Source organism: Salmonella sp. 741265073_HBA (assembly GCF_046569105.1).
Taxonomy (GTDB): domain Bacteria; phylum Pseudomonadota; class Gammaproteobacteria; order Enterobacterales; family Enterobacteriaceae; genus Salmonella; species Salmonella enterica.
In genome coordinates this window covers 170,163-264,705 of sequence record NZ_JBKFRY010000006.1, presented here as the reverse complement: position 1 = coordinate 264,705, position 94,543 = coordinate 170,163, and the positions used below count along the sequence as shown (strand labels likewise).

Below are 94,543 nucleotides of genomic sequence, written 5' to 3'. Positions count from 1 at the left end.
AGTCATCATCACGTTCTCCGGATTTAAGTCTGGAACGTGTCAACGCTATTCAGGACGGGTCAAAGATAATAAAAAAGCCGATATTCACATCGGCTTTTTTTATAAGATAATTCCGCTTGTCCGTCTTTATCCCCACAATTTTATATTGAGCTTAATCCTAAAATAAGCAATAACCAGAAAATCACTCTGTGTTACTTTCAGATTATACGGATGCCGATGTCTTTTATTTTAATTTTAACTTATTGATTTTATTTGTTTGTTAATTAAACAATGTAGGCGTTACTTCTTTAAAGTTTAATTATCCTAAAACCTCGCTGTTATTTCTCCCGGACATAATCCGCCTGCTTTGGTTGTGTATACTCGGTAGCGCCCGAAATTCTTTTGGGTAAATCTCCATTCATTCAATGAAGGGAAATTATGATGAAAAAAGTACTGTATGGCATTTTTGCCATAACCGCGCTTGCGGCGACATCTGTCTCGGCAGCCCCCGTTCAGGTGGGTGAAGCGGCAGGGTCGGCAGCGACGTCGGTATCGGCGGGAAGTTCCTCCGCCACCAGCGTTAGCACCGTAAGTTCGGCGGTGGGCGTCGCGTTAGCGGCAACCGGCGGCGGCGATGGTTCCAATACCGGAACCACGACCACCACGACCACCAGTACCCAGTAGTATCGGTACGTTTAACCATAACCACACTCCGGTGTGGTTATTTTGCCCCTCTGGAGAAGCGTCGTGAAGCGACTCGCACTTATCCTGATTTGCCTGCTATTACAGGCGTGTTCGGCCACCACTAAAGGCCTGGGCGATTCACTGTGGGACAGTTTGTTCGGTACGCCAGGCGTACAGCTAACGGATGACGATATTCAAAACATGCCTTATGCCAGCCAGTACATGCAGCTTAACGGCGGTCCTCAACTGTTTGTGGTGCTCGCTTTCTCGGAAAACGGGCAGCAGAAATGGGTGACGCAGGATGGCGCGACGATCGTGACGCAGCATGGCCGTCTGGTCAAAACGCTGCTCAGCGGCGACAACCTGATCGATGTGAATAATCTGGCGGCCGACCCGCTGGCGAAACCAGGACAGATTATCGATGGCGCGACCTGGACTCGCACCCTGGGCTGGACCGAACATCGCCAGGTGCGTTACGCCACCGCCCGTTCCGTTTTTACATGGCGAGGGACCGATAGCGTTAGCGTCGGCAGTGAAGAGACCGCCGTGCGGGTGCTGGATGAAGAAGTGACGACCGATCAAACGCGTTGGCGTAATCGCTACTGGGTTGATAGCGAAGGCCAAATTCGCCAGACGGAACAGTATTTGGGCGCGAATTACTTTCCGGTGAAAACCACGCTGATTAAGGCGGCAAAATCATGATGAAAAGGACGATAAGCGCGCTGGCGCTGGCCTTTGTCGCGTCATCCGCCTTTGCCAGCGGCACTGTTACCGTTTTTACCCAGGGTAATAGCGAGCCTAAAACGCTGACAGACGCTGAGCGTCTGCTCGATTTAGTCGGACAGCCGCGCCTGGCAACGAGCTGGTGGCCTGCGGCGGTGATAGGCGAAGAACAGGCGACCGTGACGGCGCGTCAGCAGCAACAGGAACTTCTCGGGCGACTGGCGGCGCTCAGCGCTGAGGAAGACGGCGATGCGGCGGTGGCGATAAACACACTGCGCCGACAGATTCAGGCGGTGAAGGTGACGGGTAGACAATTCGTGAATCTTGATCCTGACGTGGTGCGGGTGAGCGAACGAGGTAACCCGCCGCTGCAAGGTCACTACACGCTCTGGGTCGGGCCGCAGCCCACGCAGGTGACGCTCTTTGGCTTGATTAGCCAGCCGGGCAGCCAGCCGTTCGTCCCTGGGCGGGACGTCGCCAGTTATCTCGAGGGTCAGCGCTTACTCAGCGGCGCGGATCGTAGCTATGCCTGGGTGGTTTACCCTGATGGACGCAGCCAAAAAGCGCCGGTGGCTTACTGGAATAAACGTCATATCGAGCCAATGCCCGGCAGCATTATTTTTGTCGGTTTTGCCGATTCCCTTTGGCGCGGCACGCCGGAGGCGATAAATGTCGGCATTCTTCATACCCTGACGCAGCGGATACCGGAATAATGAAAAAAACACATCTGCTCAGCGTGCTGGCGCTGGGTATTAGCGCGGCCTGCCATGCCGAAACATATCCAGCCCCCGTTGGGCCTTCACAATCAGACTTTGGCGGCGTGGGCCTGCTGCAAACGCCGACAGCGCGTATGGCGCGTGAAGGGGAGATGAGCCTGAACTATCGTGATAACGATCAGTACCGCTACTACTCGGCTTCGGTTCAGCTTTTCCCGTGGCTGGAAACCACGTTGCGCTATACCGATGTCCGTACGAAAAAGTACAGCAGCGTGGAATCATTCTCCGGCGACCAGACTTACAAAGATAAAGCGTTTGATGTGAAACTGCGGTTGTGGGAAGAGAGTTACTGGATGCCGCAGGTGGCGGTTGGCGCGCGCGATATCGGCGGGACGGGGCTGTTTGATGCGGAATATATTGTAGCGAGTAAGGCCTGGGGGCCGTTTGATTTTTCATTAGGTCTCGGCTGGGGCTATCTTGGCACCAGCGGCAATGTGTCTAATCCTTTCTGTTCGTATAGTGATAAATTCTGTTCGCGTGATAACAGCTATAAAGAGGCAGGTTCCGTTGACGGTAGCGATATGTTTCACGGCCCGGCCTCGCTGTTTGGCGGCGTGGAATACCAGACCCCGTGGCAACCGCTACGCCTGAAGCTGGAGTATGAAGGCAATAACTATCAGCAGGATTTTGCGGGTAAACTGGAGCAGAAGAGCAAGTTTAACGTCGGCGCCATTTACCGCGTCACCGATTGGGCCGACGTTAACCTCAGCTACGAGCGCGGCAACACCTTTATGTTTGGCGTTACGCTGCGCACCAATTTCAACGATTTACGTCCCGCGTATCATGACAATTCACGCCCGCAATACCGACCACAGCCGCAGGATGCCATCCTGCAACATTCGGTAGTGGCTAATCAATTAACGTTATTGAAATATAATGCCGGTCTGGCGGACCCGAGAATCCAGGTCAAAGGCGATACGCTGTACGTTACTGGCGAACAGGTGAAGTACCGCGACTCCCGTGAAGGGATCGTGCGCGCTAACCGGATCGTCATGAACGATCTGCCGGAGGGGATCCGCACGATCCGCGTGACGGAAAACCGCCTTAATCTGCCGCAGGTCACCACTGAAACCGATGTCGCCAGCCTGAAACGCCATCTGGAAGGCGAACCGCTGGGACATGAAACCTCGCTGGTGCAAAAACGCGTGGAGCCGATCGTGCCAGAGAGTACTGAACAGGGTTGGTATATCGACAAGTCGCGCGTTGATTTTCATCTTGATCCCGTGTTGAATCAGTCGGTAGGCGGCCCGGAAAACTTCTATATGTATCAGTTTGGCGTAATGGGAACTGTGGATCTGTGGGTCACGGATCATCTGCTCACCACGGGCAGCGTGTTTGCCAATATCGCCAACAACTACGACAAATTTAACTACACCAATCCGCCGAAGGATTCACATCTGCCGCGGGTGCGTACGCATGTCCGTGAGTATGTGCAGAATGATGTTTATGTGAATAACCTACAGGCCAACTACTTCCAGTATTTTGGCAATGGTTTCTATGGGCAGGTCTACGGTGGTTATCTGGAGACCATGTTTGGCGGTGCCGGGGCGGAAGTCCTGTATCGCCCGGTAGACAGCAATTGGGCGTTTGGTCTGGATGCCAACTACGTGAAACAGCGTGACTGGCGTAGCGCGCAGGATATGATGAAGTTTACCGATTACAGCGTGAAGACCGGACATTTGACCGCATACTGGACGCCGTCGTTCGCCCAGGATGTGCTGGTGAAAGCCAGCGTTGGTCAGTATCTGGCGGGCGATAAAGGCGGTACGCTGGAGATCGCCAAACGCTTCGATAGCGGCGTCGTTGTCGGCGGTTACGCGACGATTACCGATGCGTCGCCGGATGAATATGGGGAAGGGGATTTTACCAAAGGCGTATATGTTTCCGTGCCGCTGGATCTCTTCTCGTCCGGCCCAACCCGAAGTCGTGCGGCAATTGGCTGGACGCCGCTGACGCGTGACGGTGGTCAACAGCTTGGCCGTAAGTTTGGCCTGTATGATATGACCAGTGACAGGAGCGTAAATTTCCGTTAATACTCAGGCCGGATAAGGCGTTCAAAGCGCTATCCGGCAAATTATCTTATTGAACAAAATATAAACATAAATAAAAAATATAGATGCTCGTCACATTTGTGCGTTATACAGAAACCTCGCCGCAGAGAAAGAGGGGGCTGTTATGATGCCATTATCGCGCTCACGTCTTGAGTTTATCGCCACGATTTTACAAAACGTACTAAATTTGGGGCTGCTTACCCTCGGTCTGATCCTGGTCGTTTTTCTCGGTAAAGAGACGGTGCATCTGGCGGATGCATTATTCGTGCCTGAGCAAGCCAGCAAATATGAACTGGTGGAAGGGCTGGTGATCTACTTTCTTTATTTCGAATTTATTGCGCTGATTGTGAAGTACTTTAAGTCTGGCCTTCACTTTCCGCTGCGCTATTTCGTGTACATTGGGATCACGGCGATTGTGCGCCTGATCATTGTCGATCATAAAACGCCAATGGATGTATTACTCTATTCGGCGGCGATCCTCCTGTTGGTTATCACGTTGTGGTTATGTAATTCGAACCGACTACGGCGAGAATAGGCGTCGCCACACCGTAACGGACGTACGGCGTGGCGATAAATCAGCTTATTGTATGGCGGCTTTCGGCGTTTTCTCTTCTGCTGGCGTCCATAACTTCTCAAGTTCTTCCAGCGTTTTGCCTTTGGTTTCCGGCACGAACTTCCACATAAACAGCGCCGCCAGAATACCCATACAACCGTAAATCCAGTAGGAGAAACCGTTGTGGAAATGGGAAACCAGCCACGAATTTTTGTCCATCATCGGGAAGGTCCAGGAGACGAAGTAGTTCGCCAGCCACTGCGCGGCGACGGCAATGGCGAGCGCTTTGCCACGAATCGCGTTCGGGAAGATTTCTGCCAGCAGCACCCAACAAACCGGTCCCCAGGACATGGCAAATGCGGCGACGTAAAACAGCATCGACAGCAGCGCTATCAGCCCGGAAGCCTGGGTGTAAAACGCGGTGCCAAGGCTGAACATCCCAAGAGCCATACCCAATGCGCCAATAATTTGCAGCGGTTTGCGACCAAATTTATCTACCGTCATGATGGCCAGCACGGTGAAGCTCAGGTTGATTACGCCGACAATAATGGTCTGCAAGAGCGCCACGTCGGTGCTGGCCCCTAACGTTTTAAACACTTCCGGCGCGTAGTAGAGCACGACGTTAATGCCGACAAACTGCTGGAAGACGGACAGCATCACGCCAATGACTATCACGCCCACGCCAAACATCAACAGGCGTCCGCCGGTTTTACGGCCATGCTCCAGAGACTGGTTGATCTCCTGCATGGCCTGGGTAGTGAGGCTGCTACCCATAATTTTGCGCAGAATGCCCTCCGCCTGTTCGTGTTTGCCACGTGCCATCAGCCAGCGCGGGCTTTCCGGTACGGTATACAGCAGCAGTAAAAACAGCAGGGCGGGAATACTTTCTGAAGCAAACATATATCGCCAGCCATCGGTATTCAGCCAGTTAGCGTCACCAGAGCGGGCAATGAAATAGTTAACGCAATACACCAACAGTTGACCAAAAATAATGGCGAACTGGTTAAAGGAAACCAGTTTCCCACGAATATGCGCTGGAGCCAGTTCAGCAATATACATCGGTGAGAGCATTGAGGCTAAACCAACGCCAATACCACCAATGATGCGATAAATAACAAATTCGGGGACATATCCGGCCAAATAAACAGGTACGGCATTATCTGGGTTAATCGTGGTAAATCCTAATTCTGGCCATGCGGAGCCAATACCGGAAATAAAGAACAGCAGAGCGGCGATTTTCAGCGAATCCCGACGACCAAAGCGGTTACTGCAATAACCGCCCAGCGCACCGCCGATGATGCAGCCAATCAACGCACTGGCGACGCAGAAGCCCAATAGCGAGTTGGCGGCGGATTCACTTAAATGTTGCGGAGCGACAAACACGGTATTTAAGGATTCTACCGTTCCGGATATGACGGCAGTGTCATAGCCGAATAATAACCCTCCTAATGTTGCGACTAAGGTAATGGAAAAAATATAGCGGGAATTATAGTGGGTGTTCATTCAGACCTGCCTTAGAGGATACAGCTCTTTTGATCAGTGTCGTGATGGTGAATTTAACAGGCAGGGAAGACAATTATCATTTTTTACATTGCAATTATGTTTTGTCTTTTCTGTGATCTTAATTCTGTTTAATTTGTCTGTTTTCAGGCGGTAAATATAATTGCAGTGATGGGGGCCACGAAAGGAAATAATCGTAACAGCAATGCAAAATAACATAAAAAAAGCGCTCCGAAGAGCGCCAAAATACGACCATAAGTGGGGATAACATAAGTTGAGGGCAGTGGCATTGCCCGTTGCCGGGCAGGTACTTCGATAAAACTTAACCTTTCACCCCCCCAGCCGTCAGGCCGTTGACCAGCCAACGTTGCGCCAACAGGAACACCAGAGTGATAGGAATAGCGGAAAGGACGGCGGCGGCGGCAAAGTCGCCCCACAGGTAGTTTTGCGGGTTGAGATATTGCTGCATACCCACGGCCAGCGTATAGCTGTCCACATCGCGCAGTAACAGCGAGGCGACCGGAACTTCGGTAATCGCCGCGATGAACGACAGAATAAACACCACCGCCAGAATCGGTACGGAAAGCGGCAGCAGCACCAGGCGAAATGCCTGCCACGGGGTTGCGCCATCCAGCGCGGCGGCCTCTTCCAGCGAGCTGTCGATAGTTTCGAAGTAGCCTTTAATCGTCCAGACATGCAGCGCAATGCCGCCAAGATAGGCGAAGATCACGCCGCCATGCGTATTCAGACCGATAAATGGAATGTATTGTCCCAGGCGGTCAAATAACGCATACAGCGCCACCAGAGACAAAACCGCCGGAAACATCTGGAAAATCAGCATCCCCTTGAGCAGTGTTGCTTTACCTGGAAAACGCATTCGTGCGAAAGCGTAGGCGCAGGTGGTGGAGAGCGCCACGATGCCGATGGCGGTAATACCGGCGATTTTCACCGAGTTCCACAGCCACAGCAGGACCGGGAAGGGAGGCGGCGTTACCCGACCATCCGCATGTTCCACGCTGAAACCCAGCGCCAGCCGCCAGTGTTCCCAGGAGATTTTATCCGGGATCAGGCTTCCGGTGGCGAAGTTCCCCTCACGTAGCGAGATAGCGATGACCATCAGCAGCGGGAACATGATCGCCGCGATGAAAATCAGCAGCCCCAGGTGCGTGATGAAGAGACGTAATTTTTGAGATTTGGGTTGGACCATAGCCATTGTTATTATCTCCCTTAATCAAACTTCATACGCGTGGCTTTCAGGTTCACGATGGCCAGCGCGCCTACCAGCAGGAAGATCAGCGTGGCAATGGCCGCCGCCAGACCGAAGTCCTGACCGCCGCCGCCTTCAAAGGCGATACGGTAGGTGTAGCTGACGAGCAGATCGGTATAACCGGCAGGCGTGGTGGTGCCGAGACGGTCTGGCCCGCCGTTGGTCAATAACTGAATCAGGACAAAGTTATTAAAGTTAAAAGCGAAGCTGGCGATCATCAGCGGCGTTAGCGGCTTAATCAGCAGCGGTAAGGTGATCTTAAAGAAATTCTGAAATGGACCGGCGCCGTCCATTGCGGAGGCTTCGTACAGGTCATCCGGAATCGCTTTCAGCAGTCCCATGCACAGGATCATCATGTAGGGATAGCCCAGCCAGGTATTCACGATAATCACCATTGCCCGCGCGGTGTTGGGGTCGCTGAACCAGGCAGGTTTAATGCCAAACAGCGCGCTCAGCATCATATTGATTTCGCCAAAGCTTTGGTTGAATAACCCTTTGAAAATCAAAATTGAAATAAACGACGGTACGGCGTAGGGCAGAATCAGCAGGACGCGGTAGATAGCTTTACCTTTCAGCGCTTCCCACTGTACGAGGCAGGCCAATACCATCCCAACCGCCACGGTTAACACCACAGTGAGAACCGAAAAGACCACGGTCCAGACGAAGATAGCGAAAAAAGGCTTCTGGATCCCTTCGTCGGTAAAGACGCGCGTAAAGTTTTTCGCGCCGATAGTAACGGTATAACCAGGACTGAGTTTTTCATCACCCCAGCTTCCGTCGGCGTTGATCGACTGATAATAACCGCTATCGTTGTTTGGCCGGTATTTTACGCCGCTCTGGTTATTGGTCAGCAGGCCGTCATCAGCCAGTGTGTACAGCGGACGGGTACCGGAAAACTGACGCAGCGAGCTCATAATCACTTTACTTTCATCCGGCAGGACGGCGGTTATCTGGTTCAACGCCAGACGGTTCTGGGTGATTATTCGCAGATTGGCGCGTTCGCCGCCCGGCAGGGCATCAGTCTCTTTCAGCTGTAATTTTTGTTCGCCGCCGAAGGAAAATGCGTCAGACAGGTAATGTTTGCCCGTTTCTCCGTCGGTGAGGGCCAGTTGCCACTCGTCGCCGGTCGGGTAAAGACCGAAGTTATAGGTTTTTCCTGCCTGATAAGAACGGTCCATCAGCACTTGCTGGGCGCGTTCAAAGGTGAGCTGGTTGGTGCTGCTGTAGTTAGTAAAGGCGATGGCGATGGTGCACACCAGCGGGAATAGCACAAACAGCCCCATGCCGGCGAGGCCAGGGTAAACGTAGCGCCAGGCGTAGGTTTTACGATTTGCGAAAATATACAGGCCAGCAGAGCTTAAAATCAGCGTCATGATGGCGAACAGATACTCCCCTTGTACGTACATTAAAACTACAAGGTAACCCACCAGCAGGCCCAGCAGACCAATTACTGACCATTTAAGCTGGTCGCTTTGCCACCAGTGTTTCTTTTTAATGACATCCATGGGGGTTTTCCTCTACAGCGTTGAAACTTCCTGGCCGGAGATGTGCCTGATGGCGCTGCGCTTATCAGGCCTACGGTGTGTTGTAGGCCGGATAAGGCATTTATGCCGCCATCCGGCACAGGCTCGCGGCATTACTTAGTGATACGGCTTTGTGCATCTTTCAGCGCGGCATCCACGGTTTGACGGCCGCTGGCGGCGTTGATCACAGCCGTACGTACCGCATACCAGAAGGCGGACATCTGCGGAATATTCGGCATGATCTCGCCTTTCTGGGCGTTATCCATGGTGGCGGCGATACGGGGGTCTTTCGCTAACTGCTCCTGGAAAGATTTCAGCGCCACAGCGCCCAGCGGTTTATCTTTGTTCACCGCTTCCAGACCCTGATCGGTCAGCAGGTAGTTTTCGAGGAACTCTTTCGCCAGCTCTTTATTCGGGCTGGCAGCGTTAATCCCCGCGCTCAGCACGCCGACGAACGGTTTCGAGGGTTTGCCTTTGAAGGTCGGCAGCAGGGTGACACCGTAGTTGACTTTGCTCTTGTCGATGTTCGACCATGCCCACGGACCGTTGATGGTCATTGCCGTTTCGCCTTTATTGAAGGCCGCTTCGGCGATGGAGTAATCGGTATCGGCGCTCATATTTTTGTTTTTGATCATATCGATCAGGAAAGTCAGGCCCGCTTTCGCGCCGGCGTTATCGACGCCAACGTCTTTCACGTCATACTTGCCGTTTTCAAATTTGAACGCGTAACCGCCGTCAGCGGCGATCAAAGGCCAGGTGAAATACGGCTCTTGCAGGTTGAACATTATCGCCGACTTCCCTTTCGCTTTTAGCTCTTTATCCAGCGCCGGGATCTCTTCCCAGGTTTTCGGCGGGTTCGGGACGAGGTCTTTGTTATAAATCAGGGAGAGGGCTTCAACGGCGATGGGGTAGGCGATCAGCTTGCCGTTATAACGTACCGCATCCCAGGTGAACGGATAGAGTTTGTCCTGAAACGCTTTATCCGGAGTGACCTCCGCCAGCAGACCAGACTGCGCGTAGCCGCCAAAACGGTCGTGCGCCCAGAAGATAATGTCAGGACCGTCGCCGGTGGCTGCCACCTGCGGGAATTTCTCTTCCAGCTTATCCGGGTGCTCAACGGTCACTTTAATGCCGGTGTCTTGCTCAAATTTTTTACCGACCTCGGCCAGACCGTTATAGCCCTTGTCGCCGTTGATCCAGATAACCAGTTTACCTTCTTCAATTTTGGCGAGAGCCGGGGCGGAAATCATCATCGTCGTAAGTGCGGATAATGCGAGGATGCCTACGCCAGTTTTAATCTTCATATCTCCCATCCTTTTTGGTGATGTACACAGAGGTGGTTTAACGGTCTCTAGTTTCTTTATACGACAACCTCTTTCCATCCTCCCCGCCCCTACGCCCCACCCCGGCTTTATGTGATCTGTGTTACATAAATGTGAGTAATGCGTGCTGGCGCACATAAAAACACGCCGATTTTTGCGGGCGGCATCACGAAATTCCTTTTCTGTCCGCGCCCGTGGTCTCAGGCGCTGTGTCCTCATCCTCCCGCCTCCTCCCCCATAAAAAAGCCGGGGGGTGGAGGATTTACCCCAGTCAGGGATCGCGCATAGTCAGGCCATCATGAATGTTGCTGTCAATGACAGGTTGTAACGAAGGGAGAAGGGCATGGCGAGCGTACAGCTACGAAATGTAACGAAAGCCTGGGGTGACGTGGTGGTATCGAAAGATATTAACCTCGATATCCATGACGGGGAGTTCGTGGTGTTTGTCGGACCGTCAGGCTGTGGTAAATCGACCTTGCTGCGTATGATCGCCGGGCTTGAAACCATTACCAGTGGCGACCTGTTTATCGGGGAAACCCGTATGAATGATATTCCGCCTGCCGAGCGCGGCGTGGGCATGGTATTCCAGTCTTATGCGCTCTATCCCCATCTCTCCGTTGCAGAAAACATGTCTTTCGGCCTCAAGCTGGCGGGCGCCAAAAAAGAGGTTATGAATCAACGCGTCAACCAGGTGGCGGAAGTGCTGCAACTGGCGCATCTGCTGGAACGTAAGCCAAAAGCGCTTTCCGGCGGTCAGCGTCAGCGCGTAGCGATTGGCCGCACGCTGGTAGCGGAGCCGCGTGTGTTTTTGCTGGATGAACCGCTCTCTAACCTGGATGCCGCACTACGCGTGCAGATGCGCATTGAAATTTCTCGCCTGCATAAACGTCTGGGCCGCACGATGATTTACGTCACCCACGATCAGGTCGAGGCGATGACGCTGGCCGACAAAATCGTGGTGCTGGACGCCGGTCGCGTCGCGCAGGTCGGTAAGCCGCTGGAGCTGTACCACTATCCGGCGGACCGCTTTGTCGCGGGCTTCATCGGCTCGCCGAAGATGAACTTCCTGCCGGTGAAAGTGACCGCCACCGCAATTGAACAAGTCCAGGTCGAACTGCCGAATCGCCAGCAAATCTGGTTGCCGGTCGAAAGTCGCGGCGTGCAGGTCGGCGCCAATATGTCTTTAGGCATTCGGCCGGAACACCTGCTGCCGAGCGATATCGCCGATGTCACCCTGGAAGGTGAAGTCCAGGTTGTCGAGCAGTTAGGGCACGAAACACAAATTCATATCCAGATCCCCGCCATCCGTCAAAACCTGGTTTATCGCCAGAATGACGTGGTGTTGGTAGAAGAGGGCGCCACATTCGCTATCGGCCTGCCGCCAGAGCGCTGTCATCTGTTCCGCGAGGATGGCAGCGCATGTCGTCGTCTGCATCAAGAGCCGGGTGTTTAAGGCCTCCATAAAAAAACGAAACGCAAAACCATTCGCAGTTTTAGAAGGTGGCAGCGTTTAAAGAAAAGCAATGATCTCAGGAGATAGAATGATGATTACTCTGCGCAAACTCCCTCTGGCGGTTGCTGTCGCTGCGGGCGTCATGTCCGCTCAGGCAATGGCTGTCGATTTCCACGGTTACGCCCGTTCCGGTATTGGCTGGACGGGAAGCGGCGGCGAACAACAATGTTTCCAGGTGACCGGTGCACAAAGTAAATACCGTCTCGGTAACGAATGTGAAACCTATGCGGAACTGAAACTGGGCCAGGAAGTGTGGAAAGAGGGCGATAAGAGCTTCTATTTCGACACCAACGTCGCCTATTCGGTTAACCAGCAGAACGACTGGGAATCGACCGATCCCGCCTTCCGCGAAGCGAACGTGCAGGGTAAAAACCTGATTGAATGGCTGCCGGGCTCTACCATCTGGGCCGGTAAGCGCTTCTATCAGCGTCATGACGTACACATGATCGACTTCTACTACTGGGATATTTCAGGTCCTGGCGCGGGTATCGAAAATATCGATCTGGGCTTCGGTAAGCTTTCACTGGCGGCGACCCGCTCTACTGAAGCGGGCGGCTCTTACACCTTCAGCAGCCAGAATATTTATGATGAAGTGAAAGATACCGCTAACGACGTCTTTGACGTACGTCTGGCTGGGCTGCAAACGAACCCGGACGGCGTACTGGAGCTGGGCGTTGATTACGGCCGCGCCAATACGACCGATGGTTATAAGCTGGCTGATGGGGCATCGAAAGACGGCTGGATGTTCACCGCCGAACACACGCAAAGCATGTTGAAAGGCTATAACAAGTTTGTCGTGCAATATGCCACCGATGCCATGACCACGCAGGGTAAAGGCCAGGCGCGCGGTTCCGACGGTTCTTCATCTTTCACTGAAGAATTGCCTGATGGAACCAAAATTAATTATGCCAATAAGGTCATCAACAATAATGGCGATATGTGGCGTATTTTGGATCATGGCGCCATCTCGCTTGGTGATAAATGGGATTTGATGTACGTCGGTATGTACCAGAATATCGATTGGGATAATAACCTGGGTACTGAGTGGTGGACCGTGGGCGTACGTCCAATGTACAAGTGGACGCCAATCATGAGTACCCTGCTGGAAGTCGGCTACGACAACGTGAAATCTCAGCAGACCGGCGATCGTAACAATCAATATAAAATCACCCTGGCGCAACAGTGGCAGGCGGGCGACAGCATCTGGTCGCGTCCGGCTATCCGTATTTTCGCCACCTACGCGAAATGGGATGAGAAATGGGGCTATATCAAAGACGGCGATAACATTTCCCGTTATGCCGCAGCGACTAACTCCGGCATTTCCACCAATAGCCGTGGCGATAGCGATGAGTGGACCTTCGGCGCCCAGATGGAAATCTGGTGGTAATACGATGGTCATCTGACGTAACGAGGGGCGCAAGCCCCTCTGAAACATCAGGTCTGATGATGCTTGTAAGCCGAATAAGGCGCCAGCCGCCATTCGGCGATATGTTTGGGTTGGCGCGCTATTGCCTGGCTACCGCTGAACCCGCCTTATTGAGGTGAGAATAATGAAAATGAAGAAAAGTCTCGTTGCCCTCTGTTTAACCGCAGGGCTGTTCGCCAGCGTGCCGGGTATCAGCCTGGCGGAAGTGAACTATGTACCGCAAAATACCAGCGCCGCGCCTGCTATTCCTGCTGCTGCGCTACAGCAATTAACCTGGACGCCTGTAGATCAGTCAAAAACGCAGTCTACCCAACTGGCGACTGGCGGCCAGCGCCTTGACGTCGCCGGCATTACCGGCCCGGTCGCCGCTTATAGCGTTCCGGCGAATATCGGCGAGCTGACATTAACTCTGACCAGCGAGGTCAATAAGCAAGCCAGCGTTTTTGCGCCAAACGTGTTGATTCTTGACCAAAATATGACGCCTTCGGCATTCTTCCCCAGCAGTTACTTTACTTATCAGCAGCCGGGCGTCATGAGCGCAGACCGGCTGGAAGGCGTGATGCGCCTGACGCCTGCGTTGGGGCAGCAGAAACTCTATGTTCTGGTGTTTACGACCGAAAAAGATCTTCAGCAAACCACTACGCTGCTCGATCCGGCAAAAGCCTATGCCAAAGGCGTCGGTAACTCTATCCCGGATATTCCCGATCCAGTTGCTCGCCATACCACTGACGGCGTGGTGAAACTGAAGGTGAAAACCAACAGTAGCTCCAGCGTATTGGTCGGGCCGTTGTTTGGCTCGTCCGGTACCGGGCCGGTAACGGTAGGCAATACCGCCGCGCCGGTCGCTGCGCCAGCGCCAGTCGCGCCGAAGAAAAGCGAACCGATGTTGAACGATACGGAAAGCTACTTTAATAAAGCGATTAAGGATGCCGTAGCGAAAGGCGACGTCGATAAAGCGCTGAAACTGCTTGATGAGGCCGAACGTCTGGGATCGACATCTGCCCGTTCCACCTTTATCAGCAGTGTAAAAGGCAAGGGGTAATTGTTTCCCCACAGTGCTGATTTTGCAGCAACTGGTGCGTCTCCTGGCGCACCTTTTTTTGTCATTTCATGCGAATTGTTATTTTTTTGTTGCGCAACAGATCACTTAATTGTGATTGCGCCCCCCGTAATGTCTTTTCTGAGATACAATGACTTTAGGTTATGAATCGGAGAGTAAGGCATGTCACACCCTGCGTTAACGCAACTGCGTGCGCTGCGCTATTTTGATGCGATTCCTGCGCTTGAACCCCATTTGCTGGACTGGCTGTTGCTGGAAGATTCTATGACTAAACGTTTTGAGCAACTGGGAAAGCGGGTAAGCGTGACGCTGATTCGGGAAGCGTTTGTCGGCCAAAGTGAGGTCGAGGAAGCGTCAGGTTTACTGCCATCCGAATCCCGTTACTGGTTACGTGAGATACTGCTTTGCGCTGACGGCGAGCCCTGGCTTGCCGGACGTACCGTGGTACCGGAATCCACGCTATGCGGACCTGAACAGGTCTTACAACATCTGGGTAAAACCCCGCTTGGACGTTATCTATTTACATCATCGACACTGACCCGCGATTTTATTGAAATTGGACGCGATGCAACGCTATGGGGGCGCCGCTCTCGACTGCGGTTGAGCGGAAAGCCACTGTTGCTTACCGAGCTTTTTTTACCTGCATCGCCGCTGTACTGAGAGGAAGATAAAGATGGAGTGGAGTCTGACGCAGAGTAAGCTGCTGGCGTTTCACCGTTTGATGCGTACAGATAAGCCTATTGGCGCGTTGCTGCTGCTCTGGCCGACGCTTTGGGCGCTATGGGTGGCGACACCGGGTATGCCTCAGCTGTGGATTTTGGCGGTTTTTGTCGCTGGCGTGTGGTTAATGCGCGCGGCGGGCTGCGTGGTAAATGATTATGCTGATCGTAAATTTGACGGACATGTAAAACGTACGGTCAACCGGCCTTTACCCAGCGGCGCCGTGACAGAGAAAGAAGCGCGCAACCTGTTTGTGGTACTGGTGCTGCTGGCGTTTTTGTTGGTGCTGACGCTGAACGCCATGACGATTCTGCTTTCCGTGGCGGCGCTGGCGTTGGCCTGGGTTTATCCCTTTATGAAACGCTACACCCACCTGCCGCAGGTCGTGCTGGGGGCCGCTTTCGGCTGGTCAATCCCCATGGCGTTCGCCGCGGTGAGCGAATCCCTGCCGTTGAGCTGCTGGCTGATGTTCCTCGCCAATATTCTCTGGGCGGTGGCTTACGATACGCAATATGCGATGGTCGACAGAGATGATGATATCAAGATAGGCATTAAATCGACGGCGATCCTGTTTGGTCGTTATGACACATTGATTATCGGGATTCTGCAGCTTGGCGTCATGGCGTTAATGGCGCTGATCGGCTGGTTGAATGGTCTGGGATGGGGATATTACTGGGCTGTGCTGGTGGCGGGCGCGCTGTTTGTCTACCAGCAAAAACTGATTGCGAACCGTGAACGTGAAGCCTGCTTTAAAGCCTTTATGAACAATAACTACGTTGGCCTGGTGCTATTTTTAGGGCTGGCGATGAGTTACTGGCACTTCTGATGTCATGCCGGGCGGACCCGGCCTACAAAGCCAAAATTTTCAATACGTCATATCAGTCGCCCGATGAGCTTACGCCATCGGGCATTTCAGGCACTGGCTTACTCGCCCTGCGTCGCGCTTTCAATCGTCAGACGGACATCAGAGGTAATCAGATCGGCAAGCATCTGATATATCTTCATCGTTTCTGCCGGTTCGGCATCGCCCGTATCACTGATATAACCCTCATCCCGTAGCGTCAACACGAGTGAACTGAACACCGCTTTGTCGAAAAACTCCGGCGCGTTAATACCGTGCAGGACAGACAGACGTTGCGCCACGGTACGGCTTTCTTTCTCCAGCGTACTGCGGTTGATGGACGGATTGGCGCTCAACAGCCAGAACGTAATGGCATAACGCTGTAGCGTTTCGCGCGCGCCTGCCGCCAGCAGTTGCAGCGTACGGGAATGCGCCGGGTTGATATGGAGTTCATCATCCTGCAGGGTGATTAGCCCCTGACGCTGCATTTCACTGGCCAACGCGTCAATGACCGAGGCTAACTCCTCGCGCTCCCAGCGCAGGAACAGCTCCGCTTTTAACATCGGATAGAGCGCTTCAACATGCTGCTGCAACGCATCACGCGAAATGCGACGATGCTGGGTGATAATCGCCGCCATCAGCGAAGGCATAATCAACATATGCGCGATATTGTTACGATAATAGGTCATCAACACCGCCTGCTCGCGCGGCAGGATGATGATATCGCCAATGGTGTCTTTCTCGACCTCAAACTTATTCATCTGCAGCGCGTGAGCGATGAGCTCGCCAGCGCTGGCGGCAGGAACGGTTGAGTCTGTGGAATAAGGGACATTGCGCATCAGATCGAGATAGCAATCAAGCTGCTCGGTGAGCTGCTCGCGGGTGAGCGAGCGCTGACGCGACGCTAACAGTGCGGTACAACACAGGTTCATCGCGTTTGCCGCGCCAGCGTTGTTAATACGCACCATCAGATCGGCGGCGATACTATTTACCGTCGGCGTCAGCCAGGCTGGGCGTATGGCCTCTATAGGGTCGATAGATTCGCGCCACTCCGGCACATGCTGGTTCAGGTACGTCATGAGCGGCATCGGTTCGCCAAAGTTAACGTAGCCCTGACCCAGATTGCGCAGCTTGCTCAAGCCTTTCAGCATCTGCGGCAGGCTCTCTTTCTCTTTTGTCGCGCCGCGCAGTTCTTTCGCATAGGTGCCCACTTCCATGACGTGCTCATAGCCGATGTAAATAGGCACTAACGTAATTGGACGGGTACCGCCGCGCAGCATCGCCTGGATAGTCATCGACAGGGTGCCGGTTTTCGGGTCTAACAAACGTCCGGTACGCGAACGTCCTCCTTCGACAAAATACTCAACCGAGTAACCGCGGCTGAACAGCTCGCCCAGGTATTCGCGAAAGACGGTGGAATAGAGTTTATTCCCCTTAAAGGTGCGACGAATAAAGAACGCGCCCAGACGACGGAAAATCGGGCCAGCGGGCCAGAAATTAAGGTTAATACCGGCGGCAATGTGCGGCGGAACCAGTCCCTGATGGTACAGCACATAAGAAAGGAGCAAGTAGTCCATATGGCTGCGGTGACAGGGTACATAGACGATTTCATGCCCGTCGTGCGCCAGTTGGCGTACGCGCTCGGCGTTATGCACGTTAATCCCCTGGTACAGTCGGTTCCAGGTAAACCCCAAAATCCTGTCGGTCAAACGAATCATCTCGTAAGAGAAGTTCGCCGCGATCTCTTCCATCAGCGCAATGGCGTTTTGCTGCGCTTTTTCATGAGAGATTTTCTTACTGCGCGCTTCGTCTTCTACCGCGCGGGCGATTGCTTTCGAGGCCAGCAGTTTGTTAAACAGATCCTGACGGGCGGGCAGGCGTGGGCCAACCGCCGCCAGGCGCTGGCGAGCAAAGTGCATACGCGCCACGCGAGCCAGCTTCTGCGCGATGATTTTATCGGTGCCGTGTTCATCAGCCATGCGACGCAATGAGACGGACGGCGAGAATCGGACAAAGCTATCGCGACCCAGCCAGGAGATGGCAAAGAATTTCTGTACGCCGTTCAGCATACGTAAAGGCGGGTTATCTTCTCCCTTTTCACGACCCGGCGCGCGGCCAAACATCACGGAAACGGGCACCATCTGCACGTCCAAAGCCGGATTACTCCGATGCAGATCGAGATAATCGTGAAAAAGTTTCACCGACTCTTCTTTTGGCGTGTAATAGGTAAAGACACGCGGTCCGCCGTGAATAAATACATAGCGTGGCAACAGCGCGCCGTCGATCTCCAGCGGCTCCAGCGGATCCGGGAGATCGTGCGCCAGACATTGCGCCCGCAGCGTCAGTAAGTCCGCTTTTGAGTTGTATGGCAAGACATACATAATGGGGCGAGAAGTATCGAGCCCCAATTCCTGGGCGGGTTCCGCCGGAATAGACTTGCTTTTTACCAGTATGCTTAATGGTAAATTCAGTAATTTGTAGTAAATTCGTGGCCAGCCGGACATAAACGATGTAAAGCCTCTGGTTAATAATGCAAATGCGGTGCAAGGATATCAGAAAGTTTAGCGAATTTCTGTTGTATCCCGTCATACTTCGCGCTGCGTTACGGCAGTTCGAATCGTGCAGGGCAACCGTATAATGTCATTGACGTTAATAATGTAAAAAGGTTCTTTTGATGGCCAATAATACCACTGGATTCACCAGAATTATCAAAGCGGCAGGATATTCCTGGAAAGGATTTCGCGCCGCATGGACTCACGAAGCGGCGTTTCGCCAGGAAAGTATCGCGGTATTGCTGGGCGTCATCATCGCCTGCTGGCTGGATGTGGATGCGATTACCCGTGTGTTATTGATAGGTTCCGTTTTACTTATCATGATTGTTGAAATCCTCAACAGCGCTATTGAAGCGGTCGTTGACCGCATCGGTTCTGAATACCATGAGCTTTCCGGCCGTGCGAAAGATATGGGATCGGCTGCGGTGCTACTGTCTATTTTCGTTGCCCTGATGACCTGGGGCATCCTGTTATGGTCACATTTTCGATAAAGGTTCCAAATTTTATAAATCTCTTGTTTTTTGCGCCGTTTGTGGTTCCAAAATCACCTTTAACTGTATATACTCACAGCATGACTGTATATACACCCAGGGGGCGGAATGAAAGCGTTAACGGCCAGGCAACAAGAGGTGTTTGATCTCATCCGGGATCACATCAGCCAGACAGGTATGCCACCGACGCGTGCGGAAATCGCGCAGCGTTTGGGGTTCCGTTCCCCAAACGCTGCGGAAGAACACCTTAAAGCGCTGGCGCGCAAAGGGGTGCTTGAAATCGTTTCCGGCGCATCGCGAGGTATCCGTCTGTTACAGGAAGAAGAGGACGGATTACCGCTTGTCGGGCGTGTCGCGGCGGGTGAACCGCTTCTGGCGCAGCAGCATATTGAAGGCCATTACCAGGTCGATCCTTCACTGTTCAAACCCAGCGCCGATTTCCTGCTGCGAGTGAGCGGTATGTCGATGAAAGACATCGGTATTATGGATGGGGATTTGCTGGCGGTACATAAAACGCAGGACGTCCGTAATGGCCAGGTGGTTGTCGCTCGCATTGACGATGAAGTGACAGTAAAACGCCTGAAAAAGCAGGGCAATAAAGTGGAGCTGCTGCCGGAAAACAGCGAGTTTACACCGATAGTGGTGGATCTGCGCGAACAAAGCTTTACGATTGAAGGGCTGGCGGTAGGCGTCATTCGCAACGGGGAATGGTTGTAATCTCTTTTTAATCTCCTTGTAAGCCGTCATCCGGCAATCGTGCAGCCTGATGGCGCTGCGCTTATCAGGCCTACGGGAATGCAGTTCCTGAGATGATTAATTTGTAGGCCGGATAAGGCGTTACGTCGCCATCCGGCAATGCGCTCGTTTCGTTTAACTCCTTGTCAGGCTTTTCTCCATGCCGCTTTTTACCTCCTCTGATAAAGCTCTCTGGCGTCTCGCGCTGCCGATGATTTTTTCTAACATCACCGTCCCCTTACTGGGGCTGGTCGATACGGCGGTGATTGGTCATCTGGACAGCCCGGTTTTCCTGGGCGGCGTGGCGGTGGGCGCGACTGCCACCAGCTTTCTTTTCATGCTGCTGCTATTTCTACGTATGAGCACCACCGGCCTAACGGCGCAGGCATTTGGCGCCAAAAATCCGCAGGCGTTAGCCCGGGCGCTCATTCAACCGTTATTGCTGGCGCTGGGCGCAGGCGTGATGATTGTGCTATTTCGCACGCCGCTTATCGAGCTGGCTTTACATATTGTCGGCGGGAACGACGCTGTCCTGGTGCAGGCGAGACGCTTCCTTGAAATTCGTTGGCTAAGCGCTCCCGCGTCACTGGCGAATCTGGTGCTGCTCGGTTGGCTGTTAGGCGTTCAGTATGCGCGGGCGCCGGTTATCTTGTTGGTCGTGGGCAATATCCTCAACATCGCGCTCGACCTGTGGCTGGTGATGGGACTTCATATGAACGTGCAGGGCGCCGCCCTGGCGACGGTCATCGCAGAATATGCCACGTTACTGATCGGCCTCATGATGGTACGTAAAGTTCTCCATCTCCGCGGTGTGTCGCTGGATATGCTAAAACAGGCCTGGCGCGGCAACGTGCGCCGCCTTTTGGCGCTCAATCGCGATATTATGCTGCGCTCATTGCTCCTTCAGCTTTGTTTTGGCGCAATCACGGTGTCAGGCGCGCGGCTGGGCAGCGATATTATCGCGGTAAATGCAGTCCTGATGACCTTACTCACCTTTACGGCCTATGCGCTGGACGGTTTTGCTTATGCGGTGGAGGCGCACTCCGGTCAGGCTTACGGCGCGCGTGACGGTAGCAAGCTACTGGACGTCTGGCGAGCGGCGTGTCGTCAGTCAGGAATTGTGGCCTTGTTGTTTTCCACAGTCTATGCCCTGGCAGGCGAACATATTGTCGCGTTACTGACCTCATTGCCGCAAATACAGCTACTGGCGGATCGGTATCTTATCTGGCAGGTGGTATTACCGCTGGTGGGCGTATGGTGCTATCTGCTCGACGGTATGTTTATTGGCGCGACGCGCGCCGCCGAAATGCGCAATAGCATGGCAGTCGCCGCGGGAGGATTTGCGCTGACGCTCTTCGCCCTGCCGGTATTAGGAAATCATGGTTTATGGCTGGCATTAACCGTGTTCCTGGCGCTTCGCGGTCTGTCGTTGAGCCTTATCTGGCGTCGTCACTGGCGCGAGGGTACATGGTTTGCCAGATCGTGACGGTTAAAAATTCTGAATATAAAACCGAAGGCCGAATTCCTGCCTACAATTATTATCACGTCCAGCAGAAATTGCAGTGCATTTGGGCGAATAACACCTGCTATTCCTAACCGAATGATGAGGACAAGATGATGAATAAAGACGAAGCCGGCGGTAACTGGAAACAGTTTAAAGGTAAAATGAAAGAACAATGGGGCAAACTGACCGATGACGATATGACCGTTATCGAAGGTAAACGCGACCAACTGGTAGGTAAAATCCAGGAGCGTTACGGTTACCAGAAAGATCAGGCGGAAAAAGAGGTTGTTGACTGGGAAACCCGTAACAACTATCGCTGGTAATATGTTTTCTCCTACCAGGAGTACATGGATGTGCTTCCCACTGTTTGCTTATGAATGCGGGCGTGCCCCTCTCTACTGCCGCCCGTTTTTCCGTTCAGGCTAACGCGGTTTTTTCTTCACCAGCACCGAGTGATCGTGACCACAGTCGTCCGGATGGCGACACGCTTCTACTTCTACGCACGCAGGGCACAGACCGTGCGCCTCAATAACGTTATGTCGTAGCGCAAAGCCCATTTTAGCCGCCAGCGTATGCATGATGTCTTCCACGCCCTCGGCACACTCTTCCTTCACCACGCCGCAACGATCGCAGATAAACATGGCCGAGCTGTGCGTTGGCTGGTCGAACAGGTGGCAAACCACATAACTATTGGTGGATTCCACTTTATGGACAAAACCCTGTTCGAGCAAAAAATCCAGCGCGCGGTAAATGGTGGGCGGTTTGGCCTGTGGTTCCGTTTCGCGCAGCAAATCGAGCAAATCGTATGCGCTGATGGCACCCTGTTGCAGGCTCATCAGGCGCAGCACTTCGAGGCGCTGAGGCGTCAGGCGCACGTTGCGCTGCGCGCAGAGTTTTTCAGCTTGCGCCAGTAACTCTTGCGTTGTGGTCTTTTCCATGTAGCACCTCGAATGGCATGAAAGTCTAATCCACTACTTTACCACGAGCTGCTTAAAACTCTGAAATTACCCCGCGACAATATATCGCCTGCTAAGCTTTTCCGCGCCAGTATTCTCATCTATACATAATGAGGGTCGATATTATAACAACAGGATTTAACATCACTATTTCACAGCAATGGTTCGCCTCTGTCCGGTAAAGCGTGGCGGAGGGATTACTTCACCTGATAATAAGATGGGCTAACTGTGAACAAAAACGTCAAACTTTCACTGATTGCTATCGCGGTCTCGCTTTTTATGGCAAAGCAGGCGAGCGCCGCCAATACCTGGACGGAAGCGCGTAATGACGCAATGGGCGGGACGGGCGTCGCGTCCGCGAATTATGGCAGCGGAGTACTATTAAATCCGGCGTTACTGGCAAAAGCCAAACCGGAAGACAATATCACTGTTGTCCTTCCTGCGGTCGGCGTCCAGATTACGGATAAAGACAATCTCCAGGATGAAATTGACGATATCAGCGATAAAGTGGATTACTACGATGAGGTCGTCGATAACCTTACGCTGGGGCAAATTCTGCTCAATCCGCGAGGCGTGCTGAATCAATTTCAGGGCGCCGCGCGCGACCTGGCCGATGAGCTGGAATATCTCAACGGAAAAACCGCCCGCGCCAATGCCGGCGCCGGGTTGGCGGTAAGTATTCCATGGCAAACGCTTTCCGTGGCGTTTATCGCCAAAGGTTATGCGCATGGGCGCGTGAGTTCGTCCATTGATCAGAACGATATTCAGTATCTGCGCGATATCCAGCATGATGAACGTGTCGCGCTTCGTGAAGCAGGACGCGCTGCTTTGCTGGGGTCTGACGAAATTACAAAGCATTTAAACTCTACCGCGTCGGGGCGGGTAGCGATTGTGTCTGACTACGGTATTGCGCTGGCGAAGCAGTTTGTGGTGGGCGAGGTGCCTGTTTCCATTGGCGTTACACCAAAACTGCAAAAAACCTGGCTCTATAACTACACCACCTCAATTTATAACTACGACAGTAGCGACTGGAATAGCAGCCGTTATCGCAATGACAATACGGGTTTTAACATTGATGCGGGGCTTGCTGCCGATATCGGTGAAAACTGGACGCTGGGGCTGAGCGGGCAAAATCTGGTATCTCGCGATATCGATACGAAAGATATTTACATCACTAATGGTATGACGGGAGAAACCACCAACTACAAAGATACATACCAAATCCGCCCCCTGGTTACCGCGGGCATCGCATGGCATAACGATTTGCTGACCGTAAGTGCCGATGGCGATCTGACGGAAACGAAAGGCTTTAAGAGCGAAGACAATTCACAGTACGTGGGTGTCGGCGCTGAAGTTCGACCGTTGTCATGGCTGGCGGTGCGCGCAGGGTATCGTGCGGATGTGAAAAATAACGATAGCAATGTGGTTACCGGCGGTCTTGGCTTTGCGCCCTTTAACCGTGTGCATCTCGATTTAATGGGACTGTACGGCGAAGATGAAACCTGGGGGGCAGGCGCGCAGCTTACAATGACATTCTGAGGTGCTTTCACCGGAGGCGCTACGCCTCCGGTTTAGCGTTATGCTATAGTAACGCCCCTTTTTTAACCGGATGCTTATTTATTCGCCATGCAGCCTGAAACCCAGTCCTCCGCTTTACCTGCTTATCGCTTCTCCATCGCGCCTATGCTCGACTGGACGGACAGACATTGCCGCTATTTCCTGCGTTTGCTGTCTCGCCAGACGCTGCTCTACACCGAAATGGTGACCACGGGTGCGATTATTCACGGTAAGGGTGACTATCTGGCTTACAGCGAAGAAGAGCATCCGGTCGCTCTACAGCTTGGTGGAAGCGATCCGGCTCAGCTTGCGCATTGTGCAAAGCTGGCGGAAGCGCGTGGCTACGATGAAATTAACCTCAACGTAGGGTGCCCCTCCGATCGCGTGCAAAACGGTATGTTTGGCGCCTGTTTGATGGGCAATGCGCAACTGGTCGCCGATTGTGTTAAAGCCATGCGTGATGTCGTCTCGATTCCGGTGACGGTAAAAACCCGCATTGGTATTGACGATCAGGACAGTTATGCGTTTCTGTGTGATTTCATTAATACGGTTTCCGGTCAGGGCGAATGCGAGATGTTTATTATCCATGCGCGCAAAGCCTGGCTTTCTGGCTTAAGCCCGAAAGAAAATCGTGAGATCCCGCCGCTGGATTACCCGCGCGTCTATCAGCTAAAGCGGGATTTTCCGCACCTGACCATGTCCATTAACGGCGGCATCAAATCGCTGGAAGAGGCGAAGGAGCACCTGCGCCATATGGATGGCGTCATGGTTGGCCGCGAAGCTTATCAGAATCCGGGTATACTGGCCGCGGTGGATCGGGAGATCTTTGGCGCCGATACCATCGATGCCGACCCGGTTGCGGTGGTTCGCGCGATGTATCCCTATATTGAGCGTGAATTGAGCCAGGGAGCGTATCTGGGGCATATCACTCGCCATATGCTGGGGTTGTTCCAGGGCATCCCCGGCGCGCGGCAGTGGCGTCGCTATCTGAGCGAAAACGCCCATAAAGCTGGCGCGGATGTTGCTGTACTGGAGCAGGCGCTAAAACTGGTAGCAGACAAGCGTTAAAAGTTCGCCAAAAATTAGTCAATCTCACTACGCTCTGTGCGGTCTTGCAGGGCGTTTTCTTTATATATCAAAAACATAAATATTGGCATGATTTTTGTAATAGCTTACCTGACCAAACCCGGTAAGCGCCGTGCCGCCGGGCAATGCCATCTCTATGGGGAGCGACTATGCTGGAACTACTTTTTGTGCTTGGCTTTTTTCTGATGTTAATGGTGACGGGCGTCTCCTTGCTGGGCATTCTGACCGCGCTGGTTGTAGCGACTGCCGTCATGTTCCTGGGCGGAATGTTCGCCCTGATGATCAAGCTGTTACCGTGGCTACTGCTGGCGGTGGCTGTGGTGTGGGTGATCAAAGCAGTAAAAACGCCAAAAATCCCACAGTATCAGCGCAATAACCGTCGGTTTTACTAAGGTATTGAGCGGTTCGTCACAACCTGGAACTTTGCCCTCACAGGCAAATAGGAATCGATTATTAAATCTGTCATGATTGCGCAGGTAACGAATTCATCGCGCTGTACCCTACATACAGCCGAACAAAAAAAGAAAGGGCTTCCCGGGTGGAAGCCCAATTTCTTTGCAGAGCTATTACGGAATCAGCAGGCTTGAGCCCTGTGTGGCCCGGCTTTCCAGCACCTCATGCGCGCGACGGGCATCTTTTAACGCATAGCGTTGATTTTCAGCCACATCAACTTTAATCACGCCGCTGGCGATCAATGAGAACAATTCATTGCTGGCTTCGGTCAGTTCTTCACGCGTCGTAATATACCCCTGTAGTGAAGGTCGCGTGGCATACAGGGAGCCTTTCTGATTCAGAATACCTAAATTCACGCCAGTGACGGGGCCGGACGCATTGCCGAAACTGACCATCAGTCCCCGACGTTGCAGGCAGTCCAGTGAGGCTTCCCAGGTATCTTTCCCCACGGAGTCATAGACCACGCGGACTTTTTTGCCGCCGGTGATCTCTTTTACCCGTTCGACAATGCTCTCCTCACGGTAATTAATTACCTGCCAGGCGCCGGCGTCCAGCGCCCGCTGCGCTTTTTGCGCGCTACCGACGGTACCGATAAGCTTCGCGCCCAGCGCTTTCGCCCATTGGCAGGCGATCAGACCGACGCCGCCCGCAGCGGCATGAAACAGGAAGGGTTCGTCGGGTTTCACTTCATAGGTTTTGCGCAACAGGTAAAAAACGGTCAACCCCTTGAGAAAAGAGGCTGCCGCCTGTTCGAAGGAAATGGCGTCAGGTAAAATCGCGGCTTTATCTGCGGGGACGTTATGGACAGAACTGTAAGCGCCGAGCGTTGACTGCGCGTAGACGACGCGATCGCCCACGCGAATATGCTCCACGCCGTTGCCGACTTTACTGACCACACCCGCAGCTTCGGTTCCCAGGCCCGCAGGCAACGACGGGGGAGGATAGAGTCCGCTACGGATATAGGTGTCGATGAAGTTGATACCAATGGCTTTGTTCTCAACCTGGATTTCGTGTTCCGCCGGTTCCGTTGGCGTAAACTCCACGGTCTGAAGCACTTCCGGACCACCATGCTTGTGAAATTCAATACGCGTTGCCATGCTTCCTCCAAAAGAAATGTGGTAATCTTTCGACCCAATCACTATCTCGGTAACTCCATTCACTATGGCAGGAAATAAACCCTTCAACAAACCACAGACTGATGCCCGCGACCGCGATCCGCAGGTTGCCGGGATAAAAGTGCCGCCGCACTCGATTGAAGCGGAACAGTCGGTGTTGGGCGGTTTAATGCTGGATAACGAGCGCTGGGACGATGTGGCCGAGCGCGTGGTGGCGGAAGATTTCTATACCCGTCCGCATCGCCATATCTTTACGGAGATGGGGCGCTTGCAGGAAAGCGGCAGTCCTATCGACCTGATTACGCTCGCGGAATCGCTGGAGCGGCAGGGCCAACTGGACAGCGTCGGCGGCTTCGCCTATCTGGCGGAGTTGTCTAAAAATACGCCAAGCGCGGCGAACATCAGTGCTTATGCGGACATTGTGCGCGAACGCGCCGTGGTCCGCGATATGATCGCGGTGGCGCATGAAATTGCGGACGCTGGTTACGATCCACAGGGGCGTAATAGCGACGAACTGCTGGATCTGGCGGAGTCGCGCGTCTTCCAGATCGCGGAAAACCGGGCCAACAAAGACGAAGGTCCGAAAAGCATCGACCAGATTCTCGACGCTACCGTGGCGCGTATTGAGCAGTTGTTCCAGCAACCGCACGATGGCGTTACAGGCGTGGATACCGGCTATCAGGATCTCAATAAAAAGACGGCAGGGTTACAGCGTTCGGATTTGATTATCGTCGCGGCGCGTCCCTCCATGGGTAAAACCACTTTTGCGATGAACCTCTGCGAAAATGCGGCGATGTTGCAGGATAAACCGGTACTGATCTTCAGTCTGGAGATGCCCGGCGAACAGATCATGATGCGTATGCTGGCCTCGCTGTCCCGCGTCGATCAGACACGTATTCGTACCGGTCAACTCGATGATGAAGACTGGGCGCGAATCTCCGGCACGATGGGCATTCTGCTGGAGAAACGCAATATGTATATTGACGACTCCTCAGGTCTTACGCCGACAGAAGTCCGTTCGCGCGCGCGGCGTATTTTCCGCGAACATGGCGGGTTAAGTCTGATTATGATCGACTACCTGCAATTGATGCGCGTGCCGTCGCTTTCTGATAACCGTACTCTGGAAATCGCCGAAATTTCCCGCTCGTTGAAAGCGCTGGCGAAGGAACTCCAGGTGCCGGTCGTGGCGCTATCACAGCTTAACCGCTCTCTGGAACAACGCGCGGATAAACGTCCGGTGAACTCCGACCTGCGTGAATCCGGCTCTATTGAACAGGATGCCGACTTAATTATGTTTATCTACCGTGATGAGGTTTATCACGAGAACAGCGACTTAAAAGGCATTGCTGAAATTATTATTGGTAAGCAACGTAACGGTCCTATCGGTACGGTTCGTCTGACGTTCAATGGTCAGTGGTCGCGCTTCGATAACTATGCGGGACCGCAATACGATGATGAGTAACTCTCCGTCATTCTGTTAACAAGGAATTCAAATGCAAGCGGCAACAGTCGTCATTAACCGCCGCGCTCTGCGACACAACCTGCAACGTCTGCGTGAACTGGCGCCTGCCAGTAAGCTGGTTGCGGTGGTGAAAGCGAACGCTTATGGACACGGTCTTCTGGAGACCGCGCGAACGCTCCCTGATGCTGACGCTTTTGGCGTGGCGCGTCTTGAAGAGGCTCTACGTCTGCGAGCGGGCGGGATCACGCAGCCTATCCTGCTGCTGGAGGGTTTTTTCGACGCCGCCGATTTGCCGACCATTTCCGCGCAATGTCTGCATACCGCCGTACATAATCAGGAGCAGCTTGCCGCCCTGGAGGCGGTGGAGCTGGCGGAGCCGGTAACGGTCTGGATGAAACTGGATACCGGTATGCATCGTCTCGGCGTGCGTCCCGAAGAGGCGGAGGCGTTCTACCAGCGTCTGACGCACTGTAAAAATGTACGCCAGCCGGTGAATATCGTCAGCCATTTTGCCCGTGCAGATGAGCCGGAATGCGGCGCTACCGAACATCAGCTCGACATTTTTAATGCCTTCTGTCAGGGTAAACCCGGGCAGCGCTCTATTGCCGCGTCTGGCGGTATTCTGCTGTGGCCGCAGTCTCACTTTGACTGGGCGCGTCCGGGCATCATTTTGTATGGCGTATCGCCGCTGGAACACAAACCCTGGGGGCCGGATTTTGGTTTTCAGCCGGTGATGTCCTTAACCTCCAGTTTGATCGCGGTGCGTGACCACAAAGCGGGCGAACCGGTGGGTTACGGCGGGACATGGGTGAGTGAGCGCGACACGCGCCTGGGCGTAGTGGCGATGGGTTATGGCGATGGCTACCCACGAGCGGCGCCTTCCGGTACGCCAGTACTGGTCAATGGTCGTGAAGTCCCGATTGTCGGGCGGGTGGCGATGGATATGATTTGCGTGGATTTGGGGCCAAACGCGCAGGATAACGCGGGCGATCCGGTGGTCTTATGGGGTGAAGGTCTGCCGGTTGAACGTATCGCTGAAATGACAAAAGTAAGTGCTTACGAACTTATCACGCGCCTGACCTCAAGGGTGGCGATGAAGTATATTGATTAAATACGCGGCGGGCCGGGTGGCGCTTGCGCTTATCCGGCTTGTATCGCGCATTGGCTGTAGGCCGGATAAGACGTTCACGCCGCTATCCGGTAATATGCGCATCCACCACAACATCCTCTCGATCTTCTCGTCCTTCCGGTTTATTGTGTTATTTCCTGCCCTCTGTAAACCTGGAGAACCATCGCGTGTTTCAAAAAGTTGACGCCTATGCCGGCGATCCGATTCTTTCACTGATGGAGCGTTTTAAAGACGACTCCCGTCACGACAAAGTAAATCTGAGCATTGGCCTGTATTACAACGAAGACGGGATTATCCCACAGCTCAAAACGGTGGCCGAAGCCGAAGCCCGGCTTAACGCGCAGCCGCATGGCGCTTCGCTGTACCTGCCGATGGAAGGACTCAATACTTATCGCCATACTATCGCGCCTTTGCTCTTTGGCGCCGATCACCCGGTTCTTCAGCAACAGCGCGTGGCCACTATCCAGACATTAGGCGGTTCCGGCGCGCTGAAAGTGGGCGCGGATTTCCTGAAGCGTTATTTCCCCGACGCAGGCGTATGGGTGAGCGACCCCACCTGGGAAAACCATATTGCGATATTTGCCGGGGCAGGATTCGAAGTGAGTACTTACCCCTGGTATGACGACGCGACTAACGGCATCCGTTTTAACGATCTGCTGGCCACGCTGAATACGTTACCTGCGCGCAGTATCGTGCTGCTGCACCCCTGTTGTCACAACCCGACCGGGGCGGATTTAACGCCTTCGCAATGGGATGCGGTGATTGAAATAGTGAAAGCGCGCGATCTGATTCCGTTCCTTGATATTGCCTATCAGGGGTTTGGCGCAGGCATGGATGAGGATGCTTACGCTATTCGCGCCATTGCCAGCGCCGGGTTACCTGCGTTAGTCAGTAATTCTTTTTCGAAGATTTTCTCGCTGTACGGCGAGCGCGTCGGCGGCCTGTCCGTGGTGTGTGAAGATGCCGAAATCGCCGCGCGGGTTCTGGGACAGCTAAAAGCGACGGTGCGCCGAATTTACTCCAGTCCGCCGTGTTTCGGCGCTCAGGTGGTCGCTACGGTCCTGGGCGATGAGGCGTTAAAAGCGAGCTGGCTGGCGGAAGTCGACGCGATGCGTAACCGCATTATATCGATGCGCCAGACGCTGGTGAAGGAGCTGAAGGCGGAGATGCCTGACCGCAACTTTGATTACTTGTTAGAGCAGCGCGGTATGTTCAGCTATACCGGGTTAAGCGAGGAGCAGGTCGAGCGGTTGCGCGATGAGTTTGGCGTTTACCTGATTGCCAGTGGCCGCATGTGTGTCGCCGGGCTTAATGATTCAAATGTACACCGCGTGGCGAAGGCATTTGCCGCTGTCATGTAATATTCAGGCCGGACGGCGATAACAGTGCCCTCCGGCCTGACAATAGCTGTTGTGATCATCCTCTTTTTTCGTAACAAAACCGCAGATAATCCTTCCTTTTGACCGTTACTGGCGTTATGGTCAGATAGTTTTTTGAGCAAAGACTCATCTTAATAACTATAATATTCTGAATTTTAAGGGAAAAGCATGAAAAAAATAACCCTGGCGCTGAGTGCCGTCTGTTTGTTGTTTACGCTAAACCATTCCGCGAATGCGTTAGTATCTTCCCCTTCGACGCTCAATCCGGGCACTAACGTTGCAAAACTCGCGGAACAAGCGCCTGTCCATTGGGTCTCTGTCGCCCAGATTGAAAACAGCCTCACCGGACGCCCGCCGATGGCGGTCGGCTTTGATATTGACGACACCGTGTTATTTTCCAGCCCCGGATTCTGGCGCGGAAAGAAAACCTACTCCCCGGACAGCGACGATTATCTGAAAAATCCGGCCTTTTGGGAAAAAATGAACAACGGCTGGGATGAGTTCAGTATTCCAAAAGAAGTGGCCCGACAGCTCATTGATATGCATGTTCGCCGTGGCGACAGTATTTACTTTGTCACTGGTCGTAGTCAGACGAAAACGGAAACCGTGTCGAAAACGCTGGCGGATAACTTCCATATTCCGGCGGCGAATATGAATCCGGTGATTTTCGCCGGCGATAAACCGGAACAAAATACGAAAGTACAGTGGCTGCAGGAGAAGAACATGCGTATCTTCTACGGCGATTCGGATAACGATATTACCGCGGCTCGTGATTGTGGTATCCGCGGTATTCGCATCCTGCGCGCGGCTAACTCCACCTACAAACCGCTGCCGCAGGCAGGAGCGTTTGGCGAGGAAGTCATTGTCAACTCGGAGTACTAAAAATCAGGAGAGCGACAGGCTCTCCTTTTTTGCATGATTTTTGCACAAACTTGCCCCGCTGGCTTTTACCTTTTCCAGACTTGCTGCACACTATTCAGGAGACGTTTGTTTTTAGGAAGGAGCAGCCTATGTGGTATCAGCGCACCATTACACTGAGCGAGAAGCCGCGCGGGTTTCATCTGATAACAGATGAAATTATCGATAAATTGTCTGGCTTACCGCCTGTCGAAACGGGTTTGCTGCATCTGTTGTTGCTACACACCTCGGCCTCGCTGACGCTAAACGAAAACTGCGATCCCACCGTGCGCGCTGATATGGAGCGCCATTTCCTGAAAACCGTTCCCGATAATGCGGCGTATGAACATGATTACGAAGGCGCGGATGACATGCCTTCGCATATTAAGTCGTCAGTATTGGGCGTCTCGTTGCTGCTGCCTGTACGCCAGGGGCGTTTACAGTTAGGAACATGGCAAGGTATCTGGTTGGGAGAGCACCGTATTCACGGCGGTCCACGTAAAATCATCGCGACACTACAAGGGGAATGATAATGACCATTTCGGAATTACTGCAATACTGCATGGCAAAACCTGGCGCAGAGCAGAGCGTCCACAGCGACTGGAAAGCGACGCAAATTAAAGTGGAAGATGTACTTTTCGCGATGGTAAAAGAAGTTGAAGGACGCCCGGCAGCCTCTCTCAAAACCAGCCCGGAACTGGCAGAGTTGTTACGTCAGCAGCACAGCGATGTACGACCGAGTCGGCACCTTAATAAAGCGCACTGGAGCACGGTCTATCTGGACGGATCGCTGCCGGATTCACAACTCTATTATCTGGTCGATGCCTCTTATCAACAGGCGGTAAATGCGCTGCCGGAAGATAAACGCAAGCAGTTGCCGCAGTCCTGATTATAGCGCGCCGACCGACAACGCCAGGGCGATATCAATGAGGCGGATGACCGTAGACCGGATACGGCTGCCGAGGGCGATTTGTGCATTATTGGCGCGTAGCCTGGCGAGGTCCCGCTGTCCTTCCAGCAGAATAATCATATCGTCGTCGTCCAGCCAGCCGCGAGCATGTTCCTGAAGCGCGCGGGCGATAAACGCGGCGGACTCGCGGATAGCGTCGTCGCTGTCTTCTCTTGCCTGCTTATACGCCTGGATAAACTCGGCCATCGTCGAGGAGGCTACAGGGTGTTCGGCCCGGGCGGTGGTCATCAGGTTATGTATTTCGTTAATAGACGCCATTTTCTTCTCCCTGAGTACAGCGTGCGCCCCAATGCAGACACTCACCCTGTATGGCTAATTTCCAGACCTGATTATTTTGCTGTTGGTATCTCTCAGCCTGGATGTAAGTAAGTGGTTGCTTACGTTGTATAACCCGCGCATAAAGACGCAAATAGTGATTTTTCAGCAGCGCCAGATTTTCGAGTCGGTGTTTATCCCCACCTTGACAGGCGACCCGCTCAGCCTGAAAAAATGTCTGGCGGATATCGCGGTCATCCTTGAGCAGTGTCTCTTTTTGCCACGGTATTCGCGCCGCGTCCTGCAGGAAGCGGGTTGAGCGCGCTTGTAATAGCGTCAGTTGTTGAAAAGCCACGGCGCTAAAGCGGTCAGGCAGCGTACAGGCGGATAAAAACAGGCACAGCAGTAGTGTGATTGCGTAGGGCAACTTCATGGTGTTTTCCATAACAGACCGTTTGCGCTATCACATGTCAGAGCTAGGCGGCACGCAAATCACAAATGCTCAACACGGATACAATGAGGCGGGATGAGGAAAAATGATGCCGCTTCCCGGCGAATCGGAAAGCGGCGTGAAGGTTATTTGAGCATAGGTTTAAGGAAGCGGGCGGTATGCGACGCCTCGCACTCCGCCACGGTTTCCGGCGTACCGGAGACGAGAATTTCGCCGCCGCCGCTGCCGCCTTCCGGGCCGAGGTCGACAATCCAGTCCGCCGTTTTAATGACGTCCAGGTTGTGTTCGATCACCACGATGGTGTTGCCCTGATCGCGCAACTGATGCAGAACGTCAAGCAACTGCTGAATATCGGCAAAGTGCAGGCCGGTGGTCGGCTCGTCGAGAATATACAGCGTCTGCCCGGTGCCGCGCTTCGACAGTTCGCGCGCCAGCTTCACGCGCTGGGCCTCGCCGCCGGAAAGCGTCGTCGCCGACTGACCAAGACGGATATAGGTCAGTCCCACGTCCATCAGCGTCTGCAGCTTACGTGCCAGCGCCGGAACCGCATCAAAGAACTCACGCGCTTCTTCAATGGTCATATCCAGCACTTCGTGGATGGTCTTGCCTTTGTACTTAATCTCCAGCGTTTCCCGGTTATAGCGCTTGCCTTTGCACTGGTCGCACGGCACGTAAATATCCGGCAGAAAGTGCATTTCGACTTTAATGACGCCATCGCCCTGGCACGCTTCGCAGCGACCGCCGCGCACGTTGAAGCTGAATCGCCCTGGCGTATAGCCGCGCGCGCGAGACTCCGGCACGCCAGCAAAAAGCTCGCGAACCGGGGTAAAGACGCCCGTATAGGTCGCCGGGTTGGAACGCGGGGTGCGCCCGATCGGGCTCTGGTCGATATCGATCACTTTATCGAAATGTTCCAGCCCCTGAATATCCCGATACGGCGCCGGTTCGGCGATAGTCGCCCCGTTTAACTGACGCTGGGCGATGGGGAACAGCGTGTCGTTAATCAGCGTCGATTTACCGGAACCCGAGACGCCGGTGATACAGGTAAACAGCCCTACCGGTAGCGTAAGGGTCACATCTTTCAGATTGTTGCCGCGCGCGCCGGTGAGTTTGAGCACTTTTTCTGGATTTGCCGGCACGCGTTGTTTCGGCACTTCAATTTTGCGTTTACCGCTCATGTACTGGCCAGTCAGTGATTCCGGTACCGCCATAATGGCTTCCAGCGGGCCTTCCGCCACCACCTCGCCGCCGTGAACGCCCGCGCCGGGGCCAATATCAATCACATGGTCGGCGGCGCGGATGGCGTCTTCATCGTGTTCCACCACAATCACGGTATTGCCAAGATTGCGCAGATGAATCAGCGTACCCAGCAGCCGTTCGTTATCGCGCTGGTGCAGACCGATGGACGGTTCATCCAGCACATACATCACGCCGACTAACCCGGCGCCTATCTGGCTCGCCAGACGAATACGCTGGGCTTCGCCGCCGGAAAGCGTTTCTGCCGAGCGGGAGAGCGTGAGATAGTTCAGGCCGACGTTCACCAGAAACTTGAGGCGATCGCCGATCTCTTTTAGCACTTTTTCGGCGATTTTCGCCCGTTGCCCGGAAAGCTTGAGATTAGTGAAAAAATCCATCGCATGGCCAATGCTCATATCGGAAATAGCAGGCAGCGGCGTATTTTCCACAAATACATGGCGCGCTTCGCGATTCAGTCGCGTTCCTTCACAGCTGGCGCAGGGGCGATTACTGATGAATTTCGCTAGCTCTTCGCGCACCGCGCTGGATTCCGTTTCTTTATAACGGCGCTCCATATTATGCAGCACGCCTTCGAACGGATGGCGGCGCACGGAGGTATCGCCGCGATCGTTCATATATTTAAATTCGATGTTCTCTTTGCCGGAACCGTACAGCACGACTTTGTGTACGTTGGCGCTGAGGCTTGCCCACGGCGCATCCACGTCGAACTTATAGTGTTCCGCCAGCGACTTGAGCATTTGAAAGTAGTAAAAATTGCGACGATCCCAACCACGAATCGCGCCGCCTGCCAGCGACAGGTCGGGATTCTGGATCACGCGGTCCGGATCGAAATATTGCTGAACGCCGAGGCCGTCACAGGTCGGGCAGGCGCCTGCCGGGTTGTTGAACGAGAACAGACGCGGTTCCAGCTCGCGCATACTGTAGCCGCAAATCGGACAGGCAAAATTGGCGGAGAACAGAAGCTCCTCCGCTTTCTCATCATCCATATCGGCAACAACCGCCGTGCCGCCGGATAATTCCAGCGCCGTTTCGAACGACTCCGCCAGGCGTTGGGAAAGATCGTTGCGAACTTTGAAGCGATCGATCACCACCTCAATAGTATGTTTCTTTTGCAGCTCCAGCTTCGGCGGATCGGAGAGATCGCAGACTTCGCCGTCAATACGGGCGCGAATGTAACCCTGGCTTGCCAGATTTTCCAGCGTTTTGGTGTGTTCGCCTTTACGCTCTTTAATAATCGGCGCCAGCAGCATCAGACGTTTGCCTTCCGGCTGTGACAGCACGTTATCGACCATCTGGCTAACGGTTTGCGCCGCCAGCGGCACGTCATGATCCGGACAACGCGGTTCGCCCACGCGGGCAAACAGCAGGCGCAGGTAGTCGTGGATCTCGGTAATAGTACCCACCGTAGAGCGCGGGTTGTGCGATGTCGATTTCTGTTCAATTGAGATCGCGGGCGATAGCCCCTCAATATGGTCGACATCCGGTTTTTCCATGAGCGACAAAAACTGCCGCGCGTAAGCGGAGAGCGATTCAACGTAACGACGCTGCCCTTCGGCATACAGAGTGTCGAAAGCCAGTGAGGATTTGCCTGAACCCGAAAGCCCGGTCACGACAATCAGTTTGTCGCGTGGGATGACGAGGTTAATATTTTTGAGATTATGGGTGCGGGCGCCCCGAACTTCGATCTTATCCATTCACCTTTCCCGGTAGAGACTCGGATGCCTGGTTTGTTTGAAGGACAAACGGCAGAAACGGCTAATTATGACACAATTTAACCTGTTTGAATATACAGTATTGGAATGCATCTTCAGCTAAAGTATGCAACAATATGAGGTTCGCGCGAGTGACCTGGAACCTGCATCGCAGCTATTAAAATGCTACGTGGAAATGGTACACTCACGCGTTTACACTATTTATGAAACGTATTCAGGAGACTCAATTATGGCCAGCAGAGGCGTAAACAAGGTGATTCTCGTTGGTAATCTGGGCCAGGACCCGGAAGTACGCTATATGCCGAGTGGCGGCGCTGTCGCCAACTTAACGCTGGCTACTTCTGAATCCTGGCGCGATAAGCAGACCGGCGAAATGAAAGAGCAGACTGAATGGCACCGGGTGGTGATGTTCGGCAAACTGGCGGAAGTGGCCGGCGAATATCTGCGTAAAGGTTCTCAGGTGTATATCGAAGGTCAATTGCGTACCCGCAAGTGGACCGATCAGAGTGGCCAGGAACGCTATACGACTGAAATTAACGTTCCGCAGATCGGCGGCGTGATGCAGATGCTGGGTGGTCGTCAGGGCGGCGGCGCACCGGCAGGCGGTCAGCAGCAGGGGGGTTGGGGTCAACCGCAACAACCTCAGCAGCCACAGGGCGGCAACCAGTTCAGCGGCGGCGCGCAGTCGCGTCCACAGCAATCCGCGCCAGCGCCGTCTAACGAACCGCCAATGGATTTTGACGACGACATTCCGTTCTGATTTTTGGTAAAAAACTCAAAGCGTTATTTGCATTTTCGCTATAGTTCTCGTCTGCTGAAATGCCTGGTGTAAACCAGGCATTTTCTTACCTGGTATTATTGTCTTTGTCTCCCTTTCAAAAAAGAGAAGCGCATATCTTACGGAAAAATGTCGCTTATCGCCTCTGGCCGACTCGCCTCGGCACATCATTATCCAGCCGAAGTTCATAAATGTACTGCAATAACCCGGATTGTCTTAAATATGAAAGAGAAATCTCATCTGCAAAATATATAATTTATAGCCATTTTTTGACAACAAAAAGATATTATAAAATAACGTTAGAGAATGGTCGGTATTATCAATGGTTAATTAAATGTTTGCTTTAGCTTGTGATGCGCTCAAATATGATATGTGCATCTTGCTTTATTTTTAATTGCTGAAGATAAAGTTGTTACTTATAGCTGGCTTTATATAAAAAATGGTTTTATTTATGTATTTTTTTACGCAATTCTAATTTTTTACTCCCCACTTATTATATTTTTAATGATTTAAGTTATATTGAAGTCCCTATGACCCTATGTTTTAATTGTGAAAATTCATTTTATCCTCTGGAGGCAAATTTATTAAATACGTATGATTATAACGCGTATTAAAAAGAAATATGTCCTTAAAATGATTTAGAGTTTCAATGATTAGCTAACAAATCTATTTATCGGCGAGTGGTTTTAATTTGCTGATGACTATTTTTTATTTATGAGCTGAGAGCTTATGCGATACCTATTATTGGGGAGGATATAGTTAGTGCAATAATTGATGTCTACCTAATTAAAAAATAAAGAGTGTTTTTAATTAAAGCACTCATCTTTGTTGTGGGCGCATAAAAATGGCGTCATTGTTTTTATTTTTCTGATTACGAGATGTAGGAAAACTGAAATCTATAAAGCGTATTGGTAGCAGGAAGCCAAGGGCGGTAGCGTTCACTTTCTGAATAAGTTGAGCATCCTTTATCCTTTCTAATCCACAAAAACATTTTATTCACAATGTAATATCAGGAGACAACATGGAAGACGAAAGTAATCCGTGGCCTAGTTTTGTTGATACATTCTCTACGGTATTGTGCATTTTTATATTTCTTATGTTGGTGTTTGCACTTAATAATATGATTATTATGTATGACAACTCAATTAAAGTTTATAAAGCAAATATAGAGAATAAGACTAAATCTACTGCTCAAAATAGCGGAGCCAATGACAATTCAAATCCTAATGAAATAGTTAATAAGGAAGTGAATACACAAGATGTGTCGGACGGAATTACTACAATGTCAGGTAAGGAGGTTGGAGTATACGATATCGCCGATGGTCAGAAAACTGATATAACATCTACAAAAAATGAGCTTGTTATTACGTATCATGGCAGGCTGAGAAGCTTTTCAGAAGAGGACACTCATAAAATAAAGGCTTGGTTAGAAGACAAAATCAATAGTAATTTATTGATAGAAATGGTTATTCCTCAGGCAGACATCTCTTTCTCTGACTCTTTACGACTGGGATATGAACGGGGAATTATTTTGATGAAAGAGATCAAGAAAATATATCCTGATGTAGTTATTGACATGAGTGTTAACTCCGCAGCATCAAGTACAACGAGTAAAGCTATTATCACGACTATTAATAAAAAGGTGTCAGAGTGAAATATATAAATCATTACCGCTATTTGTTTGTCTGTTTTTTTCTTGCCATACTCCCTTTTTCCGCTTTATCTTTTCCCGGTATAAGAGAGTATGTTTTTGATAACTTTATGGTTTCTGCAGTTTACAATGGAGTCATTATTGCCATTTATATTACAGGCTCTTTGTGTGCATTATTCACTATTTTTAAAAATATTTCAGCAAAAGACATATTAATATCTCAGGACGCCAGTAGAAAAAATAGCATTCTTTCTAACCTCAATCAGGTTTTGTTTGCCGGGGAACCCAAACAGTGTGATTTCAATTTGCTGATGGAATTAGATGACAATGTGTCTACTGCCCGTAACCAACGATTGTCATTTATTATGAGTTGTAGCAATGTGTCGACGCTTGTTGGCCTGTTGGGGACGTTTGCGGGTCTGTCTATTACGATTGGTTCAATCGGGAATTTATTGAGCTCGCCATCAGATGTTGGCGGTGATAATGCAAGTAATACACTTAATATGATCGTGACAATGGTAGCGTCGCTTTCTGAACCATTGAAAGGGATGAATACCGCATTTGTATCTTCTATCTATGGTGTTGTTTGCGCCATACTCCTGACCTCACAAAGTGTTTTTGTTCGCAGCTCCTATTCCCTTGTTTCTACGGAAATCAAAAAATTAAAAATCATAAGCAACAGATCCAATAATAAACAACGAAGCCTGCGGGTTGAATCAGAGACGCTTGTAGAATTTAAAGAGTTGTTTAAAGCGTTTTTTGATAACTACCTGACAGTTGAAAACTTACGGACGCAGGACGAAGAAAAGAAACGAGTGATGCTATCAGATAGCTTTGTCACTTTGCAAAACCGACTATTGGATAACTCAGCAAAACTGGAACAACTTTCTACGCTGATTGATGGTTATCTGGTAAGCAATAACGAAAATACCAAAAAATTAGTTGACGGTGTAATAACAATTACCTCTCGTTTATCTGAAGGTAATACCCTGCTTGCTGATAATAATGCACGACTGGAGGCAATGAGTACAATACAAAATATTATAGACAAAAAGAATGATTCAATAATGGAATCAGTTGATAAATGTTATCAGGAATCTCTTTCACATGGTAAGACCATAAACGATATTGCCGCTGGCAGTGCCGATATTTCTCATACTCTCGATGGGCTGAGAACAGAAATGGATGAGGATATGAACAATGTTCATTTAGCGCTATCCGATCTATCGGCTACTGATAAAAAGATTATTGCCAATACTAAAGAGATTAGTGCTGAAATGGTTAGCTACCGTGATACCTATATGCCATTAATGGAAAAAATAACATCTATGTATCAGGAAATAGTAAAGCAACGTTTGTTAAACAAGGAGGAAAAAAATGAAGATTAAGATGTTTTTTCTGACGACTGCTTTTATTACACAAAGTACATACGCCAGCGAGCTTCCGGTCATTCCTCTAAGAGATTTAGTTAATGCCGCATTAACGCATCAGCCCTCTGTTGCTGTTTCATATTATGAGACTGAAAAGAAAAACAGTGACTTAGATCTTTCACGGGCAGCACTTTATCCTACCCTGGATCTAACATCTGGCCTTAATAATAACAGAAAAGAGTCATCAGGTACCGAGAGAAACGTTGAAAATAAGGTGTCTTTATCATACCGAATAACAGATTTTGGAGTGAGGGGGGCTAATATCAGGAAATCTGAATACGAAAGAGATAATAGTAAAACTGACTATGAAAAAACAAAGAATATAGTGTCTCAGGAGGTTGTGACAACCTATTATAACATCAGTAAATATCGTGAAATGATTGATGGCGTAAATCTGGAGAAAGAGTTTTATAAAAAGATGCTGGAAACTTTTTCGCTGCTGGTATCTTCCGGTGTAGCGATGCAATCTGATATGCGTAAAGTACAAGTATCTATCGATGCATTAAATACCAGAAGCATTATGTATCAGTCGATGTTGGATGATGAAATGTATAAAATGCAGAATATGACTGGTCTGAATTTATCACCAGATCAGATTCAAAGCGATGAAAAATTCAACCTCTTCAAAAAATATATCTTTGTCGAAAGTCCTGAAAAACTTATGGACATGGTGATGAAATACAACGATGACTATAAGATGCTTGTCAATACCCGAAAAGCCGCGACCGAAGATATTAATGCCGCAAAATCATCCTATTTTCCGACTGTAGATCTCGTGTCCAGCTATGTACAGAATAATCCGAGCGGTAGTGCCAAAAAAAGTGATTATGAAGATGAATTTAAAACGGGTATCAATGTCAGTTTCAACATTTTTAATGGGTTCAGAAATTCAGCCCAGGAAAGAAAAATGGTGGCAAGTTACTCGCAGGCTAAGCTGCAAATTGACGATTTTTTGATTAAAACGCGTTATAACATTGATTCACAACTTTCAAGATACGCCGCTGCAAAAGAGACTTACTCAGTGGCGGAACGTTCACATACAAACGCGTTACAGCTTACTGAATTATATGAGCAGGAGTTTCAGTTAGGGCAAAAAAGTTTGCTTGATTTAATTTCAAGCCGTAATGAAGCATTTCAGGCATATGTAAGCATGGTCGACAGCAAATATAGCCTGTATATTTTAAAGTTACAGCAGCTCTCATTGATTTTTCATTTAATGGATTATTTAAAAGGAAATACTGAAAGTGAGTTAAATGGAATGAAATGAATAGAAGACAAAGCGATCATCTCATGATGATAATTATTTCTTTGACGATCTTAATTATTATCCTTACCTACTTTATAGAAATTAATTCAGTGGTTCATGGTCAGGGCGTTATCACCACTAAAGATAATGCTCAGTTAATATCTCTTTCTAAAGGAGGGACGATACAAGATATTTATGTGGCCGAGGGTGATACTGTAAAAAAAGGAGAACTCCTTGCAAAGGTCGTTAACCTTGATCTGCAAAAAGAATATCAAAGGTATAGAACTCAAAAAGGGTATCTGGATAAGGATGTTAACGAAATATCTTTCATTCTTGATAAAGAAAGTGAGAGTGGGTTGATTACCCTGGATGGCACCCGTTCTTTAAGCAATAAAGAGGTAAAAGCGAATATTGAATTAGTGCATAGTCAGATAAGAGCTAAAGAGTTAAAAAAAACCTCTCTTGATTCTGAGATTAGCGGATTACAAGAGAAGCTGAGTTCGAAAGAAAAAGAACTAGCATTGCTTGCCGAAGAAATAAATATTCTTTCCCCACTGGTAAAAAAAGGAATTAGCCCATATACCAATTTTCTTAACAAGAAACAGGCTTATATAAAAGTTAAGTCTGAAATTAATGATATTGAAAGTAGTATCACTTTAAAAAAAGATGATATTGAGCTGGTTGTTAATGATATTGAGGCGCTTAATAATGAATTGCGACTATCTTTATCTAAAATAATATCTAAAAATCTTCAGGAACTTGAGGTTGTTAACTCTACATTAAAAGTAATAGAGAAGCAGATAAATGAGGAGGATATCTATTCACCGGTTGACGGTGTGATTTATAAAATCAATAAAAGTGCCACTACTCATGGTGGTGTGATCCAGGCGGCGGACTTACTTTTTGAAATAAAACCAAAAGTAAGGACTATGCTGGCCGATGTGAAAATATTACCCAAATACCGTGACCAAATATATGTAGATGAAGCCGTTAAGCTGGATGTCCAGTCAATTATCCAACCAAAGATAAAATCGTATAATGCGACTATCGATAATATTAGCCCTGATTCTTATGAGGAAAATACCGGAGGAACAATTCAGCGTTATTATAAAGTAATTATTGCATTCGATGTTAATGAAGATGATTTACGGTGGTTAAAACCAGGTATGACTGTTGACGCCAGTGTAATTACCGGAAAACACAGCATTATGGAATACCTGTTGTCTCCCTTGATGAAAGGCGTGGACAAAGCCTTTTCAGAACCAGTTAATACTAAACGATTAGATACACCTTGAGAGTGAATATAATATTATGGGAAATAAAAGCATACAAAAGTTTTTTGCCGATCAAAATTCTGTAATTGATTTATCTTCTTTGGGTAATGCCAAAGGTGCAAAAGTTTCTCTTTCCGGGCCAGACATGAACATTACCACGCCGCATGGGTCAGTGATCATTGTCAATGGCGCTCTTTATTCAAGTATCAAAGGCAATAACCTCGCTGTTAAATTTAAAGATAAGACTATTACCGGCGCTAAAATTCTGGGCAGCGTAGATTTAAAAGATATTCAACTAGAGAGAATTGACAGCTCATTGGTTGATTCTGCTCAGGTAGAAAAGAAAGGTAATGGCAAACGACGAAATAAGAAGGAAGAAGAGGAATTAAAAAAGCAGCTTGACGATGCTGAAAACGCAAAGAAAGAAGCTGATAAGGCGAAGGAAGAAGCAGAGAAAGCTAAGGAGGCTGCAGAAAAAGCGCTCAATGAAGCGTTTGAAGTACAGAACTCGTCAAAGCAAATTGAAGAAATGCTGCAGAACTTTTTGGCTGACAATGTAGCAAAAGACAATCTGGCTCAGCAAAGCGATGCTTCCCAGCAAAATACACAGGCTAAAGCAACGCAGGCTTCTAAACAGAACGATGCTGAAAAAGTTCTTCCTCAACCTATTAATAAAAATACCAGCACTGGCAAAAGTAATAGCAGTAAAAATGAGGAAAATAAGCTCGATGCCGAGTCTGTTAAAGAGCCGCTTAAAGTCACATTAGCACTTGCGGCCGAGAGTAACAGCGGTAGCAAAGATGATAGTATAACTAATTTTACCAAACCTCAGTTTGTAGGTAGCACTGCTCCCAATGCCACGGTCATTATTAAAATTAATGGTATTGCTGTCGGTCAGGCTGTAGCGGATAGTTTGGGTAACTTCACCTTCACTGCGCCTGAAACATTGACTGATGGAACATACAATCTGGAGGCAGAGGCCAAGACTGCTGATGGGAGCGGTAGCACCAAACTTGTCATTACTATCGATTCCGTTACCGATAAGCCAACATTTGAACTTTCGCCTGAAAGTAGTGTGTCTGGTCATAAGGGCTTAACGCCGACCTTGACGCCTTCAATTGTTGGTACGGCGGAAGAGAATGCCAAGGTTGACATTTATGTAGATAATAAACTGGTTGCCAGTGTTGATGTCGATAAAGATGGAAACTGGAGTTATGAATTTAAAGATAATGAATTATCTGAGGGCGAAAATAGTATAAAAGTCGTTGCCGTAGATAAAGCAGGTAATAAAAACGAAACGACGGATAGTATCATAACCGACACCATTGCTCCGGAAAAGCCGACGATTGAGCTGGATGATAGTAGTGATTCCGGCATTAAAAATGACAGCATTACAAATAGCACCCTGCCAACATTTATTGGTGTGGCGGAACCCGGTTCTACAGTCTCTATTTATCTTGGACTTAAACATCTTGGTGAGGTCATTGTTGCTAAAGATGGGACATGGAGCTATACGCTTACTACGCCGCTCAAGGATGGCGAATACAATATAACAGCAACAGCTACTGATATTGCCGGGCATACCTCAGCGACGGCAAATCTGCCTTTTACTATTGATACACGTATCAGCTATTTCAGCGCTGAGATTGAAACGACGAATGATAGCGGTATTGTCGGAGATAACGTTACTAACAATACTCGCCCAACCTTTACAGGTAAAACTGAGCCAAATGCTATTATCAGTGTCATAAATAGTGAGACTGGCGAAGAGGTTATTTTTAAAGCGAATGACAAGGGCGAATGGACGTTCAATTTCACTTCCGACTCAGTGGAAGGGATTAACAATCTTACGTTCACTGTTGAAGATGTCGCTGGCAACAAAAAGGATTTTTCCTTTAGTTACGTTATCGATACTGTTGCCCCTGTACCTCCGACGGTTTCTTTGGAGGATTTTGTTGTTTTACCGAATGGTATAATTTTATCAGGGAATGATTTACCGGCTTTAGTCGGTACGGCAGAGCCAAAGTCTACCATCTTATTGATGCGAGATGGTAAATTATATGACAGCATTGAGGTTGACTCAAACGGGACCTGGAATTATCAGTTTAGTAATAAATTTCTTCAGGGCGCCTATGATATTGAAATCATTTCTCAGGATGCCGCCGGTAATAAATCCTCTACTGTTAAATATTCTTTTACTATTCAAACTGAAGTTGTACCTCCAAAAGCGGAACTCGATGCCAGTGATGATTCCGGTGCAAAAGGCGACTGGATTACCAATAAACATAATGCTCTGACATTACTGGGAACAGCGGATAGGTTTGCTACCGTAAATATCCTTATCGATGGTAAAACGATAGGCGTGACGACTGCGGATGCAGACGGTAACTGGAATTTTGATATTTCCCGAAATCTGTCTGACAATGTTTATAAGATTACGGTTGAATCCATCGATCCTTTAGGAAGAACGTCATCTGTAGATTATCAGCTTACCATTGATAGCTTTACGCCGATCCCTACTGTTATGTTGCATGATAGCGCTGATTCTGGCGTTAAAGGCGATATGATTACTAAAATTAATACGCCGTTGTTTACCGGGATGGCTGAAGCTAATGCTAAGGTTTCCATCTATGTCGACGGTGTGTTAAGTGGCGAGGCTATTGCTGGCGATGATGGTGTATGGAATTTTCAATTTACCACAGCGTTATCCGATGGCTCGCATGACGTAACGGTAAAGGTAGAAGATATTGCCGGTAATACTGCCTCCTCATCAGCGTATAATTTCCAAATCGTAACGCAAACGCAAAAACCAACAATAGAGTTGGTCAACGATACGGGGGTTGATAATACAGACCATATTATTAATGAAAAGAATCCTGCACTGACAGGAACCGCTGCACCCTATTCAACGGTTAAACTCTATATTGATGGTGCACTGATCGCTGAGGTCAGAACAAATAAAGATGGCAGATGGGAGTATACTCTGAAAGCCGATCAAGGTTTGGTTGATGGCGATCATAGAATAACTGCTTCAGTTGAAGATATCGCTGGCAACATTGCCCATTCGGATCCTTTCTTAATTAGCGTCGATACTGCTATTTCAATACCGATAGTTTCATTGAGCCCGGATTCAGATTCGGGAATTTCAGATGATAATTTAACGAATATCGTTAAACCTACCTTGCACCTAAAAGATATTGATCCGGACATTATCAGTGTTCAGGTATGGGATGCCGCGTCTGATACGCAGATCGGTGTTGCCACGCAACAACCTGATGGTTCATGGGCCTATACCTTTACTTCAGATTTAACGGAAGGCTTGCATCAGGTTTATGTCAAGGTTGAGGACATTGCGGGTAATAAAGCGAACAGCGCGGTATTCGATTTTACTATCGATACCACAGTATCAACGCCGGTGATTTCCCTGCTTTCTAAGGATGATACGGGGGTTACAGGCGATAACCTGACCAACATCAATAAGCCAGGTTTTGCTATTTCCGGTGTTGATGCCGATGCGCATCGGGTCGTCGTACAGGTGATGCACAATGGCGTGAGCGAAGAGATCGAACTTTCTCACCTCAATGGTAGTTGGTTATTTACACCAGGGAATACGTGGGCGGATGGCAGCTACACGTTAACGGTGAAAGTAGAAGATAAGGCAGGAAATACCAACTACTCAGCACCGCTGACGGTCGTTATCGATACCCAAATCGCCATTGATGGGGTGGAACTGGTCAACGATAGCGGCGTGAAAGGCGATAATATGACCAACGACGACCGTCCCCACTTTCGTGTGACGGTACCGACGGATGTCAATGAAGTCCGTCTGAGCATTGACGGTGGTAATTCGTGGGTTCAGGCAACTCCGGGCGTGGCAGGAAGCTGGGAGTATATCTGGCCGACAGACCTGGCAGATGGTCAATACACGCTAACGGTGGAAGCGACTGATAAAGCAGGCAATACAGTGACGAAGACCATCGATTTCGCGGTGGATACCACGCTGTCAGTGCCGGTCATCGTACTGAATAGCGCGGACGATACCGGTGTCCAGGGCGATAACATGACGAATAGCACCCAGCCGACATTTGCCCTGCAGCATATTGATGATGATGCCGTTCGCGTTACGGTCAGCGTGGAGCATGGCGGCGTCACCACCACATTTGACGCCACGAAAGGCACAGGCGGATGGAGCTTTACGCCGACAGGGGCGTGGGCGGATGGTGATTATACCCTGAGTGTGTCAGTCGAAGATAAAGCGGGGAACACCAGCCATTCTGCATCGCTGACGGTGACGGTGGACACGCAAATCGCCATTAATAATATTGAACTGGTCAATGACAGCGGTATTCCCAACGATAATCTGACTAATAACGTGCGTCCGCACTTCCAGGTGACGGTACCGACGGATGTCAACGTGGTGCGCCTGAGCATTGACGGCGGCAAGACGTGGTTCAACGCTACCCAGAACGCGACGCCGGGCGTCTGGGATTATATCTGGCCGGATGATGTGGCCGACGGAGGCTATACCCTGACGGTAGAAGCGACCGATGAGGCGGGAAATAAGACAACACAGACGCTCGATTTCACCATCGATACCACTCTGTCTGTGCCGACCCTCTCGCTGGACAGCGCAGATGACAGCGGCATCGCGGGCGATAATATCACCAATGTTAAAACGCCGGGCTTTACCCTCAACAATATTGATACCGATGTCAGCCGGGTAACAGTGGAGGTAATGCACAATGGCATTAAACAGGAGGTGCCACTGGTTCAGACCGGCGGACAGTGGCGCTTTGCGCCGACCAGCGACTGGGCGGACGGCGACTATATCCTGACGGTGAAGGTAGAAGATAGGGCCGGAAATGTGAAGCAGTCCGCGCCGTTGACGGTGACAGTGGACACGCATATCGCCATTGACCGTATTGAACTGGTTAACGACAGCGGTATCCCCGACGATAATCTGACCAATGAAGCGCGCCCGCACTTTCAGGTGACAGTACCGGCGGATGTTAACGGTGTAAGACTGAGCATTGATGGCGGCAAAACGTGGTTTGACGCCACGCAGAGCGCGACGCCGGGCGTCTGGGATTATACCTGGCTGACGAATGTGGCTAACGGCCCTCACACCCTGATGGTGGAAGCGTCCGACAAGGCGGGAAACAAAACGACGCAGAAACTGGACTTCATCATCGATACCATGCTGTCAGAACCGACGATTACCCTGGACAGTGCGGATGACAGCGCCGCTGGCGATAACATCACCAACGTTAAGATGCCAGGCTTTACCCTCGGTAATATCGACGCCGACGTGACCAAAGTGGTGGTGACGGTGGCGCATGATGGTAAGAACCAACAGATAGAGTTGATTAAGAACGGCGGTGTGTGGCGCTTTACGCCGGGCGCAGCCTGGACCGATGGCGACTATACGTTGACGGTAAAGGTAGAAGATAAGGCGGGTAATACAAATTATTCTGCGCCGCTGACGGTGACTATCGATACGCAAACGTCTATTGATCGCATTGAACTTCTTAATGACACGGGTATTGTCGGGGATAACCTGACCAATGAAGCACGTCCACAGTTTCATATTACGGTACCGACGGACGTGAACTCTGTGCAACTGAGTCTTGATGGCGGCATCAACTGGGTTAACGCAACGCTGACGCCCGACGGCGTTTGGGAGTATATATGGCCGACAGATCTGGTCGAAAATACGTATACCCTGACAGTGAAAGCAACCGATGTTGCAGGCAACACGGCGACGGAAACGCTCAATTTTATCATTGATACCACATTGTCGACACCGACCATCACGCTGGATAGCGCAGATGATAGCGGCACCGCCAACGATAATAAGACTAACGTTAAAACACCGGGTTTTATTATCGGCGGTATTGATTCTGACGTGACTCAGGTCGTCGTGCAGGTGATGCGCGATGGTCACAGCGAGGAGGTGGAGCTGACGCAGACTAACGGGCAGTGGCGTTTTGTACCCGGCAGCGCGTGGACTGATGGCGACTATACGCTGACGGTAACGGTGAAAGATGAGGCGGGTAATATTCGCCACTCAGCGCCGTTGACGGTCACCATCGATACGCAAATCGCCATTGACCATATTGAACTGGTCAATGACAGCGGTATTCCCGACGATAATCTGACCAATGAAGCGCGCCCGCACTTCCAGGTGACGGTACCGACGGATGTCAACGTGGTGCGCCTGAGCATTGACGGCGGCAAGACGTGGTTCAACGCTACCCAGAGCGCGACGCCGGGCGTCTGGGATTATACCTGGCTGGCTGATGTGGGAGAGGGTAAGCATACCCTGACAGTGGAGGCGACCGACAAGGCGGGAAACAAAACGACGCAGCAACTGGACTTCATCATCGATACCATGCTGTCAGAACCGACTATCGTGCTGGACAACACGGACGACAGCGGAACAAAAGGCGATAACCTGACCAACGTAAATAAGCCGACGTTTTTACTGGGCAATATTGACGCAGACGCGCGGTATGTCACGGTTGAGGTGCAGCATGGCGGCACGAAAGAGGTGCTGACGGCCACCAAAGACGCGACCGGCAACTGGAGCGTGACACCGACCGGTACATGGGCAGATGGCGACTATACGCTGACAGTGAGGGTGGAAGATGAGGCGGGGAACGAAAAACACTCAGCGTCGCTGACGGTCACTGTTGATACCCAAATCACCATTGATGCTATTGAACTGGTTAATGATAACGGTATTCCCGGCGACAATATGACTAACGACGCCCATCCGCAGTTCCGCGTGACGGTACCGGGGGACGTTAACGAAGTCAGTCTGAGCATTGACGGTGGCGTGACCTGGGTTAAGGCGACACAGAGCGCGACGCCGGGCGTCTGGAATTATACCTGGCCGGGCACCGTGCCGGATGGCGACTATACGCTGAATGTGAAAGCGACTGACAATGCGGGTAATACGGTGACGGAGACACTCCACTTCACTATTGATACCACGCTGTCGACGCCGGTCATCGTACTGGATAGCGCGGACGACACCGGCATCCAGGGCGATAACATGACCAATCGCACCCAGCCGACATTTAACCTGCAACATATTGATGATGATGCCGTTCGCGTTACGGTCAGCGTGGAGCATGGCGGCGTCACCACCACATTTGACGCCACGAAAGGCACAGGCGGATGGAGCTTTACGCCGACAGGGGCGTGGGCGGATGGTGATTATACCCTGAGTGTGTCAGTCGAAGATAAAGCGGGGAACACCAGCCATTCTGCATCGTTGACGGTGACGGTGGACACGCAAATCGCCATTAATAACATTGAACTGGTCAATGACAGCGGTATTCCCAACGATAATCTGACTAATAACGTGCGTCCGCACTTCCAGGTGAAGGTACCGACGGATGTTAACGAGGTACGCCTGAGCATTGACGGCGGCAAGACGTGGTTCAACGCTACCCAGAGCGCGACGCCGGGCGTCTGGGATTATACCTGGCTGGCTGATGTGGGAGAGGGGAAGCATACCCTGACAGTGGAGGCGACCGACAAGGCGGGAAACCAGACGACGCAGAAACTGGATTTCATCATCGATACCATGCTGTCAGAACCGACTATCGTGCTGGACAGCACGGACGACAGCGGAACAAAAGGCGATAACCTGACCAACGCGAATAAGCCGACGTTTATACTGGGCAATATTGACGCAGACGCGCGGTATGTCACGGTTGAGGTGCAGTATGGCGGCACGAAAGAAGTGCTGACGGCCACCAAAGGCGCGACCGGCATCTGGAGCGTGACACCGACCGGCACATGGGCAGATGGCGACTATACGCTGACGGTGAGGGTGGAGGATGATGCGGGGAACGTAAAATACTCAGCGCCGCTGACGGTCACGGTTGATACCCAAATCACCATTGATGTTATTGAACTGGTTAATGATAACGGTATTCCCGGCGACAACCTGACCAATGACGTTCGTCCACACTTCCGCGTCACGGTGCCAGGGGATGTCAACGAGGTACGTCTGAGTATCGACGGCGGTAATACGTGGGTTCGTGCAACACAGGGCACGGCAGGGATCTGGGATTACACCTGGCCGAAAGATGTGACCGACGGGCTACATACCCTGACGGTAGAAGCGACCGATAAGGCGGGAAATAAGACGACGCAGACGCTCGATTTTACCATTGATACCCGGCTGTCAACGCCTACCATCACTATGGATAGCAGGGACGATACAGGTGCCATTGGCGATCATATTACGAGCGCCAAAAGGCCGGGCTTTACCATTGGCAATATTGACGCCGATGCGCAATCGGTCATTTTGCGGATCACACAGGGCGGCAATAGCCAGGAAGTGACACTAACCCAGGTTGGAGGACAGTGGCGCTTTACGCCAGATGCTGACTGGGCGGACGGTAGCTATACACTGACGGTAGAGGTAACGGATAACGCAGGAAACGTTCGTCAGTCCACGCCGCTGATAGTGACGGTAGATACGCAAACCAGCATTACTGATATTACATTGGTCAATGATCATGGCGTGCCTGATGACAATCTAACTAACAGCACCCGTCCGCAGTTTGAGATCACGGTGCCGGCGGATGTGAATTCTGTGCAACTGAGCATTGATGGGGGCGCAAACTGGGTGAGCGCGGCGCAGGGTATTGAAGGCGTCTGGGGCTATACCTGGCCAACGGATATGGGCGATGGAAAACACACCCTAACCGTCATGGTCACCGACAGAGCGGGCAATACGGCGACGCAAACGCTTGAATTTTTCATCGACACCCGGTTGTCGACGCCGACTATTGCGCTGGATAGCACGGATGATACCGGTACGCCTGGCGATGATATGACCAATCGCACCCGACCGACCTTTATTCTGCAGAATATCGATTCGGATGTTATCAACGTTACAGTCAGCGTCACGCATAATGGAACGACAACCTCGTTTACTGCGACACAGGGGGCTGGAGGATGGAGCTTTACACCGCCAGCACCGTGGGGCGACGGTGATTATACGCTGACGGTGACAGTGGAGGATCGGGCGGGAAATACGCGTCCGTCTACGCCGCTGACGGTGACAGTGGATACGCAAATAGCCATTGATCATATTGAATTAGTCAACGATAGCGGCGTCCCTGGCGATAATGTCACAAAACATGTGCGTCCGCAGTTCCAGATCTCGGTACCGGATGATGTGGAAAAGGTTCTTCTGAGTATTGACGGCGGCACGACCTGGGTTACTGCAATCAAGAGTTCGACGGCTGGCATTTGGGATTACACCTGGCCGACGGATATGCCAGAGGGACAGCATACCCTGATCGTGGAAGTGACTGACGGTGCGGGTAATAAGATGACGGGGACGCTCGATTTCACTATCGACATCACGTTGTTGACGCCAACCATTGAGCTAGCGCCCGATCAGGATACCGGACAGAATAAGAACGATAATCTGACCAGTGTCACTCAGCCGGTATTTGTGTTGGGGAGTATCGATAAAGATGTTCGACACGTGGAATTGAGTATTGAGCATAACGGCACGTTTAAAACGGTGGTACTCACCGAATCAGCCGACGGCTGGCGTTATCGACCGGATTCTGCTTTGGCGGACGGTAGCTACACATTCACCGTGACGGTAACAGATGTGGCAGGCAACCAGCAAACATCCGCGCCTTTAAAGGTGACGATAGACGGTACGTTGACTACGCCGGTGATTGAACTGGCAGCTGGCGAAGATAGCGGTACTGTTGGCGATCGCCTCACCAATCACGATCGGCCTGTGTTCGACATACGCCAGGTTGATTCTGACGTTACGCGCGTGATGGTCAAAGTAACTTACAACGGTAAAACGCACGAGGAAGCGGCGGTATTCACCAATGGTCAATGGCGCTTTACGCCTTCTGCGAGCTGGGCTGATGGCTCATATCAGTTAGCCGTTGTGGTGGAAGATCTGGCGGGGAATGTAAAAGAATCTGCGCCGTTTGAGGTGCGTATTGATACCACGACAACCATTAACAATATCGTATTGCTTAATGATACTGGCGTGCAGAATGATCAATTAACGAATGTTGCCAAACCGTCATTCAGAATTGACGTTCCCGGTGATGTCGTCCAGGTACGCGTAACCCTGGATGGTGGCGCTAACTGGAATGTGATACGCAAAAATGCCGACGGACAGTGGATTTTTGACAGCCCGAATACTCTGGTTGACGGCACATATACCCTTCGCGTAGAGGCCACGGATGAGGCAGGTAATATTGCGAATAAAGATTTAGTATTTAATATCGATACTAATATACAGGTTCCGACTATTGCTTTAGACGCAGGACAAGATACCGGAGCGAATACAGCCGATAATATCACTAATATTTCACGACCCACCTTTACGATTGGTAATGTTGACCCCGATGTTATCAAAGTCGTGGTGACGATTGATGGTCATGATTATAACGCGACTAAGGTTGGGGCTGGTTGGCAATTTACGCCAGGCAATGCCATTCCGGATGGTTCTTATAATATTACCGTTACGGTTGAAGATAAGGCCGGAAATACCGCGACATCGAAACCATTACCTGTTGTGATAGATACGACGGCTGAAATTGAAAGCGTCACGTTGGTTACAGATAGCGGTGATAGCGATGTAGATAACATTACCAAAGTCGACAAGCCGCAGTTTAGTATTGTTACCGCTGATGATATTACCCATGTGCGCGTTAAAATCGATAACGCCGCTAATTGGATTGAACTCACAAAAGGAGGGGATGGCCGCTGGATATTTAATGTCGGTTCGGCATTACCTGATGGGCAACACACTCTCTTGGTTGATGTGACTGATATCGCCGGCAACGTTGCGCAAGAAACGCTGCAGTTTACGATTGATACGACTCTGCGAGAGCCGACAATTGTACTCGATCCCACCCATGATACTGGTGATGATACTAATGATAATCTTACCAGGATTAACAAACCGGTGTTTATTATCGGTAATGTCGATAATGATGTATCACACATTGTGGTTCATATTGATGGTCGGGATTACACCATTGAAAACACAGGGGGGAATTTAACCTTTACGCCGGATCAACCGCTGTCTGACGGTCAGCATACGATCTCTGTTACCGTAACGGATATTGCTGGTAATACCAAAACATCGGCCGAACTGCAGATTGAAATCGACACGCAGGTTCAGATTGACAGTGTTACGTTAACAACAGATAGCGGCGTCAACGATCACGATAATGTCACCAATGCTACCCGTCCCTCTTTTGAAATTGCAACGCCTGATGATGTGACATCGGTGCTGGTTTCTTTCGATGGCGTAAACTGGACGCCCATCAGTAAAAATGCGGCCGGGCAGTGGGAATTTACTGCAGGTAGCGCATTGCCTGATGGTCATTATACTCTCCATGTCCAGGCGACGGATCGGGCAGGGAATACGGCAAATTCCACGCTGGGCTTCACCGTGGATACGCAGATTGACGGCCTGAGCGTCGTGATGCTGGACGACGCCGGAAAGGATTCTACGGATGGTATTACGAATATTACCTCTCCACGTTTTGAAATTTCAGCCAGAGAACCGCTGCAGAGCGTGACGGTAATTTTAAACGGGAAATCCAGCACACTGACTCAGGGGGCAGGTAATAAATGGCTGTTTACCCCTGATACACCGTTAGTGGATGGAACTTACAAAATAGAAATAGTGGCTGAAGATATCGCAGGTAATAAAATTAGCAAAGAGGTATCATTCACAATAGACACTATTGTTTCTGATCCCAGTATTGATTTGCTGGATGCGGATGATACTGGCGAAAGCGCTGTTGATAATATTACGAGTGTCACTAAACCACGTTTCGTTATTGGCAATGTACCCGCCGATATTGATACTGTTGTAATCAGAATTAACGGCGTTTCTTATCCGGTTACGGCAAATGGCAATAACCTCTGGGAATTTCAGGTTCCCGTTGCGTTAAACGATGGCGTATATGAAGCCGTTGTTGTCTTCAGAGATATTGCCGGAAATACTTCTGAAACTAAGCTGCCCTTTACCATTGATACCACGACAAGCGTCAGTGTCAGAATGGAGCCAGCGTCTGATACCGGAAATTCCAATAGCGATAACCTTACGAATAAGCAAAATCCCAAATTCGAAGGTACTGCAGAGCCCAATGCGAAACTGGTGATTACCATTGTTGACGATAAGTCAGGTCGGGAGGTTTTAAAACAAACTATTACGGTTGGCGCTGATGGCAACTGGAGTGTGACGCCGAATATACTGCCGGATGGCATGTATACCATCAACGTCGTCGCAACAGATGTCGCGGGAAATACTGCGCAAACGCAGGAAAGATTCACTATCGATACGGTTACGATCGATCCCACCATTCGCCTTTCGGATCCATCTATTGATGATCAGCATGAAGCAACCAGCCTGCGTCCTGAGTTCAAAGGGTTTGCCGAAGCGTTCTCGACGATTATGATTCAGTGGGATGGGAAAGTGGTCGGCTCCGCAAACGCCAATGCGAATGGCGAATGGAGTTGGACGCCGCCATCAGTATTAGCGCCAGGCTCCTATGTTGTGAGCATTGTTGCCAAAGATAAAGCGGGTAATGAATCGTCGCAGGTCGACTTTCCTGTAGTAATACCTGTTATTGATGTCACGCCTCCAACCATAAAGCTCAGCGAGGAGAGCGATAGTGGTGCCTTAGGAGACTTTACGACGAATAATAAAACGCCGACCCTGATTGGGAGCACGTTACCTAATACGATTGTGAGTATTTATGTGGATGGCGTGAAGGTCGGCGAGGCGACAGCGGATACAGCGGGTCGATATACTTTCCAGTTATCGGAAATGAAAGATGGCCATTATGTCGTCCAGGTGGGTATCGTCAACCCTCGCGATAATAGCGAACTGCGTTCTACCGCCGTTGATCTCACTATCGATACCGAGGTTGCTGAACTGGTATGGAATATATCTGGAATGCATGAGGGCGGATATATCAACACGGTGACGCCGGAGATTGGCGGCACCAGTGAGCCAAACAGCAAAATCACTATCTTTGTGAATGGCGTTGAAAAAGCGATTGCTTATACGACAGGCGCAGGACACTGGGGCGTAGTATTACCCGCTTTGGGTAATGATGGTAATTATGAATTAACGTTTAAAGTTGAAGACGTTGCCGGCAATATCAGAGAGTTTGGTCCGCAGAATGTGATACTGGATACGGTAATTTCGCCGTTAACCGTGGTATTACGCGAAGCTGATGACAGTGGCAAAGTTGGCGACTGGATCACCAATAAATCTCATGTCACCATCGATGGTACTGCCGAAGCCGGAAGTACTTTAACCATCAGGAATCCGCAGGGAGTGGTTATTGCTACCCTGGTGGTAGGCAATGATGGTCGATGGAGCGCAGAATTAGATCTGCGTGAAGGTAGTAATGCCTTTGTCGTGGTATCGGAAGATAAAGCGGGCAACAGCCAACAAAAAGAGATTCTGATAGAACATGATACGCAGATTGAAATCAGCGATATTTCATTAAGTCGGGATACTAATAGCGGTGATAAATATGATCTGATTACCAATAATAAGTCTCCGGTACTGGTTGCCATGACCGATCCCGGCGCGACGGTACAGGTTTATATTAATGGTGTGTTACAAGGCACAGTAGAGGCGAGTTCGTCAGGTAATATTAGCTATACCATGCCGGCAAATAGCGCCGACGGCGAGTATCAGGTGCAATTTGTTGCTACGGATACTGCTGGTAACCGGGTTGAGTCTGCGATTACAACCGTGACAATCGATTCTCAAATTGCTGTCTTTGACATTGATGAAGATTCATTACCGGCCCTCTCTAATAACCGGGCGTTGTCAGTCTCAGGTGTCGGGGAGGCTGGTTCTCAGGTCAGCATCTTTGTCGATGGTAAATTAGTCAACGTTGTTATGGTTGAGGCTGATGGCACATGGCGCGCGCCGATACTGCTGCAAGATGATGGTACGTTTAATATTCATTTCAGCATTACTGACGTTGCTGGCAACACTGAAGTGAGCAAGGATTATAGCGTGGATGTCGATTCATCAACCGACTTCCCAACGCTCAACCTTGAAGATGCGAGCAACTCTGGTTCACTTGACGATCTGATTACTAGTCACAACAAGCCTGTGTTAGTTGGCACCGCAGAAGCGGGAGCCACAATCCATATTTATGTGGATGAAAAGATCGTGGCAAATGTTCTTGTGCTTGAAGATGGAACCTGGTCCTATCAGTTTGATAATGCGTTAAAAGATGGTGAATATTCTATCCGAGTGGTTGCCGAAGACCCGGCAGGTAATACAGCAGAATCGCCTCGCTTACTCGTCACGATAGATACCAGTACGTTTATCGATAATCCTGTTATGATGGCAGGTTCTGATAACGGTATTTTCAGTAATGATAGTATAACGAGTCAAACCCGGCCTGCGTTTAGTATTTATGGAGAAATGAACCAGAGTGTTCAGATTTTCATTGATGGGGTGTTAGTCGATACGATCACGGTGACCGACAGAAATCAAGTTTATCGACCTGAGTCACCGTTGGGCGATGGTTCCCATAGCATTTATTATGTTATCACCGATAAAGCAGGCAACACGGCTACCTCGAAAACGCTAAACTTTACTATCGATACCTTAAATACGACGCCTGTCGCTATTGATTCTATCGGCGGACAAACGTTAGCAGAGATGACCGGTAGTGATGGCAAAATATATATAACGGACACGACACGTAACTTATTGTTTAGTGGCAGTGCCGAGCCCAATAGCAAAATAGAAATCATCATTAATGGCTTAAATGTGGGGGAAGTTTGGGTTAATGACAAAGGCCACTGGCAGATGCCGGTGAACCCGCTTTATTTCACAGAAGGCCAGCTGGATATCACTGTTAAATCTACGGACCGTGCTGGTAACGTCAATCAGGAAAAGTATTCCATTTGGGTCGATACGCATATCCAGGTATTTACCAGCGAGCTTGATGATAATAAATCATCATCGAAAACGGACTGGTGGAGTAATAGCTCCACTATTACGATGAGAGGTATGGGGGAAATTGGCGCTACGGTATCATTAATCGTGGCAGGGGTCACGCTAGCAACCGCTGTCGTTGCGGCTAATGGGCAGTGGGAGTTATCGACCGATCAGCTTCCGGAAGGGAAATACGATATCACTTTGAGTATTGAGGATAACGCAGGCAACCGTAAGGAAGAGGTACATGAAATATTTATTGATCGAACGCCGCCAAACGCTCCGGTCGTAACTTATTCAGATATTGTCAACGATCTAATTATTATGCAGGGGACGGCGGAAGCCAAATCTCAGCTAATAATAACCGATAGTAATGGGAATACTTATACGTTAACCGTTCCTGATAATGGTAAATGGAGTATGGCGATCCCGTATCCATCGGAAGGGAAGTTTACCATTACGAGTGTGGATGCGATTGGTAACCGGAGTGATGATGTCCCTCTCGATATCATGAAAGAGGTTCCCGTTATTTCATTATCTCCAGACTCAGACAGTGGTACGGTGGGCGATAATATTACGCGAGATAAGCAACCTACCTTTATTATCGGGAATCTGGAAAGCGATGTTGTGGTCGTTCAGGTCGATATCAATGGGACCGTATATAATGCTGAAAAAAATGCCGATGGCGTTTGGTTCTTTACGCCAGGTACACCGTTAGCTGATGGTTCCTATACGATATCGGTAATCGCAAGCGATGCCGCGGGTAATCAGAAAAACTCGTTACCCATTACCGTTACGATCGACAGTACGCTGACCGTGCCGGAGATTGCGCTGGCAGCAGGTGAAGACAATGGCGCTTCAGACAGCGATAACGTGACGAATCACACCCAGCCTAAGTTCACGCTGCAGCATATTGATGCTGACGTGACCGGGGTGACCGTAAACGTGACGCATAACGGCGTGACAGACACTTACCAGGCGACGCAAGGCGCGGATGGCTGGACCTTCACGCCGCCAGCCGCCTGGAATGACGGTACCTACACGCTGAGCGTGACGGTGGTGGATCGCGCGGGGAACTCACAGCAATCTGCTTCGCTAGCGGTGACGGTTGACTCAACGGTGACGGTAACAGCGGATAGCCAGCATAACGATGCGAGCGATGACGCCACGGCAACAGCGGTTACTCCACCGGAGTCTGAAACAGTGAATGCCGAAAGCGCTACGCATCTTCGTACAGTGCCGTCTGTGGCGGAAGAAAGCGTGGTGAAGGAGACAGCCTATAGTATTACATTGTTAAACGCTGACTCTGGGGATGAAATAGATCGTTCAATTAGTCAGACACCTTCTTTTGAAATATCAGTACCTGAGAATATTGTTAATGTCAGTGTTATGTTTGAAGGAGAAGAGTTTACTCTGCCGATAACTAACCAGAAAGCAATATTCGAAGTTCCGCTATCTTTGGAAGATGGTGAATATACTATGGACGTGAAATTCATTGATAAGGACGATGATTTCCTGATTAAGGAGAAAACATTCTCAGTCGATCACTCCTCGGCGGATATTGTGAACGCAATGAATGCAAGAGGAAAGACCGAGGATGATATTAATGATTCCCCTTCAACGAGTTCTGTAGGGCACAACAATAACGGCGCTATTGATGTTTTCGCCGTTAATGAAGTTACGTTACCTGTAGATAATCAAGAAGAACACGCATAATAACGGAGGCCCCTCACCTTTGGGTGAGGGGGTTTACTTATGGATAAAAAACTAGAACCTTATTATTTAAGTGCGGAAACGGCATTATCTATAGTGTCTAAAAAATTCAACATAAAAATTGACATCAAAGAGGATGATATAAATTTAAGATTTAAAAAGTACGACAGAAATAACACTGACGACTCTATACAAATGAAGAATTTCTTTTTGTCGTTAGGGCTTTCTCTACAGGATATATTATTTAATAATGGTGAGGATTTACTAAATGAGCCTATGCCGATTTTACTATTAACACCAGAAATGAAGTGGATGGTGTGTGTGAGTGGCGGGCAAAAAATAAAGTTGGTAAACGCGCGCGGTGAACTCTGTTATGTTGAAATTGAAGAAGAATATTTAAAAGAGTTATCTGCATTTAGTATACTACCTTTAAATAAAGTTGTTGATAGTATAAGAGTAAAAAATATCATAAAAAACTCTTTATCGATGAACAAGATTTTTTATACTAAATACTTCTTTTCATCTCTTTTTATGGCAATTTTTGCGTTAACTATCCCAGTATTTAGTAATCTGTTCTATGATAAGCTTGTTCCAAGTGCTTCGGTTTCATCTTTATTTGGCGTGGCTATAATTGTTGCTGTATTTATTGTTTTTGAGTTTATCCTTCGTACTTCGAAAGATATTTATCAGTCTATCACAGCAAGGCAGGATGACGTCGATATTGATATCGCATTTCTTGAAGCGGTACTTTATAGTAAAAAGAAAAATGGCAGATCCATGTCATCAGCATTTGTGCTATGGAATGAGTTTCAGAAAATTAAACCCGTTTTATTAAACTCGATCTTTCAACGTATAGCCGATATTCCAATATTTATTATATTTCTCATTGTTATATATGTAAATTTAGGTCTGGTCGTTATTGTACCTGTTACCATGTTTATCGTCTCTATTATTATTTCCCTCGTTAACCACCATTATACTAATGAGTTAATGAACAAACAAAAAGAAGGACAGAAGAACAGGAATATTTTCATCTCAGAAGTTTTCTTATCTATTAAAATGATCCATACCTTAAATAATCAAGGTTTACTTTTTGATTGGGTTAATACATCAAATGAACAGTCGTATCTTAACCTGAAGATAAGGAAATTAAATCTTATCTATCAATCTATATTGGGTAGTATGTCATCTATTACCCAAATAACTATTATGGTAATAGCCTTTTTTATGGTAATTAAGGGTGATGTTACCACTGGCGCAATTGTTTCATCTGTCATTGTCTCTGGCCGTATCTCCGGGATCATTTCGAATTTTTCTTCTACATTAATCTCTATTTTATCAGCAGAAAAAACCGGTAAGGATCTGCTTTCTTTTTTTGATGAAGATCAGGCAGAAAAAACACCGGCATTACAGTCCATATCAAAGTGCAATGGCGATATCTCTATCCGGGGCGTGAGTTATCAGTATGATGCTCAATCTCCGATGATTATTAACCGACTGTCTATAGACATACCTGCGGGGCAACGTGTCGCGGTGGTAGGCGAATGCGGTGCAGGAAAAAGCTCATTACTGGGAATGCTATCTGGCTACCTTTCGCCAACAGACGGTGCCATCTTATATGATGGATATAACTTAGGACATTTATCGCAGAACTTTTTTTCTCAGCATTTAAGTGTGGTGACGACACATGATGTTTTATTCACCGGAACCATTGAAAGTAATTTCGCGTTAAAACCGCAAAACGACAGGGGCCGGGTACTCAAGGCGCTTCATCTGGCGAACTGTGGTTTTATCTTGCAACATCCTATGGGGCTGAAGTTTCCGGTGAATTTTATGGCTAAAAACCTGTCATCCGGACAGCAGCAGCAGTTATTATTAGCACGCAGTCTGAGCAGTAACGCCAGCGTCTTTTTATGGGATGAACCAACATCAAATCTGGATGAGAATACCGAGAAGCAAATTTTTGATAACTTAGATGAGTTTATTCATGGGAAAACGTTGATCATGGTGACGCATCGTCGATACCTGATAAAGTATTTTGACCGGGTCCTGGTAATGAAAGGTGGAAAAATAATCCGTGATTGTTCTCCGGATAAATTATTAATGTAAAATAAGCAGCGCTTGTCGCTGTTATCAGGTGGTACTGCTTAATAAAAAAGACCCGTTGCACAAACGGGTCTTTTTTGTCATTTAACGAGTCGGCAATGTCTTCAATAAGTTTAGCTCGATTCTGTTAGGGCTATTCCACTTGCCATTTTTGGATAACCACACCTGGCGGCCCTCATCAACGGCAATGCGAGGGACGTGATGGTTCGCAAGGCTACCCCTGGTGCGCGGTTCCGCGTTGAGATAACCGGTGGGCGACTTCAGCGGCAGCGATGGCGTATCAGGTCAGCACCATCGGCCATTCTGGTGGGGTCTGGCTCATCGTTTCGACCATTACGGCTTCAATGTTATGCCAGATCGCAGCGAGATCCATCATGGTAATACCGAGTAAACCGGTGGCAAACCAGCAGGCGAATACCACGCCCAGACCGCTACTGATCACTGCCAGACCAATATAATCTGATTTACGGAAACGGATATTGAGCGTGCTGGCTAAAAACATGAGCACGGCGCTCAACAGTTGCCAGCGGAGAAGAACGACACCAGTGGTTATGGCAGCCATGAAACATTTCCTCTGAATAGACCTTTGTCCAGGACAGCGCGGCGTTGTTCCCGGGAAACGTGGGACATTCTGGCTATCAACGGACGTCACATCAACATCGAATGAAACATTGTTTCTGTTTCATTATTTTTGTGAACTATATCACAAAAACCAACTTGTTCGCCAGATGGACAATGTATTTTTTGTGCGTTTTATAACCGTATTTTTTGTGTGACTTCTGCGCGTCCGTAGAGAAACTGCCGGAAAGCAAAGATGTATTATTACTACTCTTTTATTTTTTTCGTGAAATTCAGACCTGATAAAAATATCAAGTTATTTATCAAAAGAAAGGAGTAAAGATGTATACCCCATCGTTTACTTAGGTATAAATCTGATATTATCAAAAATATTTAGCGTCCTGCCAGGTATGCGAGAGAGATTGCGCGTGGTTATTAATGGTAAATGTTGAACGGTAAAAGTCTGTTGCTAATATTGATAAATTCATGCACCGTAAACCTCCGTTTGGTTCACGTCTTATTTTGCCAATAATAGTCACAAATAATGCAGGGAAATAGGCTGAAAATGAGTCAAAGCACACGACGCAAGGTGTTGAGATTTCTCGGAACGATCATTGTGGTGTTACTTCCTGTATTGCTGGCGATCTGGTTTGCTCATATCCGGGCAGTCTCTGAAACCAGAAATCAGTTACATTCATTTGCGCAGTTGGTATTAGATAAAACGGAGCGGGTTATCCTACAAGCAGATTTAGCCCGCGATGCCGCTGAACAATATCAGGGGCAAGCCTGTACGCCAGCCCATCAACAGCGAATGCTGAATATTATCCGCGGTCGTTTGTACATTTATGAGTTGATTTATGCTAAGGGCCAGCGTTTTCTATGCTCTACGGTTATGACGCCAACAAGTCCTTATTTTATTCCCCGCGCTGACTATAAACGAAAGCCTGACATCGCTATTTATTACTATCGTGATACGCCTTTTTTCAACGGTTATAAAATGACATATATGCAGCGGGGAAACTATGTCGCGGTTATCAATCCCTTATCTTATAGCGAGGTGATGTCAGACGATCCGGCGTTGGCCTGGGGAATGTATGATACGGTGACCAACACCTTTTTCTCCCTGAGTGAACAGGCGCAGGCTGATCAGCTATTACCTTTGGTACGACGGAGTGAACCTGTGTTCCAACAGGGTGAGCGTTTTTATACTCTGGTTAAATCAGCAAAACGACCGGTTGCCGCGATTGTGTCAACCTCAAAGCAACGCTTTTACCAGAACCTCTTTCATCAGCTTACATTAACGCTACCGTTAGGGATCATCTGTAGCATTATCATCTTATTTATGTGGTCACGATCCCGGCAGGCATATTACTCACCGCGTCGATTGCTGCAACGGGCCATTACCAGGCACCAGCTTTGCCTTCATTATCAGCCGATCATTGATATCCGAAACGGGACATGTGTAGGTGCCGAAGCGCTATTGCGTTGGCCGGGCTATCACGGTCCGGTGATGAGCCCGTGCGAATTTATTCCGCTGGCGGAAAAAGAGGGGATGATTGAGCAGATCACCGATTATGTCGTCGAAGAGGTATTTAATGATTTAGGTGGTTTTCTGGCCGCGCACCCGCATCTTTATGTCTCTATCAATCTCTCTGCCGCTGATTTTCTCTCTTCCCGGCTAATTGTGATGATTCATGAAAAAACGCGTCAGCATTCAGTGCTTGCGCAACAGATAAAGGTTGAAGTGACCGAGCGCGGATTTATTGATGTGCCTAAAATGACGCCGATTATTCAGGCGTTTCGCCAGGCGGGATACGAGGTGGCAATTGATGACTTTGGTACCGGCTATTCGAACTTGCATAACCTGTACTCATTAAATGTCGACCTTTTAAAAATTGATAAATCTTTTGTCGATACGCTAACCACTAATAGCGCCAGCCATTTGATTGTGGAACATATTATTGAAATGGCGCAAAGTTTGCGGCTAAAAATCATTGCGGAGGGGGTTGAAACGGCTGAACAGGTTAGCTGGTTGCTAAAACGCGGCGTTCAGTATTGTCAGGGATGGCACTTTGCGAAGGCGTTACCACCGCAGGAATTCATCGCCTGGTTACAACAAACGCCCGCGCCTCTGACGATACGCGGGCAGACGCCCTACAGGCGGTGACGGTAATCGCTGGGAGTGCGATCGAACTCGCGGCGGAATACACGCGAGAAGGTTTGCTGCGATACATAGCCCAGGTCCATCGCGATATCAAAAATCGGGCGCTCGGTCGTTCGTAGCTCAACGGCCGCCAACAGGAGACGGCGCTGGCGAATATACTCGCCTAATGTTTGATGCGTTACCGTACGAAACATCCGCTGCAAATACCACTTGGAGTAGCCCGATTTTTTTGCCACCACATCAATGTTTAGCGGTTGGTCGATATGTTCATCAATCCATTCGATAAGGGTCTGAATTATCTGCTGATGCGACATATTGTTGCCTCTTAAACAGTATTCGATTCGTCGTTTTGTCTGCGGGCGAGTATAATTCCTCAAGTTAACTTGAGGTAAAGCGATTTATGGAAAAAAAATCTCCCCGTTTAAAAGCCTTACTGACGCCGGGGGAAGTTGCGAAACGTAGCGGTGTTGCTGTGTCCGCCCTGCACTTCTATGAAAGCAAAGGGCTAATTACCAGTATCCGTAATAGCGGTAACCAACGGCGATACAAGCGTGACGTGTTGCGTTATGTCGCGATTATCAAGATCGCCCAGCGTATCGGCATCCCGCTGGCAACTATCGGCGACGCGTTTGGTATCTTGCCGGAAGGGCATACGTTAAGCGCGAAAGAGTGGAAGCAGCTCTCCTCGCAGTGGCGCGAAGAGTTAGACCGACGTATTCATACGCTGGTGGCGTTGCGCGATGAGCTGGACGGTTGTATCGGCTGCGGCTGTTTATCGCGTAGCGACTGTCCGCTGCGAAATCCAGGCGACAGGCTTGGCGAACACGGGACGGGCGCCCGGCTACTTGAAGATGATTAACATGCACTCGGCCATCGGGCTGAGTTCACCTAAAACTAAAGCGCCGCTAAGGGCGCTTTAGTTTGTTTCCGGTCTTTGTCTTTCGCTCTATCCCGCTGATTACAGGAGGGTTTCCCCCGACGTCAACACCCCTCATATCGAGCACGTGGTGGAGGTTCCGGTTTGTGTTGATACTGTAAGTGTAAGCGACGACGCCCTGTTCGCCAGCGAAATGCTGATTTTTTAGCCGAAATTTTTACGGCAACTGCCATAATTTTCTATAGTTAGTTGGCATACCTTACAGGAGACAGCCATGCTGACGGTGCACCATTTAAATCAGTCTCGTTCGCAGCGCATCCTCTGGGCGCTGGAAGAGCTGGCGTTGCCTTACCAGATTGTGCGTTACCAGCGTGAAAAGACCATGCTGGCGCCGCCGGCATTGAAAAAAGTGCATCCGCTGGGCAAGTCTCCGGTTATCGAAGATCACGGTATGGTTATTGCGGAATCGGGCGCTATCCTGGAATATTTGCAGGACACTTACGACAGTATCGGACGCTTTAAACCTGCGGATGCGCAGGGGAAACAACACTATCGATTCTGGCTACATTACGCTGAAGGTTCGCTCATGCCCTTACTATTGATGAGACTGCTCTTTACCTCTCTGGGTAAACCGCCAGTACCATTGGGTCTGCGAACGTTGGGCGGCGTTATCGGTAAGGGCGCGCAAAAAGCGTACCTCAATCCGCAACTGGAAACCCATGCGCGCTTTATTGACGGGCATCTGGCAAATCACCCCTGGTTTGCCGGAGAGCAGTTAAGTATGGCGGATATCCAGATGAGCTTCCCGCTATTTGCGCTGCTTGCCCGAGGCGGGATCGCTCATCTCGACCATATCAACGCATGGAAAGCGCGGGTAGAAATGCGTCCAGCCTGGCAACGAGCGATTCAGCAGGGCGGTCCGTTTACCATTCCTGGCGGATAATGGCGTTTTTGTGAGCAGATTGCGCAACGTATTTGCTAACAGCGATGCGAAAAATTGTTGCTGGATTGCGCAGGGACGATAACGTTTGCGCATCGTCTGGCGATTTATTGAGCATACTAAGCAGAAAAGCATAAAAAGCGGCAAAGTTCAGTTGAAAAAGCGTTTATGATCGCTGGATAATCGTTTGCTTTTTTTTGCCACCCGTTTTGTATACGTGGAGCTAAACGTTTGCTTTTTTGCGGCGCCCCGGTTGTCGTAAATGTAGCACAAGGAGATAACGTTGCGCTGTTAGTGGATTACCTCCCACGTATACCGACGAATAATAAATTCTCAGGGGATGTTTTCTATGTCTACGCCTTCAGCGCGTACCGGCGGTTCACTCGACGCCTGGTTTAAAATTTCACAACGCGGGAGCACCGTTCGCCAGGAAGTCGTTGCTGGCTTAACCACGTTTCTTGCGATGGTTTACTCCGTCATCGTGGTGCCAGGGATGCTGGGTAAAGCCGGGTTCCCGCCTGCTGCCGTCTTTGTAGCGACCTGCCTGGTCGCCGGCGTCGGCTCTATCGTTATGGGGCTTTGGGCGAATCTGCCGCTGGCTATCGGTTGCGCTATTTCGTTGACGGCGTTTACCGCGTTTAGCCTGGTCCTGGGGCAGCATATTAGCGTCCCGGTCGCGCTTGGCGCCGTATTCCTGATGGGCGTACTGTTTACCGTTATCTCCGCCACCGGCATTCGTAGCTGGATTTTGCGTAACTTGCCACAGGGCGTGGCTCACGGAACCGGTATCGGTATTGGCCTGTTTTTGTTGCTGATTGCCGCCAACGGCGTCGGCCTGGTCATTAAAAACCCGCTGGATGGCCTGCCGGTCGCGCTGGGCGATTTCGACACCTTCCCGGTGATTATGTCGCTTGTGGGGCTGGCTGTTATTCTCGGTCTGGAAAAGCTGAAAGTCCCCGGCGGCATTCTGTTGACCATTATTGGCATTTCTATTGTGGGTTTGCTCTTCGATCCTAACGTCCATTTTTCCGGCATTTTCGCTATGCCTTCGTTGAGCGATGAAAACGGCAACTCGCTGATCGGCAGCCTGGATATTATGGGCGCGTTAAACCCTGTCGTTCTGCCAAGCGTACTGGCGCTGGTGATGACGGCGGTGTTTGATGCGACCGGAACGATCCGTGCGGTCGCAGGGCAGGCTAATCTGCTGGACAAAGACGGACAAATTATTGATGGCGGCAAAGCGCTAACCACCGACTCCCTGAGTAGCGTTTTCTCCGGTTTGGTCGGGGCGGCACCCGCCGCGGTGTATATCGAGTCTGCGGCCGGTACGGCGGCGGGCGGTAAAACGGGCCTGACGGCGATTACCGTGGGCGTGCTGTTTTTGCTGATCCTGTTTCTTTCGCCGCTCTCTTATCTCGTTCCCGTCTACGCAACCGCCCCGGCGCTCATGTATGTCGGTCTGCTGATGCTGAGTAACGTGGCGAAAATCGATTTTGCTGATTTCGTCGATGCGATGGCGGGGCTGGTAACGGCCGTATTTATTGTACTGACCTGTAACATTGTCACCGGGATTATGATCGGCTTTGCCACGCTGGTCGTCGGGCGTCTGGTTTCCGGCGAATGGCGTAAGCTGAATATCGGAACTGTCGTCATTGCGGTCGCGCTGGTCGCTTTTTATGCCGGCGGCTGGGCTATCTAGTTCTGCCTTCATTCTGAAAAACGGGCGGCGTTGGTCGCCCGTTTTCATTTTCAGGACACATCACGTTACCTTTTGCGTTAATCTGAAGAAGGTGAAACCGAGGCATGATGCCTTTCTCCATCATAAAAAACATCGCAAACAGGGAACGCATGGAAATTTTCTTCACAATACTCATCATGACCCTTGTGGTCTCGCTGTCGGGGGTATTTACGCGTGTATTACCCTTCCAGCTTCCTTTACCCCTTATGCAGATCGCCATTGGCGCGCTGTTGGCGTGGCCGACGTTTGGTTTGCATGTGGAATTCGACCCGGAACTCTTCCTGGTGCTGTTTATTCCGCCGCTGCTGTTTGCGGATGGCTGGAAGACGCCGACCCGTGAATTTCTTGAGCATGGACGAGAGATTTTCGGGCTGGCGCTGGCGCTGGTCCTGGTAACGGTCGTGGGAATCGGCTTCCTGATTTATTGGCTGGTGCCCGGCATTCCGCTGATCCCCGCCTTTGCGCTGGCCGCCGTGCTGTCGCCGACCGATGCGGTAGCGCTCTCCGGAATTGTGGGCGAGGGGCGTATCCCGAAAAAAATCATGGGCATTCTGCAGGGAGAGGCGTTAATGAACGACGCCTCCGGTCTGGTATCGCTGAAATTCGCCGTCGCGGTGGCGATGGGGACGATGGTCTTTACCGTCGGCGGCGCGACGCTGGAATTTTTTAAGGTCGCTATCGGCGGTATTCTGGCGGGTTTTGTGGTCAGTTGGCTGTATGGCCGCTCGCTGCGTTTTTTGAGCCGCTGGGGCGGCGATGAACCCGCGACGCAAATCGTCCTGCTGTTTCTGCTGCCCTTCGCGTCTTACCTGATTGCCGAACATATTGGCGTCTCAGGCATCCTGGCCGCGGTTGCCGCCGGGATGACCATCACCCGTTCTGGCGTAATGCGCCGCGCGCCGCTGGCAATGCGTTTGCGCGCGAACAGTACCTGGGCGATGCTGGAATTTGTCTTTAACGGTATGGTCTTTCTGCTGTTGGGACTGCAACTGCCGGGTATTCTGGAATCTTCGCTGGCGGCGGCGGAAGCTGACCCGAATGTCGAAACCTGGATGCTCTTTACCGATATCGTGCTGATTTATGCGGCATTGATGCTGGTTCGCTTCGGCTGGCTGTGGACCATGAAAAAGTTCAGCCTACGCTTTTTGAAGAAGAAACCGATGGAGTTCGCCAGCTGGACGTCGCGTGAAATTCTGATTGCTTCCTTCGCTGGCGTTCGTGGGGCGATCACCCTGGCTGGTGTGCTCTCTATACCGTTACTTTTGCCGGATGGCAGCGGATTTCCGGCGCGTTATGAACTGGTATTCCTGGCGGCTGGCGTCATTCTGTTCTCGTTGTTTGTCGGCGTGATCATGCTGCCGCTGCTGTTGCAACATCTGGAAGTCGCCGATCATGCGCAACAGTTGAAAGAGGAGCGTATCGCCCGCGCGGCGACGGCGGAAGTGGCGATTGTCGCCATTCAGAAAATGGAAGAGCGTCTGGCGGCGGATACCGAAGAAAACATCGATAATCAGTTGCTTACTGAAGTAAGCTCGCGTGTCATTGGTAACTTGCGTCGCCGTGCCGATGGGCGAAACGATGTCGAAAGCTCCATACAGGAAGAAAACTTGGAGCGACGTTTCCGTCTGGCGGCGCTGCGTTCCGAACGCGCCGAGTTGTATCATCTGCGCGCCACGCGAGAAATCAGCAATGAAACATTGCAAAAGCTGCTGCACGACCTGGATTTGATGGAAGCGCTACTGATAGAAAATCAGTAGTCCTTGTGGCCCGGTGGCGCCATGCTTACCGGGCCTACAAGTAGGCCGGATAAGGTGCTTGCGCCGCCATCCGGCAAGGGTTTTAACCCATGGTTTACGGTTGTTTCAGCCAAAACCCTTCGCAACAGGTTAACCATGCCCGGGCACTGTGCGACAGATACACGCCCTCGCGCCAAATCATGCCCAACTGCCAGCGGAGATCGCTTTCCAGCGGTAGCCAGCGCAGTGTGGCCTTATCCAGACGCTGACAAATCGGCTCCGGCAAAATGGCGATGCCGACGCCCGCTTGCACCATGGCGGCGAGAAAATCCCATTGCCCGCTGCGCACGGCAATCCGTGGTTTTACGTCATGCTGGCTAAATAAGGTCATCAACTGGCGGCTCAGGGCAAAGTCTTCGTTATAGATAAGAAGAGGATGCTCTGCCAGAGCTTCAGGCGCGATGGAGTCGCAGGTTGTCCACTGACCGGAACGGGGAACCAGCACGCACAGCGGATGGCTGAACAGCGATAATGTCGTCAGCCCGCTCGCTTCTTCCACCGGGAGCGCGGTCATCGCAACATCCAGCTCGCCATTCATTACCGCCTGCTGTACCGTCAGGCCGCCAAACTCCGAAATTTTGAGTTCAACGCCAGGGTAGCGTTGTCGAAACAAACTGATTGGCCCGGCCATCAACATGCCGACCATCGGGGGAATACCCAGCCGCAGCACGCCCTTATTGAGATGGTTAATATCGCTCAACTCGGCCTCTAACTGGCGAAACTCAGCGAGGATCGCCAGACCGCGTTCAAACACCACGCGTCCGGTATCGGTCAGCAATAACTTACGTCCGTCGCGGATCAGTAGCGTACAGTTAAGCTCATCTTCAAGATTTTTCAGCATCTTGCTAATGGTGGGCTGGGTGACAAATAACTTCTCCGCTGCGCGGGTGAAACTTTGCTGGCGCACCACCTCGACAAAATAACGCAGCGTTCTGATATCCATGATTATTCCTTCCGACTATGCCTGCAATGATTTTAATTCATTTCTGCCCGTGACGGAGGTTCTCTATACTGGCGCTCCGTATTATTTTTCAGGACATTCCCTCATGGCTGTGGCGATAAGCCGCGTTACGCCTGCCGTTGTGCAACGACTCCAGGTACCGGTTCAGGTACTGCTCTATGCAGGTTTATTCATTTTTTCCCAATATCTTGTCTCCTGGCTGCACCTGCCGTTGCCCGCGAATCTGGTCGGCATGGTGCTTATGTTGGCGCTGATCGTTTGCCGGATTATTCCGCTTAGCTGGGTACGCGCAGGCGCACGCTGGCTGCTGGCGGAGATGCTGTTATTCTTTGTTCCCGCCGTCGTGGCGGTAGTGAACTATGCCCATCTGTTACTGGTGGACGGCTGGCGCATTTTCTCGGTGATAGCGATCAGTACCTTAATGGTACTCGGCGCGACGGCGTGGGTGGTGGATAAAGTGTATCGCTATGAGATGAGTAGGCTAAACCGTGAATAACGTTCAGTTAAGCGTACTGTGTCTGGTGATTACGCTGGGGATTTACTTCGCCAATAAGCGTCTGTATCGCCGTTTTCGCAAACTGCCGTTGATGCCATTAGTGTTGACGCCGGCACTGCTGGTGTTAATGCTGGTGTTCGGTCATATCTCTTGGCAAAACTATATTGGCGAATCGCACTGGCTATTGTGGCTGCTCGGCCCGGCGACCATTGCCTTTGCGGTGCCGGTGTACGATAACCTCGCGATTATCAAACGTCACTGGATGTCGCTCACCGCGGGCGTAGTGACGGCGACGGTGGTGGCGGTCACCAGTTCCGTTTGGCTGGCGCGTCTGTTCACGTTATCGGATGAGATTCAGCGTAGTCTGGCGGTACGTTCCGTTACCACTCCATTTGCGCTGGCGGCGGCAGAACCCCTGGGCGGGCAGCCGGATCTGGTGGCGCTGTTCGTGGTCGTCACTGGCGTGTTTGGCATGGCGGTCGGCGACGCGCTATTTTTGCGTCTCTCTATCCGGGAAGGCATGGCAAAAGGGGCAGGATTCGGCGCGGCGTCACATGGGGCGGGCACAGCGCGTTCCTATGAACTTGGTCAGCAGGAGGGCGTCGTTGCCAGTCTGGTAATGATGCTGTCCGGCGTGGTGATGGTGCTGGCAGCCCCGCTGGTGGCGAGGGTGATGTTCTGATTTTCCTCCGACCCACGGGGCCGGAGGAAACGGTAAGATTAATGCGCACGCCCTTGTTGTACGCCGAATCCCGTTTGGGAGCGGATAAACTGAGCGCGGAACTGCTCACGTTCACGGTTGCCTTCTGCCGAGTTATCGGTGGCCGAGAAGAACCAGATCCCCAGGAACGCCACGCTGATAGAGAACAGCGCCGGATACTCATACGGGAAGATCGCTTTTTCGTGGCCGAGGATCTGCACCCAAATGGTAGGGCCAAGAATCATCAGCACCACCGCTGTCAGTAAACCTAACCAGCCGCCCAGCATAGCGCCGCGCGTGGTCAGTTTTGACCAGTACATGGAAAGCAGAATGATGGGGAAGTTGCAGCTCGCGGCGATAGCAAACGCCAGGCCCACCATAAAGGCGATGTTCTGATTTTCAAACAGGACGCCGAGGATAATGGCGATCACGCCCAGCACCAGGACGGTGATTTTCGACACCTTCAGCTCTTCACGTTCGGTTGCGCCTTTGCGGAACACGTTGGCGTACAAGTCATGCGACACCGCCGATGCGCCCGCCAGCGTCAGACCGGCGACCACCGCCAGAATGGTGGCAAACGCCACTGCCGAAATAAAGCCGAGGAACAGGTTACCGCCTACCGCGTTGGCCAGATGCACCGCCGCCATGTTATTGCCGCCAATCAGCGCGCCCGCCGCATCTTTATAGGCGGGATTCGCCCCCACCAGCATGATAGCGCCGAAACCGATAATAAAGGTCAGAATGTAGAAATAGCCCATAAAACCGGTGGCATAGAACACGCTCTTGCGCGCTTCGCGAGCATCGCTGACCGTAAAGAAACGCATCAGAATATGCGGCAAGCCGGCGGTGCCGAACATCAACCCCAGACCCAACGACAACGCCGAAATCGGATCTTGTACCAACCCTCCTGGGCTCATAATCGCTGTGCCTTTCGGGTGTACCGCCATGGCTTCGGTAAACAGATTATTGAAGCTAAAGCCGACGTGTTTCATCACCATAAAGGCCATAAAACTGGCGCCAAACAGCAACAGGACGGCTTTGATAATTTGCACCCACGTTGTCGCCAGCATCCCGCCGAACAGCACGTACATCATCATCAGCACGCCGACCAGCACCACGGCGATGTGATAGTTGAGGCCGAACAGCAGTTCAATCAGTTTACCGGCGCCGACCATTTGGGCGATGAGATAAAGCGCCACCACTACCAGGGAGCCACAGGCCGAAAGAATACGGATTGGCCCCTGTTTCAGGCGATAAGAGGCAACGTCAGCAAAAGTATAACGTCCCAGATTACGCAGGCGCTCGGCAATCAAAAACAGGATGATTGGCCAGCCGACAAGGAAGCCCAGCGAATAGATCAGCCCGTCATAACCGGAGGTAAACACCAGCGCGGAAATGCCGAGAAATGACGCGGCGGACATATAGTCGCCGGCAATCGCCAGCCCGTTCTGGAACCCGGTGATATTGCCGCCAGCCGTGTAGTAGTCGCTACGGGAACGTACGCGTTTAGAGGCCCAGTAGGTAATACCGAGCGTAAACACGACGAAAATCAAAAACATGATAATCGCCTGCCAGTTGGTGGGCTGGCGTTCAACCGCGCCGCTAATGGCATCCGCCGCATGAGCGGCGAAGGGGAGTGCGGCGGCAAGCGCCGTCAGAACTCTCTTCATAATGCTTTCACCTCATGCAGTACGGCGTTATTAAGACGATCGAATTCGCCGTTCGCCCGCCAGATATAAATTCCGGTTAACACAAAAGAAATCACAATCACCCCGACGCCAATGGGAATTCCTCGGGTGACGCTGGTTCCCGCATGTAGAGGCGTGCCCAGCCAGCCAGGCGCGAAGGCGATCAGTAAAATAAAGCTGATATAAACCGCCAGCATGATAACCGACAGAATCGTGGCAAACCGTTGCCGTTTTTCAACTAATTCCCTGAAACGCGCACTGTCTTCTATCCGCTGATAAATTTGGTCATTCATCACAGAGCTCTCCAGAGGTCCCCCTGCGTCTTTCGCGCTACAGGCGCGTTGGCCGCACTCGCGCGCCCCAGCCACATAGTGAACTATGCTGCTGAGGGTGTGCTCGCTTGCCGCCTTCCTGTAACACGAAATCCTTTGGGGGAGGTTTTTTTATATTTCCCTCTCCCGGTTTGAGAGAGGGCAGGGGTAGGGTCGTAGGCCGGATAAAACGCGTTCGCGTTGCCATCCGGCATTTATGGTTATGACGGCATCGCGATGGCCTGCTTCTCTTCGAGCAGTTTCTCCACCACGCCAGGATCGGCGAGAGTCGAGGTATCGCCCAGATTGCTGGTATCGCCCGCCGCGATTTTGCGCAAAATGCGGCGCATAATTTTGCCGGAACGGGTTTTTGGCAGTGAGTCGGTCCAGTGCAGCACGTCCGGCGTCGCCAGTGGGCCAATCTCTTTACGTACCCAGTTGCGCACCTCCGCGTACAGTTCTGGCGACGGCTCCTCGCCGTGGTTGAGCGTCACATAAGCGTAAATCGCCTGGCCTTTGATAGCGTGTGGAATACCCACCACCGCCGCTTCGGCGATCTTCGGATGCGCCACCAGCGCTGACTCGATTTCCGCCGTACCCAGACGGTGGCCGGAGACGTTTAACACGTCATCCACGCGACCGGTGATCCAGTAATAGCCGTCTTCATCGCGACGCGCGCCGTCGCCGCTGAAATACATATTCTTAAAGGTAGAGAAATAGGTCTGCTCAAAACGTTCATGATCGCCGAACAGAGTGCGCGCCTGGCCCGGCCAGGAATCGGTGATGACCAGATTGCCTTCCGTCGCGCCTTCTTGCGGATGGCCTTCGTTATCCACCAGCGCAGGCTGTACGCCAAAGAAAGGACGGGTGGCGGAACCGGCTTTCAGTTCGATAGCGCCTGGTAGCGGCGTGATCATAAAACCGCCTGTTTCAGTCTGCCACCAGGTGTCGACGACCGGACATTTTTCCTTGCCGATCTTCTTCCAGTACCATTCCCACGCTTCGGGATTGATCGGCTCGCCGACGGAACCCAGAATGCGCAGTGAAGAACGGTCGGTGCCTTCAATGGCTTTATCGCCTTCCGCCATCAGCGCGCGGATGGCCGTCGGGGCGGTATAGAGAATGTTGACCTGGTGTTTGTCGACCACCTGGCACATGCGAGCGGGCGTTGGCCAATTCGGCACGCCTTCAAACATTAAGGTGGTCGCGCCGCAGGCCAGCGGGCCATACAACAGATAGCTGTGCCCCGTCACCCAACCCACATCGGCGGTACACCAGTAAATATCGCCAGGGTGATAATCAAAGACATACTTAAAGGTGGTCGCGGCGTAGACCAGATAGCCGCCGGTGGTGTGCAGCACGCCTTTCGGCTTGCCGGTGGAGCCGGAGGTATAAAGGATAAACAGCGGATCTTCGGCATTCATCGCTTCAGGTTGGTGCTCAGGGCTGGCTTTTTCAATCAAATCGCGCCACCACAGGTCGCGGCCTTCTTGCCAGTCAATGTCGCTGCCGGTGCGCTTCAGGACGATCACATGCTCAACGCTAGTGACATTCGGGTTTTTCAGCGCGTCATCGACATTCTTTTTCAGCGGGATACTGCGTCCGGCACGTACACCTTCGTCAGCGGTGATCACCAGCCGCGAGCTGGAGTCGATAATGCGTCCGGCGACGGCTTCCGGCGAGAAGCCCCCGAAGATCACCGAATGCACCGCGCCGATGCGGGCGCAGGCCAACATTGCCACCGCCGCTTCCGGCACCATCGGCATATAAATCGCTACCACATCGCCTTTTTTAATGCCCAGATCCAGCAGTGTATTCGCGAAACGGCAGACATCGCGATGCAGTTCGCGATAAGAGATATGTTTACTCTGCGACGCGTCATCGCCTTCCCAGATAATGGCGGTGCGATCGCCATTTTCCTGCAAATGGCGGTCAAGACAGTTCGCCGCCAGATTCAGCGTGCCGTCCTCGTACCATTTAATCGACACATTGCCTGGCGCAAAGGAGGTGTTTTTCACTTTTTGGTACGGCGTGATCCAATCGAGAATTTTTCCCTGTTCGCCCCAAAACGTATCGGGGTCGTTAATAGACTGTTTATATTTAGTCTCATACTGCTCTGGATTTATCAGGCAACGATCCGCAATGTTGGCGGGAATGGCGTGTTTATGTGTTTGGCTCATGCTGTTGTTCTCCTTGTAGGATGTTAATAATATGTCGCATAAACGTTAAATGTAGGGTCTTAATAAGTTTTGTTTAGTATTTGGGCGACAGATCACGCAAAAAGGGAACTGTGCAAATAAGCAGCAATCTATTTTTTGATTGTGTCCCGCAAAATTAGATAAATTTTCGGGATAACATGACGTTATATGAAATTTTTTAAAAAAGTGATCCGTGTCCGGAAATCAGAAAAGAGAGGGAGTTTTGTCCAGGTTACTAACTCTAAAGTGGTATTTTACATACACTTACAATTGATTAAAGACAACATTTTAAGTGTGGTTATTTGTTACACATAGAGGAGATCAATGTAATAACAGTATTTGTGCGGTTGCTGTTATGGAAAACGATAAAAAATCGCCATTAAAGATAATGGCGCAATCTGGATGAGACCTCTATGGCAAGGAAAACACTACGCGCACGCCGTTTCTTCAGCCTTATATTTCCTTTTTTCTTCATTACCTCTGTTTACGCTGAGCAAACGCCTGAATCCGCAAAAACCGTTACTGTTGAAGCGAAAAATGAAACGTTCGCGCCTCAACACCCCGACCAATATCAGTCATGGAAAGCGACGTCAGAACAGTCTGCCCGTGAAGATGCGCTGGCGGAAGACCCTCGTCTGGTGATCCTGTGGGCGGGCTATCCCTTCTCCCGTGATTACAACAAACCACGCGGCCACGCGTATGCGGTAACCGACGTGCGCGAAACGCTGCGTACCGGCGCGCCAAAAACGGCGGAAGACGGCCCGCTGCCGATGGCCTGCTGGAGCTGTAAAAGCCCCGATGTCGCGCGCCTTATCCAACAAGAAGGCGAAGACGGCTACTTCCATGGCAAATGGGCGCGCGGCGGCCCGGAAATTGTCAACGATTTGGGCTGTGCCGACTGTCATAACACCGCGTCGGACGATTTCGCCCAGGGGAAGCCCGCGTTAACGTTGTCGCGCCCCTATGCCGAACGGGCGATGGAGGCTATCGGCAAACCGTTTGATAAAGCGGGACGATTTGATCAGCAATCGATGGTCTGCGGCCAGTGCCACGTGGAGTACTACTTCGACGGTAAGAACAAAGCCGTTAAGTTCCCGTGGGATGAGGGCATGAAGGTCGAAAATATGGAGCAATACTACGACGCCATCGCCTTCTCTGACTGGACTAACTCGCTGTCGAAAACCCCAATGCTCAAAGCGCAGCACCCGGAATATGAAACCTGGAGCGCGGGCATTCACGGTAAGAACAACGTGACCTGTATCGACTGCCACATGCCGAAAGCACAGAACGCCGAAGGCAAGCTCTACACCGACCATAAAATCGGCAACCCGTTCGACAATTTCGCGCAAACCTGCGCCAACTGCCACACCCAGGACAAAGCGTCCCTGCAAAAAGTGGTCGCCGAGCGTAAACAGGCGATTCATGACCTGAAAATCAAGGTTGAAGATCAGCTGGTACATGCGCACTTCGAAGCGAAAGCCGCATGGGATGCGGGGGCGACAGACGCGGAAATGAAACCGATTCTGAACGATATTCGCCACGCGCAGTGGCGTTGGGATCTGGCGATTGCGTCACACGGTATTCATATGCATGCCCCGGAAGAAGGTCTACGGATGTTAGGCAGTGCGATGGATAAAGCCGCGGATGCCCGAACTAAACTGGCGCGACTGCTGGCGACCAAAGGCATTACCCATGAAATTCCGCTGCCGGATATTTCGACAAAAGAGAAGGCGCAGAAAGCGATTGGTTTGAATATGCAACAAATCAACGCGGAGAAGCAGGACTTCCTGAAAACGGTCGTACCGCAGTGGGAAGATCAGGCGCGTAAAAACGGTCTGTTAAGCCAATAACCCCATTCCGCCCGTAAGGGGCGGATAACTCAACGGAGTGAATATGAGCGTATTACGTTCGTTATTAACTGCTGGGGTGCTGGCGTCAGGCCTGTTCTGGAGCCTGAGTGGAATTACTGCCACGCCAACGCCGCAGGAGTCGGATCAACGCTGGACGGTCACCCAGCAGCGTAATCCGGATGCTGCCTGTCTGGACTGTCACAAACCGGACACCGAAGGTATGCACGGTAAACATACGGGCGCTATCAACCCGAACAATAAATTGCCGATAACCTGTACCAACTGCCACGGTCAACCGTCGCTTCACCACCGTGAAGGGGTGAAAGATGTGATGCGTTTTAACGACCCGATGTATACGGTAGAGCAACAGAACAGCGTCTGTATGTCCTGCCACTTGCCTGAACAACTGCAAAAAGCGTTCTGGCCGCACGATGTTCATGTTACTAAAGTGACCTGCGCCAGTTGCCATTCCCTGCATCCGCAGCAAGACACGATGCAGACGCTAAGCGAGAAAGGGCGGATCAAAATATGCGTGGATTGCCACAGCGATCAGCGTACTAACCCGCACTTTAATCCGGCGTCCGTTCCGTTGCTTAAGGAGCAGCCATGAGTTGCACCCGACGTCAATTTATTACCCGCGTCGGCGCGCTGGCGGCGGTCAGTGGGATGGCAGGACGCGTTGTAGCGAACACGTTGAATATTAACGGCGTGCGTTATGGCATGGTACACGATGAGTCATTATGCATCGGCTGCACGGCCTGCATGGATGCCTGTCGGGAAGTCAACAACGTGCCGGAAGGCGTATCGCGCCTGACGATTATTCGCAGCGAGCCGCAGGGGACGTTTCCTGATGTGAAATATCGCTTCTTCCGCCACTCGTGCCAGCATTGCGACCATGCCCCCTGCGTTGACGTCTGCCCGACCGGCGCATCATTCCGCGATGCCGCCAGCGGTATTGTCGACGTGAATCCGGACCTTTGCGTCGGCTGCCAGTACTGCATTGCCGCGTGTCCCTACCGCGTGCGCTTTATCCATCCGGTGAGCAAAACGGCTGATAAATGCGATTTCTGCCGGAAAACCAACCTGAAAGCGGGCAAACAGCCCGCCTGCGTTGAGTCATGCCCGACGAAGGCGCTGACGTTTGGTAATCTGGACGATCCCAACAGCGATATCTCCCGTTTGTTGCGGCAGAAAACCACCTATCGTTACAAGCTGGCGCTGGGCACAAAACCGAAGGTCTACCGCGTTCCCTTTAACTATGGGGAGGTGAGCCAATGACACCCGCTTCTGCATTCCATTTTGCATCACTGGTGTGGGACTGGCCCATCGCCATCTATCTGTTTCTGATTGGCATCTCCGCCGGACTGGTCACGTTGGCGATTCTGCTGCGTCGCTTCCATCCGGAGGCGGGCGGTTCGGACAGCACGCTGCTGCGCACTACGCTGGTGTTAGGGCCGGGGGCGATTATTCTTGGTCTGCTGATTCTGGTCTTTCACCTGACGCGCCCGTGGACCTTCTGGAAGCTGATGTTCCACTACAGCTTTACCTCGGTGATGTCGATGGGGGTGATGCTGTTCCAGTTGTACATGGTGGTGTTAGTACTGTGGCTGGCAAAAATCTTTGAAAAAGAGGTGATTGCCCTGCAACAGCGTTGGCTGCCGCGTTTAGAGATCGTGCAGAAAGTGTTGGCGCTAATAACGCCGTTTCATCGCGCGCTGGAGACGTTAATGCTGGTACTGGCGGTTCTGCTCGGAGCGTACACCGGCTTTCTGCTGTCGGCGCTGAAATCCTATCCGTTCCTGAATAACCCGATCCTGCCGGCGCTGTTTCTGTTCTCCGGCATCTCCTCCGGCGCGGCGGTGGCGCTGATCGCTATGGCGTTACGCCATCGTAGCAACCCGCACAGCACCGAGGCGCGCTTTGTACATCGCATGGAAACCCCAGTGGTATGGCTGGAGATCTTCCTGCTGGCGGCCTTTTTTATCGGGCTGGCGCTGGGCGATGACGGCAAAATGCGCGCGCTGGCGGCGGCGCTGGGCGGCGGATTCTGGAGCTGGTGGTTCTGGCTTGGCGTCGTAGGGCTGGGATTGATTATCCCGCTGCTGCTGAAACCCTGGGCAAATCGTAGCGTCACGTTTCACGGCGTGCTGGCCGTTTGCGGCGCCAGTTTGACCGGCGTGCTGCTGCTGCGCTTTTTCATTCTTTATGCGGGACAGCTAACGGTTGCATAATCTGGACATCTTCCTTCCTGAAGCCGGATTTCTGGCGCTGTTGTTGAGTCTCGGGGTCAACGTGTTGACCCCGCTGGCGACGTGGTGCGGGATGGGGCAGCACTGGCGTGGCGTCATGCGCCTGACGACCTGCGGCGCGTGGACGGCGTTCACGCTGCTGCTACTGGCGTTTGCGATTCTGGTTAGCTGTTTTCTGACCAGCGATTTTTCGGTCGTTTATGTTGCGCAGCATAGCCATAGTCAGTTGTCATGGGGACTGCAACTGGCGGCGGTATGGGGCGGTCATGAAGGCTCGCTCCTGCTGTGGGCGCTGCTTCTTTCGGGGTGGACGGCGCTATTCGCCTGGCGCTCCCGGCATGAATCTGACGCGCTTTTTCCGCTGACCCTGAGCATCTTGTCCCTCATTATGGCCTCGCTGCTGCTATTTATTGTGCTGTGGTCCGATCCGTTCCTGCGTATTTTCCCTCCCGCCATGGAAGGGCGCGACCTTAATCCTATGCTGCAACATCTGGGGCTGATCTTACATCCGCCGCTGCTCTATCTGGGTTATGGCGGCCTGATGACCGCGGCGAGCGTAGCGCTGGCTTCGCTACTGTGCGGCGGCTTTAACGCGGCAACCGCCTGGGTTTGCTGGCGCTGGGCGTTACCCGGCTGGTGCGCTCTGACGCTGGGGATCATTCTCGGATCGTGGTGGGCGTATTGCGAACTGGGCTGGGGCGGCTGGTGGTTCTGGGACCCGGTGGAAAATGCCTCATTGTTGCCGTGGCTTGCCGCCAGCGCGTTGCTGCACAGTCTGTATGTCAGCCGCCAGCGAGGGAGCTTCCGTCACTGGTCGTTGCTGCTGGCGATACTGACGCTGATCCTCTCGTTGCTGGGAACGCTGATTGTGCGTTCCGGCATTCTTGTTTCGGTACATGCCTTTGCGCTGGATAACGTGCGCGCGGTGCCGCTGTTTACCCTTTTTGCTGCGTTAAGTCTGGCATCGCTTGCTCTGTACGGCTGGCGGGCGCGGGAGCCGTATCCGGCGACGCGTTTGGGCGGCGGAAAGCGCGAAACGCTCATTCTGGCGACGCTGCTACTCTTTAGCGCCGTCTTGTTGATCGTGCTGGTCGGGACGCTCTACCCCATGATTTATGGTTTGATGGGCTGGGGAAGGCTTTCGGTGGGCGCGCCCTATTTTAATCGCGTCACGCTGCCGTTTGGCCTGCTGATGCTGGTAGTTATCGTGCTGGCGACAATCAGAAGCCGCAAAGTCTCTGTGCGTTGTCAGCTTCCGGCGTTGCTGGCGCATACGGGCGTATTTATCTTCGCCGCCGGGATCATGGTTTCCAGCGGCAGTCGGCATGAAATCAGTCTTAACCTCAGCCCCGGTCAGCAGGTGGTACTGGCGGGCTATACCTTTCGTTTCGAGCGTCTGGATCTGGAGGCCAAAGGCAACTACACCAGTGAAAAAGCGCGGATCACGTTGTGGCGGAATGAAAAACGCATTGGCAGCCTGCAGCCTGAAAGGCGCTTCTATGCCGCGCGTCGTCAACAGATGATGGAGCCGGGGATTCACTGGAACCTGCTACATGACTGGTACGCGGTGATGGGCGAAAAAACCGGACCGGATCGTTACGCCATGCGCTTATACGTGCAGACCGGCGTGCGCTGGATCTGGGGAGGGGGATTGTTGATGGTGTTTGGCGCGCTGCTGAGCGGATGGCGGGGGAGGAAGCATCCTGAGTTATTGCCTGATGGCGCTGCGCTTATCAGGCCTACGAGTGAAAAGCATGGTAGGCCGGATAAGGCGTTTACGCCGCCATCCGGCAAGACGATGTTACTTGTGGCTTTTCTGATTTTTCTGCCTTTTAGCACCCACGCCCAGGTGGTGGATACCTGGCGCTTTGACAATCCGCAACAGCAGGAAAAAGCGCTGTCTATTGCCGGTCAACTGCGCTGTCCGCAGTGTCAGAACCAGAATTTGCTGGAATCCAATGCGCCCGTGGCGGTCAGTATGCGCCATCAGGTTTACAGCATGGTGGCCGAAGGTAAAAGCGAAGCGGAAATCACCGCCTGGATGACCGACCGTTATGGTGATTTCGTACGCTACAACCCGCCGTTGAATGAGCAAACGCTACTGTTGTGGGCGCTGCCGTACCTGCTGTTATTGCTGGTGGGCGTGGTAGTCTGGCGGGTGAGAAAGCGTCAGCACGCAGAAGAGGGAGAACAATGAGCCAGTCTGAACACTCCACTGCGCCGTTACGTCCCATGCCCGTAAAGCGTCTGGCGGCTGCGGCGGTGTTGATGGTGGCTGTCTGTATCGGCGGCTATCTGTTGACGCCGAAATGGCAGGCTGTGCGTAGCGAGCAACAGCGTCTGGCCGATCCGCTACGTGACTTTACGAGCCCGCAAACGCCAGAGGCGCAGCTTTCCAGGCTGCAAGAAAAAATCCGCGCCAATCCGCAGGATAGCGAGCAATGGGCGCGGCTGGGCGAGTATTATCTCTATCGCAATGCGTATGACAATGCGCTGCTGGCATATCGTCAGGCGTTGCGTCTGCGAGGCGATAACGCGCAGCTTTTCGCCGCGCTGGCAACGGTGCTGTATTACCAGGCCGGGCAACATATGACGCCTGCGACGCGTGAAATGATTAATAAAGCGTTAGCGCTGGATGCGACAGAAGTGACCGCGCGGATGCTGCTGGCGGCGGATGCGTTTATGCAGGCGGATTATGCGCAAGCCGTGTCGCTGTGGCAGACCTTACTGGATGCTAACTCGCCGCGAGTGAACCGCGCGCAGCTGATAGAGGCCATTAATTTGGCTAAATTGTTACAAAATCGGCAGAAATAATTTTTTCTTTTTTGTGACTTTTGTCATGTGTGCTGTTTAAAAAAACGGCGAATGAGACACAAGTAAAAATTAATTACCTCAGTGTATTATTCGTTTTTGACGAAGTAAAAAACTTTCCATAACAAATAGTTATTCATCATTAACGCCATAAACTCGCGTTATTATGCATAAAAACAGCCAAAAGCCCTGTTATGAAAGGGTTGCGCAAGACGCTATGCAAATGATACTGATTATGCGCGTTAAAAAACTCTACAAACCAACGCAACACAAATCATACCCTTTCAGTATGTATTGCTCTCATGCTTTCGGCGGAGAGCAACGCTTCATCGAGGAAGTCTGTTGTTATGAAAAATTTGAAAGTCAGCCTGGCCTGGCAAATTTTGCTGGCTATGGTGCTGGGCATTCTGTTGGGCAGCTATCTGCATTATCACAGTGACAGTCGTGAATGGCTGATTGCCAACCTGCTGTCGCCTGCTGGCGATATCTTTATCCACCTGATTAAAATGATCGTCGTGCCGATCGTGATCTCGACTCTGATTGTCGGCATCGCCGGCGTTGGCGATGCGAAACAGCTAGGCCGTATCGGCGCCAAAACCATTCTCTATTTTGAACTGATCACCACGGTGGCGATTATCCTCGGCATTACGCTGGCGAATGTCTTTCAGCCAGGCTCAGGCATTGATATGTCGCAACTGGCGACCGTCGATATTTCGAAATACCAGAACACCACGGCGGAAGTACAAAGTCATGCGCATGGGCTGATGGGGACGATACTGTCGCTGGTGCCGACCAATATCATCGCATCGATGGCCAAAGGGGATATGCTGCCAATTATCTTTTTCTCGGTCCTGTTTGGGCTGGGGTTGTCGTCCCTGCCGGCAACGCACCGCGAACCGCTGGTGACGGTATTTCGTTCCATCTCTGAAACCATGTTTAAAGTCACCCATATGGTGATGCGCTATGCGCCAGTGGGCGTTTTTGCGCTGATCGCCGTCACGGTGGCGAATTTTGGTTTCGCGTCGCTGTGGCCGCTGGCGAAACTGGTGCTGCTGGTACACTTTGCCATTATCTTCTTTGCGCTTGTAGTGCTGGGCATCGTGGCGCGCCTGTGCGGGTTAAGTATCTGGATTCTGATTCGCATTCTGAAAGATGAATTGATTCTGGCGTACTCGACCGCCAGCTCCGAGAGCGTACTGCCGCGCATTATCGAGAAGATGGAAGCTTACGGCGCGCCAGCCTCTATCACCAGTTTCGTGGTACCGACCGGTTACTCATTTAACCTCGACGGCTCCACGTTATACCAGAGCATCGCCGCCATTTTTATCGCGCAGCTATACGGTATCGACCTGTCGCTGTGGCAGGAAATTGTACTGGTGCTGACGCTGATGGTGACGTCGAAAGGGATTGCCGGCGTGCCTGGCGTTTCCTTCGTGGTGTTACTGGCGACGCTGGGCAGCGTGGGCATTCCGCTGGAAGGGCTGGCGTTTATCGCCGGTGTCGACCGTATCCTCGACATGGCGCGTACTGCGCTAAATGTGGTGGGGAATGCGCTGGCGGTGCTGGTGATCGCCAAGTGGGAACACAAGTTTGACCGCAAAAAAGCGCTGGCCTACGAGCGCGACGTGCTGGGCAAATTTGATAAGACCGCCCAATAACGGATTGCCGGATGGCGCTTTGCTTATCCGGCCTACAGCGAAAGAGAATGTAGGCCGGATAAGGCGTTCACGCTGCCATCCGGCAACCTGCTCCGGGTTGCCTGATGGCGCTACGCTTATCAGGCCTACAACGACTACGTTCATCCGACAATAAACATCAGCCATTTGTTAGCGTTTCGAACTCTTCGCAACCGGTATCAAACCCTTCCAGACAGCTTAGATTCAACCAGTGCAACGCCTTCTGCTTGTTCTTTTCAATAAAGCCCGGTTCACCGTTTAAAAACATCATTCCCGCCCAGTATTCTGAATAGCCGGTACGGGAAATGGCGGAACTGCGTTTGAAATACCAGGCGGCTTTTTCATCATCGGCGGCAATGCCCACGCCGTTGGCGTAAATCAGGCCAAGCAACATTTGCGCATCCACCGCGGAGTCGTTATCCAGATCTTCAGAGGCCTTTTGCAGCAGCGAGATGGCTTTTGGGTAGTCCGGGCGCCCGGCCTGGGTGTTGACCAGGATCCGCGCCAGCGTAATTTCGCCCGCTTTACTGCCCGCGTTAGCCGCCTTTTCAGCCAGCTTTTTCGCGTCGGGATAATCCAGGCTTACCGGATTAGTGATTTTGATTTGCGCCAGTAGCGCGCAGGCGTCGGCGTCGCCACTGTCGGCGGCTTTTTGCGCCCAGTATTCAGCTTTGTTCAAATCGCCATAGCTCAACCAACTGTCGGCCAGAAAATATTGCGCGCGTCTGTCACCTGCCTCTGCTGCCTGCAAATACTGGCTACCCGGCTCAGGATCTGCGGCATGGGCAAAGAATGTCATAAACAACATCAATGCAAGAAGTAGTTTCATTTTGAATTTTATTTAGGGTACGGAAAGGACAGTATAAAGAGATCGTATGGATAAAAAAACAGCCTCCGGGCGGAGGCTGTTATAGGGAAAATGCCTGATGGCGATGCTAATGCATCTTATCAGGCCTACAGTAGACGCAGGCCGAATAAAGCATTCTGATGCCGCCATCCGGCAGATCAACCCATTGCGCTTTCGCGCAGGCGGGTTTTCAGCTTGTTGTACTCATCAATCACATACTGCTCGGCGGCTCGCTGATCGGCGATCGGCTCAACGCGTACGGCGCAGTATTTGTACTCCGGCGTTTTGGTAATCGGGCTGAGGTTTTCAGTCACCAGCTCGTTACAGGCGCCAATCCACCACTGGTAGGTCATGTAAATCGCCCCTTTGTTCGGGCGATCGCTGACCTGCGCGCGGGTGATGATTTTGCCTTTGCGCGAATGAACCCACACCAGCGCTTCATCTTCAATGCCCAGACGCGCGGCGTCGGCGGTATTGATTTGCGCATAGCCCGGTTCATCGGCCAGCGCGGCCAGCGCCGCACAGTTACCGGTCATTGAGCGGCAGGAGTAGTGACCGACTTCGCGCACCGTCGACAGTACCATCGGGTACTCTTCGGTGAGTTTATCGATAGGCGCTACCCAGTCGCAGGTGAAGAACTGCGCCAGACCGTTGGGGGTATCGAACTTCTCTTTAAAGAGGTACGAGGTTCCCTGATCGGCATCCGACGTGTCGCGGCACGGCCACTGGATATAGCCCAGCTCGCCCATTTTCTCGTAAGTGGCGCCGTAGAAATCCGGGCACAGATGACGCAACTCATCCCAGATCTCCTGGGTGTTGTTGTAGTGCATCGGATAGCCCATCCGGGTGGCGATTTCACTGATAATCTGCCAGTCGGTTTTCAGGTCCCACTTCGGTTCAACGGCTTTAAAGAAGCGCTGGAAGCCACGGTCAGCCGCAGAGAAGACGCCTTCATGCTCGCCCCAGGAGGTGGAGGGTAAAATCACATCCGCCGCCGACGCGGTTTTGGTCATGAAGATATCCTGCACGATGACCAGTTCCAGATCCTCAAACGCTTTACGTACTGCAGAGAGTTCCGCATCGGTTTGCAGCGGATCTTCACCCATAATGTACGCCGCGCGCACTTCGCCATGCGCCGCACGGTGCGGCAGCTCGCTGATGCGATAGCCGGTATGCGCAGGCAGACTTTCTACGCCCCAGGCTTTAGCGAACTTCTCGCGGTTTTCCGGGAACTTAACGTACTGGTAGCCCGGATAAGTATCCGGCAGCGCGCCCATATCGCACGCACCCTGAACGTTGTTCTGGCCGCGAACCGGGTTAACGCCCGCGCTTGGCTTGCCGAGGTTGCCGGTCAGCATCGCGAGGCTGGTCAGTGAACGCACGGTTTCCACACCCTGATAGAACTGGGTGACGCCCATACCCCACAAGATCGCTGCGCTTTTCGCGCTGGCATACATCCGCGCCGCCTGACGAATTTCCTGTGCGCTCACGCCAGTGATCTCTTCGACGGACTCCGGCGTATAGCCTTCGACAATCTTACTGTACTCTTCAAAACCTTCGGTACGGCTGGCGACAAACGCTTTGTCGTACAGGTTTTCTTCAATAATGACATGCCCCATGGCGTTGAGCAGCGCGATATTCGAGCCGTTTTTCAACGCGATATGCATGTCAGCGATGCGCGCAGTTTCAATTTTGCGCGGATCGCAGACGATAATTTTCGCCCCGTTGCGTTTAGCGTTAATCACATGATTCGCCACGATAGGGTGGGAATCCGCCGGGTTATACCCGAAGACGAACACTAAATCAGTGTTATCAATTTCGTTAATCGCATTACTCATTGCGCCGTTACCGACCGATTGGTGCAGACCTGCAACCGATGGGCCGTGTCAGACGCGAGCGCAGCAGTCAACGTTATTGGTACCAATAACGGCGCGTGCGAATTTTTGCATTACATAGTTGGTTTCATTTCCGGTACCGCGAGAGGAGCCGGTTGTCTGGATTGCATCCGGACCGTACTTCGCTTTGATGGCGCTCAAACGTTCAGCGACGTAATTGAGCGCTTCATCCCAGGAAACAGATTCCAGTTTGCCGCCACGCTGGCGACGGATCATTGGGGTTTTCAGGCGCGGGGTCAGGATCTGGGTATCATTAATAAAATCCCAGCCGTAGTAGCCCTTCAGACACAGGGTACCCTGGTTGGTTTTCCCCTGCGCCGCCTCAGCCCGGACGATTTTGCCGTTATCGACCACCAGATTGATTTTGCAACCTGATGCGCAATACGGGCAAACCGTGACGACTTTTTTCATCGGTTTCGCTCCAGTTAATCAAATCGCGCATACGCGCTGTCGCCCTCAGTATGCATGTTTTATGCCACTTTTTTAGTATGGGCTTTCCCTGATATTACGGGCGAATTTTGTTCAAAACCCTGACGAAAAACAGGCTATCGTCAGTTTTGACGTGTCGAAAGAAAATGCCACATGACATTTATTATGGGGAGAAACGCGGAGCGCAGGCCAGATAGGGCGGAGCCGCCATCCGGCAATCTGCTCTGCCTGAAGTGGGGGTTTTTAATAAATTATCCGGATGGATAGACTCAAGGCCAGGGAACGCTTTGAGACTAACGCCAGGATAGAACAGGCCGCGGCAGGCAGTTCCATACCGCGGCCCGGCTTCAGAGGAGGCTGAAAAGGATTATCGCGGCAAAAATAGCGGCAATAACGAGATATTTCAGCGCGTAATAGAGAGTGCGGTTTTTCTTTTTCAGCCGTTGCCCGGCATCGCGTGCTGCGTGAACGTATTTAAAGATGCGATTAATCGCACCGGTGCGATCGTTCTCGTCGTTTGGCGAACTGGCGGCGGACATCAACGATGCGCCGACCCAGTGGTTTACGTTCTGCGCCCAGCGCCATTTCATTGGGCGCTCAATATCGCAAAAGAGGATAATACGCGTCTGCTCAGTTTTATTTTCCGCCCAATGAACGTAGGTTTCGTCGAAGATGACGGCTTCGCCGTCGCGCCAGCTATGGCGCTGTCGATCAACTTCAATAAAACAGCGGTCGTCATTCGGTGTGCTTAATCCAAGATGGTAACGTACTGAACCGGCATAGGGGTCGCGATGTTTTCCCAGATAGGCTCCGGGAGGCAACTCGGCGAACATCGCCGCTTTAATAGAGGGGATGCTGTTGACCAGCTTTGTCGTTATCGGGCATAACGTTTCCGCCGACGGGTGGGCATCGGAATACCATTTAAGGTAAAACCGTTTCCAGCCGCGCTTGAAAAAGGTGTTGAATCCGGCGTCGTTATTGGCCTGCGCGGCTTTTATGTGATGCTGAAGCCGTAGCGCCTCTTCACGAATCACCTGCCAGTTTTCCGTCAGCTTCTGCAGCTCTGGAAATGCCGTGGTATCAAAGTACGGCTGCTTTGCCGGTAACGTTGAGAAGCGAGTCATGAACATATTGATCGGAGCCATAAACGTCGAGTGATCAAAGAGTTGACGGGAAAGTTTTTGTTTTTCCACACCGCGTGAATGCGCATAAATGACGCTGATAATAAAAATACCGATAATGATTGCTGCGAACATAACGTCACTGTCCTTCTAAGAAAACCTCATCCCGGGATTTTCAGGCAACCCTCCCGGTGATGCCAAAGAGAAAAGTGTAGTTCGTTGACAATAAATTTACATTTCTACAACTTAAAAGGGCCATTTTTGTTAAAGAAGCGAGTCAGCTCGTTTAACCTTTATCCAGGCTTGCCGACAGTAGAATTAAGATGGCTCCGCTACTTCACCCGGTGACGGTTGATTACGTTATGTCTTATCTCCCGATGACGGCTGCCAGATCACAATGCTTTCGTAAACCGAAAATGACTTTGCTTGTAACCTTCGCGAAGATAAAAACGGTGTGCATCGCGGCGTTTAATATTTGTGGAAAGCTCCGTTAGCTCGGCGCCCGCCTGACGTGCTTCTTCTTCTGCCCAGGCCAGAAGCTGACTGCCAACTTTTTGTCCCCGCATCTGCGGTAATACCACCAGCTCCTGAATTTCGCCAATCCAGTTGGCATGATGGAGATGAAACTGCATATGCAGGCTGATCATGCCGACTATCTCTCCGTTGCGCAGCGCTAAACGATAATGAACGTTGGGGTCCAGTAAATTAGCGGCGAACCCATCTCTGAAAGCCTGATAATCAAGCTCATTTTTAAGTAACTCACAGATAAGCGCGTAAACAGAATCGGTATCCTCTGTTGTCGCGTGGCGTAATTCACAGACTGACATAATGTCCTCCCGACGCTTCATCAGGATCAACCATCTTTCGACAGACTGTAACAAACTACCGTCATTATTTATTCTATGGCAGTTAAACGGCGGATAACGTGCAGCCAAAGCTCAATCTGATGGCAAGGGGGAGGGCGAGCCTCCCGGGGAGTTAGGTGGCAGGCTGATGTTTAACCACGTTAATCATCCACGGCACACCGAAACGATCGCTGACCTTGCCGAAACCCTGCGCCCAGAAGGTCTCCTGCCAGTCCATTTCGATTTGCCCTTGTGCGGCAAGGTTATCAAACCAGCGCTTCCCTTCTGCTACATCCTGGGTATCAAGCACCAGCGTAAAGCCGGAATAATGCGCCGTTCCCGACGCGCTGGCATCACTCATCATGATATCGCTGCCGGCAATGCGCATGTTGGCGTGGGCGATAGCAGTATCGGGAAAGCGCACTCCTGACGGGCAGCCCTCTTCGTTATCCGCCGCTGAGGGGGGCATTTCACCGAAGCTGAGTTTATAAAGCAGTTCTGCGCCTAACGTTTGTTGATAATACGCGATGGCGTCGGCACAGTTGCCGGCAAAAGAGAGATAGGAACTTAACGGCATGATGGTTACCTCAGGTAAGAGATGCTCGTTAAGTGTAGTTCGAAATTGGCACAATATTGTCGGTGGCAGGGCCGCTCAGGCCCGGTAAGCAGGCGCTACCGGGCAATGACACGGTAAATCAGTTCTTTTTCACAAACTCGGATTTCAGTTTCATCGGGCCAAAACCATCGATTTTGCAGTCGATGTTATGGTCGCCTTCAACCAGACGAATGTTCTTCACTTTGGTGCCGATTTTCAGCATGGAAGAGCTGCCTTTTACTTTCAGATCTTTTACGATGGTGACGCTATCGCCGTCCGCCAGCAGGTTGCCGTTGGCGTCTTTGACAATCAGCTCATCGCTCTCCTGAGCGGGTTCCGCATCGTTCCATTCGTGAGCGCATTCCGGGCAGATGAACATGCCGTTATCTTCGTAGGTATATTCGGAGTTACATTGCGGGCAGTGGGGTAATGACATGTTGGTATCCTCAAAAAGTCAGCGGGGGCAAACGCGCCCAAAAATGGCAGATCGCCGAAAAAGGCCGCAATTATACACAAAATCCTTAGCGTTGTCGGGACTATTGCCGCTTTTATAAAAGGGACTGCGCCACGCCAGTCAGCAATGGTTTACACTCGAATAACCGCTTTTTTACTGTCACCACAGCGCATTAGGGCGTCCTTATTTACACCTTTTGACCGAATTGACATATATGTGTGAAGTTGATCACATATTTAAACCCTGTTAGGGTAAAAAGGTCATTAACTGCCCATTCAGGCGTCAACAGGTTCGGTTGTACAGTCCGTAACCGGACAGTGTAAGTAAACCTGCTACGCTTGTATGAGGGAGAGCGTTCGCGCCCCTCCCTCCGCTCGACGGCGACGCTGGCGCGGTATGCCAGTGCCCGCCGTATATAGCGCTACAGGGCTTAGCCTATGAGGACAGCTATGCTGAAAAGGAAAAAAATAAAACCGATTACACTGGGCGATGTGACCATCATTGATGATGGTAAACTTCGCAAAGCAATTACCGCCGCCTCGCTGGGCAACGCGATGGAGTGGTTTGATTTTGGTGTTTATGGATTTGTTGCCTACGCGTTGGGTAAAGTCTTTTTCCCCGGCGCCGATCCCAGCGTCCAGATGATTGCCGCGCTGGCCACGTTTTCCGTTCCCTTCCTGATTCGTCCGCTCGGCGGGTTATTCTTTGGTATGCTCGGCGATAAATACGGGCGCCAGAAGATCCTGGCGATCACGATTGTGATTATGTCGATCAGTACCTTCTGTATCGGGTTAATCCCCTCTTACGCGACGATCGGTATCTGGGCGCCAATACTGTTGTTGTTGTGTAAAATGGCGCAGGGCTTCTCGGTTGGCGGGGAATATACCGGCGCGTCGATCTTTGTCGCGGAATATTCGCCGGATCGTAAACGCGGATTTATGGGAAGCTGGCTGGATTTTGGTTCCATCGCCGGGTTCGTGCTGGGCGCGGGCGTGGTGGTCTTAATCTCAACGATTGTCGGCGAGGAGAATTTCCTGGAGTGGGGCTGGCGTATTCCGTTCTTTATCGCCCTGCCATTGGGAATTATTGGTCTCTACTTACGCCATGCGCTGGAAGAGACGCCAGCGTTTCAGCAGCACGTGGATAAACTGGAGCAGGGCGACCGCGAAGGGCTGCAGGATGGGCCGAAAGTCTCCTTTAAAGAGATTGCCACCAAACACTGGCGTAGCCTGTTGTCATGTATCGGTCTGGTGATTGCCACCAACGTGACCTACTACATGCTGCTCACCTACATGCCGAGCTACCTGTCGCATAACCTGCACTATTCTGAAGATCACGGCGTGTTGATTATCATCGCCATTATGATCGGGATGCTGTTTGTGCAGCCGGTGATGGGGCTGCTGAGCGACCGTTTCGGTCGTCGTCCGTTTGTGATTATGGGCAGCATTGCGCTGTTCGCGCTGGCGATCCCGGCCTTTATCCTGATTAACAGTAACGTTATTGGCCTGATTTTTGCCGGTTTGTTGATGCTGGCGGTGATTCTGAACTGCTTTACCGGGGTGATGGCCTCGACATTGCCGGCGATGTTTCCGACGCATATTCGTTACAGCGCGCTGGCGGCGGCTTTTAATATCTCTGTATTGATTGCTGGTCTGACGCCAACGCTGGCGGCCTGGCTGGTGGAAAGCTCGCAGGATCTGATGATGCCGGCGTATTATTTGATGGTCATCGCGGTGATAGGCTTGATTACCGGTATTTCCATGAAAGAAACGGCCAATCGTCCGTTAAAAGGCGCAACGCCAGCGGCGTCGGACATCCAGGAAGCGAAGGAAATTCTGGGCGAGCATTACGATAATATTGAGCAGAAAATCGACGACATCGATCAGGAAATTGCGGAGCTGCAGGTCAAACGTTCGCGTCTGGTACAGCAACATCCGCGTATCGATGAATAAATTTCGCGCTTAAGGTTCGCTTAATCTCTCGCGGGCATACTCTCCTCCATACCTTTGGAGGAGAGCGTCATGAAAAGCTATATTTATAAAAGTTTGACGACCCTGTGTAGTGTGCTGATTGTCAGCAGTTTTATCTATGTGTGGGTCACGACGTATTAAACGCCTGTTATGCCTTTTTCAACAGCACCCAGGCACGGGTGCCTGTTCTTTTCGTACGGTTTTGCAGGAAAAACTGTCCCTGATGTAGCTGGGTGATGCGGCTGACGATACTCAGCCCCAGGCCAATTCCGCCATAACGGCTGTCCATCCGCACGAACGCTTCGCTTAGCTTCCCGCATTTGCTTTCATCAATACCCGGACCCTCGTCTTCGACCGCCATAATAGCGTCGGGGTCGGCGCTAATGTGGATAGTGATATGGGTTCCTTCAGGGCTATAGCGATGCGCGTTTTCCACCAGATTTCGCAGCAGCATACGCAGTAACGTTGCGTCACCGCGCACCACCACGTCCGCCGCGCTTTCCGGCAGCAACAGAGTTTGCTGGCGCGTTTCCAGCATAGTGTTCAGCTCATCGTAGGAGGGGAGGATCACATCTTCCAGCAGTTTTACTTCCTGATAATTCCCGGAAGAGAATGACTGGCCCACGCGCGCCAGTTGCAGAAGCTGGGAGACGCTATCCATCATCTGGTCAAGACGGGCGATAAGCGGCGCGACATCAACATTGTGGGTTTTTGACAATAATTCCAGATGCAAACGCACCCCCGACAGCGGCGTGCGTAGCTCATGGGCCACATCGGCGGTAAAAAGGCGTTCATTGTCGAGCGTGGTGGTCAAACGCGTAACCAGTTGATTGATCGCCGAGACGACGGACTCAACCTCAAGCGTGGAGCTGTGAATGGCGATCGGCACCAAATTATCCGCCGTCCGCGCTTCCAGCTCTTTTTGCAGTTCGGCGAGCGGGCGGGTAATACGTCGTACCGCCTGGTAGCAAGCCAGCAGCGTCAGGCTAACCATAAATATGCTGGGGACGATCAGGCTGGCGACCGCCTCGCGAATTTCGTGCATGATATGGCGATCGTTGTTGCGATTATCCCGCAGCGCCTGCTCGAACAGTTGGATTTGCTCAGTGCTTTCATGCCATAACCAAAAGGTACTGATTAACTGGAACACCAGCAGAATAAGTCCAATTGTCAGCGTTAAACGCTGGCGAAGGGTCATCGCTCTTCGCTGAAAACGCATCAGGCTCACTTAGCTTTCCTCAGTGGCAACCAGCATGTAGCCAAACCCGCGAACCGTGCGAATGCGCGACTTGCCGACTTTGTCGCGCAAATTATGTATATGCACTTCCAGAGTGTTGGTCGAGGGTTCGTTATCCCAGTTGTAGATATCGTTATAAAGAATTTCCCGGTGCACTGGGCTGCCTGCCTTGAGCATCAATCGTGAGAGCAGCGCGTACTCCTTAGGCGTCAGGGTCAGTTCCTGTCCATCCCTCCATGCCTGATGGCGGCCTATATTGAGCGTCAGATTGCCAACCGTCAGTTCACTTTCACCCTGGTTATTATGGCGGCGCAGCAGCGCGCGGATGCGGGCGTGCAACTCCTCCAGGGCGAAGGGTTTAACCAGATAATCATCTGCGCCGACATCCAGCCCGCTAATGCGATCGTTGAGCGTATCGCGGGCGGTCAGAATGAGTACCGGCAGGGTATATTTTTTCTGTCGGATTCGCGTCAGGAAATGCAGGCCATCCTCATCGGGCAGCCCTAAATCCAGCACCATCAGACTGTAATGACCAGACTCCAGACTATGCTCGGCGGCACGCGCTGTCGAAACGCCATCACACGCATAGCCTTCGGTTTGCGCGGCGAGTATTAACCCCTGTAATAATAGCGTGTCGTCTTCAACAATCAGTATCTTCATTCGCTTAGTCTCCTGCACGGTTGCAGAATATCATCTGCGGCCTGGTAATACGTCGTTTGTACGCCGGTTAATCCCAGCATGGTTGAGAAAAGATTGTCCTGTGAATAATCCAGCGTGCTCGCCCGTTTTTGCAGGCAGGCCTGATCCACCTGATAACGCTGTTGATAATCTTTAGAAAGCCAAATGAGCATCGGGACATGTTTTTGCGTATCCGGCGCAATGGAATACGGCAGACCGTGTAAATAAACGCCATTTTCACCCAATGATTCGCCGTGATCGGAAAGATAGACCAGGCTGGTTGTGAATTTATCCTGATGAGATTTCAGCAGGTTAATGGCTTTATCTACAATATAGTCCACGTACAGCACGGTATTATCAT

72 protein-coding genes and 1 pseudogene (1 of these 73 running past the window's edge) are annotated in these 94,543 nt (G+C 51.2%); 48 read left to right on the top strand and 25 right to left on the bottom strand.

Annotated features, from left to right (window positions below; translation table 11 throughout):
- Positions 1 to 420 precede the first annotated feature (420 nt).
- The 5 genes from yjbE (at position 421) to psiE (ending at position 4,748) form a co-directional block, all read left to right on the top strand.
- On the top strand, positions 421 to 663 hold the full coding sequence (yjbE, locus tag ACLD3P_RS11430; protein WP_001541297.1) for an exopolysaccharide production protein YjbE: 243 nt from the start codon (positions 421 to 423) through the stop codon (positions 661 to 663).
- Between the two features lie 63 nt (positions 664 to 726).
- Positions 727 to 1,365: a YjbF family lipoprotein gene (locus tag ACLD3P_RS11425; protein WP_000824809.1), complete on the top strand. Its 639-nt coding sequence runs from the start codon at positions 727 to 729 to the stop codon at positions 1,363 to 1,365.
- Positions 1,362 to 2,099, top strand: coding sequence for a capsule biosynthesis GfcC family protein (locus ACLD3P_RS11420; RefSeq protein WP_411006617.1), 738 nt, complete (start codon positions 1,362 to 1,364; stop codon positions 2,097 to 2,099). The genes ACLD3P_RS11425 and ACLD3P_RS11420 overlap by 4 nt, the downstream gene beginning before the upstream one ends.
- Positions 2,099 to 4,195, top strand: a complete 2,097-nt coding sequence (locus tag ACLD3P_RS11415; RefSeq protein WP_131046700.1) for a YjbH domain-containing protein — start codon at positions 2,099 to 2,101, stop codon at positions 4,193 to 4,195. The genes ACLD3P_RS11420 and ACLD3P_RS11415 overlap by 1 nt, the downstream gene beginning before the upstream one ends.
- Positions 4,196 to 4,337: 142 nt before the next feature.
- On the top strand, positions 4,338 to 4,748 hold the full coding sequence (gene psiE, locus ACLD3P_RS11410; protein ID WP_000982752.1) for a phosphate-starvation-inducible protein PsiE: 411 nt from the start codon (positions 4,338 to 4,340) through the stop codon (positions 4,746 to 4,748).
- A 45-nt stretch (positions 4,749 to 4,793) separates the two neighbouring features.
- On the opposite strand, the gene xylE is transcribed toward psiE, so the two are convergent.
- The 3 genes from xylE to malF form a co-directional block, all read right to left on the bottom strand.
- Positions 4,794 to 6,269: a D-xylose transporter XylE gene (gene xylE, locus ACLD3P_RS11405; RefSeq protein ID WP_001091898.1), complete on the bottom strand. Its 1,476-nt coding sequence runs from the start codon at positions 6,267 to 6,269 to the stop codon at positions 4,794 to 4,796.
- A gap of 319 nt (positions 6,270 to 6,588) precedes the next feature.
- Entirely contained in the window at positions 6,589 to 7,479 is an 891-nt protein-coding gene (gene malG, locus ACLD3P_RS11400) for a maltose ABC transporter permease MalG (RefSeq protein ID WP_001252081.1), read from the bottom strand.
- Between the two features lie 14 nt (positions 7,480 to 7,493).
- Complete coding sequence (gene malF / locus ACLD3P_RS11395) at positions 7,494 to 9,038, bottom strand: maltose ABC transporter permease MalF (RefSeq protein ID WP_000382573.1); 1,545 nt, start codon at positions 9,036 to 9,038, stop codon at positions 7,494 to 7,496.
- A 42-nt stretch (positions 9,039 to 9,080) separates the two neighbouring features.
- Between malF and ACLD3P_RS11390 the strand changes: the two are divergent.
- Positions 9,081 to 9,221, top strand: a pseudogene (locus tag ACLD3P_RS11390) (hypothetical protein); the annotation flags it as partial.
- Here the strand turns inward: ACLD3P_RS11390 and malE are convergent.
- Entirely contained in the window at positions 9,170 to 10,360 is a 1,191-nt protein-coding gene (gene malE / locus ACLD3P_RS11385; RefSeq protein WP_000695415.1) for a maltose/maltodextrin ABC transporter substrate-binding protein MalE, read from the bottom strand. The pseudogene ACLD3P_RS11390 and the gene malE sit on opposite strands and share 52 nt — an antisense overlap.
- Before the next feature lie 361 nt (positions 10,361 to 10,721).
- Here malE and malK point away from each other — a divergent pair, with 361 nt between their 5' ends.
- From malK to ubiA, 5 genes are all read left to right on the top strand, one after another.
- A complete protein-coding gene (malK, locus tag ACLD3P_RS11380) occupies positions 10,722 to 11,831 on the top strand; it encodes a maltose/maltodextrin ABC transporter ATP-binding protein MalK (protein ID WP_000179176.1) in 1,110 nt (369 codons plus the stop codon).
- Positions 11,832 to 11,919: 88 nt separating this feature from the next.
- The gene (locus ACLD3P_RS11375) at positions 11,920 to 13,278 is read left to right on the top strand and encodes a maltoporin (RefSeq protein ID WP_000973678.1); all 1,359 of its coding nucleotides are present in this window, start codon (positions 11,920 to 11,922) and stop codon (positions 13,276 to 13,278) included.
- A 163-nt stretch (positions 13,279 to 13,441) separates the two neighbouring features.
- Positions 13,442 to 14,359 carry a maltose operon protein MalM gene (malM, locus tag ACLD3P_RS11370; RefSeq protein ID WP_000782497.1) on the top strand — a complete coding sequence of 306 codons (918 nt, stop codon included), beginning with the start codon at positions 13,442 to 13,444 and terminating at the stop codon, positions 14,357 to 14,359.
- 180 nt (positions 14,360 to 14,539) lie between these two features.
- Positions 14,540 to 15,037, top strand: coding sequence for a chorismate lyase (gene ubiC / locus ACLD3P_RS11365; RefSeq protein ID WP_000019217.1), 498 nt, complete (start codon positions 14,540 to 14,542; stop codon positions 15,035 to 15,037).
- A gap of 13 nt (positions 15,038 to 15,050) precedes the next feature.
- The gene (gene ubiA, locus ACLD3P_RS11360; protein WP_000455249.1) at positions 15,051 to 15,923 is read left to right on the top strand and encodes a 4-hydroxybenzoate octaprenyltransferase; all 873 of its coding nucleotides are present in this window, start codon (positions 15,051 to 15,053) and stop codon (positions 15,921 to 15,923) included.
- Between the two features lie 98 nt (positions 15,924 to 16,021).
- Here ubiA and plsB read toward each other — a convergent pair whose 3' ends face one another.
- A complete protein-coding gene (gene plsB / locus ACLD3P_RS11355; RefSeq protein ID WP_000017357.1) occupies positions 16,022 to 18,442 on the bottom strand; it encodes a glycerol-3-phosphate 1-O-acyltransferase PlsB in 2,421 nt (806 codons plus the stop codon).
- Between the two features lie 170 nt (positions 18,443 to 18,612).
- Between plsB and ACLD3P_RS11350 the strand changes: the two genes are divergently transcribed.
- From ACLD3P_RS11350 to ACLD3P_RS11330, 5 genes are all read left to right on the top strand, one after another.
- Positions 18,613 to 18,981: a diacylglycerol kinase gene (locus tag ACLD3P_RS11350; RefSeq protein WP_000002900.1), complete on the top strand. Its 369-nt coding sequence runs from the start codon at positions 18,613 to 18,615 to the stop codon at positions 18,979 to 18,981.
- Between the two features lie 108 nt (positions 18,982 to 19,089).
- Positions 19,090 to 19,698 carry a transcriptional repressor LexA gene (gene lexA, locus ACLD3P_RS11345; RefSeq protein ID WP_000646079.1) on the top strand — a complete coding sequence of 203 codons (609 nt, stop codon included), beginning with the start codon at positions 19,090 to 19,092 and terminating at the stop codon, positions 19,696 to 19,698.
- Positions 19,699 to 19,876: 178 nt separating this feature from the next.
- Positions 19,877 to 21,202 carry an MATE family efflux transporter DinF gene (gene dinF, locus ACLD3P_RS11340; RefSeq protein WP_001128113.1) on the top strand — a complete coding sequence of 442 codons (1,326 nt, stop codon included), beginning with the start codon at positions 19,877 to 19,879 and terminating at the stop codon, positions 21,200 to 21,202.
- Positions 21,199 to 21,312: a hypothetical protein gene (locus tag ACLD3P_RS11335; protein WP_001575282.1), complete on the top strand. Its 114-nt coding sequence runs from the start codon at positions 21,199 to 21,201 to the stop codon at positions 21,310 to 21,312. The genes dinF and ACLD3P_RS11335 overlap by 4 nt, the downstream gene beginning before the upstream one ends.
- 21 nt (positions 21,313 to 21,333) lie before the next feature.
- Positions 21,334 to 21,543, top strand: coding sequence for a CsbD family protein (locus tag ACLD3P_RS11330; protein ID WP_001030592.1), 210 nt, complete (start codon positions 21,334 to 21,336; stop codon positions 21,541 to 21,543).
- A 99-nt stretch (positions 21,544 to 21,642) separates the two neighbouring features.
- Here the strand turns inward: ACLD3P_RS11330 and zur are convergent, their stop codons facing one another.
- Positions 21,643 to 22,158: a zinc uptake transcriptional repressor Zur gene (zur, locus tag ACLD3P_RS11325; protein ID WP_131046699.1), complete on the bottom strand. Its 516-nt coding sequence runs from the start codon at positions 22,156 to 22,158 to the stop codon at positions 21,643 to 21,645.
- A gap of 246 nt (positions 22,159 to 22,404) precedes the next feature.
- On the opposite strand from zur, the gene ACLD3P_RS11320 reads away from it, so the two are divergent.
- The 3 genes from ACLD3P_RS11320 to pspG all read left to right on the top strand — a co-directional run bounded on the left by ACLD3P_RS11320 (position 22,405) and on the right by pspG (position 25,211).
- Entirely contained in the window at positions 22,405 to 23,715 is a 1,311-nt protein-coding gene (locus tag ACLD3P_RS11320) for a conjugal transfer protein TraF (RefSeq protein WP_131046698.1), read from the top strand.
- Between the two features lie 87 nt (positions 23,716 to 23,802).
- Positions 23,803 to 24,801, top strand: a complete 999-nt coding sequence (gene dusA / locus ACLD3P_RS11315) for a tRNA dihydrouridine(20/20a) synthase DusA (protein WP_023201668.1) — start codon at positions 23,803 to 23,805, stop codon at positions 24,799 to 24,801.
- Between the two features lie 167 nt (positions 24,802 to 24,968).
- Positions 24,969 to 25,211: an envelope stress response protein PspG gene (gene pspG, locus ACLD3P_RS11310; protein ID WP_000891417.1), complete on the top strand. Its 243-nt coding sequence runs from the start codon at positions 24,969 to 24,971 to the stop codon at positions 25,209 to 25,211.
- Positions 25,212 to 25,385: 174 nt separating this feature from the next.
- Here pspG and ACLD3P_RS11305 read toward each other — a convergent pair whose 3' ends face one another.
- Positions 25,386 to 26,369 (bottom strand): quinone oxidoreductase, encoded by a 984-nt coding sequence (locus tag ACLD3P_RS11305; RefSeq protein WP_000235555.1) that lies wholly within the window; start codon positions 26,367 to 26,369, stop codon positions 25,386 to 25,388.
- A gap of 64 nt (positions 26,370 to 26,433) precedes the next feature.
- Between ACLD3P_RS11305 and dnaB the strand changes: the two genes are divergently transcribed.
- The 6 genes from dnaB to ACLD3P_RS11275 all read left to right on the top strand — a co-directional run bounded on the left by dnaB (position 26,434) and on the right by ACLD3P_RS11275 (position 32,143).
- Entirely contained in the window at positions 26,434 to 27,849 is a 1,416-nt protein-coding gene (dnaB, locus tag ACLD3P_RS11300) for a replicative DNA helicase (protein ID WP_000918353.1), read from the top strand.
- Positions 27,850 to 27,880: 31 nt separating this feature from the next.
- Positions 27,881 to 28,960 (top strand): alanine racemase, encoded by a 1,080-nt coding sequence (alr, locus tag ACLD3P_RS11295; protein ID WP_001147297.1) that lies wholly within the window; start codon positions 27,881 to 27,883, stop codon positions 28,958 to 28,960.
- A gap of 185 nt (positions 28,961 to 29,145) precedes the next feature.
- Positions 29,146 to 30,339, top strand: a complete 1,194-nt coding sequence (gene tyrB, locus ACLD3P_RS11290) for an aromatic amino acid transaminase (protein ID WP_000486913.1) — start codon at positions 29,146 to 29,148, stop codon at positions 30,337 to 30,339.
- Positions 30,340 to 30,525: 186 nt separating this feature from the next.
- Entirely contained in the window at positions 30,526 to 31,239 is a 714-nt protein-coding gene (gene aphA / locus ACLD3P_RS11285) for an acid phosphatase AphA (RefSeq protein WP_000724435.1), read from the top strand.
- A 128-nt stretch (positions 31,240 to 31,367) separates the two neighbouring features.
- Complete coding sequence (locus ACLD3P_RS11280) at positions 31,368 to 31,784, top strand: secondary thiamine-phosphate synthase enzyme YjbQ (RefSeq protein WP_000270392.1); 417 nt, start codon at positions 31,368 to 31,370, stop codon at positions 31,782 to 31,784.
- 2 nt (positions 31,785 to 31,786) lie between these two features.
- On the top strand, positions 31,787 to 32,143 hold the full coding sequence (locus tag ACLD3P_RS11275) for an MmcQ/YjbR family DNA-binding protein (RefSeq protein WP_000155665.1): 357 nt from the start codon (positions 31,787 to 31,789) through the stop codon (positions 32,141 to 32,143).
- Here ACLD3P_RS11275 and ACLD3P_RS11270 read toward each other — a convergent pair whose 3' ends face one another.
- The 3 genes from ACLD3P_RS11270 to uvrA all read right to left on the bottom strand — a co-directional run bounded on the left by ACLD3P_RS11270 (position 32,144) and on the right by uvrA (position 35,881).
- The gene (locus tag ACLD3P_RS11270) at positions 32,144 to 32,482 is read right to left on the bottom strand and encodes a hypothetical protein (RefSeq protein WP_024797335.1); all 339 of its coding nucleotides are present in this window, start codon (positions 32,480 to 32,482) and stop codon (positions 32,144 to 32,146) included.
- On the bottom strand, positions 32,469 to 32,924 hold the full coding sequence (locus tag ACLD3P_RS11265) for a hypothetical protein (RefSeq protein ID WP_080232228.1): 456 nt from the start codon (positions 32,922 to 32,924) through the stop codon (positions 32,469 to 32,471). Before ACLD3P_RS11265 ends, ACLD3P_RS11270 begins: the two co-directional genes overlap by 14 nt.
- Positions 32,925 to 33,055: 131 nt before the next feature.
- Positions 33,056 to 35,881 (bottom strand): excinuclease ABC subunit UvrA, encoded by a 2,826-nt coding sequence (gene uvrA, locus ACLD3P_RS11260; protein WP_000357722.1) that lies wholly within the window; start codon positions 35,879 to 35,881, stop codon positions 33,056 to 33,058.
- 247 nt (positions 35,882 to 36,128) lie between these two features.
- Here uvrA and ssb1 point away from each other — a divergent pair, with 247 nt between their 5' ends.
- The 7 genes from ssb1 (at position 36,129) to siiF (ending at position 61,101) form a co-directional block, all read left to right on the top strand.
- Complete coding sequence (ssb1, locus tag ACLD3P_RS11255) at positions 36,129 to 36,659, top strand: single-stranded DNA-binding protein SSB1 (RefSeq protein ID WP_000168322.1); 531 nt, start codon at positions 36,129 to 36,131, stop codon at positions 36,657 to 36,659.
- Positions 36,660 to 37,698: 1,039 nt separating this feature from the next.
- Positions 37,699 to 38,331, top strand: a complete 633-nt coding sequence (gene siiA / locus ACLD3P_RS11250) for an SPI-4 type I secretion system auxiliary protein SiiA (protein WP_411006618.1) — start codon at positions 37,699 to 37,701, stop codon at positions 38,329 to 38,331.
- The gene (locus ACLD3P_RS11245) at positions 38,328 to 39,716 is read left to right on the top strand and encodes a hypothetical protein (protein WP_411006619.1); all 1,389 of its coding nucleotides are present in this window, start codon (positions 38,328 to 38,330) and stop codon (positions 39,714 to 39,716) included. The genes siiA and ACLD3P_RS11245 overlap by 4 nt, the downstream gene beginning before the upstream one ends.
- Positions 39,706 to 41,025: an SPI-4 type I secretion system protein SiiC gene (siiC, locus tag ACLD3P_RS11240; RefSeq protein WP_411006620.1), complete on the top strand. Its 1,320-nt coding sequence runs from the start codon at positions 39,706 to 39,708 to the stop codon at positions 41,023 to 41,025. Before ACLD3P_RS11245 ends, siiC begins: the two co-directional genes overlap by 11 nt.
- Complete coding sequence (gene siiD, locus ACLD3P_RS11235) at positions 41,022 to 42,299, top strand: SPI-4 type I secretion system protein SiiD (RefSeq protein WP_023262289.1); 1,278 nt, start codon at positions 41,022 to 41,024, stop codon at positions 42,297 to 42,299. The genes siiC and siiD overlap by 4 nt, the downstream gene beginning before the upstream one ends.
- A gap of 16 nt (positions 42,300 to 42,315) precedes the next feature.
- Complete coding sequence (gene siiE / locus ACLD3P_RS11230) at positions 42,316 to 58,995, top strand: non-fimbrial adhesin SiiE (protein WP_411006701.1); 16,680 nt, start codon at positions 42,316 to 42,318, stop codon at positions 58,993 to 58,995.
- Between the two features lie 39 nt (positions 58,996 to 59,034).
- A complete protein-coding gene (gene siiF / locus ACLD3P_RS11225) occupies positions 59,035 to 61,101 on the top strand; it encodes an SPI-4 type I secretion system protein SiiF (protein WP_000358582.1) in 2,067 nt (688 codons plus the stop codon).
- Between the two features lie 277 nt (positions 61,102 to 61,378).
- Here siiF and ACLD3P_RS11220 read toward each other — a convergent pair whose 3' ends face one another.
- Positions 61,379 to 61,660, bottom strand: a complete 282-nt coding sequence (locus ACLD3P_RS11220; RefSeq protein WP_024797340.1) for a YjcB family protein — start codon at positions 61,658 to 61,660, stop codon at positions 61,379 to 61,381.
- Between the two features lie 561 nt (positions 61,661 to 62,221).
- On the opposite strand from ACLD3P_RS11220, the gene ACLD3P_RS11215 reads away from it, so the two are divergent.
- Positions 62,222 to 63,823, top strand: a complete 1,602-nt coding sequence (locus ACLD3P_RS11215) for an EAL domain-containing protein (protein WP_411006599.1) — start codon at positions 62,222 to 62,224, stop codon at positions 63,821 to 63,823.
- Here the strand turns inward: ACLD3P_RS11215 and soxS are convergent.
- Positions 63,811 to 64,134 (bottom strand): superoxide response transcriptional regulator SoxS, encoded by a 324-nt coding sequence (soxS, locus tag ACLD3P_RS11210; RefSeq protein ID WP_000019483.1) that lies wholly within the window; start codon positions 64,132 to 64,134, stop codon positions 63,811 to 63,813. The genes ACLD3P_RS11215 and soxS overlap by 13 nt on opposite strands.
- Before the next feature lie 86 nt (positions 64,135 to 64,220).
- Here soxS and soxR point away from each other — a divergent pair, with 86 nt between their 5' ends.
- From soxR to ACLD3P_RS11190, 4 genes are all read left to right on the top strand, one after another.
- A complete protein-coding gene (gene soxR / locus ACLD3P_RS11205) occupies positions 64,221 to 64,679 on the top strand; it encodes a redox-sensitive transcriptional activator SoxR (RefSeq protein WP_000412686.1) in 459 nt (152 codons plus the stop codon).
- 292 nt (positions 64,680 to 64,971) lie between these two features.
- Complete coding sequence (locus ACLD3P_RS11200) at positions 64,972 to 65,640, top strand: glutathione S-transferase family protein (protein ID WP_000958575.1); 669 nt, start codon at positions 64,972 to 64,974, stop codon at positions 65,638 to 65,640.
- 346 nt (positions 65,641 to 65,986) lie between these two features.
- Positions 65,987 to 67,336 (top strand): guanine/hypoxanthine transporter GhxP, encoded by a 1,350-nt coding sequence (gene ghxP / locus ACLD3P_RS11195; RefSeq protein WP_000106907.1) that lies wholly within the window; start codon positions 65,987 to 65,989, stop codon positions 67,334 to 67,336.
- A gap of 149 nt (positions 67,337 to 67,485) precedes the next feature.
- Complete coding sequence (locus tag ACLD3P_RS11190) at positions 67,486 to 69,132, top strand: Na+/H+ antiporter (protein ID WP_000402189.1); 1,647 nt, start codon at positions 67,486 to 67,488, stop codon at positions 69,130 to 69,132.
- Between the two features lie 94 nt (positions 69,133 to 69,226).
- Here the strand turns inward: ACLD3P_RS11190 and ACLD3P_RS11185 are convergent, their stop codons facing one another.
- Positions 69,227 to 70,114, bottom strand: coding sequence for a LysR family transcriptional regulator (locus tag ACLD3P_RS11185; RefSeq protein WP_000354962.1), 888 nt, complete (start codon positions 70,112 to 70,114; stop codon positions 69,227 to 69,229).
- A 103-nt stretch (positions 70,115 to 70,217) separates the two neighbouring features.
- On the opposite strand from ACLD3P_RS11185, the gene ACLD3P_RS11180 reads away from it, so the two are divergent.
- Together ACLD3P_RS11180 and ACLD3P_RS11175 are read left to right on the top strand one after the other, a co-directional pair.
- Complete coding sequence (locus ACLD3P_RS11180) at positions 70,218 to 70,628, top strand: CidA/LrgA family protein (protein WP_000257347.1); 411 nt, start codon at positions 70,218 to 70,220, stop codon at positions 70,626 to 70,628.
- Positions 70,621 to 71,310 carry an LrgB family protein gene (locus tag ACLD3P_RS11175; RefSeq protein WP_001067096.1) on the top strand — a complete coding sequence of 230 codons (690 nt, stop codon included), beginning with the start codon at positions 70,621 to 70,623 and terminating at the stop codon, positions 71,308 to 71,310. Before ACLD3P_RS11180 ends, ACLD3P_RS11175 begins: the two co-directional genes overlap by 8 nt.
- Before the next feature lie 38 nt (positions 71,311 to 71,348).
- Here the strand turns inward: ACLD3P_RS11175 and actP are convergent, their stop codons facing one another.
- From actP to acs, 3 genes are all read right to left on the bottom strand, one after another.
- Positions 71,349 to 72,998: a cation/acetate symporter ActP gene (gene actP, locus ACLD3P_RS11170; protein WP_000832536.1), complete on the bottom strand. Its 1,650-nt coding sequence runs from the start codon at positions 72,996 to 72,998 to the stop codon at positions 71,349 to 71,351.
- Complete coding sequence (locus ACLD3P_RS11165; RefSeq protein WP_000999620.1) at positions 72,995 to 73,309, bottom strand: DUF485 domain-containing protein; 315 nt, start codon at positions 73,307 to 73,309, stop codon at positions 72,995 to 72,997. Before ACLD3P_RS11165 ends, actP begins: the two co-directional genes overlap by 4 nt.
- A gap of 239 nt (positions 73,310 to 73,548) precedes the next feature.
- Positions 73,549 to 75,507 carry an acetate--CoA ligase gene (gene acs, locus ACLD3P_RS11160; RefSeq protein WP_000083877.1) on the bottom strand — a complete coding sequence of 653 codons (1,959 nt, stop codon included), beginning with the start codon at positions 75,505 to 75,507 and terminating at the stop codon, positions 73,549 to 73,551.
- Positions 75,508 to 75,938: 431 nt separating this feature from the next.
- Between acs and nrfA the strand changes: the two genes are divergently transcribed.
- From nrfA to gltP, 7 genes are all read left to right on the top strand, one after another.
- Complete coding sequence (gene nrfA / locus ACLD3P_RS11155; RefSeq protein WP_411006600.1) at positions 75,939 to 77,375, top strand: cytochrome c nitrite reductase; 1,437 nt, start codon at positions 75,939 to 75,941, stop codon at positions 77,373 to 77,375.
- A gap of 43 nt (positions 77,376 to 77,418) precedes the next feature.
- Complete coding sequence (gene nrfB, locus ACLD3P_RS11150; RefSeq protein ID WP_000115065.1) at positions 77,419 to 77,985, top strand: cytochrome c nitrite reductase pentaheme subunit; 567 nt, start codon at positions 77,419 to 77,421, stop codon at positions 77,983 to 77,985.
- On the top strand, positions 77,982 to 78,653 hold the full coding sequence (nrfC, locus tag ACLD3P_RS11145) for a cytochrome c nitrite reductase Fe-S protein (RefSeq protein ID WP_001278025.1): 672 nt from the start codon (positions 77,982 to 77,984) through the stop codon (positions 78,651 to 78,653). The genes nrfB and nrfC overlap by 4 nt, the downstream gene beginning before the upstream one ends.
- Positions 78,650 to 79,606 (top strand): cytochrome c nitrite reductase subunit NrfD, encoded by a 957-nt coding sequence (gene nrfD / locus ACLD3P_RS11140; RefSeq protein WP_021001034.1) that lies wholly within the window; start codon positions 78,650 to 78,652, stop codon positions 79,604 to 79,606. The genes nrfC and nrfD overlap by 4 nt, the downstream gene beginning before the upstream one ends.
- A complete protein-coding gene (nrfEF, locus tag ACLD3P_RS11135) occupies positions 79,599 to 81,821 on the top strand; it encodes a heme lyase NrfEFG subunit NrfEF (protein WP_411006601.1) in 2,223 nt (740 codons plus the stop codon). The genes nrfD and nrfEF overlap by 8 nt, the downstream gene beginning before the upstream one ends.
- Positions 81,818 to 82,438, top strand: a complete 621-nt coding sequence (gene nrfG, locus ACLD3P_RS11130) for a heme lyase NrfEFG subunit NrfG (protein WP_411006602.1) — start codon at positions 81,818 to 81,820, stop codon at positions 82,436 to 82,438. Before nrfEF ends, nrfG begins: the two co-directional genes overlap by 4 nt.
- Before the next feature lie 344 nt (positions 82,439 to 82,782).
- A complete protein-coding gene (gene gltP / locus ACLD3P_RS11125) occupies positions 82,783 to 84,093 on the top strand; it encodes a glutamate/aspartate:proton symporter GltP (protein ID WP_000793278.1) in 1,311 nt (436 codons plus the stop codon).
- Positions 84,094 to 84,250: 157 nt separating this feature from the next.
- Here the strand turns inward: gltP and yjcO are convergent, their stop codons facing one another.
- The 6 genes from yjcO to ACLD3P_RS11095 all read right to left on the bottom strand — a co-directional run bounded on the left by yjcO (position 84,251) and on the right by ACLD3P_RS11095 (position 90,279).
- Complete coding sequence (gene yjcO / locus ACLD3P_RS11120; RefSeq protein ID WP_000771454.1) at positions 84,251 to 84,940, bottom strand: Sel1 family TPR-like repeat protein YjcO; 690 nt, start codon at positions 84,938 to 84,940, stop codon at positions 84,251 to 84,253.
- 176 nt (positions 84,941 to 85,116) lie between these two features.
- Positions 85,117 to 87,264: a formate dehydrogenase H subunit alpha, selenocysteine-containing gene (locus tag ACLD3P_RS11115; protein ID WP_011233236.1), complete on the bottom strand. Its 2,148-nt coding sequence runs from the start codon at positions 87,262 to 87,264 to the stop codon at positions 85,117 to 85,119.
- Between the two features lie 365 nt (positions 87,265 to 87,629).
- Positions 87,630 to 88,538: an aspartyl/asparaginyl beta-hydroxylase domain-containing protein gene (lpxO, locus tag ACLD3P_RS11110; protein ID WP_411006603.1), complete on the bottom strand. Its 909-nt coding sequence runs from the start codon at positions 88,536 to 88,538 to the stop codon at positions 87,630 to 87,632.
- 257 nt (positions 88,539 to 88,795) lie between these two features.
- Positions 88,796 to 89,230 (bottom strand): aminoalkylphosphonate N-acetyltransferase, encoded by a 435-nt coding sequence (gene phnO / locus ACLD3P_RS11105; RefSeq protein ID WP_411006604.1) that lies wholly within the window; start codon positions 89,228 to 89,230, stop codon positions 88,796 to 88,798.
- 151 nt (positions 89,231 to 89,381) lie between these two features.
- Positions 89,382 to 89,825, bottom strand: a complete 444-nt coding sequence (gene yjdN / locus ACLD3P_RS11100) for a VOC family metalloprotein YjdN (RefSeq protein WP_076936173.1) — start codon at positions 89,823 to 89,825, stop codon at positions 89,382 to 89,384.
- A gap of 118 nt (positions 89,826 to 89,943) precedes the next feature.
- Positions 89,944 to 90,279 (bottom strand): zinc ribbon domain-containing protein YjdM, encoded by a 336-nt coding sequence (locus ACLD3P_RS11095; RefSeq protein ID WP_000056482.1) that lies wholly within the window; start codon positions 90,277 to 90,279, stop codon positions 89,944 to 89,946.
- 467 nt (positions 90,280 to 90,746) lie between these two features.
- Between ACLD3P_RS11095 and proP the strand changes: the two genes are divergently transcribed.
- Both proP and pmrR read left to right on the top strand, forming a co-directional pair.
- Entirely contained in the window at positions 90,747 to 92,249 is a 1,503-nt protein-coding gene (gene proP / locus ACLD3P_RS11090) for a glycine betaine/L-proline transporter ProP (RefSeq protein WP_000919710.1), read from the top strand.
- 69 nt (positions 92,250 to 92,318) lie between these two features.
- Positions 92,319 to 92,408, top strand: coding sequence for an LpxT activity modulator PmrR (gene pmrR, locus ACLD3P_RS11085; protein WP_000844399.1), 90 nt, complete (start codon positions 92,319 to 92,321; stop codon positions 92,406 to 92,408).
- Between the two features lie 7 nt (positions 92,409 to 92,415).
- On the opposite strand, the gene pmrB is transcribed toward pmrR, so the two are convergent.
- The 3 genes in view from pmrB to eptA are tightly spaced (at most 9 nt apart) and all read right to left on the bottom strand, a layout consistent with a single transcriptional unit that may run on beyond the window.
- Positions 92,416 to 93,486 (bottom strand): sensor histidine kinase, encoded by a 1,071-nt coding sequence (pmrB, locus tag ACLD3P_RS11080; protein ID WP_411006605.1) that lies wholly within the window; start codon positions 93,484 to 93,486, stop codon positions 92,416 to 92,418.
- 9 nt (positions 93,487 to 93,495) lie between these two features.
- Complete coding sequence (pmrA, locus tag ACLD3P_RS11075) at positions 93,496 to 94,164, bottom strand: two-component system response regulator PmrA (protein WP_000697894.1); 669 nt, start codon at positions 94,162 to 94,164, stop codon at positions 93,496 to 93,498.
- A protein-coding gene (gene eptA / locus ACLD3P_RS11070; protein WP_001630070.1) for a phosphoethanolamine transferase EptA crosses the window boundary here: on the bottom strand, positions 94,161 to 94,543 show its 3' portion. It continues 1,261 nt past the right edge of the window; only the last 383 of its 1,644 coding nucleotides appear in the window; its start codon lies off the right edge, out of view; its stop codon occupies positions 94,161 to 94,163. Before eptA ends, pmrA begins: the two co-directional genes overlap by 4 nt.

Excerpts from the sequence above, each read along its gene's own strand:
- yjbE (WP_001541297.1), top strand. The coding sequence starts at position 421 with ATGAAAAAAGTACTGTATGGCATTTTTGCCATAACCGCGCTTGCGGCG.
- ACLD3P_RS11420 (WP_411006617.1), top strand. The coding sequence starts at position 1,362 with ATGATGAAAAGGACGATAAGCGCGCTGGCGCTGGCCTTTGTCGCGTCA.
- ACLD3P_RS11415 (WP_131046700.1), top strand. The coding sequence starts at position 2,099 with ATGAAAAAAACACATCTGCTCAGCGTGCTGGCGCTGGGTATTAGCGCG.
- psiE (WP_000982752.1), top strand. The coding sequence starts at position 4,338 with ATGATGCCATTATCGCGCTCACGTCTTGAGTTTATCGCCACGATTTTA.
- xylE (WP_001091898.1), bottom strand. The coding sequence starts at position 6,269 with ATGAACACCCACTATAATTCCCGCTATATTTTTTCCATTACCTTAGTC.
- malG (WP_001252081.1), bottom strand. The coding sequence starts at position 7,479 with ATGGCTATGGTCCAACCCAAATCTCAAAAATTACGTCTCTTCATCACG.
- malF (WP_000382573.1), bottom strand. The coding sequence starts at position 9,038 with ATGGATGTCATTAAAAAGAAACACTGGTGGCAAAGCGACCAGCTTAAA.
- malE (WP_000695415.1), bottom strand. The coding sequence starts at position 10,360 with ATGAAGATTAAAACTGGCGTAGGCATCCTCGCATTATCCGCACTTACG.
- malK (WP_000179176.1), top strand. The coding sequence starts at position 10,722 with ATGGCGAGCGTACAGCTACGAAATGTAACGAAAGCCTGGGGTGACGTG.
- ACLD3P_RS11375 (WP_000973678.1), top strand. The coding sequence starts at position 11,920 with ATGATGATTACTCTGCGCAAACTCCCTCTGGCGGTTGCTGTCGCTGCG.
- malM (WP_000782497.1), top strand. The coding sequence starts at position 13,442 with ATGAAAATGAAGAAAAGTCTCGTTGCCCTCTGTTTAACCGCAGGGCTG.
- ubiC (WP_000019217.1), top strand. The coding sequence starts at position 14,540 with ATGTCACACCCTGCGTTAACGCAACTGCGTGCGCTGCGCTATTTTGAT.
- ubiA (WP_000455249.1), top strand. The coding sequence starts at position 15,051 with ATGGAGTGGAGTCTGACGCAGAGTAAGCTGCTGGCGTTTCACCGTTTG.
- plsB (WP_000017357.1), bottom strand. The coding sequence starts at position 18,442 with ATGTCCGGCTGGCCACGAATTTACTACAAATTACTGAATTTACCATTA.
- ACLD3P_RS11350 (WP_000002900.1), top strand. The coding sequence starts at position 18,613 with ATGGCCAATAATACCACTGGATTCACCAGAATTATCAAAGCGGCAGGA.
- lexA (WP_000646079.1), top strand. The coding sequence starts at position 19,090 with ATGAAAGCGTTAACGGCCAGGCAACAAGAGGTGTTTGATCTCATCCGG.
- dinF (WP_001128113.1), top strand. The coding sequence starts at position 19,877 with ATGCCGCTTTTTACCTCCTCTGATAAAGCTCTCTGGCGTCTCGCGCTG.
- ACLD3P_RS11330 (WP_001030592.1), top strand. The coding sequence starts at position 21,334 with ATGAATAAAGACGAAGCCGGCGGTAACTGGAAACAGTTTAAAGGTAAA.
- zur (WP_131046699.1), bottom strand. The coding sequence starts at position 22,158 with ATGGAAAAGACCACAACGCAAGAGTTACTGGCGCAAGCTGAAAAACTC.
- dusA (WP_023201668.1), top strand. The coding sequence starts at position 23,803 with ATGCAGCCTGAAACCCAGTCCTCCGCTTTACCTGCTTATCGCTTCTCC.
- pspG (WP_000891417.1), top strand. The coding sequence starts at position 24,969 with ATGCTGGAACTACTTTTTGTGCTTGGCTTTTTTCTGATGTTAATGGTG.
- ACLD3P_RS11305 (WP_000235555.1), bottom strand. The coding sequence starts at position 26,369 with ATGGCAACGCGTATTGAATTTCACAAGCATGGTGGTCCGGAAGTGCTT.
- dnaB (WP_000918353.1), top strand. The coding sequence starts at position 26,434 with ATGGCAGGAAATAAACCCTTCAACAAACCACAGACTGATGCCCGCGAC.
- alr (WP_001147297.1), top strand. The coding sequence starts at position 27,881 with ATGCAAGCGGCAACAGTCGTCATTAACCGCCGCGCTCTGCGACACAAC.
- aphA (WP_000724435.1), top strand. The coding sequence starts at position 30,526 with ATGAAAAAAATAACCCTGGCGCTGAGTGCCGTCTGTTTGTTGTTTACG.
- ACLD3P_RS11280 (WP_000270392.1), top strand. The coding sequence starts at position 31,368 with ATGTGGTATCAGCGCACCATTACACTGAGCGAGAAGCCGCGCGGGTTT.
- ACLD3P_RS11275 (WP_000155665.1), top strand. The coding sequence starts at position 31,787 with ATGACCATTTCGGAATTACTGCAATACTGCATGGCAAAACCTGGCGCA.
- ACLD3P_RS11270 (WP_024797335.1), bottom strand. The coding sequence starts at position 32,482 with ATGGCGTCTATTAACGAAATACATAACCTGATGACCACCGCCCGGGCC.
- ACLD3P_RS11265 (WP_080232228.1), bottom strand. The coding sequence starts at position 32,924 with ATGGAAAACACCATGAAGTTGCCCTACGCAATCACACTACTGCTGTGC.
- uvrA (WP_000357722.1), bottom strand. The coding sequence starts at position 35,881 with ATGGATAAGATCGAAGTTCGGGGCGCCCGCACCCATAATCTCAAAAAT.
- ssb1 (WP_000168322.1), top strand. The coding sequence starts at position 36,129 with ATGGCCAGCAGAGGCGTAAACAAGGTGATTCTCGTTGGTAATCTGGGC.
- siiA (WP_411006618.1), top strand. The coding sequence starts at position 37,699 with ATGGAAGACGAAAGTAATCCGTGGCCTAGTTTTGTTGATACATTCTCT.
- siiC (WP_411006620.1), top strand. The coding sequence starts at position 39,706 with ATGAAGATTAAGATGTTTTTTCTGACGACTGCTTTTATTACACAAAGT.
- siiD (WP_023262289.1), top strand. The coding sequence starts at position 41,022 with ATGAATAGAAGACAAAGCGATCATCTCATGATGATAATTATTTCTTTG.
- siiE (WP_411006701.1), top strand. The coding sequence starts at position 42,316 with ATGGGAAATAAAAGCATACAAAAGTTTTTTGCCGATCAAAATTCTGTA.
- siiF (WP_000358582.1), top strand. The coding sequence starts at position 59,035 with ATGGATAAAAAACTAGAACCTTATTATTTAAGTGCGGAAACGGCATTA.
- ACLD3P_RS11220 (WP_024797340.1), bottom strand. The coding sequence starts at position 61,660 with ATGGCTGCCATAACCACTGGTGTCGTTCTTCTCCGCTGGCAACTGTTG.
- ACLD3P_RS11215 (WP_411006599.1), top strand. The coding sequence starts at position 62,222 with ATGAGTCAAAGCACACGACGCAAGGTGTTGAGATTTCTCGGAACGATC.
- soxS (WP_000019483.1), bottom strand. The coding sequence starts at position 64,134 with ATGTCGCATCAGCAGATAATTCAGACCCTTATCGAATGGATTGATGAA.
- soxR (WP_000412686.1), top strand. The coding sequence starts at position 64,221 with ATGGAAAAAAAATCTCCCCGTTTAAAAGCCTTACTGACGCCGGGGGAA.
- ACLD3P_RS11200 (WP_000958575.1), top strand. The coding sequence starts at position 64,972 with ATGCTGACGGTGCACCATTTAAATCAGTCTCGTTCGCAGCGCATCCTC.
- ghxP (WP_000106907.1), top strand. The coding sequence starts at position 65,987 with ATGTCTACGCCTTCAGCGCGTACCGGCGGTTCACTCGACGCCTGGTTT.
- ACLD3P_RS11190 (WP_000402189.1), top strand. The coding sequence starts at position 67,486 with ATGGAAATTTTCTTCACAATACTCATCATGACCCTTGTGGTCTCGCTG.
- ACLD3P_RS11185 (WP_000354962.1), bottom strand. The coding sequence starts at position 70,114 with ATGGATATCAGAACGCTGCGTTATTTTGTCGAGGTGGTGCGCCAGCAA.
- ACLD3P_RS11180 (WP_000257347.1), top strand. The coding sequence starts at position 70,218 with ATGGCTGTGGCGATAAGCCGCGTTACGCCTGCCGTTGTGCAACGACTC.
- actP (WP_000832536.1), bottom strand. The coding sequence starts at position 72,998 with ATGAAGAGAGTTCTGACGGCGCTTGCCGCCGCACTCCCCTTCGCCGCT.
- ACLD3P_RS11165 (WP_000999620.1), bottom strand. The coding sequence starts at position 73,309 with ATGAATGACCAAATTTATCAGCGGATAGAAGACAGTGCGCGTTTCAGG.
- acs (WP_000083877.1), bottom strand. The coding sequence starts at position 75,507 with ATGAGCCAAACACATAAACACGCCATTCCCGCCAACATTGCGGATCGT.
- nrfA (WP_411006600.1), top strand. The coding sequence starts at position 75,939 with ATGGCAAGGAAAACACTACGCGCACGCCGTTTCTTCAGCCTTATATTT.
- nrfB (WP_000115065.1), top strand. The coding sequence starts at position 77,419 with ATGAGCGTATTACGTTCGTTATTAACTGCTGGGGTGCTGGCGTCAGGC.
- nrfC (WP_001278025.1), top strand. The coding sequence starts at position 77,982 with ATGAGTTGCACCCGACGTCAATTTATTACCCGCGTCGGCGCGCTGGCG.
- nrfD (WP_021001034.1), top strand. The coding sequence starts at position 78,650 with ATGACACCCGCTTCTGCATTCCATTTTGCATCACTGGTGTGGGACTGG.
- nrfG (WP_411006602.1), top strand. The coding sequence starts at position 81,818 with ATGAGCCAGTCTGAACACTCCACTGCGCCGTTACGTCCCATGCCCGTA.
- gltP (WP_000793278.1), top strand. The coding sequence starts at position 82,783 with ATGAAAAATTTGAAAGTCAGCCTGGCCTGGCAAATTTTGCTGGCTATG.
- yjcO (WP_000771454.1), bottom strand. The coding sequence starts at position 84,940 with ATGAAACTACTTCTTGCATTGATGTTGTTTATGACATTCTTTGCCCAT.
- lpxO (WP_411006603.1), bottom strand. The coding sequence starts at position 88,538 with ATGTTCGCAGCAATCATTATCGGTATTTTTATTATCAGCGTCATTTAT.
- phnO (WP_411006604.1), bottom strand. The coding sequence starts at position 89,230 with ATGTCAGTCTGTGAATTACGCCACGCGACAACAGAGGATACCGATTCT.
- yjdN (WP_076936173.1), bottom strand. The coding sequence starts at position 89,825 with ATGCCGTTAAGTTCCTATCTCTCTTTTGCCGGCAACTGTGCCGACGCC.
- ACLD3P_RS11095 (WP_000056482.1), bottom strand. The coding sequence starts at position 90,279 with ATGTCATTACCCCACTGCCCGCAATGTAACTCCGAATATACCTACGAA.
- proP (WP_000919710.1), top strand. The coding sequence starts at position 90,747 with ATGCTGAAAAGGAAAAAAATAAAACCGATTACACTGGGCGATGTGACC.
- pmrR (WP_000844399.1), top strand. The coding sequence starts at position 92,319 with ATGAAAAGCTATATTTATAAAAGTTTGACGACCCTGTGTAGTGTGCTG.
- pmrB (WP_411006605.1), bottom strand. The coding sequence starts at position 93,486 with ATGCGTTTTCAGCGAAGAGCGATGACCCTTCGCCAGCGTTTAACGCTG.
- pmrA (WP_000697894.1), bottom strand. The coding sequence starts at position 94,164 with ATGAAGATACTGATTGTTGAAGACGACACGCTATTATTACAGGGGTTA.